Annotated in this window: 112 protein-coding genes and 2 riboswitches (1 of these 114 cut by a window edge); of the genes, 60 read left to right on the forward strand and 52 right to left on the reverse strand. The window is 46.7% G+C overall.

The features are described from left to right. The 3 genes from LSG34_RS16115 to LSG34_RS16125 form a co-directional block, all read right to left on the reverse strand. A partial coding sequence (locus tag LSG34_RS16115) for a zinc-dependent alcohol dehydrogenase family protein (RefSeq protein ID WP_233010133.1) occupies positions 1-905 on the reverse strand: 905 nt, incomplete at its 3' end. 60 nt (positions 906-965) lie between these two features. Continuing rightward, complete coding sequence (locus tag LSG34_RS16120) at positions 966-1,268, reverse strand: ArsR/SmtB family transcription factor (RefSeq protein ID WP_233010134.1); 303 nt, start codon at positions 1,266-1,268, stop codon at positions 966-968. Between the two features lie 141 nt (positions 1,269-1,409). Then, the gene (locus tag LSG34_RS16125) at positions 1,410-2,201 is read right to left on the reverse strand and encodes an alpha/beta fold hydrolase (RefSeq protein WP_233010135.1); all 792 of its coding nucleotides are present in this window, start codon (positions 2,199-2,201) and stop codon (positions 1,410-1,412) included. Positions 2,202-2,549: 348 nt separating this feature from the next. Here LSG34_RS16125 and LSG34_RS16130 point away from each other — a divergent pair, with 348 nt between their 5' ends. Next, positions 2,550-3,386: an AraC family transcriptional regulator gene (locus LSG34_RS16130; RefSeq protein ID WP_233010136.1), complete on the forward strand. Its 837-nt coding sequence runs from the start codon at positions 2,550-2,552 to the stop codon at positions 3,384-3,386. A gap of 105 nt (positions 3,387-3,491) precedes the next feature. On the opposite strand, the gene LSG34_RS16135 is transcribed toward LSG34_RS16130, so the two are convergent. The 3 genes from LSG34_RS16135 to LSG34_RS16145 all read right to left on the reverse strand — a co-directional run bounded on the left by LSG34_RS16135 (position 3,492) and on the right by LSG34_RS16145 (position 6,405). Further along, positions 3,492-4,754 carry a multidrug effflux MFS transporter gene (locus tag LSG34_RS16135; protein WP_233010137.1) on the reverse strand — a complete coding sequence of 421 codons (1,263 nt, stop codon included), beginning with the start codon at positions 4,752-4,754 and terminating at the stop codon, positions 3,492-3,494. 232 nt (positions 4,755-4,986) lie between these two features. After that, entirely contained in the window at positions 4,987-5,388 is a 402-nt protein-coding gene (locus tag LSG34_RS16140) for a hypothetical protein (RefSeq protein WP_233010138.1), read from the reverse strand. A 144-nt stretch (positions 5,389-5,532) separates the two neighbouring features. Next, positions 5,533-6,405, reverse strand: a complete 873-nt coding sequence (locus LSG34_RS16145; protein WP_233010139.1) for a LysR family transcriptional regulator — start codon at positions 6,403-6,405, stop codon at positions 5,533-5,535. 232 nt (positions 6,406-6,637) lie between these two features. On the opposite strand from LSG34_RS16145, the gene LSG34_RS16150 reads away from it, so the two are divergent. From LSG34_RS16150 to LSG34_RS16190, 9 genes are all read left to right on the forward strand, one after another. Beyond that, a complete protein-coding gene (locus LSG34_RS16150; protein ID WP_436286413.1) occupies positions 6,638-7,747 on the forward strand; it encodes an S-(hydroxymethyl)glutathione dehydrogenase/class III alcohol dehydrogenase in 1,110 nt (369 codons plus the stop codon). Between the two features lie 50 nt (positions 7,748-7,797). Beyond that, on the forward strand, positions 7,798-8,634 hold the full coding sequence (gene fghA, locus LSG34_RS16155) for an S-formylglutathione hydrolase (protein WP_233010140.1): 837 nt from the start codon (positions 7,798-7,800) through the stop codon (positions 8,632-8,634). 242 nt (positions 8,635-8,876) lie between these two features. Continuing rightward, the gene (locus LSG34_RS16160; protein WP_233010141.1) at positions 8,877-9,440 is read left to right on the forward strand and encodes a TMEM165/GDT1 family protein; all 564 of its coding nucleotides are present in this window, start codon (positions 8,877-8,879) and stop codon (positions 9,438-9,440) included. Between the two features lie 57 nt (positions 9,441-9,497). Beyond that, the gene (locus tag LSG34_RS16165; RefSeq protein ID WP_233010142.1) at positions 9,498-9,953 is read left to right on the forward strand and encodes a DUF6265 family protein; all 456 of its coding nucleotides are present in this window, start codon (positions 9,498-9,500) and stop codon (positions 9,951-9,953) included. After that, positions 9,953-11,479 (forward strand): hypothetical protein, encoded by a 1,527-nt coding sequence (locus tag LSG34_RS16170; protein ID WP_233010143.1) that lies wholly within the window; start codon positions 9,953-9,955, stop codon positions 11,477-11,479. The genes LSG34_RS16165 and LSG34_RS16170 overlap by 1 nt, the downstream gene beginning before the upstream one ends. A 163-nt stretch (positions 11,480-11,642) precedes the next feature. Then, positions 11,643-13,850 (forward strand): YgiQ family radical SAM protein, encoded by a 2,208-nt coding sequence (locus LSG34_RS16175; protein WP_233010263.1) that lies wholly within the window; start codon positions 11,643-11,645, stop codon positions 13,848-13,850. Between the two features lie 4 nt (positions 13,851-13,854). Next, positions 13,855-14,373, forward strand: coding sequence for a GNAT family N-acetyltransferase (locus LSG34_RS16180; RefSeq protein WP_233010144.1), 519 nt, complete (start codon positions 13,855-13,857; stop codon positions 14,371-14,373). 124 nt (positions 14,374-14,497) lie between these two features. Next, entirely contained in the window at positions 14,498-15,133 is a 636-nt protein-coding gene (locus LSG34_RS16185; RefSeq protein ID WP_233010145.1) for a hypothetical protein, read from the forward strand. Beyond that, positions 15,118-15,351 (forward strand): hypothetical protein, encoded by a 234-nt coding sequence (locus LSG34_RS16190; RefSeq protein ID WP_233010146.1) that lies wholly within the window; start codon positions 15,118-15,120, stop codon positions 15,349-15,351. Before LSG34_RS16185 ends, LSG34_RS16190 begins: the two co-directional genes overlap by 16 nt. Before the next feature lie 26 nt (positions 15,352-15,377). On the opposite strand, the gene ygiD is transcribed toward LSG34_RS16190, so the two are convergent. The 3 genes from ygiD to LSG34_RS16205 all read right to left on the reverse strand — a co-directional run bounded on the left by ygiD (position 15,378) and on the right by LSG34_RS16205 (position 22,565). Then, complete coding sequence (ygiD, locus tag LSG34_RS16195; RefSeq protein ID WP_233010147.1) at positions 15,378-16,160, reverse strand: 4,5-DOPA-extradiol-dioxygenase; 783 nt, start codon at positions 16,158-16,160, stop codon at positions 15,378-15,380. A 95-nt stretch (positions 16,161-16,255) separates the two neighbouring features. Then, on the reverse strand, positions 16,256-19,225 hold the full coding sequence (locus LSG34_RS16200) for a ligand-binding sensor domain-containing diguanylate cyclase (RefSeq protein ID WP_233010148.1): 2,970 nt from the start codon (positions 19,223-19,225) through the stop codon (positions 16,256-16,258). A 160-nt stretch (positions 19,226-19,385) separates the two neighbouring features. Further along, positions 19,386-22,565 carry an amidohydrolase family protein gene (locus LSG34_RS16205; protein ID WP_233010149.1) on the reverse strand — a complete coding sequence of 1,060 codons (3,180 nt, stop codon included), beginning with the start codon at positions 22,563-22,565 and terminating at the stop codon, positions 19,386-19,388. Between the two features lie 184 nt (positions 22,566-22,749). Here LSG34_RS16205 and LSG34_RS16210 point away from each other — a divergent pair, with 184 nt between their 5' ends. The 3 genes from LSG34_RS16210 to LSG34_RS16220 are packed head-to-tail and all read left to right on the forward strand — an operon-like array spanning position 22,750 to position 25,138. Continuing rightward, positions 22,750-23,001, forward strand: a complete 252-nt coding sequence (locus LSG34_RS16210) for a DUF1289 domain-containing protein (RefSeq protein ID WP_233010150.1) — start codon at positions 22,750-22,752, stop codon at positions 22,999-23,001. Next, a complete protein-coding gene (locus tag LSG34_RS16215; RefSeq protein WP_233010151.1) occupies positions 22,998-23,576 on the forward strand; it encodes an MgtC/SapB family protein in 579 nt (192 codons plus the stop codon). Before LSG34_RS16210 ends, LSG34_RS16215 begins: the two co-directional genes overlap by 4 nt. Positions 23,577-23,596: 20 nt before the next feature. Continuing rightward, positions 23,597-25,138: a cation:proton antiporter family protein gene (locus LSG34_RS16220; RefSeq protein WP_233010152.1), complete on the forward strand. Its 1,542-nt coding sequence runs from the start codon at positions 23,597-23,599 to the stop codon at positions 25,136-25,138. A gap of 47 nt (positions 25,139-25,185) precedes the next feature. Here LSG34_RS16220 and sugE read toward each other — a convergent pair whose 3' ends face one another. The 4 genes from sugE to LSG34_RS16240 all read right to left on the reverse strand — a co-directional run bounded on the left by sugE (position 25,186) and on the right by LSG34_RS16240 (position 27,947). Continuing rightward, positions 25,186-25,500, reverse strand: coding sequence for a quaternary ammonium compound efflux SMR transporter SugE (sugE, locus tag LSG34_RS16225; RefSeq protein WP_233010153.1), 315 nt, complete (start codon positions 25,498-25,500; stop codon positions 25,186-25,188). 136 nt (positions 25,501-25,636) lie between these two features. Further along, entirely contained in the window at positions 25,637-26,281 is a 645-nt protein-coding gene (pcp, locus tag LSG34_RS16230) for a pyroglutamyl-peptidase I (protein WP_233010154.1), read from the reverse strand. A 12-nt stretch (positions 26,282-26,293) separates the two neighbouring features. Next, positions 26,294-27,232: a DUF979 domain-containing protein gene (locus LSG34_RS16235; protein WP_233010155.1), complete on the reverse strand. Its 939-nt coding sequence runs from the start codon at positions 27,230-27,232 to the stop codon at positions 26,294-26,296. After that, entirely contained in the window at positions 27,225-27,947 is a 723-nt protein-coding gene (locus LSG34_RS16240; protein ID WP_233010156.1) for a DUF969 domain-containing protein, read from the reverse strand. Before LSG34_RS16240 ends, LSG34_RS16235 begins: the two co-directional genes overlap by 8 nt. A gap of 332 nt (positions 27,948-28,279) precedes the next feature. Here LSG34_RS16240 and tig point away from each other — a divergent pair, with 332 nt between their 5' ends. The 6 genes from tig to LSG34_RS16270 all read left to right on the forward strand — a co-directional run bounded on the left by tig (position 28,280) and on the right by LSG34_RS16270 (position 36,804). Further along, positions 28,280-29,590 carry a trigger factor gene (tig, locus tag LSG34_RS16245; protein WP_233010157.1) on the forward strand — a complete coding sequence of 437 codons (1,311 nt, stop codon included), beginning with the start codon at positions 28,280-28,282 and terminating at the stop codon, positions 29,588-29,590. Between the two features lie 117 nt (positions 29,591-29,707). Beyond that, positions 29,708-30,331 carry an ATP-dependent Clp endopeptidase proteolytic subunit ClpP gene (clpP, locus tag LSG34_RS16250; protein WP_301331808.1) on the forward strand — a complete coding sequence of 208 codons (624 nt, stop codon included), beginning with the start codon at positions 29,708-29,710 and terminating at the stop codon, positions 30,329-30,331. A gap of 65 nt (positions 30,332-30,396) precedes the next feature. Then, the gene (clpX, locus tag LSG34_RS16255) at positions 30,397-31,671 is read left to right on the forward strand and encodes an ATP-dependent protease ATP-binding subunit ClpX (protein ID WP_233010158.1); all 1,275 of its coding nucleotides are present in this window, start codon (positions 30,397-30,399) and stop codon (positions 31,669-31,671) included. Between the two features lie 151 nt (positions 31,672-31,822). Further along, positions 31,823-34,219, forward strand: a complete 2,397-nt coding sequence (gene lon, locus LSG34_RS16260; protein WP_233010159.1) for an endopeptidase La — start codon at positions 31,823-31,825, stop codon at positions 34,217-34,219. 209 nt (positions 34,220-34,428) lie between these two features. Further along, entirely contained in the window at positions 34,429-34,701 is a 273-nt protein-coding gene (hupB, locus tag LSG34_RS16265) for a nucleoid-associated protein HU-beta (protein ID WP_008898812.1), read from the forward strand. Positions 34,702-34,890: 189 nt separating this feature from the next. After that, on the forward strand, positions 34,891-36,804 hold the full coding sequence (locus tag LSG34_RS16270) for a SurA N-terminal domain-containing protein (RefSeq protein WP_233010160.1): 1,914 nt from the start codon (positions 34,891-34,893) through the stop codon (positions 36,802-36,804). 86 nt (positions 36,805-36,890) lie between these two features. Here the strand turns inward: LSG34_RS16270 and LSG34_RS16275 are convergent, their stop codons facing one another. Genes LSG34_RS16275 through pspF form a run of 6 tightly spaced genes read right to left on the reverse strand, consistent with a single transcriptional unit; the run spans position 36,891 to position 43,256 of the window. Beyond that, positions 36,891-37,661 carry an ATP-binding cassette domain-containing protein gene (locus LSG34_RS16275; RefSeq protein ID WP_233010161.1) on the reverse strand — a complete coding sequence of 257 codons (771 nt, stop codon included), beginning with the start codon at positions 37,659-37,661 and terminating at the stop codon, positions 36,891-36,893. Continuing rightward, on the reverse strand, positions 37,658-38,650 hold the full coding sequence (locus LSG34_RS16280) for a peptide ABC transporter ATP-binding protein (protein WP_233010162.1): 993 nt from the start codon (positions 38,648-38,650) through the stop codon (positions 37,658-37,660). Before LSG34_RS16280 ends, LSG34_RS16275 begins: the two co-directional genes overlap by 4 nt. After that, positions 38,650-39,543, reverse strand: coding sequence for an ABC transporter permease subunit (locus LSG34_RS16285; RefSeq protein WP_233010163.1), 894 nt, complete (start codon positions 39,541-39,543; stop codon positions 38,650-38,652). Before LSG34_RS16285 ends, LSG34_RS16280 begins: the two co-directional genes overlap by 1 nt. A gap of 1 nt (position 39,544) precedes the next feature. After that, on the reverse strand, positions 39,545-40,564 hold the full coding sequence (locus LSG34_RS16290) for an ABC transporter permease (RefSeq protein WP_233010164.1): 1,020 nt from the start codon (positions 40,562-40,564) through the stop codon (positions 39,545-39,547). Next, positions 40,561-42,177 carry an ABC transporter substrate-binding protein SapA gene (sapA, locus tag LSG34_RS16295; RefSeq protein WP_233010165.1) on the reverse strand — a complete coding sequence of 539 codons (1,617 nt, stop codon included), beginning with the start codon at positions 42,175-42,177 and terminating at the stop codon, positions 40,561-40,563. Before sapA ends, LSG34_RS16290 begins: the two co-directional genes overlap by 4 nt. Further along, a complete protein-coding gene (gene pspF / locus LSG34_RS16300) occupies positions 42,174-43,256 on the reverse strand; it encodes a phage shock protein operon transcriptional activator (protein ID WP_233010166.1) in 1,083 nt (360 codons plus the stop codon). Before pspF ends, sapA begins: the two co-directional genes overlap by 4 nt. 183 nt (positions 43,257-43,439) lie before the next feature. Here pspF and pspA point away from each other — a divergent pair, with 183 nt between their 5' ends. From pspA to LSG34_RS16370, 14 genes are all read left to right on the forward strand, one after another. Further along, positions 43,440-44,108, forward strand: coding sequence for a phage shock protein PspA (gene pspA, locus LSG34_RS16305; protein WP_233010167.1), 669 nt, complete (start codon positions 43,440-43,442; stop codon positions 44,106-44,108). A gap of 25 nt (positions 44,109-44,133) precedes the next feature. Continuing rightward, complete coding sequence (gene pspB, locus LSG34_RS16310; RefSeq protein ID WP_233010168.1) at positions 44,134-44,370, forward strand: envelope stress response membrane protein PspB; 237 nt, start codon at positions 44,134-44,136, stop codon at positions 44,368-44,370. Then, positions 44,363-44,773 (forward strand): envelope stress response membrane protein PspC, encoded by a 411-nt coding sequence (gene pspC, locus LSG34_RS16315; protein WP_233010169.1) that lies wholly within the window; start codon positions 44,363-44,365, stop codon positions 44,771-44,773. Before pspB ends, pspC begins: the two co-directional genes overlap by 8 nt. A gap of 57 nt (positions 44,774-44,830) precedes the next feature. After that, positions 44,831-46,210, forward strand: a complete 1,380-nt coding sequence (locus LSG34_RS16320; protein ID WP_233010170.1) for a YcjX family GTP-binding protein — start codon at positions 44,831-44,833, stop codon at positions 46,208-46,210. Next, positions 46,207-47,220: a TIGR01620 family protein gene (locus LSG34_RS16325; protein ID WP_233010171.1), complete on the forward strand. Its 1,014-nt coding sequence runs from the start codon at positions 46,207-46,209 to the stop codon at positions 47,218-47,220. Before LSG34_RS16320 ends, LSG34_RS16325 begins: the two co-directional genes overlap by 4 nt. A gap of 152 nt (positions 47,221-47,372) precedes the next feature. Further along, positions 47,373-48,575 carry a methionine gamma-lyase gene (megL, locus tag LSG34_RS16330; RefSeq protein ID WP_233010172.1) on the forward strand — a complete coding sequence of 401 codons (1,203 nt, stop codon included), beginning with the start codon at positions 47,373-47,375 and terminating at the stop codon, positions 48,573-48,575. Positions 48,576-48,726: 151 nt separating this feature from the next. Then, a complete protein-coding gene (phhA, locus tag LSG34_RS16335; RefSeq protein ID WP_233010173.1) occupies positions 48,727-49,527 on the forward strand; it encodes a phenylalanine 4-monooxygenase in 801 nt (266 codons plus the stop codon). A gap of 27 nt (positions 49,528-49,554) precedes the next feature. Continuing rightward, on the forward strand, positions 49,555-49,896 hold the full coding sequence (locus LSG34_RS16340; protein ID WP_008898269.1) for a 4a-hydroxytetrahydrobiopterin dehydratase: 342 nt from the start codon (positions 49,555-49,557) through the stop codon (positions 49,894-49,896). Between the two features lie 208 nt (positions 49,897-50,104). After that, positions 50,105-51,667, forward strand: a complete 1,563-nt coding sequence (tyrR, locus tag LSG34_RS16345) for a transcriptional regulator TyrR (protein ID WP_233010174.1) — start codon at positions 50,105-50,107, stop codon at positions 51,665-51,667. Positions 51,668-51,885: 218 nt separating this feature from the next. Next, complete coding sequence (hppD, locus tag LSG34_RS16350; RefSeq protein ID WP_233010175.1) at positions 51,886-52,950, forward strand: 4-hydroxyphenylpyruvate dioxygenase; 1,065 nt, start codon at positions 51,886-51,888, stop codon at positions 52,948-52,950. A gap of 2 nt (positions 52,951-52,952) precedes the next feature. Then, positions 52,953-54,095: a homogentisate 1,2-dioxygenase gene (locus LSG34_RS16355; RefSeq protein WP_233010176.1), complete on the forward strand. Its 1,143-nt coding sequence runs from the start codon at positions 52,953-52,955 to the stop codon at positions 54,093-54,095. 9 nt (positions 54,096-54,104) lie between these two features. Continuing rightward, positions 54,105-55,121, forward strand: a complete 1,017-nt coding sequence (locus LSG34_RS16360; RefSeq protein ID WP_233010177.1) for a fumarylacetoacetate hydrolase family protein — start codon at positions 54,105-54,107, stop codon at positions 55,119-55,121. A gap of 84 nt (positions 55,122-55,205) precedes the next feature. Continuing rightward, positions 55,206-55,844, forward strand: coding sequence for a maleylacetoacetate isomerase (gene maiA / locus LSG34_RS16365; protein WP_233010178.1), 639 nt, complete (start codon positions 55,206-55,208; stop codon positions 55,842-55,844). A 61-nt stretch (positions 55,845-55,905) separates the two neighbouring features. After that, entirely contained in the window at positions 55,906-56,109 is a 204-nt protein-coding gene (locus LSG34_RS16370) for a hypothetical protein (RefSeq protein ID WP_233010179.1), read from the forward strand. Between the two features lie 17 nt (positions 56,110-56,126). Here the strand turns inward: LSG34_RS16370 and LSG34_RS16375 are convergent, their stop codons facing one another. The 3 genes from LSG34_RS16375 to gloB form a co-directional block, all read right to left on the reverse strand. Continuing rightward, positions 56,127-56,615 (reverse strand): hypothetical protein, encoded by a 489-nt coding sequence (locus tag LSG34_RS16375; RefSeq protein ID WP_233010180.1) that lies wholly within the window; start codon positions 56,613-56,615, stop codon positions 56,127-56,129. A gap of 35 nt (positions 56,616-56,650) precedes the next feature. Next, positions 56,651-58,225, reverse strand: coding sequence for a lytic transglycosylase (locus LSG34_RS16380; RefSeq protein WP_233010181.1), 1,575 nt, complete (start codon positions 58,223-58,225; stop codon positions 56,651-56,653). A gap of 67 nt (positions 58,226-58,292) precedes the next feature. Continuing rightward, positions 58,293-59,048 carry a hydroxyacylglutathione hydrolase gene (gene gloB, locus LSG34_RS16385; protein ID WP_233010182.1) on the reverse strand — a complete coding sequence of 252 codons (756 nt, stop codon included), beginning with the start codon at positions 59,046-59,048 and terminating at the stop codon, positions 58,293-58,295. Positions 59,049-59,093: 45 nt separating this feature from the next. Between gloB and LSG34_RS16390 the strand changes: the two genes are divergently transcribed. Then, a complete protein-coding gene (locus LSG34_RS16390) occupies positions 59,094-59,834 on the forward strand; it encodes a class I SAM-dependent methyltransferase (protein WP_233010183.1) in 741 nt (246 codons plus the stop codon). Between the two features lie 9 nt (positions 59,835-59,843). Here LSG34_RS16390 and LSG34_RS16395 read toward each other — a convergent pair whose 3' ends face one another. The 5 genes from LSG34_RS16395 to LSG34_RS16415 are packed head-to-tail and all read right to left on the reverse strand — an operon-like array spanning position 59,844 to position 62,653. Continuing rightward, positions 59,844-60,299 carry a YaiI/YqxD family protein gene (locus LSG34_RS16395; RefSeq protein ID WP_233010184.1) on the reverse strand — a complete coding sequence of 152 codons (456 nt, stop codon included), beginning with the start codon at positions 60,297-60,299 and terminating at the stop codon, positions 59,844-59,846. Further along, positions 60,283-60,801 carry a GNAT family N-acetyltransferase gene (locus tag LSG34_RS16400; RefSeq protein ID WP_233010185.1) on the reverse strand — a complete coding sequence of 173 codons (519 nt, stop codon included), beginning with the start codon at positions 60,799-60,801 and terminating at the stop codon, positions 60,283-60,285. The genes LSG34_RS16395 and LSG34_RS16400 overlap by 17 nt, the downstream gene beginning before the upstream one ends. Continuing rightward, on the reverse strand, positions 60,798-61,658 hold the full coding sequence (locus LSG34_RS16405; RefSeq protein WP_233010186.1) for a TraB/GumN family protein: 861 nt from the start codon (positions 61,656-61,658) through the stop codon (positions 60,798-60,800). The genes LSG34_RS16400 and LSG34_RS16405 overlap by 4 nt, the downstream gene beginning before the upstream one ends. A gap of 30 nt (positions 61,659-61,688) precedes the next feature. Beyond that, complete coding sequence (gene arfB / locus LSG34_RS16410) at positions 61,689-62,117, reverse strand: alternative ribosome rescue aminoacyl-tRNA hydrolase ArfB (RefSeq protein ID WP_233010187.1); 429 nt, start codon at positions 62,115-62,117, stop codon at positions 61,689-61,691. Beyond that, positions 62,111-62,653 (reverse strand): DUF2058 domain-containing protein, encoded by a 543-nt coding sequence (locus tag LSG34_RS16415; protein WP_233010188.1) that lies wholly within the window; start codon positions 62,651-62,653, stop codon positions 62,111-62,113. Before LSG34_RS16415 ends, arfB begins: the two co-directional genes overlap by 7 nt. 138 nt (positions 62,654-62,791) lie before the next feature. Here LSG34_RS16415 and LSG34_RS16420 point away from each other — a divergent pair, with 138 nt between their 5' ends. Both LSG34_RS16420 and LSG34_RS16425 read left to right on the forward strand, forming a co-directional pair. After that, a complete protein-coding gene (locus LSG34_RS16420; protein WP_233010189.1) occupies positions 62,792-64,108 on the forward strand; it encodes a DEAD/DEAH box helicase in 1,317 nt (438 codons plus the stop codon). Positions 64,109-64,397: 289 nt separating this feature from the next. Next, positions 64,398-64,610: a cold-shock protein gene (locus LSG34_RS16425; RefSeq protein ID WP_008898286.1), complete on the forward strand. Its 213-nt coding sequence runs from the start codon at positions 64,398-64,400 to the stop codon at positions 64,608-64,610. Between the two features lie 117 nt (positions 64,611-64,727). Here LSG34_RS16425 and dinB read toward each other — a convergent pair whose 3' ends face one another. Next, positions 64,728-65,780 carry a DNA polymerase IV gene (gene dinB / locus LSG34_RS16430; protein WP_233010190.1) on the reverse strand — a complete coding sequence of 351 codons (1,053 nt, stop codon included), beginning with the start codon at positions 65,778-65,780 and terminating at the stop codon, positions 64,728-64,730. A gap of 234 nt (positions 65,781-66,014) precedes the next feature. Between dinB and glyA the strand changes: the two genes are divergently transcribed. The 10 genes from glyA (at position 66,015) to LSG34_RS16480 (ending at position 76,274) form a co-directional block, all read left to right on the forward strand. Further along, positions 66,015-67,268, forward strand: coding sequence for a serine hydroxymethyltransferase (gene glyA, locus LSG34_RS16435; RefSeq protein ID WP_233010191.1), 1,254 nt, complete (start codon positions 66,015-66,017; stop codon positions 67,266-67,268). A 75-nt stretch (positions 67,269-67,343) separates the two neighbouring features. Beyond that, complete coding sequence (nrdR, locus tag LSG34_RS16440; protein WP_127024210.1) at positions 67,344-67,796, forward strand: transcriptional regulator NrdR; 453 nt, start codon at positions 67,344-67,346, stop codon at positions 67,794-67,796. Beyond that, a complete protein-coding gene (gene ribD, locus LSG34_RS16445) occupies positions 67,797-68,921 on the forward strand; it encodes a bifunctional diaminohydroxyphosphoribosylaminopyrimidine deaminase/5-amino-6-(5-phosphoribosylamino)uracil reductase RibD (protein ID WP_233010192.1) in 1,125 nt (374 codons plus the stop codon). Next, positions 68,906-69,556: a riboflavin synthase gene (locus LSG34_RS16450; protein WP_233010193.1), complete on the forward strand. Its 651-nt coding sequence runs from the start codon at positions 68,906-68,908 to the stop codon at positions 69,554-69,556. The genes ribD and LSG34_RS16450 overlap by 16 nt, the downstream gene beginning before the upstream one ends. 30 nt (positions 69,557-69,586) lie before the next feature. Next, complete coding sequence (gene ribBA / locus LSG34_RS16455; protein WP_127024202.1) at positions 69,587-70,696, forward strand: bifunctional 3,4-dihydroxy-2-butanone-4-phosphate synthase/GTP cyclohydrolase II; 1,110 nt, start codon at positions 69,587-69,589, stop codon at positions 70,694-70,696. 136 nt (positions 70,697-70,832) lie between these two features. Beyond that, on the forward strand, positions 70,833-71,297 hold the full coding sequence (gene ribH / locus LSG34_RS16460) for a 6,7-dimethyl-8-ribityllumazine synthase (RefSeq protein ID WP_008898293.1): 465 nt from the start codon (positions 70,833-70,835) through the stop codon (positions 71,295-71,297). Between the two features lie 9 nt (positions 71,298-71,306). Further along, complete coding sequence (gene nusB / locus LSG34_RS16465; protein WP_008898294.1) at positions 71,307-71,720, forward strand: transcription antitermination factor NusB; 414 nt, start codon at positions 71,307-71,309, stop codon at positions 71,718-71,720. A gap of 32 nt (positions 71,721-71,752) precedes the next feature. Then, a complete protein-coding gene (thiL, locus tag LSG34_RS16470) occupies positions 71,753-72,712 on the forward strand; it encodes a thiamine-phosphate kinase (RefSeq protein ID WP_233010194.1) in 960 nt (319 codons plus the stop codon). Continuing rightward, entirely contained in the window at positions 72,712-73,206 is a 495-nt protein-coding gene (locus LSG34_RS16475; protein ID WP_233010195.1) for a phosphatidylglycerophosphatase A family protein, read from the forward strand. The genes thiL and LSG34_RS16475 overlap by 1 nt, the downstream gene beginning before the upstream one ends. Positions 73,207-73,238: 32 nt before the next feature. Further along, complete coding sequence (locus LSG34_RS16480) at positions 73,239-76,274, forward strand: ligand-binding sensor domain-containing protein (protein ID WP_233010196.1); 3,036 nt, start codon at positions 73,239-73,241, stop codon at positions 76,272-76,274. 237 nt (positions 76,275-76,511) lie between these two features. Here the strand turns inward: LSG34_RS16480 and dxs are convergent, their stop codons facing one another. Genes dxs through LSG34_RS16495 form a run of 3 tightly spaced genes read right to left on the reverse strand, consistent with a single transcriptional unit; the run spans position 76,512 to position 79,525 of the window. After that, positions 76,512-78,377 carry a 1-deoxy-D-xylulose-5-phosphate synthase gene (gene dxs / locus LSG34_RS16485; protein WP_233010197.1) on the reverse strand — a complete coding sequence of 622 codons (1,866 nt, stop codon included), beginning with the start codon at positions 78,375-78,377 and terminating at the stop codon, positions 76,512-76,514. A gap of 13 nt (positions 78,378-78,390) precedes the next feature. Continuing rightward, positions 78,391-79,278, reverse strand: coding sequence for a (2E,6E)-farnesyl diphosphate synthase (gene ispA, locus LSG34_RS16490; protein ID WP_233010198.1), 888 nt, complete (start codon positions 79,276-79,278; stop codon positions 78,391-78,393). A gap of 1 nt (position 79,279) precedes the next feature. Further along, positions 79,280-79,525 carry an exodeoxyribonuclease VII small subunit gene (locus LSG34_RS16495; RefSeq protein WP_233010199.1) on the reverse strand — a complete coding sequence of 82 codons (246 nt, stop codon included), beginning with the start codon at positions 79,523-79,525 and terminating at the stop codon, positions 79,280-79,282. A gap of 210 nt (positions 79,526-79,735) precedes the next feature. On the opposite strand from LSG34_RS16495, the gene pomA reads away from it, so the two are divergent. The 3 genes from pomA (at position 79,736) to thiI (ending at position 83,146) form a co-directional block, all read left to right on the forward strand. Further along, positions 79,736-80,512: a flagellar motor protein PomA gene (gene pomA, locus LSG34_RS16500; protein WP_233010200.1), complete on the forward strand. Its 777-nt coding sequence runs from the start codon at positions 79,736-79,738 to the stop codon at positions 80,510-80,512. A gap of 8 nt (positions 80,513-80,520) precedes the next feature. Further along, the gene (locus LSG34_RS16505; protein WP_233010201.1) at positions 80,521-81,471 is read left to right on the forward strand and encodes a flagellar motor protein MotB; all 951 of its coding nucleotides are present in this window, start codon (positions 80,521-80,523) and stop codon (positions 81,469-81,471) included. A gap of 214 nt (positions 81,472-81,685) precedes the next feature. Next, positions 81,686-83,146 carry a tRNA uracil 4-sulfurtransferase ThiI gene (gene thiI / locus LSG34_RS16510; protein WP_269822930.1) on the forward strand — a complete coding sequence of 487 codons (1,461 nt, stop codon included), beginning with the start codon at positions 81,686-81,688 and terminating at the stop codon, positions 83,144-83,146. Here thiI and LSG34_RS16515 read toward each other — a convergent pair. From LSG34_RS16515 to LSG34_RS16525, 3 genes are all read right to left on the reverse strand, one after another. Next, entirely contained in the window at positions 83,128-84,036 is a 909-nt protein-coding gene (locus LSG34_RS16515; protein ID WP_233010203.1) for a ketopantoate reductase family protein, read from the reverse strand. The genes thiI and LSG34_RS16515 overlap by 19 nt on opposite strands. Further along, positions 84,015-84,365, reverse strand: a complete 351-nt coding sequence (locus tag LSG34_RS16520; protein ID WP_233010204.1) for a VanZ family protein — start codon at positions 84,363-84,365, stop codon at positions 84,015-84,017. The genes LSG34_RS16515 and LSG34_RS16520 overlap by 22 nt, the downstream gene beginning before the upstream one ends. A 404-nt stretch (positions 84,366-84,769) precedes the next feature. Then, on the reverse strand, positions 84,770-85,252 hold the full coding sequence (locus LSG34_RS16525) for a YajQ family cyclic di-GMP-binding protein (RefSeq protein WP_233010205.1): 483 nt from the start codon (positions 85,250-85,252) through the stop codon (positions 84,770-84,772). A gap of 144 nt (positions 85,253-85,396) precedes the next feature. Continuing rightward, a riboswitch (cobalamin riboswitch) is annotated at positions 85,397-85,618 on the forward strand. 34 nt (positions 85,619-85,652) lie between these two features. Between LSG34_RS16525 and LSG34_RS16530 the strand changes: the two genes are divergently transcribed. Then, positions 85,653-87,470: a TonB-dependent receptor domain-containing protein gene (locus LSG34_RS16530; protein ID WP_233010206.1), complete on the forward strand. Its 1,818-nt coding sequence runs from the start codon at positions 85,653-85,655 to the stop codon at positions 87,468-87,470. A gap of 57 nt (positions 87,471-87,527) precedes the next feature. On the opposite strand, the gene msrA is transcribed toward LSG34_RS16530, so the two are convergent. After that, a complete protein-coding gene (gene msrA / locus LSG34_RS16535; protein ID WP_233010207.1) occupies positions 87,528-88,061 on the reverse strand; it encodes a peptide-methionine (S)-S-oxide reductase MsrA in 534 nt (177 codons plus the stop codon). 75 nt (positions 88,062-88,136) lie between these two features. Between msrA and LSG34_RS16540 the strand changes: the two genes are divergently transcribed. From LSG34_RS16540 to LSG34_RS16555, 4 genes are all read left to right on the forward strand, one after another. Further along, entirely contained in the window at positions 88,137-89,138 is a 1,002-nt protein-coding gene (locus LSG34_RS16540; protein ID WP_233010208.1) for an NAD(P)/FAD-dependent oxidoreductase, read from the forward strand. Further along, positions 89,135-89,875 carry an SDR family NAD(P)-dependent oxidoreductase gene (locus LSG34_RS16545; protein WP_233010209.1) on the forward strand — a complete coding sequence of 247 codons (741 nt, stop codon included), beginning with the start codon at positions 89,135-89,137 and terminating at the stop codon, positions 89,873-89,875. The genes LSG34_RS16540 and LSG34_RS16545 overlap by 4 nt, the downstream gene beginning before the upstream one ends. Positions 89,876-89,950: 75 nt before the next feature. Beyond that, positions 89,951-90,328, forward strand: a complete 378-nt coding sequence (locus tag LSG34_RS16550) for a PH domain-containing protein (protein WP_233010210.1) — start codon at positions 89,951-89,953, stop codon at positions 90,326-90,328. A gap of 320 nt (positions 90,329-90,648) precedes the next feature. Beyond that, a complete protein-coding gene (locus tag LSG34_RS16555; protein WP_233010211.1) occupies positions 90,649-91,077 on the forward strand; it encodes an OsmC family protein in 429 nt (142 codons plus the stop codon). Between the two features lie 106 nt (positions 91,078-91,183). Here LSG34_RS16555 and LSG34_RS16560 read toward each other — a convergent pair whose 3' ends face one another. From LSG34_RS16560 to LSG34_RS16575, 4 genes are all read right to left on the reverse strand, one after another. Beyond that, positions 91,184-91,963 (reverse strand): SDR family NAD(P)-dependent oxidoreductase, encoded by a 780-nt coding sequence (locus LSG34_RS16560; protein ID WP_233010212.1) that lies wholly within the window; start codon positions 91,961-91,963, stop codon positions 91,184-91,186. Positions 91,964-92,204: 241 nt separating this feature from the next. After that, a complete protein-coding gene (locus LSG34_RS20865; protein WP_233010213.1) occupies positions 92,205-93,932 on the reverse strand; it encodes a PAS domain-containing sensor histidine kinase in 1,728 nt (575 codons plus the stop codon). Between the two features lie 6 nt (positions 93,933-93,938). Beyond that, entirely contained in the window at positions 93,939-94,157 is a 219-nt protein-coding gene (locus tag LSG34_RS16570; protein WP_233010214.1) for a PAS domain-containing protein, read from the reverse strand. 9 nt (positions 94,158-94,166) lie between these two features. After that, positions 94,167-94,778: a response regulator transcription factor gene (locus LSG34_RS16575; RefSeq protein WP_233010215.1), complete on the reverse strand. Its 612-nt coding sequence runs from the start codon at positions 94,776-94,778 to the stop codon at positions 94,167-94,169. Between the two features lie 118 nt (positions 94,779-94,896). Here LSG34_RS16575 and LSG34_RS16580 point away from each other — a divergent pair, with 118 nt between their 5' ends. Beyond that, positions 94,897-95,784 (forward strand): hypothetical protein, encoded by an 888-nt coding sequence (locus tag LSG34_RS16580; RefSeq protein WP_233010216.1) that lies wholly within the window; start codon positions 94,897-94,899, stop codon positions 95,782-95,784. 132 nt (positions 95,785-95,916) lie between these two features. Here LSG34_RS16580 and LSG34_RS16585 read toward each other — a convergent pair whose 3' ends face one another. The 10 genes from LSG34_RS16585 to LSG34_RS16630 all read right to left on the reverse strand — a co-directional run bounded on the left by LSG34_RS16585 (position 95,917) and on the right by LSG34_RS16630 (position 103,709). Next, positions 95,917-96,570, reverse strand: coding sequence for a DUF5610 domain-containing protein (locus LSG34_RS16585; protein WP_233010217.1), 654 nt, complete (start codon positions 96,568-96,570; stop codon positions 95,917-95,919). A gap of 77 nt (positions 96,571-96,647) precedes the next feature. Next, positions 96,648-97,520, reverse strand: coding sequence for a cobalamin-binding protein (locus LSG34_RS16590; protein ID WP_233010218.1), 873 nt, complete (start codon positions 97,518-97,520; stop codon positions 96,648-96,650). Positions 97,521-97,612: 92 nt separating this feature from the next. Next, positions 97,613-98,224, reverse strand: coding sequence for a cob(I)yrinic acid a,c-diamide adenosyltransferase (gene cobO / locus LSG34_RS16595; protein WP_233010219.1), 612 nt, complete (start codon positions 98,222-98,224; stop codon positions 97,613-97,615). 21 nt (positions 98,225-98,245) lie between these two features. Continuing rightward, positions 98,246-98,860, reverse strand: a complete 615-nt coding sequence (locus LSG34_RS16600; protein ID WP_233010220.1) for a histidine phosphatase family protein — start codon at positions 98,858-98,860, stop codon at positions 98,246-98,248. Beyond that, on the reverse strand, positions 98,847-99,377 hold the full coding sequence (cobU, locus tag LSG34_RS16605; protein WP_233010221.1) for a bifunctional adenosylcobinamide kinase/adenosylcobinamide-phosphate guanylyltransferase: 531 nt from the start codon (positions 99,375-99,377) through the stop codon (positions 98,847-98,849). Before cobU ends, LSG34_RS16600 begins: the two co-directional genes overlap by 14 nt. Then, on the reverse strand, positions 99,377-100,159 hold the full coding sequence (locus LSG34_RS16610) for an adenosylcobinamide-GDP ribazoletransferase (protein ID WP_233010222.1): 783 nt from the start codon (positions 100,157-100,159) through the stop codon (positions 99,377-99,379). The genes cobU and LSG34_RS16610 overlap by 1 nt, the downstream gene beginning before the upstream one ends. Further along, positions 100,152-101,207: a nicotinate-nucleotide--dimethylbenzimidazole phosphoribosyltransferase gene (cobT, locus tag LSG34_RS16615; protein ID WP_233010223.1), complete on the reverse strand. Its 1,056-nt coding sequence runs from the start codon at positions 101,205-101,207 to the stop codon at positions 100,152-100,154. The genes LSG34_RS16610 and cobT overlap by 8 nt, the downstream gene beginning before the upstream one ends. Positions 101,208-101,234: 27 nt before the next feature. Continuing rightward, positions 101,235-102,233, reverse strand: coding sequence for a FecCD family ABC transporter permease (locus LSG34_RS16620; RefSeq protein ID WP_233010224.1), 999 nt, complete (start codon positions 102,231-102,233; stop codon positions 101,235-101,237). Further along, the gene (locus LSG34_RS16625) at positions 102,230-103,015 is read right to left on the reverse strand and encodes an ABC transporter ATP-binding protein (protein WP_233010225.1); all 786 of its coding nucleotides are present in this window, start codon (positions 103,013-103,015) and stop codon (positions 102,230-102,232) included. Before LSG34_RS16625 ends, LSG34_RS16620 begins: the two co-directional genes overlap by 4 nt. Positions 103,016-103,118: 103 nt before the next feature. Next, a riboswitch (cobalamin riboswitch) is annotated at positions 103,119-103,275 on the reverse strand. Between the two features lie 77 nt (positions 103,276-103,352). Then, positions 103,353-103,709, reverse strand: coding sequence for a PDZ domain-containing protein (locus tag LSG34_RS16630; protein WP_233010226.1), 357 nt, complete (start codon positions 103,707-103,709; stop codon positions 103,353-103,355). A gap of 186 nt (positions 103,710-103,895) precedes the next feature. On the opposite strand from LSG34_RS16630, the gene LSG34_RS16635 reads away from it, so the two are divergent. After that, a complete protein-coding gene (locus LSG34_RS16635) occupies positions 103,896-104,693 on the forward strand; it encodes a substrate-binding periplasmic protein (protein ID WP_233010227.1) in 798 nt (265 codons plus the stop codon). On the opposite strand, the gene LSG34_RS16640 is transcribed toward LSG34_RS16635, so the two are convergent. From LSG34_RS16640 to LSG34_RS16650, 3 genes are all read right to left on the reverse strand, one after another. Further along, positions 104,683-106,293, reverse strand: coding sequence for an L-lactate permease (locus LSG34_RS16640; protein WP_233010228.1), 1,611 nt, complete (start codon positions 106,291-106,293; stop codon positions 104,683-104,685). The two genes, LSG34_RS16635 and LSG34_RS16640, sit on opposite strands and share 11 nt — an antisense overlap. Before the next feature lie 188 nt (positions 106,294-106,481). Then, entirely contained in the window at positions 106,482-109,592 is a 3,111-nt protein-coding gene (locus LSG34_RS16645; protein WP_233010229.1) for an efflux RND transporter permease subunit, read from the reverse strand. Between the two features lie 2 nt (positions 109,593-109,594). Next, positions 109,595-110,662, reverse strand: a complete 1,068-nt coding sequence (locus LSG34_RS16650; RefSeq protein WP_233010230.1) for an efflux RND transporter periplasmic adaptor subunit — start codon at positions 110,660-110,662, stop codon at positions 109,595-109,597. Between the two features lie 250 nt (positions 110,663-110,912). Between LSG34_RS16650 and LSG34_RS16655 the strand changes: the two genes are divergently transcribed. From LSG34_RS16655 to LSG34_RS16670, 4 genes are all read left to right on the forward strand, one after another. Beyond that, positions 110,913-111,539: a DUF2982 domain-containing protein gene (locus tag LSG34_RS16655; protein WP_233010231.1), complete on the forward strand. Its 627-nt coding sequence runs from the start codon at positions 110,913-110,915 to the stop codon at positions 111,537-111,539. 64 nt (positions 111,540-111,603) lie between these two features. Continuing rightward, positions 111,604-111,939 (forward strand): hypothetical protein, encoded by a 336-nt coding sequence (locus LSG34_RS16660; protein ID WP_233010232.1) that lies wholly within the window; start codon positions 111,604-111,606, stop codon positions 111,937-111,939. Between the two features lie 97 nt (positions 111,940-112,036). After that, a complete protein-coding gene (locus tag LSG34_RS16665; RefSeq protein ID WP_233010233.1) occupies positions 112,037-113,713 on the forward strand; it encodes a DUF342 domain-containing protein in 1,677 nt (558 codons plus the stop codon). Positions 113,714-113,865: 152 nt separating this feature from the next. Beyond that, positions 113,866-114,088: the 5' end (the start) of an Lcl C-terminal domain-containing protein gene (locus LSG34_RS16670; protein ID WP_233010234.1), read on the forward strand. 1,454 nt of this gene lie beyond the right edge of the window; the window shows 223 of its 1,677 coding nt (coding positions 1-223); the start codon lies at positions 113,866-113,868; its stop codon lies beyond the right edge, outside the window.

The following is a 114,088-nucleotide window of genomic DNA, read 5'->3' on the forward strand; positions in this document are numbered from 1 at the left end:
AGGGCATGGGCGAGTGGGATATCCTCAAGCGAATAAGTCGCACCAACATAGGGTTTCAACTGACCACGTTCTATCAGTCGGCTCAATTCATCAAGCTTTCCGCGGTTTTGTCTTGTGAATACAAAGTGATAACTCGCGTTTTTCCCCCAGGCTTCAATTAAATTCTGAGGCGTCGCGATGTCTACTATGCTCACCACCCGGCCCAGCTGAGCCAACGTATGCGGGCTATGCGACAAGGTATCTCCGCCAATGGTGTCGAGCACTACATCAACCCCCTGGCCATCGGTTTCGCGCATAATGATGTCGGCATAATCCTCATTTTTGTAGTCGATAGTGACATCTGCTCCCAAACTTTTTGCGAACTCGAAGTTTGTTTTGCGTACTGTTGTGAATACTCTGGCCCCTATTGCTTTTGCAAGTTGAATAGCTATGTGTCCAACCCCTCCGGCACCACCGTGGATCAGAATACTTTCACCCACTTTTAATCCGGCTCGCTCTACCAGTGCTTCCCATACAGTTCCGCCCACCAGAGATAGGCTTGCTGCCTCCAGATGGTTTAATGCAGCAGGTTTTTTTCCGATAATTTTTTCATCGGCAACGTGATACTCAGCATAACTGCCTTGTCCACCGAATATCTGTGCGGTATACCAAACTTCATCGCCAGGGGCGAAGCCTGTTACGCCCGGGCCAACGGCTTCGACTACTCCTGAAATGTCGTGACCGGTAATGGCGGGTAGTGGCACCAGATCAGGATAATCTCCGCAGCGGACTTGATAATCCAATGGATTGATGGAGGTTGCATACACCTTCACCAGCACTTGTCCTGCTTGTGGTACTGGTTTGGCTAGATCGCAAAGTTCAAATGCTTCCGGGCCACCAAATGATTTAAGTACTATCGCTTTCATATTACACCTCGTTTCGGTAAAAAGGGATATCGGTAATTCTCGATGTGTGGTTATAAAAAATTACAGTTCTCTGCCTATAAGCTCGGCAAGAGCACTGATGGTTGCTTCGTTTCGTTTGTAATAGGTCCACTGGCCAATGCGCCTGACTTCAACCAAGCCTGCACGTTGCAGAGTGGCAAGATAATCAGATACGGTTGACTGAGACAGCCCCACACCTTCCTGAATACTACTTACACAAACACCCACAATATTTACATCACCTTCATCCTGAGGAGGAAAGTTTTTTGCGGGGTCCTTCAAACCTTTCACGATGTCGAGTCGTGTACGATTTGAGAGGGCTTTGAATATTTCTAGTAGTTCCATGCTGACATGATATCGAGATTTATCGATATGTCAATGGCGGGGTGGCAATTAAAGATTTAAATAGAATATAACCCCTTTTTCAGGGGCCAAAGCAAAGCCATCTCCTATGGAGATGGCTTTTTGCTTTCTGTGGCTGAGTGGTTATTTAGTTGTGGCTTCTGCCGCTTCAACAATCAGCTTTGCAACCTGCTCAGGTTTAGATGTCATCACTACATGAGAGGCATCTTTGATTTCAACAATCTTTTTAGCACCAGCACGCTCAGCCATAAATTTCATTGCAGCAGCAGGGATGTTTTTATCGGCAGTGCCGTAAATAGCCCATGACGGAATTTTTTTCCAGGCTGGAGCTCCTGAAGCTTCATGCAATGCTGCTTCAGTCACAGGGCGCTGGGTGGCGGCCATTAAAGATGCTTCTGCTGCAGGTACGTCTGCTGCAAACTGAGCACCGAATTTATCCTGTTGGATATATAAATCTTTATTACCATCTTTTAATGCCACAGGAGCCGCAAGGGTTGGGCCTAAAGTACCGCCTGGGTAACGTCCGGATAACTCGGCAATATTTTCGCCTTGTTCAGGAGCAAAAGCTGCTACATAAACTAAAGCTTTTACTTTTGCTTGATCGGCTGTCACGTTGCTGATCACTGAGCCACCGTAAGAGTGACCTACTAAAACTACGGGTCCTTTCGTGTTTGCTACTACATCTTGCAGATAAGCTGCATCGCTTTTTACACTGCGCAGTGGGTTAGCGACTGCAATCACCGGGTAACCTTGTTCGCGAAGTTCAGCGACTACGCCATTCCAGCTGGATGATTCAGCAAAGGCGCCGTGTACTAATAACACTGTTGGTTTTTCAGCAGCAAAAGCTGCGGCGCCAAAGGTCAGGCCAAATGTTGCGATAGCTGTGGTTAATAAACGTGATTTGAAATTAGTCATGTTAGTTTCCTTTTGGATTTGCAAGCTTAGTTAGTTGGTTGCGCTCTTGTTGGTGCGCTTACCTGTTTAGTTTTTCGCTCGCTTCAGGCAAGGGGGTTTTGTTGTTTTCCCCTTGGTAGCGGCTGTGATTATAGTAAGCCGCCTTGCTTTCCTTTTGGGTTCAAATAGTCTAAGTTATGCAACAGATCGTCTAATTTTGCTTTGTTTAGCAAAAAGTGTATATCCAAAGTAATTGGAGTTGCAGCAAGGCGACAAGTAAACGAGGCCCCATGAACATAGTAAGCCTATGTGATTGGGGTGAGAGCGCGCGGTCAACGCCGCTGCGGCTTCAAAAACGAAGGATATTTTATGGATAGGTTATCTACGTTGTTGGCCCAATTTGGCATGCACGCAACCACCATCTTCGGTGGTGTGCTCAGTACTGAAATTAGTTTTGATGTCACAGACAGAACAGCCAAGCTACATTTGCTGCGCTCTGGTGATGCGGTACTGCAACTGGATCAACAAAAAACCGTGCATATCACAGAGCCAAGCTTGTTATTTATTCCAAGGCCTTGTAGTCATAGTCTGAATGTCGCGCAAGTGCCGAAATCAGATCAACAAGTTGAGTTGGTATCTGCTGCACTGAGCTTTGATGGGGGGCTGGATAACCCCCTGACCACGGCTTTGCCTGCTTATGTGCTAATGCCTTTGGCTGAAATGTCTATGCTCAGTGGTAACCTTGATTGGTTATTTGACGAAGCTTTTGCACAGCATTGTGGCAAAAATGCCGTACTCAACCGCTTGTTTGAACTGGTGGTGATCCAATTGCTGCGTTATATGATGGCCAACCGCAGTGTATCGACCGGTATGATGGCGGGGCTTGCAGATTTACGGCTGTCAAAGGCTGTGACTTTAATGCATGACCAGCCAGCTAAAGCCTGGTCTGTGGCTGAGCTGGCCACTGCTGCCAGTATGTCCAGAGCCAGTTTTGCTGCCAAGTTTCATAAAGTGGTAGGAATTACGCCCGCTGATTATCTGGTGAGCTGGCGGGTGAGCCTGGCACAAAAACTATTAAGGGAAGGCCGTCCTATAGCCTTGATAGCAGATGAAGTGGGTTATGAAAGCCCATCGGCTTTGGCCCGAACCTTCAGGCGCAAAACCGGCAACAGCCCAAGAGAGTGGTTGCAGTTGCAGACTCATTAATTTAGTTGTAACCGGGCTGGTGTTACTTCATAGATATGAAAAAGCCCATAATGACATGGGCTTTGCTTTGTTATTAAACCAGTTTAAAAAATGAGAGGGCAACGATCAGATTGATTCTGAAGAAACTGCTGGTTGTTCCTGCTCTGTTTCTTTGTGCTTCTTTTTGTAATTCTGTGCAAAAGTTAAAATCACCATACTAATGCTGCCAAAAATCAAAAAGCCGGCTGTTACAGGAATTAGCGTACCGTTGTACATCTGCCCTATGATGGTGCCTATGCTCATCGACATAATGGACGATGTAGAGCCAATAATGGCAGCCGCTATACCAGCCACGTGTCCCATAGGCTCCATTGCCATGGCGTTGATATTGCCAAACACCAGACCAAAGCAGAAAAACAGCACTGAAGCGTAAATAACAAACATCCATAATTGCACCTCAACAGCCAGATGCAATGCTAAAAATAGCGCTGAGCTGATAATAATGCCCCAGACGGCTCGGTTAGATAAATGCTGCATGCCCCATTTTTGCACCAGACGGGAATTGACCAGAGAGGCCGCGCCAAAGACTAAGGCCAGCAAGCCAAAGTACAAAGTAAAGAGCTCACCTGTTTTAAATAAGTCCTGGAAAATCTGCTGCGACGAATTCAGATAACCAATAAAGCTGCCAAAAAATAAACCCATACAAATCATGTAGCACACCGTAGGGACGTTGCTGATGACTTCTTTAAAGCCTTCAGCAAAACCCTTAGTACTCATGGCAATACGATGTTCTTTTGGTAGCGTTTCCTCAAGGCGGCAGAAAATCCATACCATGATCAGCAGCGCATAAAATACATAAAGGATAAAAATATCGCGCCATGAACCTATCCATAACACTGCCTGACCCAGGCTTGGCGCTAAAGCTGGCACCATGACAAAAATCATCATCACCAGCGACATAATACGCGCCATATCATTGCCGGAGTATTTATCCCGCACTATGGAAATAGCGGATACATAAGGGCCAGATACGCCTAAACCCTGCACAAAACGGCCAAATAATAAGGTGTTGATATCGGTGGCAAAATAACAAATCACAGTACCAACTAAAAACAGCACTATGCCGCCGTTTAAAACTTTCTTACGGCCTGTGGCATCGGACAAAGGACCACAAATCAGCTGGCCTATAGCCATACCAAAAAACAAGGCACTGACCACCAACTGCGCCTGATTGGGATGACTCATTGCAATATCTGCACGAATAGCGTCCAAAGCAGGCAATAAGGCATCAATAGAGATGGCAACAATGGACATTAAAAGTGCCACCAGCAAAGTAAATTCGCCGGCAGAAATACGCGATTTAGGCGCATGAGTGGAGTAATCAGACATTCACAGCATTCCTTGTTTAAAACGGCCCGAAAAAAGGCGGTGGTAGTTTACCTGCTTTAGCGGGCTGGGGTGGTGGCAAATCTAAACAAATTTGGCAGTAGTCGGTTGCAGATGAGGTTAATCGACAGGAATTGGAGTTATTTTTCAGCAAGACTTACAGAATTTTTAACGCAAGGCGTCAAGTAGGCCCCAGAGGTTCTGGCCACTAAGGCTTACGCTATAAGCACAACACCTAATTATTGCTGATTAATTGCAACACAGGTTGCGCCCGACGGCCAAAATAGATTTGAAAGGTTTCTTGCTGGCCAGCTCCCAATGTCAGCTCGAATGACAGCGGATAGATACGGCTGCAGTCCGCCATGATGGCCACTAAATGTTCCTGATTAAACATACGTTGGCCACCGGCACCATTCGTCACGGTAATAGTGGCCATACGCTCACCATTATCCGAAGCCAGCAAGGCATAGTGATCCAACAGCAGGTCGCTGCGTCTGGGTACCACGTCTTTATCACGCTGGCAATTGAGTTCTACATTCTGAAAGGGTGAAGGTTCAAATCGAAGTACCTGATCTCTGTCCGGCTCATAAGCATTCACACTGGTACTCAGCAGGGCCAACAACAACCACTTTTTCATGACCACCTCAAAGTTGCAAAAAAGTTACATTAACGGATTTATATGACGTTGCCAATAATGGGGCAAGTTCTAAACACAAAAATGTGGCAGATTCTGTCTCACGCTTATGTGCTGTAAAGCCTTCGAGGGTCCTCCCTGCTGAGATTATCGGCCTAACCCTTGCTGCAACCAATCCAGTAGTAAGCGCACTTTGACGGGCAAATGTCGGTTCAGCGGATACAAAGCCCAGATACCTTCGTCGGATGGTTGTTGCTCAGGTAGTAGGGCAACTAAACGTCCGTCTTCCAAAAATGGCTTTAGGTAATAATCCGGCAGTTGAGTGATGCCTAAACCTTTGAGTACCGCTTCTGTTAAAGCCACGCCGCTATTACAACGTAAATAAGGCTGGGGCTTAAATTGCAGTTTTTGGCCTTGCTGTTCAAAACGCCAGAAATCGACAGAGCCGACTAAACAGCGGTGTTGATGCAGTTCAGCCACACTAGCTGGGGTGCCGAATTTTTGCAGGTAGTCGGGGCTGGCGCATAAATACAAGGTGCGTTTGCCTAAGGCCTTGGCCTGTAGGCTGGAATCGTTAAGAGTTCCTAAGCGTATGGCGCAATCAAAACCGCCTTGCACTAGATCCAGTTGATCGTTAGTTAACTGCAAGTCCAGCTGTACTTTGGGGTAACGTAATAGAAATTCATGCAGCAAAGGTGCAATAAACTGCTCGCCATAATACACAGGGGCGGTAATTTTTATCGCGCCTGAAGGTTCGTGCTGCAGGCTGGTGATCTGCTGATTAGCTTGGTGCAATCCGTTGACCAAAGCCCGGCAATGTTGGTAATACAAAGTACCTTGTTCAGTGAGCCGTACCTGGCGGGTGGTGCGAAGTACCAGTTTGCAGTTCAGTCGCTGCTCTAATTGCAGTACTGTGCGACTGACCTGAGCCACAGAAATCGCTAAGACTTTGGCTGCTTTAGAAAAACTGCCAAGTTCTGCTACCGCAACAAATTCGCTGATGCCTTGCCATTCTTTCATTTATGCAAAACTCATTTGTTATTTGCAGGGATTATCTTCGATTAAGAAAAAATTACAATGGGTTATACCCGTCGTAATTGAAGCCGCAGCTTTGTTGACTTCGTGCTCTCGCCCCAGTCACATAGGTTAACTATGCTCCTGGGGACTCACGCTCTTGTCGCCGCCCTGCAACTTCAAGTTACTTGTGTATATACTCAGGGGCAACTAAGACTGGAGAATTCAGATGAAAATGATCAAAACACGTGCTGCTGTGGCCTGGGGCCCGGGTCAACCGTTAAAAATTGAAGAAGTGGATTTAATGCCACCACAAAAAGGCGAAGTGCTGGTGCGTATAGTGGCAACCGGTGTGTGCCATACCGATGCTTATACCTTGTCGGGTCAGGATTCTGAAGGCAAATTCCCTTGTATTCTGGGCCATGAAGGTGGTGGTGTGGTTGAAGCTATAGGCGAGGGCGTCACCAGCGTGGCTGTTGGCGATCATGTGATCCCTTTGTATACGCCTGAATGCGGTAAATGTAAATTCTGTTTATCCGGTAAAACGAACTTGTGTCAGGCCATTCGCGCCACCCAAGGTCAGGGTTTAATGCCGGATGGCACCACACGTTTTTCTAAAGACGGCCAGCCTATTTATCACTATATGGGCACTTCTACTTTTTCTGAATACACTGTGCTGCCGGAAATTTCGTTAGCCAAAATTAATAAAGCTGCACCTTTAGAAAAGGTCTGTTTATTAGGTTGTGGCGTAACGACCGGCATGGGCGCTGTGATGAATACCGCCAAAGTGAAAGAGGGTGATACTGTTGCTGTCTTTGGTTTAGGTGGCATAGGTTTATCTGCCATTATTGGTGCTGTGATGGCCAAAGCCAGCCGCATTATTGCCATCGACATCAACGAGTCTAAGTTTGATATTGCCCGTCAGTTGGGCGCGACTGATGTGATTAACCCAAAGAATTTCGACAAGCCTATTCAGGATGTCATTGTTGAAATGACAGACGGCGGCGTTGATTTCTCTTTTGAATGTATTGGTAATGTCAACGTGATGCGTTCGGCTTTAGAGTGCTGCCATAAAGGCTGGGGCGAGTCGGTGATTATTGGTGTGGCACCTGCTGGTGCTGAAATATCTACCCGACCATTTCAGTTAGTCACAGGTCGGGTATGGCGTGGTACTGCTTTTGGTGGTGTCAAAGGCCGCTCTGAATTACCGGACTACGTGGAGCGTTATTTAAAAGGTGAGTTTGAACTCGATACCTTTATCACGCACACCATGCCGTTGGAGCAAATCAACGAAGCCTTTGATTTGATGCATGAAGGCAAGTCCATCCGGACCGTTATTCACTTTTAATTTCATTAAAAGCCCGGCTTGCCGGGCTTTCTTTGCACAAGGATAAAGCAATGACGTTAATTCAGTTATCCGAACATAAAGTGTTTGCTGGCCGCCAGATTAAATATCAGCATCACTCAGATTCAGTCAAAGGTGTAATGCACTTTTCTGTCTATTTGCCGCCAGCGGCTGAAAAACAAAAAGTGCCGGTGCTGTATTGGTTATCAGGTTTAACCTGTACTGACGAAAACTTCTCAGTCAAAGCTGGTGCACAGCGTGTAGCAGCAGAGCTTGGCATAGCCTTAGTGATCCCGGACACCAGCCCACGAGGCGAGCAGGTTGCAGATGATGCCGCTTATGATTTAGGTCAGGGCGCAGGTTTTTATGTCAATGCGACACAAGAGCCCTGGGCTGCTCATTATCAGATGTACGACTATATCAGTCGCGAACTTCCTGCTTTAGTGGAAGCACATTTACCAGTCACAAAAGCGAAAGCCATCAGCGGTCATTCGATGGGTGGCCATGGTGCTTTGGTGATTGCTTTACGTGAAGCAGGAGCTTACCGCTCAGTGTCGGCCTTTTCTCCTATTTGTCAGCCTACAGAATGTGACTGGGGCAAAAAGGCTTTTAGTGCGTATCTTGGCAGCGATCAAAGCCAGTGGTTGCAATACGACGCGAGTTTCTTGCTGGCGCAAAAACAAAGCAGTTTGCCGATGTTAATCGATCAGGGCGAGGGCGATCAGTTTTACCCGTCACAGCTTCGCACTGAATCTTTGATGGAAGCTAATCAGCGCAGCCAAAGTGGCGCGCAAATTCGCCTGCAACCTGGTTACGATCACAGCTACTTTTTTATCAGCAGCTTTATTGAAGAACATCTGCGTTTTCATGCAAGGCACTTAAAAGGTTAAGTGGAATTTTTGCTTGCCCAAATTCCCCAAGCGCAGCTAAAATAGCGGCGCGCTTAGGGGAGTAATTTACAAAACCGCCAGGTTTTGTGTTGTTGTCAACATACTTGTACCTCACTGTACATGGCAACAACGTCCCGTTGATCGTCGCTGATCAGGTATTAATGAGACCTAAGACAACGTACTAACCCCAGGCGGGAGTTGGTTTGTTGTCTTATGTTTAGTTTTCCCGCCAGGTGCAGTTTATGTTTTTTGATGCCTTTGTTGCCTCCTTCGCTTCTGTTGCTGTTGCAGAGATCGGCGATAAAACTCAGCTTTTGTCTTTATTCCTTGCGGCCCGCTTTCGCTCCCGTGGCGCTATAATTGCCGGTATTCTGGTGGCTACCTTATTAAATCATGCCGCATCCGCCTGGTTTGGAGCCTGGGTGGCGCAGTTTATCCCTGAAGGTTGGCATGCCTGGTTGTTAGGTGGCTCTTTTATTGCCGTGGCTTTGTGGTTACTTATTCCTGATAAAGACGACAGCGAAGAAGTCAGTGTTTTAAAATACGGTGCCTTTTTTGCCAGCTGTATTTTATTTTTCCTGGCAGAAATTGGCGATAAAACTCAGGTGGCTACTGTACTGCTGGCTGCCACTTACCCTGAAACCTGGCAGGTGATTTTAGGCACCACCATTGGCATGCTGGCAGCCAATGTACCAGTGGTTTATGCCGGTAGCTGGTTGCTGGAACGTATTTCGTTAGACTGGGCGCGCCGTGTCGCTTGTGCGATCTTTATGCTGCTGGGTGTCATCACCATTCTGATGTACTAGTGCTTTTAAGTGGCAGCCTCTATGCTAAAGCCGGTTTAGCTTGAGTAAGAGGCTGCAATGAAATTGTTTTTATCTCTGGTGTCTTTAGTTTGTTATTCGGTGCAGGCTCAGTGTGAACTCAGCTCGCTTGAACCATTAATAGGGCAGTGGCAGGCACAGACTAAAAAATCTGTAGTAAGCGAAAGCTGGCACAAAGTCTCAGATCAAAGCTTTGAAGGGCTTGGAAACACCCATGATCTAGCAGGTGCTCTGAAAGATAGTGAAGAATTACGCTTAGTGCAGATGCGAGGCAAGGTCTTTTATCTTGCGAAAGTAAAACACAACCCGCTGCCAGTGGCCTTTGCATTAATCTCCTGTCAAAACAATAGATTCCGCTTTGAAAATAAAAACCATGACTTTCCAAAACAGCTTGATTATCAACTACTGTCTGCTGATTTTTTACAAGTGGATGTCAGCGATGGCGCTGGACAAGGCTTTCGGCTAAATTTTAATAGACATCACAGAGGGAACTGATGAGTTCAACGTTGAATGAATCTGTAATAAATCCGATTAACGACTTCTTTGCGGCATTTTCGGATGAACGCCATTACCTTAGGCAGCTTCAGCCTCTAAAGGAGTCGAGGTTTATTGCATTTGCTAGAGACCGCGGTGTTTATTTAGGAGGCGTTATTAAGGGGGGACCAACGGAATTTTTCGAAAATGGCCTGCTTGATGTCGAAAAAATAGCCGAAGATGGTTCTCTGTATTTTCATCCATTCCAATTTTACTCCGCTTTTAGGCTTGAAAAGCTAAAAAGAGAATCAGGCAATGCTCGAAAGGCTGACTGGTTGTCTAAAGATCCGTCGCTTCAAGAAGCTGCTTCGGCACTGGCAGTAAGGAATAATAAACTTGTTAAGATGGCTATGATTTTGGAACCTGCTTACTGGCCTTACGTTACAGGTCACCAATCATTGCCGTATTGGTCTGCCAATAATGATGAAGCTTTCTATCAAAGAAAATCTGATTATGGGTCTAAAGTTAAAAACTTAGTCAAAAATCTAGATGTGTTTGAGTGGCAAAAGTATCACCGCCAACTGAGAGTTGATGCTGCCAAGTTGGATAATAATGGAGAGCTCTATTTATTGTTACGGCTTTCAATTTGGAAGAAAAGAGAGAAATTAACAGGATATATTTCTGGAGCTCTGTGGATTCGTCATATTGCTGAGATTATTCGGCGTGTGTTTGAAGACGTTCACCAATGCGTTTGGGATGAAGAAGATCAAGCGTTTGGCTGGTGGCTTGAGGGGGGGCGAAAAGTAGCTTTTGGGGCTGCAAGACCTTTGGATTTGCCTGGACATTCTCGTACTCGTATAGTGACTGGTTTTGGATTAGCCACAGGAAGTTGCGTTAGATGGTATGTTGAAGGTGAAACTGAGCTCGCTGCAGTAAAAAGAATTATCCCGAAGCCTGAACTCAAAAACATAGAGCTTATTAACTTAAAAGGAAATTTCAGAACGGGGAAGTCTAATATTGCGATGAAACTCGTAGATTTTCTAACTGAAGACATTATTCAACGAAGATTAAGCATCATATCGTTCGATCAAGATGTTGCAGATAATGTGAAAACTATCAAAGGATTTATCCAAAGAGGGGAGTTTATTGGACTCATCTTTGCTAATGCACCAGATTTTGAATTTCAAAACTTTTCGTTAAAAGAATTGATTGATATAGCGATTATTGTGGACGAAGACGATGGATTCGATAGCAGACATTTTCTTGAATCAGATTGGTCCGGTGTTAATAGTGGGAAAACGTTTGAAAATAGATACAAGGATTTGTCGTCTAGAAAGGAAAGCCTTAAAGGCGAGAAATGGGGTGCGGCTTTAGGCACTTACGCCCTGGATAACCAACAGCGTGAAGACAATGGAGAAGAAAGATCTTTCATTAAATCAATACGCGAAGCTTCTCGAGCAAGACTATCAAACTATGATTTGTTTAAAGAATGCTATACATGTGATCCAGACAGCTTTGAAATTAAGGCTCTTCCGGATAAGTATTGAGGGATGAACATTCGAGTCTTGGGTTGTCTTGTTGAAGGGATTTATCGCCTTTCTTGTTAGCAACAGATATAATGCGCGGCCATTTTTGGCAGGCAAAAACCGAGTGAAACAACAGATGCAAATGAATCAGGCCCCTTTAAGAAAATCCGCAGCAGTGGACCGCATGGCGGCCGAGCGGGGATTATTTTCTTATCCTAAATACTGGGCTGAGTCCTTTGGTACTGCACCATTTTTGCCAATGAGCCGGGCCGAGATGAAACAACTGGGCTGGGGCAGCTGCGATATTATTCTTGTGGTCGGCGACGCTTATGTCGACCACCCGAGTTTTGGTATGGCTGTTGTAGGCCGTATGCTGGAAAGCCAGGGTTTTCGGGTGGGTATGATTGCTCAGCCTGACTGGTCGTCCAAAGATGCTTTTATGACGCTTGGCAAACCCAATCTGTTTTTTGGTGTTTCTGCCGGCAATATGGATTCGATGATTAACCGCTATACAGCGGATAAAAAATTACGTCACGACGATGCCTACACGCCAGGCAATGAAGGCGGCAAACGACCTGATCGCGCAGTGCTGGTCTATTCTCAGCGCTGTAAAGAAGCCTACAAAGATGTGCCTGTAATCATTGGTGGTATTGAGGCCAGCCTGCGCCGTATCGCCCATTATGACTACTGGCAGGAAAAAGTTCGTCGCTCCATTATTTTTGATGCCAAAGCCGAGATGTTGATTTACGGCAATGCCGAACGTCCGCTGATTGAAGTGGCACATCGTATTGCCAATGGCGAAGATATCAATACGCTGCATGATATTCGTGGTACAGCTGTGATCCGCAAAGAGCCTTTACCGGGTTGGCGTGGCGTCGATTCCACCGCTATTGATAAAGTCGGAAAAATTGACCCTGTGCCTAATCCTTATGGTGCAGATGATGTGGGTTGTGGCACCTTTTCTGAGTTTGCACAACAGGGTATTGATTTAAGCAAAGCGCCAGAAGTGGAAGCCAAGCCGATACTGGTGCAGCCGCCACGGCAAAAACCATGGGAAAAAACTTACGTCAAACTGCCGGCTTTTGAGCAGGTCAGTGTCAATAAGTCGTTGTATGCCCACGCTTCACGTATTTTGCACCAGGAAACTAACCCGGGTTGTGCCCGCGCTATTTACCAGCGCCATGGTGACCGTCATTTATGGGTGAATCCTCCTGCATTCCCACTGACTACTGAAGAGATGGATGGCGTGTTTGGCCTGCCTTATCAACGTGTGCCGCACCCTGTGTATGGCAAGGCGAAAATCCCTGCCTATGAGATGATTAAAACTTCGGTCAACATTATGCGTGGCTGTTTTGGTGGCTGTTCTTTTTGTTCTATTACAGAACACGAAGGCCGCGTGATCCAAAGCCGTTCGCAGGAATCGATTTTAAAAGAAATTAAAGAAATTCGTGACAAAGTGCCTGGTTTTACCGGCGTGATCTCGGATTTGGGCGGCCCAACCGCCAATATGTATCGCTTACGTTGTAAAAATCCAAAGGCAGAGCAAACTTGTCGCCGGCCTTCTTGTGTGTATCCAACCATTTGTGAACATATGGATACGGATCAAAGCCCGACTGTGGATTTATACCGTGCTGCCCGTAAAGTGGATGGTATTAAAAAGATTCTGGTAGCATCCGGCGTTCGTTACGATTTAGCTGTTGAAGATCCAAACTACGTTAAAGAGTTAGTACAGCACCATGTCGGTGGTTATTTAAAAATAGCCCCTGAGCATACCGAAACCGGACCATTGTCGAAGATGATGAAGCCAGGCATGGGGGCCTATGACAAGTTTAAAGAAATGTTCGACCGCTTCAGCCGTGAAGCCGGTAAAGAGCAATATCTTATCCCGTACTTCATTTCAGCGCATCCTGGTACTACAGACAAAGACATGGTGAATTTAGCACTCTGGCTGAAAGAACGTGATTTTAAACTGGATCAGGTGCAGAACTTCTACCCAAGTCCTATGGCGAACGCGACCACCATCTATCACACCGAGATGAACTCGCTAAAGAATATCAAAGGCAATACCGAAGTGGTGCCTGTGCCTAAAGGTGAACGTCAGCGCCGCTTACATAAAGCCTTGTTGCGTTACCATGATCCAAAAGGCTGGCCGATGATCCGCGAAGCTTTAGTCAAAATGGGCTTAAAGCACCTGATTGGCAGAAGCAAAGGTTGTCTGGTGCCTGAAGAAGGCAAAGAGGACATGTTCCTGCGTAACATCAAAGTACCAGGCAAAAAGCCAGGTCAGGTGGCGTTAACCCGTCACACAGGTGTCAACCCTGCAGCCAAAGCGGTGGAGAAAATTAAACGTTCATCCGGTAAACCATCCTTTAGCAAAAAAGCAAAGGGTTAAAACAATGGCAATGAAAGCCGTACTTGAAACTCCTCGGTTAATCTTACGTGCTTTTATGTTGGATGATGTGGATGCGATGTACCAGCTGATGACAGTGCCAGACGTAATTCGTTATGTCGGTAATAAACCCGCGCAGTCGAAACAAGACACGCTGGATTATCTGATGCAGCATCCACTGCGGGATTATCAGGTCTATGGTTATGGTCGTTTTGCCTGTGTCTGGAAAGAAACTGGCCAGGTGATAGGTTTTAGTGGCATTAAGTTTTTGGAAGAGATTTCTGAAACTGAGCTTGGTTATCGTTTTTTACCAGAGTTCTGGGGCAAGGGGTTGGCTACAGAAGCCGGCAAGGCTGTCATTCAGTTTGCACAGGGCTTAGGTCTGAAAAGATTAGTGGCTGTGATCCATCCACAAAACGAGGGTTCTCAGCAGGTGGCCACTAAATTAGGCTTTGCTCTGGAAGGTAAAACAGAATTATCTTTGATTGAACATCAGGATTTATTGCTTTTTTCCAGAACCATCTAAGTTTTTATAGTCTAAACGCCAGAGCCTGGGCTCTGGCTTATTATTTCCCTGCGCCATTTAAACAAGCCGCTTTAGTACTGATTCAGGCTCTGTTAAACTTTGCCGCCTTTTGATTGGAGTTCGTATGGCGTTGAAGTTTCAGCTCAATTTACAATCTGTTGCTGCACAGTGGCTGATCTGCCTGCTGGTGGCTCTTGCTGCTATTTTTGCTTATCAGGCCAAACCCTGGCTGGCATTTGCTCTGCTGCCTGAGCCTATGACTCAATCTCAATTAAAGCAAGCCAATGATTTTGAAGCTAAAAACCCAGAAGCGGCTCAGTTGATCCATGCTTATTTAAGTATTCGTGCTTTAATGGCAGAAGAAAATACTCTATTGGAGCAACATGCACAGTGGGATGCTCAGGACAGAGATGAAGGCTGGGCTGATGCGACTGAATACCTGCTGGCGCATTTGGCTGTAACCACCACCAATAACGAATTACGTATTCTTGACAGCGAATGCCGCAATACTTTGTGTCAGGTCAAATTGATGGCGCCGACACCTCTGACCAAAGAGTTCACTGCTAAAATTCTCGATTACGCCAAAGTATTGAAAGCCGGTGAGTTGGAATATGACGATTTAGAGAGTTTACCAGGCGCAGTGTTATTAAAACTTAAAGCCAATAAAAGATATAAGTTTGATGATGCGACCACCAAAGATCTATGGCCAGAAGAGCGGAAGCAATGGGAACAGGAGCTGAAAACATGGTACACAAAATAAAATATCCGGCAGTTTTTATTCTGGTGTATCTGCTTTGTGCTTTGATTGATTTTGGCACTACTTATTACCGTCAGGCGAAAATCCCTGTGACTGAACACAGCAGCGCTGAGTTGTCCGAAGCTATGCAGAAGTTGATGCAGCAGCATCGTCTGACGGGGACTGACTTGTCTCAAGCCATCAGCGATGTACAGCAACAGAAAAAGCGTTACCTCGAATAACGCTTTTCTTTCAGTCTTTCAGTCTTTCAGTCAGGCACTTTGTTTAACAACTGAACTGACAACATCCCCAAAGCCCCATATAAAATCTCATCATTAAATAAGCTGATTTCATCGCCGTCCACCATGCTGCCCAGCACATAAAGCAGAGGCAAAAAGTGGTCAGGGTGGGGCACAGACAGTCTGGCCGCTTCGCCTGAATTCTGATACTGAGCTATAGCATCGAAGTTTTTTGTCAGTAAAAACTCTTTGATCTGTTGGTTAAATTGCTCTGCCCACAAAGGTGGCCTGGTGCTTTGCCAGTCCAGCATTCGCAGGTTATGCACCACATTGCCAGAGGCTACAATCATTACGCCTTGTTGGCGCAGCGGCTCCAGCTTTTTTGCAAGCTCTAAATGCGCAGCAGGGCTTAAATCTTTGTCCAGACTCAACTGCACCACAGGGATATCGGCGTTCGGAAACATATGCATCAGCACAGACCAGGCTCCGTGATCCAAACCCCAGGTCAAATCCAGCTCCACCGGATGAGGTGCTAATAAAGTTTTGATCTCTGAAGCTAGTTCCGGGCTGCCAGGGGCAGGGTATTGCACCTGGTGTAATTCTTCAGGAAAACCATAAAAATCGTGAATAGTTCTGGGATTCGTCATCGCTGTTACAGCTGTGCCCTGGGTGTACCAGTGTGCAGAGATCATCAAAATAGCTTTAGGTCTGTAACCTTGCACCACAGTTCGCCATTGCTGCACTAAAGTATTGTGTTCCAGCGCATTCATAGGGCTGCCGTGGCCAATAAAAAAGGCAGGTTCAATCGACATCTTATACCTCCACAACCTAAAAACGCAGTATAGAAGCTATAGTATCGATTAAATAGGGTTAAATTGTGCGGTTTTTATTCGATTATTTAGATCAGTTAATTGCTTGCAGCCGCATTGCCCTGATAGATCACCACCTTGTTACGGCCAGTTTTTTTGCCCTGATACAAAGCGATATCTGCGGCGGATTGCCAGCGGACCAGTTCCAGTTGCACATCATCTAATTGAGCTATGCCCAATGTGGCGGTCACAGCAATCTGCTGCTGATCATACTCGATCATCAACTGCATCAGGCTCTGGCGTAATTCCTCACAAATAATTAAAGCCCCCTGGGCAGAGGTTTCAGGTAATAACAAAATAAACTCTTCGCCGCCCCAGCGAGCCAGCACATCGCGTTGACGTAAACGTTGGTTTAATGTTTGCGCCACTTTGCTTAACACCACATCACCTGCATCATGGCCATAGGTGTCATTGATGGTTTTAAAGCGATCAATATCTAACAGCACAAGAGTAAAAGGTGATTTTTGTCGTATGGCCTGACGTTGCAATAATTCAAATTGCTCGGAAAAAGCCAGTCGGTTGGGCAGTCTGGTTAAAAAATCAGTACGGGCTTGCTGATTCAGAGCTAAGTTGGCTTGTTCTAAATCTGTTGTACGTTGCCGAACAAGCTGGTTCAGTCTGGAGTTTTGTTGATGCAGATTACGGGTGCGGATTTGCCAGATCAACCAGACCGCTAACAAGGCTACCAAAGACACAAATAACCAGAGTCGTTTGTCCTGCCACAAAGGGGCAGGGATCACAAAGTACAATCTGGCTGTGCTTTGCTCTGAATGTTCCAGGCTATTTCGTACCTCAAAACTGTAATTCCCCGGCGGCAGTCGGTTGAAGCTGATCTGATTTTGGTGCCCTATAGAATTCCAATCCTGCTCTGAGCCAGAAAGTCGGTATTGATACTGATGACCGTCGCTGAAGTAATACTCCAGAAAGCTAAAGTGAATGCTGATTTCTTTGGTGTGAACTGGTAGCTCCAACGGGGTTTGTACAGAGCTTTGTGGATCCAGCCATTGCGCCTGATCGGCTTTAAGCTTGCTGATCACCATATGGGCGTTAAATTTATAGTCGTGCATCTGGCTGGGTAGAAAGCGGTACAAAGCTTCCGCAGTGCCCAACCAGAATTGACCAGACGCCGTGCGGTTTAGTGCTCTGGTTTCCAGTAGCAGTGGATTGATATTGGCTTTTTCGGCAAAAAGTCTGAAGGTTTTGCTTTCTAAATTCAGTTCTGTCAGACCTCTTTTTGTACTCACCCAAACTGTGCCCGGCTCCTGCGCATTGATAGCGACCACTCTGTTATCAGGTAAACCTTGCTCTACCTGATAAAGTTCACTGTGGTTTTGTTTTAAATCCATAAAAAACAAACCCTGATTGGTACAGACCCAAAACTGGTGTTCATTTACTTTTTCAAGACAAAGCAGAATATCGCTGGGCAGTTTTAACAGGCTGTCGGCACCGCTGTGATAACGGGTGATAAGCCCTGTGCTGCGTTCTAATTGATACAAACCGCTAAAGCGGCTCACCACCCAGAGGCTGTCTGACTGATCGCTGAGAATGCTGATCACAGCATCGCCCGGCTGCGAGGTGATGCTGTAGTATTCAAGTTGTCCTTCCGGGTTTTGTTTCGGCCATTTGATCAAGCCTTTTTCCCAGATCCCAAGCCAGAGCGAACCATCAGGGTCTGCGGCAATAGCTGTTATACCAGCTAATTGTTTGATGGTTTCAGGCAACGTGTGCTGGCTAAAGTCTTGCCCTAAAGCTTCAGACAAAAATAGCCCCAGATCGGTAGCTGCCCAATACTGGCCTTTATGATCACGGGTGACCGTCTGAATTTGATTGTGAGGCCTATGGGTGGGTAACAAATGTTTTTGCCAGTGTTGCTGTTTTATATCGTAACTGAGCAAATCATGATCGACACCCAACCAAATTCTGTCACCAATCATGTTCTGACTATAAATACGGCGTAAAGTGTTGTCCGGCATACCGGGTTTAGGCGGGAATGGCACTGCCACAAAATTCTGTGGCAAAGGATTCATTTTAAAAATTCCCCTATTACGGCTCGCCACCCAAATAACGCCCGTTTGATCTTTAAAAAACTTGCGGATATCTGCTGTTTGCAGAATGTGTTCCGGTGGTGATTTTTGTGCCTCTGTTGTTTTTATGCGGAATAAGCCAGCGCCACTACCCAGCCATAACTGGCCCGGTTCAGGTTCAAATAAGGTATTGATCACACCAAATTCAGCTGCGTACCTGTGAGTAACTTGTCCTAATTCAAAACTAAAGAAAAACAATCCAAGCTGAGTACCAAGCCAAAGGCCTTCTTCAACTAAAAGCAGAGTGCGGATCTCTTTTGGATTCAGGCTGATATCTTCGTCTGCCAACGGAGGCAGTGCCTTGTGCTGCAGCTGTGTTAAATCTTCCGATAAGCTATACAAGCCTTTTGAGGTGGCTAACCACAAGGTGCCATTGGCGGATTGTGTCATTTGCCAGACCCGCACATTCTGCAACATCTCAACCTGATGCAAGCTGTTCTGATCCGCCATTTGAACGTAACGCAAACCCTCTACTGTACCTATCCATACTCTTTGTTGTTTATCTTCAAAAAAGCTTTGCGCTCTGTCTGATGGAAGCTGCAGTGCAGGCGCGGCTTTGCTGTGGTACCGGAGTAGTATGTTGCGATTCTCATCCAATAAAGTCACCCCCTGACCCCAGGTACTGACCCAAATGCGCTGCTGGCTGTCGACAAGCAGCTGATTCACATTGGCCATACCGGATTGGAGTTCGGTGTCTTTTAAGGTTTTCCAGCGGCTTAACTCGTAGCCATCAAAACGTTGCAAACCATCCAGTTCACTGGCAAACCAGATATACCCTTTGTGGTCTTGTTTGATGTCATAACTGATTAAAGGGGCATCAGCATGTTGCTGTGCCAGGGGAGAAAACTGCATAGATGCCAACAAGGTGCAGGGCAGCAGCATCAGCAAAACAGACAGGAAAATACGAATAGAAACTGGATGCATACCAGGAAAAGCCTCTATAAAACAAAGAAATGGGCTTCATGCCAATGCCTGTTCAGATCCTAGCAGCCAAAATTGCATAAGCAAAGTCAGGTGGTTAAATATAGCCTAGCTTTAAAAGAAAATGCCGGCTTAATACCGGCATGTTCTGACCTTGGACAGCTTAGTTTTTTGGACTAAAAAACCAGGGGGCCCGTTGTTTTTTCTCCGGGTAAACCTGGTTCATCGATTCAGCGTCATACAAACGGCCGTTGACCATGCTGTACTTCACTTTGTCTGTGTCGCGAATATTCTTCAGCGGATCGGCATCAAGGATAATCAAGTCGGCCAGTTTACCTGCTTTGATTGAACCCAGTTGATGATCCATACCAAAGGTTTTGGCCGGGTTAATGGTGGCTGTTTTTAGTGCTTCCAACGGGCTCATGCCGCCTTGTGCAAACATCCAGATTTCCCAGTGCGCACCTAAACTTTCGCGCTGACCATGAGCACCAATGTTAGTGACGACGCCTAAATCGGATAACTCTTTGGCCATTTTGGCAATAGAGATATGGTTGTAGTGATGATCAGGGGCTTTAGGACGACGCATGCTGCGTGGACGCAGCTCATCGGCAGGCACATACTGGCTTAAACGTGGATGTTTCCAGACGTCAGTTTTATCGTACCAATAGTTTTCACCAAAGATACCGCCGTAGGCCACAATCAGGGTCGGTGTATAGGCCGTGTTGCTTTGTTGCCACAGCTGTTTTACATCATCATAAAGCACAGCAGCAGGTAAAGAGTGCTCCAGTGTGGTGTGACCGTCTACGACCATACTCAGGTTATGCTGCAGTAAAGAGCCGCCTTCAGGCACCACCAGCATTTCCAGTTCACGAGCCGCTTCAATCACCTGCTGGCGCTGATTACGACGTGGTTGGTTATAGCTTTTTACCGAAAAGGCGCCGACTTTTTTCAGCCGTTCCAGATGGAATTTCGCATCGTCCAGACTGTCGATATGAGAGGTGTAACCAGCGCCATAAGCACCGTACAAAATAGTACCAGTGGAGAATATACGTGGGCCTGTAGTGATACCGGCTTTTTGCAATTCACTGGCGGTGAAAATCTCCTGAGTATCATTCGACGGATCATGAATAGAGGTCACACCCAAAGCCAAACTTGCGTAGTTCGCATAGTTTTGTTGTGGGATCAGCTGATTGACACCTTGAGCACCGTGGGCGTGTGCATCAAACAAACCCGGCAATAAGGTTTTGCCTGTGATGTCGATGACTTCAGCGCCTGCCGGAACTTTGATGTCAGCCTTAGTGCCGACAGCTTTGATTTTATTGCCTTCAACCAGCACCACAGCATCCTGCAGTACTGTATCGCCTTCCATCGTAATGACCTGACCACCGACAAAAGCGATTTGGCCTTCTGGTTTATCCATAGGTACAGTAAAGCCAATGTTGCTGCCGTTTTTGGCATCGACTTTCACTTTGCTGTTTACATCAAACAAACCGGCAATACTGTGATGATACAGCTCTGGCCCTAAGTGCCAATACAAGCTGCTGCTGTCGGATGTCCAGCTGATATCAGTACCGGCTTTGACTGACAACTGCTTTACCGGAAACTGCTTATCCGAGCCGCTGATATCAATCACTGCGCCACGTTCGGCAAAAGGCGTGACATAGACTTTAAAACGATCGACAAAAGCTAAGTACTTGCCATCCGGCGATAACTTAAACTCAGTACCATATTTAGCTGTGTATAAAGTGCGTTGCTGCTCTGTGGTCAAATCTATGCTGAGCAGTGTAGGTGATTCGCCATAATCCTGGGCAAATACTCTTTTGCTGTCTTTGCCAAACATAGGGGCATAACCATTACGGCTGACTAGTTTGGGTTTATCAGCACCACTGACGGCGACCGCATAAAGGCCTGTATTCAGTGACCACTTTTTATCCAGTAAAGAGCCGGCACCAGATTTACGGTACACCACAGTGCGACCATCCGGGCTGAAGGTCGGCTCCACATATTTACCCGCTTCAGGCGTTAAATCACGGCTTTGGCCAGAGGCTAAATCCAGCAGCTTAACCCGGCCTTGTTCTGTGTCATGCCAACTGACGTACACCAGTTTGCTGCCATCTCGGGAAAACTGCGGGTAAAACTCAAAATGTTCGTTCTGGCTGGTCAGGCGTTTGGTTGAACCTGATTTTAAGTCTTTGATATACAAATGACCTAAAGCCGAATACACAGCTTTTTTACCATCAGGCGACATATGCAGGTTGCCAAGGACCTTCACGTCTAACTGGTCTTTGTCTAAATCCTGTTTAAATTTAACCGCCTGTTGAATGGTTTTGCTGCGCTCAACAGAGAATGGAATGTCGGTTTTGGTTTTGCTGGCTATATCCAGACTGTTGATTTTACCACCGGCCCAGTACACCAGCTTTTTGTTATCCGGTGTCCAGCTTAAGGTTGGATAAACCCCATGAATAGCCCATGTTTCCTGCATATCACGATCCAACTGGTTATCCAGCTGAATATGTTCGCCACTTTCTAAATCATATAAAAACAACGTAGTCTGGAAATCGACCCGGCGGATATAAGCTAAATATTTACCATCAGAAGAAGGCGTAGGGCGGATAGCTCCGCCAGCGCCTTGCAGCAGCACATCAATTTTGCCGGTTTCACGCTCAAAGCGTTTAATGACATAAATGCCTTGTTCGGAGTCTTTGCTGTAATGGAAGCTTTTACCCGGCGTGTCGTCCTGTGAGAAATAAATGTATTTACCGTCGGGTGAAAAAGCTGGTTCACCCAGGTCTTTTTCGTCATTGGCTTTGGCCGTCAACATCACACCAGCGCCACCTGATTTATGGTATTGCCATACTTCACCAGCACCTAAAGAACGACCGGCAGTAAAGTGTTTACGGGCGACAATAAACTCGCCGTCTGGACTCCAGGCTGGACTATTTAATAAGCGGAAGGTCTCTTCAGTGACAGCTTTTTGGTCAGAACCATCAGTTTTCATCACCCATATATTGTCACCGCCGCCTTGATCGCTGGTAAAGGCAATGTATTTGCCGTCAGGGCTGAACACCGGCTGCATTTGCCAGCCAATATCTGAAGTCAGGGCTTTGGCTTTGCCACCGCTGATAGGCATAGTGTAAATATCACCCAATAAATCAAAGGCGATGGTTTTGCCATCAGGGCTGACACTGACATTCATCCAGGTGCCTTGTTGCACGTCGATTTTGATATCAGTGAATTTACCGGTGGGTTTATCGACATTCCAGCTTGGTTTTTTATCATCGGCTGCAATGGCCAAAGTGGAGCATAAAGCCAGGGCTATCAGACTGTAGTTATAGTTTTTCATCAGTGGACCTCTTGTTGGTTGACGGTACGCTGCCATAAAGCCAAAGCAGGGTAAAGTCTCACAAGCAAAACTGCGGTTAAAGGCCCTACATTTCGGACTGATGACTTTACTTTGGAGTAAAACTTTGGCCCGCATCAAAAAATGGTTACACTGGAGTGAGTTAGAATAAAAAGCCGGAGCTGAAGTGGAATCTCCTTGTGTCGCCTGTTGCAGGCTGAACGAAGATAAAATTTGTGTCGGTTGTTACCGCCATATGGATGAAATTGTCGACTGGCGTAAAAAAACGCCGGAGCAATATCAGCACATTGCGTTGTGTATTGAACAGCGTAAAGCGGTCGCCCGCAGTTTAGGTGAAACTGTGCCTATGACTGAAGCCGAGTGGAAAGCTGCCAGAGCTCGTAACGCTGAAAAGTTAATGGCCGGAGGTACAGTATGATGCTCGATCCTGCCTGGTTTGATATCAGTCCTTTATCCTGGCAAGCCATAGGCGTCACCTTGTTAGCGGGAAGTATTGTTGGGTTAGAGCGGCAACTGCGGGGTAAACCTGCAGGGATCCGTACTTCTATTCTGATCACTTTAGGCACTTATTTATTTGTTGCTTTGTCCTTGCCTTTAGGCCATTCAGTGGTCGACCCCAGCCGTTTGATGGGGCAAGTCGTGACAGACCCTAGCCGTATTATCGGTCAGGTGGTGACAGGTATTGGTTTTCTTGGTGCTGGTGTCATGCTGACCCGTGAAGGCATAGTTGTGGGGGTCACGTCTGCCGCCACTATTTGGGTGCTTGCCGCTATAGGCGTTGCCACGGGGTTAGGTCATTATCAGGTGGCTATTTGGTTATCAGTAGTAGTTGTCGGGGTATTAACAGGGGTGGATACACTGGAAAATGCCAGCGCGGCTTTGCGTCGTGGTGTACACAGAACAACCAAAGACTGGATTGCCCGTAAAGCAGGGGATAGTGCAGGTGATAGTCATGAACTGTCGGAAACAGAACCTGATCAAGGCAAACAATAAATTATAAATACAGGATTGTTATGTTAGAAGCGGTATGGATAGGTTTTGCTTTTAGTTTAGGTTTGTTGGTGCGCTTAATTGGCTTGCCGCCTTTAATTGGTTATTTGGCTGCGGGTTTTATGATCACAGCCTCAGCGGCAGAACTTAATTTACCTAAAGAAGGCAATGCCATTATTGCCCATGTTGCGCATTTAGGCGTGTTGTTGCTGTTATTTACCGTAGGTTTAAAACTCAATATCCGCAGTTTAGGTAAACCTGAAGTTTTGGGGGGCGGTCTGGCGCATTTTGCCAGCTCAGCCTTGCTTTATACCCCTATCATCTATCTGACTTTTGAACCCGATTGGTATTACGCCTTAATGCTCTCGGCAGCTTTGGCGTTTTCCAGCACAGTACTGGCGGCCAAAGTGCTGGAAGGTAAACGTGAAATTCGGGCTTTCCATGGTCGTGTCGCTATAGGCATTCTGGTTATGCAGGATTTAATAGCGATGGGGCTACTGAGTTTTACTCAGGGTATTACGCCATCGCCTTTTGCCTTGTTGGTGCTGTTGGTCCCCTTACTAAGACCACTGCTGTACAAGCTAATGGATTTAACAGGCCATGACGACTTGCAGATTTTATTTGGTGTACTGCTTGCTGTGGTACTAGGCGGTTCAGGATTTCACGCCATAGGCTTGAGCTCTGAACTAGGAGCTTTGGTATTTGGTGCTTTGCTGGCAGGACACAACAGAGCTGGGGAGTTATCTAAAACCTTATGGGGTTTAAAAGAGTTTTTTCTGGTCGGCTTTTTCCTGCAAATAGGGTTAGGTGGTTTGCCTGATCAACAAGCCTGGCTTTTTGCGGCTCTGATGACAGTATTGTTGCCTTTTAAAGCTGTGCTATTTTTTGCGCTGTTAGTGGTATTCAGATTAAGGGCCCGTAGTGCCTTTTTATCCGGTTTAGTGCTGAGTAATTACAGCGAGTTTGCGCTCATTGTCGCTGCCAGCGTGATGCCACAATTCCTTATTCCGCTTGCTTTAACTGTAGCTTTATCTTTTGTGGTATCAGCTCCGTTAAACCGCTTTGCTCACCCTTTGTATGAACGTTTAGCTCATCGGCTTATTCCGTTTGAACGGGATATTCATCACCCTGACGAGCAGCCTGTGTCTTTGGGCTATGCTGAAGTACTGATTATGGGCATGGGACGCACGGGTTCCGCTGCCTATCAGTATCTGGAGCATAAATGCCATTTGGTGGCATTAGATTCAGACCCAGCCAAAGTGGCTGATCATCAGGACAAAGGTAACAATGTGCTGTTTGCGGATGCAGAGGATCAGGTATTCTGGCAGGGCTTAACATTGGGTGGCATTAAAGCTGTAGTGCTTTGTTTAAATGATGTCGAAGCTAAAGTGATAGCGACCAAAAAGCTGCGGCAAGCGGGTTTTTCTGGTTTAATCGTCTCGCACAGTATGCACAAAGATGAAGCCGCCGCTATTCTGGAGGCGGGCGCTGATCATACCTATCTGACGATGTCAGAAGCTGGTGTGGGTTTAGGTGAACGGGTACGTCAGCATATTACGCTTTAACTTTTTAGCGGGGCACCGCAGTGCCCCCTCTATTTAACAACTGCAAGTTAAGAGCTGAGTTTTAAGCCGATAATACCTAATAAGATCAAGCCAATACTGATCAGACGTCCTGCGGTAGCCGGGTCACCTAACAAGTAAATTCCGACTATCACAGTGCCAACCGCACCTATGCCAGTCCAGACCGCATAAGCAGTACCCACGGGCAAATCGCGCATCGCAAGTCCGAGCATTGTGATACTTAGCAACATAGCACCCAAAGTCCAGACCGACGGCCAGAATCGGGTAAAACCTTCAGTGTATTTTAAACCCACAGCCCAACCGACTTCCAATAAGCCAGCCACAACAAGCAATAACCAGTTCATAAGGTATTCCAGTTTATGAAGTTGGGGTCGTCCCCGGGACATAGATGCTCAGTCAGGTCGTCCCAACTGGCCAAAGCAGAAAAAGCGCAGCAATTTTAACCAAGCCGGCGCTTTAAGGCAAGCTATAGGATGAACTCTAGTCGAGTGTGCCGGCAGCTATCTGGAAATCTTCAGTGCTTCGTAGTGCCACAGGCAAACAAAGTTTTAAGGCGCGCACTACCATGTCCACAGGCATAGAAGCCACGGCTTTACCAATGGCTTGTTCAGGCGCATAAGGGATATGTAAAAAACCAGCCCGCACTTTGGGTTTATCTTTTAACTGGTGCATCAATGCGTAAAACACGGTATTGCAGACGTAAGTACCAGCGGTGTATGACACTGCTGCTGGTATACCTTGTTGCTTCAGGCTATTGACCATAGCTTTGATTGGCAAGGTGGTGAAATAGGCTGTGGGTCCTTCAGCAACAACGGGCTCACCTAAAGGTTGCGTTCCGGCATTATCGGCAATACGGGCGTCGATAAAATTAATAGCTACTTTTTCTAAACAAAGTTCAGTACGACCACCTGCCTGACCTACAGCCAACACCAGCACAGGTTTTAATTCAGCGATAGCAGTTTGAAGTTCAATCTGGCTTTTTTCAAAGACACAAGAGAGTTGCCGGCTGACGATCTGCACTTCATCGTCCAGTTGATAACCATCCAATTGCTGCACGGCGAGCCAGGACGGATTGCTTTGTTCGCCACCAAAAGGCTCAAAGCCTGTCAGTAAAATAGTTTGCATGTGTGCTCCAGCTTAAAACATTAACAGATACATCAGCACTATATTGACGCCTAGCAGCAATAAGGCGGTAGGCGCCTGAGCTTTAATGACTGCATTTTTATCCGGCAGCTCCAAAAGTGCTGCAGGCACTATATTAAAGTTCGCCGCCATAGGGGTGAGCAGAGTGCCACAATAGCCGCAAAACATGCCTATAGCCGCCATAATGGCCGGGTCGCCGCCATGCTGCAGCACTAACAGCGGAATACCAATACCAGCGGTGATCACCGGAAAAGCAGCAAAAGCATTACCCATAATGACAGTAAATAAGGCCATACCTATGGCATAACAAGTCACTGCCAGCAAAGGATGATTTAAATTTAAATACAAAGTCGTCAGCTGCGATACGGTTTCACCTACACCGGCCTGATTAAATAACAAACCCAAAGTGGCCAGTAACTGAGGTAATAAAAAGGCCCAGCCAATGGCTTCGATTAAACGTGAGGACTCTTTTAAGGCTTGTTGCGGTTTTTCTTTGGTTAAATACAAAGCGGCCAGTACAGCAAAAAAAGCTGCTAAGCCTAAAGCCGATAAGGTGGCATTTTTTGGATCCAGCAAAGACCAGCCATCGCCCTGAATATGCACCAGAACCAAAGCTGAAAATACCGTAAGCAAAGGGATCATCAAGGCTGGGATAAATAATTTATTGCCAAGACGTTTGACTGAATCCAGCCGTTGTTGCAGTTCCAGCGTCTGATACACACCACCTTTGACACCACCCAAACCTGCCACTAAAGCCATCAGCACCACTAAAGCACCGACCAGAGCTGGTGGCATAAAATCGCCTAATAAGAAAATCAGGCCATAACTGAACCAGAACAAAGCGCTGCTGTATCTTTTGTCATTGAAACTAAAAAAAGCCACAGCAAAAAACAGTAACGCAGCCACGTAATACAGCAGAGTCATACTAATCATGGCGCTGCTCCTGCTGTTCTTGCTTCAATTCATGTTTGAGTTGGCGGGACAGATAGGCGTCAAATCGGATTAAACGGGTGCCGTGAATTAAAAAAGCAGCTATGGCGGTTGGAATACCCCAGAGCGCGATATGCAAGGGGTCGGTCTCAATACCGGATTCCCGTAAAAACGTATGCATTAAAATAATGGCGCCAAAAGCGACAAAAATATCTTCACCAAAAAACAGCCCTATATTGTCGGTCGCAGCCGACATAGCACGGATTTTGTATTTAATTTTATCCGGCAGGCTTTGGTGTTTTTGCTCAAAAGCCGCTTCCGCCATAGGAGAGAGTAAAGGCCGCACCATTTGCGGATGACCACCCAAACTTGTCAAGCCAGCAGCAGCTGTACTTTCGCGAAGAGCCAGATACACCAGGAGCAAACGCCCTGTCGTAGCGGCTTTAATCTGTTGTATCCAGCTTTGGGCTTTTTCGCGCAGGCCATGGCGCTCTAAAAGACCAATGACGGCCAAAGGCAATAGCAATATAAGTGGCAAATTACGGGTTTTTAAAAAGGCTGTGCCCAAAGATTCAAGCCAGCTCAGAATAGGCATTTTTACCGCCATGCCTGTGGCAAATGCCGCCACTGTCACCACCAGCACAGGGTTAAATTTCAATAAAAAACCAAGCATCACGACGGCGATGCCAAGCAAAGGCCAAAGGCTGAAATCGGGCATAAAAATCCTGTTGTTTTTGTGATCGAAGTCTATTGCTACACAAAATGGGGGGCCAAGGCGAGAGCAAAACGCTAAAAATCATTGGAAAAGCGATGCTTGCCCTTTGTTGTTTTTTCTTTCGAACGACTCGTCTTTACACTAAAAAATGAAGTGAAATTAGGCCTCTAAGCCGCGTCGTATCTGATGTTGTATCAAAAGCTCGACTCGGCGAAAAACCCTCGCTATAATGCCGCGTCCTATATAACAGGTCTGGATTGTGCGCCCTAAAGCATAAGCCGGACAAGCGAAGAGATGGCGTAGTCAGACGCCCGATTTGATTTTGAGGTAACAAGATGCAAGTTTCTGTTGAAACCACACAGGGTTTAGAACGCCGTTTGACCATTACTGTTCCAGCTGCTGCAATCAGCACTGAAGTTGACAAAGAATTAAAACAGATTGCTAAAAACCGTCGTGTTGATGGTTTCCGTCCAGGTAAAGCGCCTGTTGCCATGATCAAAAAAATGTTTGGTCTGTCTGTATTACAAGACGTGGCTTCACGTCAGATGCAAAACCATTTCTATCAGGCCATCATTGCGAACAAATTGACTCCTGCTGGCGCTCCTACTTTCGCTCCAGGCCAACTGGCTGAAGGCAAAGACTTAGAATTCGCAGCAACCTTCGAAGTGTATCCGGAAGTTCAACTGAACGCTCTGGACAAAATTGAAGTGACTAAGCCAGTAGTTGAAATCACTGCTGATGACTTAGAGACCATGTTAGGCACTTTGCGTAAGCAACATGCAACATGGGCAAAAACTGAAGCTGCAGCAGCTTCAGGTGACCGCGTGATCATCGATTTCGTCGGTTCTATCGATGGTGAAGAGTTCGAAGGCGGCAAAGCCTCTGACTTCACGTTAGAATTAGGTCAGGGTCGTATGATCCCAGGTTTTGAAGACGGTATCATTGGTAAAAAAGCCGGCGAAGAAGTGACTGTTGAAGTAACTTTCCCTGCTGAATACCACGCTGAAAACTTAAAAGGCAAAGCAGCCAGCTTTGCTGTGACTGTGAAAGCAGTTGAAGCTCAACAATTACCAGAAGTAAACGACGAGTTCGCTAAACTGTTCGGTCTGGCTGAAGCTACTGTTGATGCGTTAAAAGTTGAAGTGAAAAAGAACATGGAGCGTGAGCTGAACAACAGCATCAAAGCCCGTGTAAAAGATCAGGTGATCAAAGGTTTGTTAGCCACTCACGAAGTTGAAGTGCCACAAGCTCTGATCGAAAGCGAAATCGATGTGTTACGTCGTCAGGCGTTACAGCGTTTTGGCAACAACCTGGATCCAAAACAGTTACCAGAACTGCCAGCTGCTCTGTTCACTGAACAAGCCAAAGACCGCGTTAAAGTAGGTCTGTTATTAGGTGAAGTGATCAAAACAAACAGCCTGCAAGTTGAAGATGCCCGTGTTCAGTCTCTGATTGAAACTGTGGCTTCTGCGTACGAAGATCCACAAGAAGTGATCCAGTACTACAACAGCAACAAAGAATTGTTACAAGGCATGCGTAATGTTGCTTTAGAAGAGCAGGCGATTGACCTGGTTCTGACCAAAGCGAAAGTAACAGAAGAAAAAGCCAAGTTTGATGAGATCATGAATCCACAAGCTGCAAACTAAGATTTGACATCTGTTTGTCAGGCAGTTTTAATGGCTCGAACATCATAGTTCGGGCCATTTTCATTTATAGCCTCCGGCTATAAACCGCCCCCTCTTTTCAATGAAGGAAATCGCATTATGGCATTTGAGCCGAGAATGAATGAGTTAGTGAATGCCTTAGTTCCTATCGTTATTGAACAAACCGCTAAGGGTGAGCGCTCTTTTGATATTTATTCACGCTTATTAAAAGAACGGGTGATTTTTTTAACCGGTCAGGTCGAAGACCATATGGCCAATCTGATCGTCGCTCAGCTGTTATTTTTAGAATCTGAAAATCCGGAGAAAGATATTTATATCTATATCAACTCACCGGGCGGTTCTGTAACAGCGGGCATGTCGATTTACGACACCATGAAGTATATCAAGCCAAATATCGCCACAGTTTGTGTGGGTCAGGCCTGCAGCATGGGCGCGTTCTTATTATCTGGTGGTACCAAAGGCAAGCGTTACTGCTTACCCAATGCCCGTGTGATGATCCACCAACCATTAGGTGGTTTCCAGGGCCAGGCCACAGATTTTGAAATTCATGCCCGTGAAATTCTGTCTATCAAAGAGAAATTAAACCGTTTGATGGCAGAGCATTGTGACAAGACGTATGAACAGGTTTGTAAAGATACAGAGCGTGATAACTTCTTAAGTGCACAGCAAGCCTTGGAATATGGCCTAATCGATGCCATATTAACTCAAAGGGATGCGAAGTAAGTTTAATTCAGGGGTGGTGAAGGGCGCGAAGCCGGCCATCCCTATGTAGTGGAAGAGGAAGTTACATGTCTGATCATCGCTCTGATGGCGAGAAAAGCAGCAAGTTGTTGTATTGCTCTTTTTGCGGCAAATCACAACATGAAGTGCGCAAACTGATTGCAGGCCCACAGGTCTATATCTGTGATGAATGTGTTGATTTGTGCAACGATATTATTCGCGAAGAAATTAAAGATATTTCGCCAAAACGCGACAGCAATAAATTGCCGGTGCCAAAAGAGATCCGTGCTCACCTGGATGACTATGTCATAGGGCAGGAGCATGCGAAAAAAGTTCTGGCGGTAGCGGTCTACAACCACTACAAACGTTTACGCAGCATGCAGCATAAACAGGACGTTGAGCTGAGCAAAAGTAATATTCTGCTGATAGGCCCTACAGGTAGCGGTAAAACTTTATTGGCCGAAACCTTAGCCCGTTTGCTGGATGTGCCATTTACTATGGCTGATGCCACCACCTTAACTGAAGCGGGTTATGTCGGTGAAGATGTTGAAAACATCATCCAGAAGTTACTGCAGAAATGCGATTACGATGTAGAAAAAGCCCAGCGTGGCATTGTCTATATCGACGAAATCGACAAAATTTCACGCAAGTCTGACAATCCATCTATTACCCGTGACGTTTCAGGTGAAGGTGTACAGCAGGCACTGCTGAAACTGATTGAAGGCACTGTGGCTTCAGTTCCGCCTCAAGGTGGCCGTAAGCATCCTCAGCAGGAATTTTTACAGGTCGATACCTCAAAAATTCTGTTTATCTGTGGTGGCGCTTTTGCTGGGCTGGATAAAGTCATTGAACAGCGTTGTGCTAAAGGTTCGGGCATAGGTTTTGGTGCTGAAGTACGTGCAACGTCACAAAGCCGTACTCTGACAGAAAGCTTTAAAGATGTGGAACCTGAAGATTTAGTTAAATACGGTTTAATCCCAGAGTTTATTGGTCGTCTGCCAGTGGTTGCGACTTTAACTGAGCTGGATTTAGCTGCATTAATGCAAATCTTAAGTGAGCCGAAAAACGCATTGGTTAAACAGTTTGGTGCCTTATTCCAGATGGAAAATGTGGAGCTGGAATTCCGTGAAGATGCGCTTAAAGCCATAGCGCAAAAAGCCATGGAACGTAAAACCGGTGCCCGTGGTCTGCGTTCTATCGTCGAAAACGTCTTGCTGGATACCATGTACGATTTACCGTCTATGGAGCATGTCAGCAAAGTTGTGATTGACGAGACAGTGATCCGCGGTGAGTCTCAGCCGATATTAATCTATGAGACTGTGGAAGCTGCTGCTTCTCAGTAAGTAAAAAGGTCAGATCACATCACCCAACATAAATGTGATCTGACCCCATTTTAGAAGTCCAAATTTTTTGCTAACTCATTGAAGTGACATAAACAGCCCCCATATACTGTTGAATCATGTCACCTGCAGTAAATAATTCGAGAGAGATTTCATGACAGTAGCAAAGACTGAACGTTTGCATATGCCTGTATTGGCATTAAGAGACGTGGTCGTTTATCCGCATATGGTGATCCCGCTGTTCGTTGGCCGGGCTAAATCCATCAAATGCCTGGATGCCGCGATGGAAAAAGAGAAACAAATCTTTTTAGTTGCGCAAAAAGACGCCACGCTGGACGACCCTAAAGATACTGATCTGTATCAGGTTGGTACTGTCGCCACTATTTTGCAATTGCTCAAGCTTCCTGATGGCACGGTCAAAGTGCTGGTGGAAGGGGGCAAGCGTGCTCAACTGGTAGAATTTACCGACACAGAAGATACCTTCGCCGCTTATGTTGATTTAATTCCGACACCGGAAATGGACAGCCGCGAGCAGGAAGTGATTCTGCGCTCTGCAGTGAATCAGTTTGAAGGTTACATCAAGCTGAATAAAAAAATCCCACCTGAGGTGCTGACGGCACTTTCTGGCATAGATGACGCTGCACGTCTGGCTGATACCATGGCTGCTCATATGCCATTAAAAGTCGACGACAAGCAGAAGGTATTAGAAATCATTGATGTGACGGAACGTTTAGAGTTCCTGATGGCAATGATGGAAAGCGAAATCGACATTCTGCAAGTGGAACGCCGTATCCGCAGCCGTGTTAAAAAGCAGATGGAAAAAAGCCAGCGCGAGTATTACCTGAATGAGCAAATGAAAGCCATTCAGCGTGAACTGGGTGAGCTGGAAGATACACCGGATGAGTTCGAAACCCTGTCGAAGAAAATCGAACAGGCGCAAATGCCGGAAGAAGCCCGCACTAAAGCGACAGCTGAACTGCAAAAATTAAAAATGATGTCACCTATGTCGGCTGAAGCCACAGTGGTGCGCAGTTATATCGACTGGCTGACCAATGTGCCATGGAAAAAACGCAGCAAGGTGAAAAAAGACCTGGCAGGCGCAGAACGTATTCTGGACTCGGACCACTATGGTCTGGATAAAGTCAAAGAACGCATTCTGGAATATCTGGCAGTGCAGCAGCGCGTCAACAAATTAAAAGGCCCGATTTTATGTTTAGTCGGACCGCCAGGTGTAGGTAAAACTTCACTGGGTATGTCTGTTGCTAAAGCAACAGGCCGTAAATATGTACGTATGGCCTTAGGTGGCGTGCGTGACGAAGCGGAAATCCGTGGTCACAGACGCACTTACATTGGCTCTATGCCAGGCAAAATCATCCAGAAAATGGCGAAAGTTGGGGTTCGTAACCCACTGTTCCTGTTGGATGAAATTGACAAAATGGCATCAGATTTCCGCGGTGATCCGGCAGCGGCTTTGCTTGAGGTCCTGGACCCGGAGCAAAACACCTCTTTCAGTGATCACTATCTGGAAGTGGACTACGACTTATCCGACGTGATGTTCTTCGCCACATCGAATAGCTTAAATATTCCAGCGGCTTTATTGGATCGGATGGAAGTGATTCGTTTAGCGGGTTACACCGAAGATGAGAAGCTGAATATTTCCAAGCAGCATCTGATCAATAAACAGATTGAACGCAATGGCTTAAAACCTCACGAAATTGAGATTGAAGACAGCGCTATAGTCGGCATTATCCGTTATTACACCCGTGAAGCCGGTGTGCGTAACTTAGAGCGTGAAATCTCCAAGTTATGCCGCAAAGCAGTGAAAAACATTCTGCTGGGTAAAGATCTGAAGAAAGTTGTGATTAATCAGGACAATCTGGAAGATTTCTTAGGCGTACAACGTTTTGACTACGGTAAAGCCGAAGACAGCAACCGCATCGGTCAGGTGACAGGTTTAGCCTGGACTTCTGTTGGTGGTGATTTACTGACGATTGAAGCTGCCGCTGTAGTAGGTAAAGGCAAACTGACGTACACAGGCTCTTTGGGCGATGTGATGAAAGAGTCGATTCAGGCTGCCATGACTGTGGTTCGAAGCCGTGCTGAGAAACTGCGTATCAACGAAGATTTCTATGAGAAACGTGACATTCACGTGCACGTGCCTGAAGGTGCTACTCCGAAAGACGGTCCAAGCGCTGGTATAGCGATGGTGACTGCGCTGGTGTCCAGCTTAACAGGCAACCCGGTGCGGGCTGATGTAGCTATGACAGGTGAAATTACCTTACGTGGTGAAGTTCTGCCTATAGGTGGCCTGAAAGAGAAGCTGCTCGCTGCACACCGTGGTGGTATCAAACGGGTTTTAATCCCTCATGACAACGTTCGGGACTTAAAAGATATCCCGGATAATGTGAAAGGTGACATTGAAATTCGTGCAGTAAAATGGATTGACGAGGTGCTGGAATTGGCTCTGCAAGAGCCGCCAACAGGCATGTCGGTGCTGGAAGTGGAAAAAAATCCAGCAAAAAGCAAAAAAAGCGTAAAAAATCCGGCTTAGGGGCTTTTCAATTGCTCTGGCTGTGTTAAGTTATGGGCAGTTTCGACGCAGCCCTTGCCCAGCAAGGGTTGTGGCCTAACAGAAATTTTTGTAGTGCGTCGTTTTGTGCTTGCAAGCCTACATCAGGCTTGATATAACAAACTCGCTACTACGACAAAGCAAATTTACTGTAGTTGTTGAAAATAATAACAATTGAAGGGGATGATATTGTGAACAAGTCTCAACTTATCGACAAAATCGCTGCTGGTGCAGATATTTCTAAAGCGGCAGCTGGTCGTTCTCTGGACGCGTTCATCGACGCTGTTACTGAGGCTCTTAAGGAAGGCGATTCAGTAGCCTTAGTTGGTTTTGGTACATTTGCAGTTCGCGAGCGCGCTGCACGTTCAGGCCGTAATCCACAAACTGGTGAAACTATCCAAATCGCTTCTGCGAAAATTCCTTCGTTCAAGCCAGGTAAAGCGCTGAAAGACAGCGTAAACTAAGCTGAACGCCTGGCTATTACAGTCAGGCCTATGAAGCTGATGGTTCTGCCCAAGTCATCATGATACAGGCGGAGAAAAGCAAAACGCATTAAGCCTGACGCTGCCACAGCTTTTATGAAAAAGGCGTATCTGCTAAGATGCGCTTTTTTTTTAAGACAACCAAAAGTTGCCAAAAGAGACGTAGATACAATGTTAGAAAAGATCAGAGATGGTTCGCAGGGTATGATCGCCAAGGTCATTCTTGGCTTTGTGATCCTGACGTTCGCTTTAGCCGGGGTTGGCAGTTATCTTGGCAACACCAGTGAAGTTCCTGTTGCCACAGTCAACGGTGATGAAATAACCAAAGTTCAGTTTGATACAGCCTACCAAAACGAAAGAGCCAGAATGCAACAGCAATTTGGTGAAATGTTTGGCATGCTGTCGGCTGACACCAACTATATGAGCAACTTCCGCAATTCAGTGCTGGAAAAGCTGATAGACGAACAGTTACAACGTCAATTAGTTAGTCAACTGGATCTGATGGTCAGCGATGATACGTTGCGTGACACTATCCGTGCTATGCCTGAATTTCAGGTAGAGGGTGTGTTTAACAATGACCGTTATATAGCGCTGCTGCGTCAAAATGGCTATGAGCCAAATCAATTCCGTGATTATTTGCGTGCGCAAATGTCAGCGAACCAGTTAGTGGTTGGTTTAGCGGGTTCAGAATTTGCAACAGTGTCTGAAATGCAGTTGTTGTCTAAATTACAACAACAAAGCCGTGATATTCAGTACGCCGTGTTAAAAGCTGCCGATTTTGCCTCTGCTGTTGAAATTAATGATCAACTGCTGCAGGACTATTATCAAAGCAACACCAATCAGTTTGTGTCACCAGAAACAGTGTCTGTGGATTATGTGCAGTTAACTGCTGCTGATATAGCCAAGTCTGTTGTGGTTGCTGATGCCGATCTGCAAGCTTATTACGATGCCAATCAGGCTCGTTACCAAACTGAAGAGCGTCGTCGTGTGTCGCACATTCTGTTGGAGTCTGCTGAAGACAATGCTGAAATCAAAGCCAAGGCCGACGCTTTAGCTGCGCAGTTACAGCAAGGCGCTGATTTTGCTGAACTGGCAAAAAAAGAATCGGCTGATACTTTTTCTGCAGAAAAAGGCGGTGATTTAGATTTTATCGAAAAAGGCGTGATGGATGCTGAATTTGAAAAAGCAGCCTATGCCCTGGCTAAAGCTGGTGATATCAGCCCTGTAGTGAAAACAGAGTTCGGTTACCACATCATTAAACTGACTGAAGTTCAGCCTGGTTCAACCAAAGCTTTTGCTGATGTAAAAGAGCAAATTCTGGCGACAGTGAAAGAAGAAAAAGCGGCTGAGAAGTTTGCTGAGCTGCAACAACTGTTAGGCGAGAAGAGTTTTGAAATTGCTGACAGCCTGCAAGAAGCTGCAGAAGCTGTAGGCACTAAAGTTGTGTCAGTACCAGCCTTCAGTCGCTCTGCAGCTCCTGCTGAGTTAACTGCGCCAAAAGTGCTGGAAACTTTGTTCTCTGAAGACTTTATCAGTGCTGGTGTGAACAGTGATGTGATTGAAGTGGCTCCGCAACATGTAGTGGTAGTGCGCGTGAATGCTCATCAACCTGAAACTACGAAAAAGCTTGAAGAAGTAAAAGCACAGGTGCAAGCCGCTGTTGTTGCAACTAAGAGCTCTGAGTTAGCCAAAGCAAAAGCCGAAGCTTTATTAGCTGAAGTGGTTGCAGGCAAGTCTTTAGCTGATGTTGTTGCCGCAGCGAATCTGACTCTGGAAACTAAGGCCGCTGTGACTCGTTTTGGTGGTGATGTCGACTCAGACATCCGCACTAAAGCTTTTGAACTGGCAAAACCTACAGAAGCTCAACCTGCGACTGTGGCTATGTTAAATCTGGCCAGTGGTGATGCTGCTTTGGTTGCAGTAACGAAAGTAACTGATACTGAAGTAACAACCAAGCCTCCGGTTGAACAGTTACAGCAGTTTGCTGATCAGAAAGCGCAAAGTAGTTTTGGTGCTGTATTGGCTGCATTAAAAGCCAATGCTGAAATTACCCGTTCACTGCCTGCAGCGACAGTCGACGAATAATCTTCGTATTCGTTCGCCTGAAAACAAAAAACCAACCTGCGGGTTGGTTTTTTTATGGCTAATGTTTAAGTCTGACCTGGCTGTTTTCAGCTTTGTGCGCTTTTAATTAATTTTCTGCTGTAGTCATGCTGCGGGTTGCTAAATACTTCATGAGTGAGGCCGTAATCCAGCGCTTTGCCTTGATGCAATACCAGCATGCTGTCACTGATATGCCGCACCAACCGCAGGTGGTTGGTGATCAGCAGATAAGATAAGCCAGTGTTCTTTTGCAACTCCAGCAGTAAGTTCACGATCTGGGCCCGCAGCGATGGGTCCAGCGCTGTTAAAGCTTCGTCCAGTATCAGCAGCTTCGGGTCCATAATAAGGGCTCTGGCGAGCGCTACACGCTGTAATTGCCCCCCTGAGAACATATGAGGGTAGTAGTCGGCGTGTTCTTCCATTAAACCCAGTTGCTGTAAGGTTTGATGAATTTTATCCTGACGTTGTTCTTCATCCAGTAGTGTGCTGTACCGCAATACATCATCCAGCATTTGTCCTACTTTCTGATGGGGGTTCAATGAGCGTGCTGGATCCTGAAAGATGTAACGAATGACGTGATTATATTTCTTATAGTCACTGATAGTCACAGCCTGACCTTCCAGTAAGATTTCACCGCTATCTGGTTTTTCTATACCCACCAGCAATTTTGCCAGCGTGCTTTTGCCTGAGCCGGTTTCACCAACAATAGCCAGAGTTTGGCCAGGGTAAAGGCTAAAACTGACGTCAGACAGTGCCTGAATGGTTTTACGGCCAAAGATACCTTGGGCTTTCTGATAACTTTTATACAGCTGCCGGATCTCCAGCAATGGGGTGGTCATAGCTTTTTACCCTGCAGCGGAAAATGACAACTGAAATAGTGATTTTGCAGGCGTTCCAGCACAGGTGTTTTAACACATTCCTTGCGGGCATTAGGGCAACGTGGGCCTAAACGACAGCCTATAGGTAAATGCTGCAAGGTAGGAATACTGCCATGCATCGCATAAAGTGGCTGTTTACTGGCAAGCTCCGGCTGAAATTCAGGCACGCTTTTAATCAGCGCGTCTGTATAAGGATGGAAAGGCTGCTTCAAAATAGCTGCGGTTTCACCGGCTTCCACCAACTGACCACAATAGAGCACACTTAAAGTTTGAGTATTGCGGGCAACAGTTTCCAGCTCGTGGCTTATTAATAAAATCGACATGCCTTTGAGCTGATTAAAGCTGGCCAACAAACGGAATAACTGTGCCTGAGTGGTGCTTTCCAGCGCAGTAGTAGGTTCATCGGCAATCAGAAGTTTTGGCTTTTTCGCAATGGCCATGGCGATCATGATTTTCTGACAAACCCCTTCAGGCAACTGATAAGGGTAAGAGTTAAAAATAGCCTGATGGTCGCGAATGCCCACTTTATGCAGCAGAGCTATGGCTTTTTTCCGGCGTTCAAAAGGACGGCTCCACCAGCTGCCAGCCAGCTCAGAATCCGGTATGGCTTCAAGTAATTGATCCAGAATAGGAGCGGTCGGATCCATACTACGGCTGGGTTCCTGATAAATCATGGCGATATCGCGGCCAATGATTTTGCGCTGTTCTTCATAAGATAAACGTAATAAATCCTGACCAGCCCAACTGAAACGATCGGCTGTGATATGCCATCTTTTATTCAGCACGCCCACTATGGCTTTGGCGATTAAACTTTTTCCTGAACCGGATTCGCCGACTAAACCGCGAATTTCGCCTTCACGTATGGTCAGATTGACTCTGTCTACAGCGCGAATTAAGCCTTCCGGAGTTTCCAGCTCTATCGTCATATTTTTTATATCGAGCAGAATCATCAGTTTTCCCGCCGCTTTTTCATCGCTGTGCGCAAGCCATCACCCACCAGATTCACCGACAGTACCGCAGCAAAGACTAAAATCCCTGGCAGCGCTATGGCCCATGGTGCCAGATAAATTAAATCCAGTGCATCTGCAATCATCACGCCCCATTCGGAGGTCGGTGCCTGAGCACCTAAACCTAAAAAGCCTAAGGCTGCTATATCCAGAATAGCGGTAGAGAGTGCCATGGTCGCCATGACTGTTAAATGCTCCCAGATATTTGGCAGAACCGCATAACGTAATACCTGCCAGTTCGAGGCGCCATCCAGCCGGTAGGCCGCCACATAATCCTGTTTTAAGGTGTCTTGTATCGCATTACGAATACCGTGCACAAACTGCGGTAACAGCGCCAGCATGATCGCCCAGGTGGTATTCCACAGGCCAGGGCCTAACACCGCCACTATAATGATCGCCAACAGCAGGGAAGGGATGGTTAATGCTAAATCCAGCACATGGTTAAAAATACTGGATTTAACTCCTTTGCTCATGCCTGCCATAGCGCCTAAGGCCAGACCCATCAGCAAAGAACCAATCACAGTAACCAATGCAATACCAAAAGTATAAGTGGCACCTTTCATCAGGCGCGACATTAAATCACGGCCTAAATCATCAGTACCAAAAGGGTATTGCACTAAACCCTGGTCACTCCAGGACGGCGCCAGCAGCAGCAGATCCGGGTTTTGCAAATAGGGATTGTGAGGTGTGATCAGTGGAGCCAATAATGTCAGCAGCAGAAAAAATGAAAACATCACTAAACCCAAAACAGCGGCGTGCTGGCGCTGGAATTGCTGCCACAGCTGAGTTAAAGGTCCGCGGTTATGTTCCTCAAAATACAGCCGGAATTTTCTCATTTTATGCTTTCCTGGCCAGTGGATTAAACAAGGTATGCAGAATTTCAGTCAGCATATTTACTACTATCACTAAACAGGACACCACCAATAAACCACCCTGAATAGCCGGATAATTACGCTGATAAATACTGTCCAGCAGCCACTGGCCTATGCCTGGCCAGGAAAAGATCACTTCGGTGATCATCGCAAGGGTAATCAAGGTGCTGAACTGCAAACCAATCTGGCGTATCACCGGCAATAACGCATTACGCAGACCGTGGTGATACAGCACCTGAGTGCGGCTTAAGCCTTTGGCCCGCGCTGTTTTAATATAACTTTGCTCCAGCACGGCCAACATCGAATCGCGGGTAAAACGGATCATCACAGTGGTTGGGTAGGTCGCCAGCACTATGGCGGGTAATAACAGGTGCCGCAGAGCATCCTGTGTGGCTTCAGATTTATAGCTGATATCGGACAGCCAGATATCCGGCAACATAAAACCTGTAGTGGTCGGGATATCGAATAACACATTAATACGACCCGCAGTGGGTAATACACCAAGTGTCAGCGAAAACAACATGATAAGCAGCAGCGCCCACCAGAAAATAGGGATGGAATAAGCCACCAGTGTAACCCCTGAGATCAGCTTGCCAAAAAAACTGTCGGCTTTGACTGCGGCAAACAATCCCAGAGGAATTCCCAACACAAAAGATAAAATCAGCGCGTAACTTGCCAGTTCCAATGTGGCTGGAAAAACCGCGATAATTTCAGATAAAACAGGTTGTTGGCTGGAGAATGACAAGCCCCATTCACCATCCAGTATGCGATTCACATAAGCTATGTACTGCTGTAGCAGTGACTGATCCAAAGCATAATACTGAATTAAGCTTTGCTGCTGTTCCGGTTGAATGTTGGTCAGTCCCGAAACGTTGGTCAGCACATCACCTGGAAACAGGTAACTTAAGCTAAAGGCCAGTACTGTCAGGGCAACAAAAACAAAGCCTATTAAAAAAGCACGGCGTAAGAAGTAATGCAGCATCATAAGGACTTTCTCGCTGCAGCCATTGAAATACCGCCGTATGGGTTAATGGTTACTCCAGTTACTTTGACACTTTTGGCCTGAAAACGTTTGGAATGCGCAATACTGACCAAAGGCATTTGTTCATCAAGATACAGCTGAGCTGTTAAATAAAAACTGCGCCTTTGTTTCACATCTGCCGTCAGTAATGCCTGATTAATCAGAGTATCAAAGTTAGGATCGCACCAGTTGGCTCTGTTGCTGCCAGACTCAGCAGCACTGCAACTTAACAGTGGGCGGAAGAAGTTATCCGGATCGGCATTGTCCGCTGACCAGCCAATCAATACTGAATCATGTTCAAATTCTGAAAGTTTGCGCCTGAAGCTGTTCCATTCAAAAGAAACCACAGAAGCGCGTACACCGATTTTGGCTAAATCTGCCTGCATCAGTTCCGCCATTTTTAGCGCGTTCGGGTTGTATAAACGTTGCACTGGCATAGCCCAGATATCCATACGAAAGCCGTTTGGATAACCGGCTTGTGCCAACAGCTCTTTGGCTTTCACCGGGTCGTATTGTTGTTCAGGTAAATCATGGTAAAAGGCCCAGGATGTCGGCGGAAGTAAGGTTTTTGCTTTGTCGGCATAACCAAAATAGACCGCATCCAGAATGGCGTCTTTATTGATGGCATAAGCCAGCGCTTTTCGTACCAGCACGTTATCAAAAGGAGGTTTTTTGGTATTAAAAGCCCAGAACCCCACGTTCATACTGGTTTGGCTTTGCACTTCTACATCTGGCCGCTCTGCAATCAGCTTGAGCTCGGCGTTGCGAGGATAAGCCACTACATCACATTCATGGGTCAGTAGTTTGGCCATACGCTTGGCATTATCCGGCACTAAGTCAAAGACCAGTTGAGTCAGTTCGGTTTTACCACGCCAGTACTCCGGGTGACGGTAATAGCGAATAAACTGATCTTTTTTATACTCTTTGAAGAAAAACGGGCCTGTGCCTACAGGGCGTTGATCCAACAGCTCAGGTGTGCCTTGCTGCAGCAGTTGTTCTGCATATTCAGCAGATAAAATGGCGGCAAAATCTGTGGCCAGATTGGATAAAAATGAGCTATCAGGACGGGTCAGTTCAAAGCGTATTGTAGTGCTGTTTTCAGCCACAACAGCTTTAACCAAAGAGCCCCAATCGACACTCTGAAAATACGGATAGTTTGCCCCACCGACTTGATGGTAAGGATGATCGGTTTGCAAAATGCGGTTAAAAGTAAAAGTCACATCCTTGGTATTCAGTGGCCTGGCCGGAGAGAAAAACGCAGTGTGGTGAAATTGCACATCAGAACGCAGGGTGAACCAGTAGGTTTTGCCATCCTCACTTAAACGCCATGCTGTGGCCAGAGCAGGCAAAAGCTCACCAGTGAGTGGATCTATATCCAGCAGGCGGTCATAAAGTTGCTGACTAATAGCATCAATAGTAGTGCCTGAGGTGACCCGTTGTGGGTTAAAACTCTCAGGAGAGCCTTCAGAGCAATACACCATACCTTGCTGAATAGTTTCAGGAATATCAGGCTGGCAGGCACTGAGTATCAGCACAGAGCCACAGGGGACCATCAGGCTCAATAAGGCTTTGATCATTGTTGGCTGTCCAGCAGTTTGTACTTTTTCATATAACCACGTAACTGATGATAGGTCAGATTCAATGCTTCAGCGGTTTTCTTCTGATTGAATTGGCTGGCTGCAAGTGCTTGTTTTATCAAATCCATTTCAAAGTTTTCTGACAAAACCTTGAAATCCTGTACCTGATTAAAATCAAAAGCTGATGCTGCCTTTACTGAAACGGGCGGATTATCGCTGCTTTGCTCTCTGGACGCTACCACTGCTTTGTCTGGCTGTGGTCTGCGGTCTAAAGTACGAACCCGGGTTCTGGGCCGAAATGGTGACTCAAAAGGGTCAAGCTGAATATGATGCACTGGCACATAAGGGTTATTGGTGCGGTACACACTGCGTTCTACCACGTTTTTCAGCTCCCGCACATTACCTGGCCATTCGTGCTCCAGCAGGATACGTTTGGCTTTTTCGCTGAAACCACTAAAAAGTTCAAACCCCAGTTCACGCGCCATATTGACGGCAAAATGCTCGGCCAGTACCAGAATGTCTTCCTGCCTTTCCCGCATAGGAGGCAAGGTGATCACGTCAAAGGCCAGCCGGTCGAGTAAGTCGGCACGAAATTCACCCAGTTCAGCCATCGAAGGTAAGTCTTCGTTGGTAGCGCAAATTAAACGCACATCCACTTTCACCGAGCGACTACCACCGACCCGTTCGAACTCGCCGTATTCAATGACCCGCAATAACTTCTCCTGCACCATCGCAGGGGTGTTCGCCAATTCATCTAAAAATAAGGTGCCGCCGTTAGCCCGCTCAAAGCGGCCTTCGTGACGTTTCGCTGCACCGGTAAAAGCGCCTGCTTCGTGGCCAAATAGTTCACTTTCCAGAAGATTTTCGTTCAACGCAGCACAGTTGAGCGTTAAATAATTTTGATCCCAGCGCTGAGACAGGTAATGTAGACGGGCTGCGATCAGCTCTTTACCTGTGCCCCTTTCTCCAATGATCAGCACAGGTTTGTGCAAAGGTGCGATTTGAGAAACCTGATCCAATACGTTTAAAAAGCTGTTGGATTGGCCTATTAAATTATCTTGCTGAAAACTTCTGCTCATCTGGATTCACGAAGTGGTGAAATTAACTAATAAGTAGTGTATTTCATAACGTGAACTTGGCATAGCTTTTTTGGTATATAAATAAAATTCATATAAAACAATGGTTTAAAATACTTTGGCAAGTTGGCAAGAAACCTGAATAGGTAATAGCGAATCCAACAAGTCATTTAGAGGTAAAACATTATGGGTATCTTCTCTCGCTTTTCAGATATCGTAAACTCCAACATCAATGCTTTATTAGATAAAGCAGAAGATCCGGAAAAAATGGTCCGCCTGATTATTCAGGAAATGGAAGACACTTTGGTTGAAGTACGTTCTACCTCAGCTAAAACCATTGCAGAGAAAAAAGAACTGCAACGTGTAGTGTCCAAATTAGAAGCTGAAGTAGCCGATTGGCAGGCGAAAGCTGAACTGGCTTTAAGCAAAGAACGTGAAGACTTAGCCCGTGCCGCTCTGATTGAACGTCAGAAAGCTGCCGACCAGGCTGCAGCAGTAGCTGCCGACATTACTCATTTAGACGAGCATGTCAGCAAGTTACAGGACGAAGTGGGCCAGCTGCAGGATAAGTTAGCGGATGCGAAAGCCCGTCAGAAAGCCATGCTGATGCGCCAGAAAACTGTGTCATCCCGTTTGGATGTAAAGCGTACTTTAGACAGCAACCGTTTAAACGACGCCATGTACAAGTTTGAACGTTATGAGCAAAAAATCGATTCGCTGGAAGCTCAGGTTGAATCGTACGATTTAGGCAAAAAGACCTTAAAAGATGAGTTTGCAGAACTTGCATCATCTGAGAAAATCGATAACGAACTGGCTGAATTAAAAGCTAAAATGTCTAAAAAAGATAACGCCTGATTATCAGGCGTTTTAGGAGCTGGCAATGACACTTCATGAAATTATTGGTGTACCTTTTATCCTGTTCATGATTTTTGTGGCGCCGCTGTGGGTGTTTATGCACTACAGAAGCAAAAACAAAATTGGTGAAGGTTTGGGGGACAGTGAACTGGCTCAACTAAATGAGTTGTCCCATCGTGCCGAAAAAATGGCTGACCGTATCAAAACGCTGGAAGCGATTTTAGATGCAGAGTCGCCGAAGTGGAGGGAGAAACATGACTAAAATACGCAAAGAGCTGTTGCGGGATGACCGCAACGGCAAACTGGCCGGGGTCTGTGCAGGTATTGCAGACTACTTTGGCTGGGAAGTGTGGTTAGTGCGGTTGATTGTAGTCACTTCGGTGTTGTTAGGTTTAGGTGGTTTGTTGCCTGTTTTGTACGTAGCAGCCTGGTTTATTCTGGAAAAGAAATCAGTGCATGAAGCGAAAAAAGGCCTGACTGAACCTTCTTACGATGAGCGCCCTGTGGAAGTAAAAACCCGTGTATGGCAACGGGGGGAAGTGCCAAAGTCGGCCTTACACCACCTGGTCAATCAGTTTAATAGTCTGGAACTGCGGTTGCGCGACATGGAAACTCATGTCACCTCAGCCAAGTTTCAACTGAACAGAGAAATCAGCAAGTTATAGTTAAAGTAGGGAATACGTTTGCCAACCTGTCGATAAGACGCCAACTAGGATCACTGCATGGATTGGTTAAAAAAGGCGCGCTGGCACTCAGAACAACTGACACAGCGGGCCTTTCACCGTCAGCTCAGACTGGGCGTGACAGGCTTAAGCGGCGCAGGAAAAACTGCGCTCTTGACTGCGATAGTGCACCAGCTGACACAAAGTCACTCTTCTCATTTACCTTTTTTTTCTGTGATGCAAAACCGCTGGTTAGGCGCCCGCATTGATGATAATCAGTTGCCACAGCTGCCACGTTTTGGTTTTGAAAAAAACTTAAGCTACCTGCAACAGCAACCTGCCTGCTGGCCTCCGTCTACTGTCGGCTGGAGTCAGTTGACCTTAGCATTGCGTTATCAACCTGAATCTAGCCTACGTGCCCGTTTTCAGGATTATCAGGAAACCGAATTGGTGCTGGTGGATTATCCGGGTGAGTGGTTGCTTGATTTGCCTATGCTGCAACAAAGTTATCAGCAGTGGTGTGAACAAAGCTGGTTGCTGTTTACCCAATCCCATAGGGCTGCCACCTCAGAAGAGTTTAGAAAGCGGCTAGAGGCCATTGATTTAAATGATGCTTCAGTGCTTTCTGTGCAAGAGCTATGCACTGAATACAGCAGCTTATTGCAGCAATTCCGTGAAGTGGCAGGCGCTTATTTAAATCAGCCAGGCCGGTTATTGGTGCCTGGTGAATTTGAAGGTACACCTTTATTGCAGCTATTGCCTTTGTTGCCAGAACAATTGGCACAAGGTGGCGCTTTGGTGGACTTGATGCAAAAGCATTTTGTCAGTTACCAAAGCAAAGTGATTGAGCCTTTTTATCGCCAGTACTTTTCAGGTTTAGACCGTCAGGTGGTGTTGGTTGATATTTTGGGCGCACTGAATGCAGGTGAGTCAGCGCTTTTAGAGCTGAAGCAAAGTTTGTTGCTGATTTTACAAAGTTTTGATTATGGCCCTGAACACTGGCTGCGGCGTATTTTTAAACCACGGATCAGTAAGGTGTTATTTGCTGTCAGTAAAGCCGATCATGTCACACCGGACCAGCATCAGGCGCTGACTTTGTTATTGCAGCAGCTCTTGTTGCAGCATTTACAGAGTGTGAAGTTTCAGCTTTGTCCGTACGAAGTCATGGCGATAGCCGCTATTAAAGCCAGTGAAGCAGGTTTTGTGAAACAAAATGGTCAGCAGCAACCTTGTTTACGCGGCCTTAGTGCACAAACAGGAGAGGCTCTGACGTATTATCCGGGTGATGTGCCACGCTACTGGCCGGATCATCAGCTATTTACCGAACATCATTTTGAATTTCAGTCCCTGGCGCCTTTGCCATGGCCTAAACAGCAAGTGCTGCAACATATCCGTCTGGATCATCTGCTGGAGTACCTGTTAGGAGATAAACTGACATGACAGATTTAAAACAAGCCAAAAGCTTTAAAGAGGCCGATTTTATTGGCTCTGATGCGGTTTCAGAACTGCCTATGGCAAAGGCTGTGCAGTTTGAGCAGGCAGATTTTATGGTTGAACCACACCTCGAGCCAGAACCACCAAAACGCAAGCCTGTGTCGGCGCTAATGTGGGCTGGGATCAGTAGTGTTGTGCTGTTAGTGTCTGTTGCCTTGTACAGCGCCGTGACTACTATCCAGCAGGCTTTTATAGCGCCTGGTATCAGTACTGTGCTGGAAGCCTTATTTTGTGCCGCTTTATTAACTTTAGGCAGCCTGCTGGTTTTGCGCGAATGGCGCTTGTGGCGACGTTTAGCCAAAACCCGCACCTGGCAGCAGGCCCATCAACGTATTCATGCCAGTATTCAGTACGGTGAGGCACAACAGCTCTGTCTGGATATTGCTGCAGTTCTGCCTGAATCAACACAACAGGATGTGGCGGACTGGAAAGCACAAAAACAAGCAGAACATAGCGATCAGGAACTGCTGGATTTATTTGAACTCAAAGTGCTGAGCAAAGCCGATGCAAAAGTGCGTCAGCAAATTCATCAGGCCTCGGCCGACGCCGCTATGGCCGTTGCCGTCAGTCCTTTTGCCTTGGCTGATATGCTGCTGGTCATGTGGCGCACCAGTAAATTGTTGCGTCAGATGGCTGAAAGTTATGGTGCTTCATTGGGCCAATTGCGCAGTTTGATCCTGATTAAACACTTATTTGCTGCTTTGTTATGGGCAGGCAGTTCGGAGCTGGCGTTGGATCTGGGTTCAGATGTACTGGGGGCTGAACTGACCAGCAAATTATCGATGCGGGCAGGGCAGGGCTTAATTGCCGGTATGCTGGTGGCTCGTTTAGGTTTAGCTGCACAGCAATTGCTACGTCCTTTGCCATTGGCGAAAAGTCAGAAGTTAAGTTTGCTGGATTTAAGTAAAGCCTTAGTGCGGCGTTTGCTCGGTAAGGCAGCTCCTTTGTCAACTTAACGCTACATCTCTTGTCGTTTCTACTCAAACTGACGGTGCTGCTTCAGACCGTCAGATGTCTATATGCCTTGTCGCTGATATAACCTTTTGTTTAGATAAAATAAAAAAACGCATAACAAGTTATGTCATAAAAATCCAGCGACAGGTGTCCTATGAGCAAGCAGTACAGTCATCCTGATACGGTATGTATCCATGCAGGAAAAACCGGGTTAAACCCACATGGCGCTTTAGCCACGCCTTTGTACCAAACCTCCACTTTTGTATTTGATAGTGCCGAACAAGGCGCAGCCCGTTTTGCCGGTGAAGAGCCAGGTTATATCTACACTCGTTTAGGTAATCCAACCACACGTGAGCTGGAACTGAAAGTTGCAGCTTTGGAAGGCATGGAAGATGCCGCTGCGACAGCTACTGGCATGGGCGCTGTGGCTGCTGCCACTATGGCCTTTTTACAGCAAGGCGATCATCTGATTGCCAGCAAAGCCATTTATGGCTGTAGCTTTGCACTTTTTAATCATCAGTTTGCCCGCTACGGTATAGACGTTAGTTTTGTTGATATGACAGATCACAACGCCATCAAACAAGCGCTTAAACCTAATACCAAAATGATTTTTGCAGAAACCCCGATTAATCCGACTTTGACTGTGCTGGATTTAGATTTTATTGGCCAGTTTGCCAAACAGCATCAGCTGGTTTCGGTGATCGACAACACCTTCCTGACCCCTTTACTGCAAAAGCCGGCTGATTACGGCATAGACCTTATTTTGCATAGCGCGACCAAGTACCTGAACGGCCATGGTGATGTGGTCGCAGGTATTATTGTCGGCAGCACTGAGCGCATTACTCAGATTAAACTGACTACCTTAAAAGATATGGGCGCAACCATCAGCCCCCATGATGCCTGGCTGATTATCCGTGGTTTAAAAACCTTGTCGGTGCGGATGGAGCGACATTGTCAGAATGCGCAAAAAGTAGCGGAATTCCTTGAAACTCATCCGGCCATAGGCCAGGTCTATTACCCGGGGTTAAAGTCTCATCCGGGTTACAAATTTATCGGCAAACAAATGAAAGCGGCCGGTGGGGTATTGGCCTTTGAGCTGAACGGCAGTCTGGATGATGGTCGTTATTTTATTAATCAATGTACCTTATTCAGTCTGGCGGTCAGCCTTGGCGATGCAGAGTCGCTTATTCAACATCCTGCTTCTATGACTCATAGTCCTTACAGTGCCGAAGAGCGGCAGATGGCTGGTATCAGTGATGGCTTAATTCGCATTTCTGTAGGGCTTGAGCATGTTGAAGATATTATTGCGGACCTGGCACAGGCGCTGACCCTGATGCAGCAACGTCAGCAGGGCTAAGAGTTTTGTTGTAACCATAGCTTTACAAAAATAACAGAGTTGACGTTCACGTCAACTCGACCATGGGTTAACAGCTGTTGTCCAATCCTCTAGTATCGGCCGCAACTAAAAGGTTGATAAAACCACTATAAGATCGAAACAACAGGGTTCTATGAGCAAATCAAGTAAATACGTATCGCACCAGTCGGATGAAGATGGCTTTATTCATTGGTCGGCCGACGAAAATAAAATCTGGTCTGAGTTAATGCAGCGTCAGTTGTCCTGCATTGAAGGTAAAGCCTGTGATGAATATCTGGATGGACTGAAAAAGCTTAATTTGCCATTGGATCGTATTCCGCAGCTGGCCGAAATTAATGCAGTATTGGAGCCTGCTACAGGCTGGAAAGTCACGGAAGTGCCAGCCCTCATTAGTTTTGACCGCTTTTTCCAGTTATTAGCCAATAAAGAGTTTCCGGTCGCGACTTTTATCCGGAGCAGAGAAGAGTTTGATTACCTGCAGGAACCTGATGTGTTCCACGAAATATTTGGTCACTGCGCCATGCTGACCCATCCGGCTTTTGCTGAATTTACCCACACTTACGGCAAACTGGGCTTAGCGGCCAGCAAGGAAGACCGTGTATACCTGGCGCGTTTGTACTGGTTCACCATCGAATTTGGTTTGTTAAACAGTAAAGATGGTTTGCGGATTTATGGCGGCGGTATTTTGTCCTCACCTGGTGAAACTCAATACGCCATCAGCTCTGACGTGCCAGAGCGTAAAGCCTTTGATGTTGTGGATGTGCTGCGTACGCCTTACCGTATCGATATTATGCAGCCGGTGTATTTTATGATTAATTCGATTAACGATTTATTTGATGTATCCCAATTGGATTTGATGGCTATGGTACAACAAGCCCGATCTCTGGGTTTACATGCTCCTAAATTTCCGCCTAAAGAAAAAAAGGCAGGCTAAGCCTTGCCTATAACAGAGAACACTCTAATGTCTGAATTAAAACAAGCGAAATGTGAAGCCTGCCGTGCTGATGCACCTAAGGTATCGGATGAAGAATTAGCCCAACTGATGCACCAGATCCCGGACTGGACCCCAGTGGCCCGCGATGGCATTTTACAACTGGAGCGTGAGTTCAAATTTAAGAACTTTAAGCTGGCATGGGCTTTTCATCAGAAAGTGGCGCAGTTGGCTGAAGATGAAGGCCACCACCCAGCCTTGTTGCTGGAATGGGGCAAGCTGACAGTGACCTGGTGGTCGCATTCGATTAAAGGCCTGCATAAAAACGATTTTATCTGCGCTGCTAAAACTGACGCTTTGTTAGTTTCTTAATATCTGCGGTTGTAGGGGATGGGCTTGTCCCATCCCGTCTTGCCAGCAACACTCAGGCCCAACAATTTGATCCCGCCAGTCGTGACTGCCCATGCTCCGCACAGAGTCCCAAGGGGTTGTGCATATTTCTTTACAAATAATACTGGTCTGCCCGAGCCTCTTTACCGTATGATTAAATCTAAGCACAAGCTTGAGGTGGTTTAGTATCATGAGGTTAGAAATTCATTGCCAGGACCGACTGGGTATTACTCAGGAAGTGTTAAATATCCTGGTCAGTTATCAGCTGGATTTACGTGGTATCGAAGTGGATCCGACCCTGGGCCGGATTTTTGTATCCTTCCCAACAGTCGAGTTTGAAAAATTTCAGGAGCTGATGGCAAAAATCCGCCGTATTCCTGGCGTTGATGACGTCAAGACCACTGCTTTTATGCCATCCGAGCGTGAACACAACGAACTGAGCACCTTATTACGCACTTTGCCTGATGGCATTATTGCCGTAGATACCCGTGCGAATGTCACCATTATTAATGAAGCAGCGCTTGAAGCCTTGTCTATGGAGCGCAGCGCTATTGAAGGTCAGTCACTGACTGCCATGGTCAAAGGTTTTAATTTAAGCCGCTGGCTGGAAAGTGATGATGTACTGGCCCAAACCCGCCGGGTAGAAATTCAGAACAAACGATTTATCGCCGATTTATTGCCTGTAGTAGTGCCTGATGATTCAGGCAAAGATATTCTGGCTGGCGCTGTACTGAACCTGAAATCTGAAAGCCGTTTGGGCGAGCAGATGGTGGTGTTTAAAAAAGGCGATCAGGAAAGTTTTAATAACTTACATGCCCACAGCAATTTAATGCGCAAAGTGGTGCGTGAAGCCAAGAAAATGGCTCAGCTGGATGCTCCTATTTTGATTATGGGCGAAACCGGCACGGGCAAAGAAGTACTGGCCCGCGCTTGTCATGCTGCGAGCAGCAGAACAGGCAAACCATTTTTAGCGGTAAACGTCGCTGCCATGCCGGATTTAGTGGCAGAGTCTGAACTCTTTGGTCATGGCCCCAATGCATTCCCTGGTGCCAGTGAAGCGAAAAAAGGTATTTTTGAACAAGCCAATAAAGGCACTGTCTTCCTTGATGAAGTCGGCGAGATGTCGCGTGAGCTGCAAACTAAGCTGATCCGCTTTTTGCAGGATGGCAGTTTCCGTCGTGTCGGCGATGAAAACGAAGTGAAAGTCGACGTGCGGGTGATTTGCACCACGCAAAAAGACTTACCCACCATGGTGCAGGAAGGCAAATTCCGTGAAGACTTGTTCTACCGTCTAAATGTGCTGACACTCAACCTGCCGCCACTGCGTGAGCGTAAACAGGATGTTGTGCCTTTGGCTGAGTTTTTCATTGCCCGTTTTGCTGCCCGTTTAGGCCGCAAAGCTCCGAAAATGACCGACTCCTGCGCGCATTTTCTGCAACATTACCCCTGGCCTGGCAATGTGCGCCAGTTAGAAAATGCCTTGTACCGCGCTGTGACTTTGCTCGAAGGTTATGAACTGGATAAAGAGCATATGCAGTTGCCAAGTTATACCAGTGACTTTGGTTATCTGGAAAAAGACTTTGATGGCACTTTAGACGAAGCGGTGCGAAATTTTGAAGCGGATTTACTTCGAAAACTCTATCCGGCTTATCCAAGTTCGCGCCAATTAGCGAAAAAACTTGGTTTAAGTCACACAGCTGTGGCCAATAAACTGCGTGAATATGGCATTAACCGCAAGAGCGTAAAAATTTAGATACGCTTTGTGTGATTTGCTCTACAAATGGAAGGCTCTAAAGCTGGTTTTAGGGCCTTTTTGGTTCTTATTTAAGCAAAGATGCGTTTTTGTCAGTTAATCTGTACAAAATCGAGCTTTTATCGCCATTCAGCCATCCGTTGACCCTCTCTTCCATTTTTTTCCGGCAAGCGCAAGATAAGCACAAACTTGCCTTATTTTTGTCTGGAGACACTCTTATGTTTGACCCTATTAACCCTTTGGGCACCGATGGTTTTGAATTTGTTGAATACACTGCCGCCACAGCGCAGGGCATTGCAGACCTGAAGCAACTGTTTAAATCGTTAGGTTTTACTGAAGTGGCCAAACACCGCTCTAAAGAGGCCTGGTTATACAAACAAGGTGACGTGAATTTTATTGTGAACGGTCAGCCAAATTCTCAGGCCGAACAATTTGCTGCCGAACATGGTCCAAGCGTCTGTGCTATGGCGTTCCGTGTCAAAGATGCTGCTGAAGCCTTAAAACATGCCGTCGCTAATGGCGCTAAAGCCTATCAGAATCAGGTGGGCCCTATGGAGCTAAATATCCCTGCTGTCTATGGCATTGGTAGCAGCCTGCTGTATTTTGTCGACCGTTATGGTCAGAATTCTGTTTACGACGTTGATTTCAAATTCCATGATAACTGGCAGGCCGAAATGGCGAAAAATCAGGTCGGTTTAGAAGTCATCGATCACCTGACGCACAACGTCCGTCGCGGCAATATGGCACTGTGGGCTGGTTTTTATGAGCGTATCGGTAACTTCCGTGAAATCCGTTATTTTGATATCGAAGGCAAGCTGACAGGCCTGGTATCTAAAGCAATGACAGCTCCTTGTGGCAAAATCCGTATTCCAATTAACGAGTCTTCGGATGATAAATCTCAGATCGAAGAATTTATCCGTGAATACAAAGGTGAAGGCATCCAGCATATTGCTCTGACCACAGACGATATCTACGAAACAGTCCGCACTCTGCGTCAGCGTGGCATGGACTTTATGCCAACCCCAGATACTTACTACGAGCGTGTTAATGCCCGGGTTGAAGGTCACACTGAAGATCTAGACCAGTTGAAAGCGTTACGTATTCTGATCGACGGTGCACCAATGAAAGACGGTATTTTATTGCAGATCTTCACCCAAACTGTGATTGGCCCTGTATTCTTTGAAATCATTCAGCGTAAAGGCAATGAAGGTTTTGGTGAAGGTAACTTCAAAGCTTTATTCGAATCCATTGAAGAAGATCAAATCCGTCGCGGAGTTATTTAATTATGCGTAAATGGGCGTCTTTTCCGCTAAAAGAAGGCGAAGTTTCCCGTCAGGCTCATGCTGATTTTCCAGACAGAGCCATTTATGAGCGTGAAGTGGGCCGCAGTGGCTTTTTTGGTCCAGCGACCCATTTCCATCACACCCATGCCCCAACAGGCTGGAGTGACTGGGAAGGGCCGTTAAAACCACGTTTGTATAACTTTAACGACATAGCCGGCAATCAAAACGTGTCGCCATGGCAAGTGCCGACTTTATTGCACAATGCGCACGTAAAAATGCGCACCTGGCGTTTAACAGAGTCAATGGATTATCTGGTGCGTAATGCCGACGGTGACGAGTTGTTGTTTGTGCACGAAGGTGCTGCAGAGCTTTATTGTGACTATGGTCATTTAACCTTACGCGATGGTGATTATGTGGTGATCCCACGTTCCACTATGTGGCGTTTAGAGGTCACAGAGCCGCTGTTTTTGTTGATGATTGAAGCGACCAACGATTCTTTCCAGTTACCGGAAAAAGGTCTGGTCGGCAATCACGCCATTTTTGACGCAGCGATGATCGACACACCAAAAATAGATGAGGCTTTCAAAGCTCAGTACAGCGAGCAGCAGAGCAAGGTGCAGGTGAAACGTCACGATCAGGTGTCTCAAATCACTTACCCATACAATCCACTGGATGCGATTGGCTGGCACGGTGATTTGGCGGTGATGCGGATTAACTGGCGTGATATCCGGCCTTTAATGAGCCACAGGTATCACTTACCGCCGTCAGCTCATACTACCTTTGTCGCTCAGCGTTTTGTGGTTTGTACTTTTGTACCTCGCCCCATTGAGAGCGATCCGGGCGCATTAAAAGTGCCGTTTTACCATAACAATGATGATTACGACGAAGTGTTGTTTTACCATGCCGGTGATTTCTTTAGCCGCGACAATATTGAACGTGGCATGGTGACTTTTCACCCAGCAGGTTTTACTCATGGTCCTCATCCTAAAGCCTTTGCAGCAGGTCGTGAGTACAAAAAGAAATTTACCGACGAAGTGGCTGTGATGCTGGATACCCGCGATGCGCTTTATGTGGGCGACGCGGCTTTAGCCACTGAAAACCCGGACTATGTGAATAGCTGGAAAATCAAACCGGCCGCTCTGTAAGGATTAAAAATGAAGTTAGCAAGTTTGAAAAACGGCCAGCGTGATGGCCAGTTAGTGGTCGTCAGCCGTGATTTATCCCGTTGTGTAGCTGTGTCGCATATTGCTGCCACTATGCAACAAGCCTTGGATCACTGGTCTGTTGCTGCTCCGCAGCTGTCTGAAGTTTATCAGGCGCTGAACAGTGGCTCTGTGCAAGGCGAACAAGCCTTTGATCAGGCGCAGTGCGAATCGCCTTTGCCTCGCGCTTATCAATGGGCGGATGGCAGCGCTTATGTCAATCATGTTGAGCTGGTGCGCCGTGCCCGTAACTCAGAAATGCCACCAAGCTTCTGGACTGATCCTTTAATGTATCAGGGCGGTTCGGATGATTTTATTGGTCCACGCGATCAGATTGAGGTAGTCAGCGAAGACTACGGCATCGACTTTGAAGGTGAAGTCGCAGTGATCACTGATGACGTGCCAATGGCGATCAGCGCTGAAGAAGCCCGGCATAAGATCCGTCTGGTGATGCTGGTGAACGACGTATCCTTGCGGGGGTTAATTCCAAATGAACTGGCGAAGGGCTTTGGTTTCTTTCAATCCAAACCTGCGTCTGCTTTCAGCCCTGTGGCTGTGACGCCAGATGAATTAGGCAGTGACTGGCAGGATGCGAAACTGCATTTGCCTTTAGTGTCGCATTTAAACGGTAAGCTGTTTGGCAAACCTAATGCCGGTGTCGATATGACCTTTGATTTTGGTCAGTTGGTGGCTCATGCGGCTAAAACCCGTAATTTAGGTGCTGGTGCTGTGATAGGTTCTGGCACAGTGTCGAATAAACAAGGCACTGACTACGGCACATCCATTGATGAAGGCGGTTTAGGCTACAGCTGTATCGCCGAAATCCGTATGATTGAAACCATACGTGATGGCGCACCTAAAACCTCCTTTATGAAGTTTGGTGATAGCATTCGAATTGAAATGCTGGATAAAGCTGGCCAATCTATCTTTGGTGCCATAAACCAAAAAGTCGTGAAATACGGCGCTTAATTTAGTTAGATTAAAAAGGCCAGTCGTTTGACCTTAAAAGGGCCGACTGGCTTTTTTGTATCTGCGTTACAGGAAAATGAAGCAATGAAATTACATGGTTATTGGCGCTCCAGCGCTGCCTACAGAGTGCGTATTGCATTGAATCTAAAAGGGTTACAGGTAGAACACTGTCCTGTGCATCTGGTCAATAATGGCGGAGAGCAGCACAGTGCAGCTTATCAGTCGTTAAATCCATCAGAGCTGGTGCCTACTCTTGAGGACGGTGAGCTTAGTCTGAACCAATCTCTGGCCATTATTCAGTACCTGGAAGACAGTTACCCGCAAGCACCTTTATACCCTGCAGATCCAGCATTGAAGGCTAATGTGATGGCTTTTGCGTTGGATATCGCCTGCGATATTCATCCTTTAAACAACTTGCGGGTGCTGCAGTATCTGACCGGGCCTCTGGCGTTGTCCGAAGCGCAAAAAATGCAGTGGATTAAACACTGGCTGGCAACAGGTTTTAATGCGCTGGAAAAAAGGTTGCAGTTAACGGCAGGGCGTTATTGCTTTGGCGATGCAGTGACAGTGGCCGATCTGTGTTTAGTGCCACAAGTCTATAACGCCTTACGTTTTCAACTGGATATGACAGAGTATCCGTTGATCAGCGCTATTTATCAGCGCTGCAACGAACTGGGTGCGTTTCAAAAAGCTGCGCCTGAACAGCAGGCTGACGCGGTTTAAGTCGCATCAGCCTGGTGTTTTTGCTACTCTGGCGCGACTTGCCGTAGTGAGAGTCGGACTTATGTTGAAACTGCCAAAAAAACCTGTCAATGCTGTACTTTTTTATGTGGGAACTTTGGGGTTACTCACTCAGGTGCTGACTAGTTTTTACTTACTGACGCAAGGCCGAACCATGGAGTGGCATTGGTGGTTTCATTGGCTGGCGCCGACGCTTTGTCTGTTGTGGGGGATAATTCCGCGCTTACAGCTGCAAAAAGAAGATTAGTATCAGTGAGTTAACAGTTAACGTCCTGGTGTAAACATACCTTCAATGCGAACTTCACTGACACCCTCTTTGGTAAAATGAAATTTGATTTGCGCCATATTTTTGTGGAAAAAATAGGGCGTATCATCAAACATCAACACATAACCACCCCGGGCTTTGTCTTTGTATTTTGGGTCGGTGTTTTTACGCAATTTAAAACTGTGTTTCCCGAGGGACCACTCAAAACCTTGCAAGGGTTTATTGATCCAATCTGTTACCCAAATTTGTTCGTCCTGATGCAGCACTAAAGCTAAAGTGTATTTGTCAGGTAATTCGGCGACTTCGACTTCCTGAATACCTGCCTGAAACACTTCAGTGCCGTTTTTTTGTGTAAAGGAAAAACCAAATTGCAGACTTTGTTTGCTCCCGTCGAGCAGCATAAGCTGGCCCTGTCCGGGCACAGTAAAATAGGCCCATGTGCTTGGAACCCATAGCAAAAAGAGCAACATCAGGCTCGTTTTAACCATACAACACCTCAAACCCCATTTGCGACTTCAGCCTGTCAGCTCGCCAGATACAAGGTGAGTTCCTGTCCTGGCTGTAAGTACTTATTTGCTTTAATATTATTCCATTTAACAATATCAGCAACTTTTACTTTAAATCGCTGGGCAATGCTGGCCAGTGAGTCACCAGCCTTCACTTTATAGGTCATACTTTTTCCGCCAGAGCTTGATTTGGGCTCTGACGTTTTGTAGTAAGTCAGTGTCTGACCCGGCTTTAACTGGGTTTTTGCGTTCAGTTTGTTCCATTTCTTCAGCTGTTCACTGCTTACCTTAAGTTTCTGGCTTATCTCCCATACACTATCGCCACTTTTAACTGTGTAAGTCTGGGCTCCGGATGAGGTAGTTTTTTTGCCTGATCCTGTCACTGCCGGAGCTTCTGCAGACTGCGCAAGGCCTGGGATAATAAGCTGCTGGCCTATTTTTAACTGGCTATTACTTAACTGGTTGGCTTGTTGTATGGCTTTGACTGAGGTTTTATGTTGTGCCGCAATCTTACTTAAGCTATCACCGGATTTGACCTTATAACGACCAGTTGAAGCAACAGGAGCTACTTTTACTTTAGGCAAAGCGGCCAACTGTTGGCCTATGTCTTCGGCGCTGTCAAAAGGCACCACTAACTGATAACTGGCACTTGGTACAGTGGTACTTTTAAAACCTGGGTTCAGACGTCTGATTTCCGCCACACTGATATTTAACAGATCTGCTGCTTTATTTAAATCCAAGCCTCTGTTGATTTGGATCACTTTAGTTTGGGGCTGGTTCGCAAGAACGGGCATAGGAATAGCGTATTTTTCGCTATTTTTCAGAAGCTCGGCCAACGCCAGTAATTTTGGAATATAGCTTGTATTTTGTTTTGGCAGATTCAACGACCAGAAATCTGTTGGTTTTCCTCTGTATCTATTGCGCTCTATCGCTTTAAAAACCCGGCCTTCCCCTGCGTTAAAAGCCGCGACTGCACTGAGCCAATCCTGATCAACATTGCTGTAAAGGTACTGCAGATAATCCAGAGCTGCGCGGCTGGATTCAATTACATCACGACGACCGTCATACCAGGCGTTTTGTTTTAAGCCAAAGTTACGGCCTGTGCCTGCACTGAATTGCCAAATACCGAGCACACCAGAAAATGAACCTGCCTTAGGGTTGTAGGTGCTTTCGACTATAGGCAGTAAGGCCAGCTCAAGCGGCATATTGCGCCGTTCCAGCTCTGTCACTATATGGTACAAAAAGGGTTCTGCATTATCTGAAGCTATTTTTAACAGCTTTTGGTTACGGATAAAAAAGCGCTTTTGGCTTTCTATATCGTCATTGTCCGGCACAGTTAACGTCATTTGGTCAGCGATACGTTGCCATAAATTCTCGTACTGGGCTAACTTGGCGTCCGGTTGCAACGGGGAGTTATGTTTCAGTAAGGCATTGGCAACCTGCTGAGCTGTGGCCGCTTTATCTTTAATGGGGCTATCCGAGGCCGATGTCTGGTAGTCATCAGCAGAGTCTGCTGCTTTATGCTGTGAGGTTGGAACGGCACAACTGGCCAGTAGTGCAGCCGCTACCGCGACAGATAATTTTTTCAGCATTCGCTTTTTCCAAAATCAAAAATCCGCCTTATGTTACCTGCTCAGCCTTCAAAAGCAAGGTTAGTGATCAAAATCGATCTTTGGCGGATCGTAATGCGGTGAATAGATCCACAGCATTGTGTTGTTGCCAGCGGTGTTGCAAACCGACATCTTCAGCCCTTAAAAAAGGGTTTATTTGCCGCTGCACGGCAAGAGGAGTGGGCAGAGTAGGTTGCTGCAGTTCCCTTTGCTGTTGACACCAGTGTTGGTAGTTGGCCAATTCTATATTGTCCGGATCCGCCCAGCGGGCAAACTCGAGATTGGCCAGGGTATATTCATGTGTGGCGTAGATTAACGTTTGATCCGGCAACGTCATAATGCGTGACAAACTCTGCCACATCTGCGCTGCTGTACCTTCAAACAAACGACCACAACCTGCGTTAAATAAAGTATCACCACAAAACAGAACGGGCGCTGAATAGTAGGCTATATGACCCAGAGTATGACCAGGAAGTTGCATCACCTGAAAGCTTAAATTGAAATCAGCCAGTTCAATCTGATCCTTGTCCTCTAACCAGACGTCCGCATAAGGGATTTTGTCTTGCTCTAAGACAGGGGCATACACCACTGCATCTGGCCAAAGTTGTTTTAGCTCTTTAATGCCACCCGTATGATCCGGATGGTGATGGGTGATCAGGATCACGGCTAATTGCAACTGGTGCAGTTGTAAATGCTGTAGCACTGCAGTAGCGTCACCCGGATCAACAATCAAGGCCAACTTTGCTTGGCGCAGGCACCAAATGTAGTTATCCTTAAAAGCCGCAATGGCGGTGATGTCTGACATAAATAATACCCATGGCTGATGTTCTGATAAGGCGTAGTGTACCGGATGAAACCTGCTTTAAGTTACCACAGTACGACAATACCCCGACAGTGGCAGCAATTGCCACAAGGCGAGCTGATGGCCAAAGCGATAGAACAGCAACTAAGTCAGTGGTGGCCAAAAATCTTCGGTTATCATTTACTGAAAGTGGGTAGTTTAAGTTGCGCCTTGGATACGTCGGCTTGCAACATCAAACATCAAATCAACTTAAGTGAACAATCCGATCAGGCCTCTGTAGTGGCGGACCCTGATGCCTTGCCATTTTTCGAACACTCCATTGATGCGGTCTTGTTGTCACATTGTCTGGAGTTTTATCCGGACCCGCACCACATAGTGCGTGAAGCCCACCGGGTATTGATGCCGGATGGCTATTTGTTGTTAAGTGGCTACAACCCGCTAAGCAGCGCAGGTTTAATTAAACTCTGGCCCGGTGTGAAACAGCAATTGCCATGGGCAGGCCGGTTTTTTACACCGTCCCGTGTCAAAGACTGGCTGCATTTGTTGGGCTTTGAAGTGATGTATGAACAACGTTTTTTCTGGTCTAGTTTGCTTGGTAAACATAAACCTGATAGTCGTTGGCAAAAATGGTGTGAAACTTATCTGGGGTATTTTGGTGCTTCGTATTTGCTGGTTGCCCGCAAGAGAGTATTGCCTTTGACGCCAATCCGGCCTAAGTGGCAACGTGCTCCGGCCTTTCAGACGTCAGTCAAAGGCATTAGCGCGCGGCAAGGGCTCTATCACGATTAACCGTCCTCTTTACCCGGCTTTTACCTGTTTTTGCAGCCACTGGTCCAGCTGATTCGCGAACTGTTGTTTGTCCTGCTGACCCAAAGGTGCAGGCCCAGATAGCTGCACACCGCTGCTGCGCAGCTCTTCCTGCAAATTGCGCATCGTTAGTCGGTCACTGATATTGTCCGGTGTCAGCAAACGGCCTTTGCTGGTAATGCAAAGTGCTCCTTTGGCAACCACAGCGGCGGCCAGCGGAATATCGTTGCTGATCAGTAAATCACCAGAAGCTATACGTTCTTCAATATAGCGGTCTGCTACATCAAAACCATGTTCTACCTGCACAGCTCTGATATAAGGGCTGCGAGGAATTTGTAAGCTATGATTGGCGACCAGATACAAAGGCACTTTTTTTCGTTCTGCAGCCTTAAACAACATCTCTTTTAATACTTTGGGGCAGGAATCTGCATCAACCCAGATTGGCATCCTGATGATCCTTTAATAGTTGTCTGGCTTGTTTGTTATTCAGTTTCATAAAGTACAGCAGCGGATCCGACTCACCAGGCTGCTCAGCGTCAATAAAACCCAACTGCTGATAACACTGCACTGCAATAAGATTTTTGCGATAAACAAACAACGAAAAATCCCGTTGCGGATGTTGTTGCAGGCCCTGCGCTATCAGACCTTTAATCAGCGTTTTACTATGGCCTTGACCTCTACTTTCAGGATGCACAAGTAAACGGGCCAGATGATTACAGTCAAAGCGATCACAAAGTTGACCAAAGGCAACACGTTGTCTGTGTTGATACAACCAATAACTCTGAGTCCCTGGTAAATACAGTTGCTGCAAAAACTGCAAAGCACGAATAGGAAAATAAAAGCCATCGCCGCCCCATTGATCCAGGTCTTGCTGTGAATCAAACCAGTTGTGCAGGTAAGCCGATTGCTCTGGTGTAACAGGACTTAACTGATAAGGAGCATGTTTCATAAATGGCCTTGAACCAAAGTTAACTGATAGCCCTGTTGTTTTAACTGCTGGATTAATCCGTCATCTCCGGCCAGATGCAAAGCGCCAACGACGACAAAAGCAGTTTTTTTGTGTTCAGCGCTGATCAACTGCTTCACCCAGGACTTGTTTCTTTTCACAATCAAGGTCTGGTAAATCGCCGGATAGTTTTTTAAATCATCCAGATACAAAGTCTCAAGTTGTTTCAGGTCGCCGCTACGCCATGCTTTTCGCATCGCATCAAAATCTTCACTGCTGTCAGTCAGGTCTTCCATGGTGCTCTTAATCAAAGTTTCAGCACCGCTATTATTCAGTTCGGTCAGCACGGCCAGATGCTGCTGCATAGTTTCAAGACCCGCCACTTTTTTTCCGGCTTTTTTCGCTTCCTCTTGCAAGTAGGCGTCTACTCCGGGAGCTGTTGCGCCTTGAGCCTGAAGTTGAGTTGTGGTCAGCATCACAGCGGCAAAGGCAGGTCTGAACCGGGTGATTTGTTCAAGGGGAATATGATGTGCTCTGCAGTATTCAGCCAGCTGTTTAGCCAGCGGTGCTGAAAGTTGTTGTAGCAAATTTTCGCCAGAAGGGTAGGAGTTTAAAGCGAGCATCTGCTGTATGCCGGCAGGGCTTGATAACTGTTCTAAATCTGTTTCCAGCAGCAGGACGTCACTTTGCTTTAACGCATTCAGGTATTCTGCTGGCAAAGGGTAATCTTCAGCGCCAAGCATATGAATGGAGCCTGCCAAATAAAAATGTTGTTTACCTTTGCTGACTTTCCATACGCCATCGGCGAGCACAGAACTGCTTAGCAGGAATAAAGTTAGAAGACTAAAAATACGGATCACTGCTTAAAACCTCTGGAGTAATAGATCTGATTAATCAAAAGAGCCGACTTTGCCGCGCAGTTTTTTGCGTTCTTTGTGCTGAGTCTTCTCTTTTAGTCTGTCCATGCGGGCACCAAAAGTGGGCTTTGTGGCGCGTCTTTTTTTCGCTTCAAAACTGGCTGATTGCAACAGTTGCATCAATTTTGCGACTGCATCCTCTTTATTCATATCCTGGCTGCGGTGGGCCTGGGCTTTAATGACAATAACACCACTTTTGCTGATCCTGTCGTCCGGATACTGCAACAGTTTTTGTTTAAATTCATCCGGCAAACTGCTGCGCTCTATATCAAAACGCAGCTGCACCGCAGTAGATACTTTATTGACATGCTGGCCACCACTGCCCTGAGCACGGATAAAGCTGAACTCCAGCTCATCCAGATCAAGCTCAAGGCCGGGTTTGACCTGAACTAAAGTTACCACATCAAATCATCCGGAATTTGATAAGCAGCATACGGATCATCTTCCGCCTGCACTTCGGCACTTTGACCTGTGTTATGCAGCACTATGATGGCTTCAGCCAGACGTTGCTGAATTTTTTCCGCCACTTTCACTGGGATCACATGATACTGCTCTGCAAGCTTGGCAATCGCCGCCTGACCTTTGGTTAATTCAGCATGGATACGGTTGCTGACGTATAAACGCTTTACCACACTACCGTCGGTGAAGTTAAAGGCGGTTTCACCTTTATGAGTAATGGTATTGAGCTCAATCAGTTGCTTGACCTGAGCGGCTAAAGCTTTTTTATCCAGCTCGGCTTTACGCTGACGGTTTAATTCCTGGTCGCGTTGCAGTTGTTGCTGACGGCTTTGTTCGGCGAGCACTGAGGCTTCATTGACGACTGAGCCATTTTTTCCGGCTTGCACCCGCTCTTTATGCTTTTCTTTTTTGATAGCTTTTAGCTTTTTCTCATTGCCTAGTCCGGCTTTGAGTAATTGTTCCTGCAGTGATTTACTCATAAAAATGTCCTGTCGATCAGATAGTGCTATTGTTTCATGTTAAAGCTGAACTGCAAAGAGCAGAAGGGCAGACTAACTGCCCATGCTAAAAATGCGTTATGATAAGGCACTTTTATTGAATTTGTCCGGGACCTTATCTTGTTATTTCACGATCTTGCGTTAGACCCTCGTTTAGTCCGTTCTATCCAGCATCTTGGCTTTGCGAAACCAACGCCAATTCAGCAGGAGGCTGTGCCTGCCGCTATGACAGGCAAAGACTTAATGGTTTCTTCGCAAACCGGTTCAGGAAAAACTCTGGCTTATTTGCTGCCGATGATGCAGCGCTTATTACGCAGCAGACCTTTATCCAAACAAGATGCCCGTGCTTTGATTCTGGTACCGACCCGTGAGCTTGCTCATCAGGTCTATGGCAAATTACGTTTGTTTGTCGCCAATACGCCGTTAACCAGCGCTTTAATAGTGGGCGGTGAGAACTTTAACGAGCAGGAAAAAATCCTGAAACGTCAGCCGACTATCATAGTGGCAACGCCGGGTCGTTTTATTGATCACCTACAGCACAAAACATTTTTTATTCAGGGTCTGGAAATGCTGATTTTAGATGAAGCAGATCGGATGCTGGATTTAGGCTTTATGCCTCAGCTGAATGAAATCAATAGAGCTGCGGATCACCGCCTGCGCCAAACATTGATGTTCTCAGCCACTTTAGATCACGCGGAAGTGAATGAACTGGCGATGTCGTTGTTAAAATCGCCACACAGAGTCTCAGTGGGCGCTTCTTATCAGCAACACGAAGATATAGAACAGCGTTGTTATTTTGCTGATCATTTGTCCCACAAAGAGGCTTTATTGGCTTATTTGTTAAAGCAGGAACAAATCAGTCAGCTGATTATTTTTACCGCGACCCGCGAAGATACCGATCGTCTGGCAAAACTGTGTGACTCTCTAGGTTATCCGGCTGTAGGTTTAAGTGGCAAGTTAACTCAGGGGCAGCGCAATGCTGTGATGCAGGGCTTTTCCGCCAATAAACATCAGGTGCTGGTGACGACAGATGTCGCATCCCGCGGTTTGGATTTATTGCAGGTCAGCCATGTGGTGAACTTTGATTTGCCTAAACATGCTGAAGAGTATGTGCACCGTATAGGTCGTACCGGCAGAGCTGGCGCTAAAGGTATTGCGATTTCTTTAGTGGGTCCAAAAGACTGGGTTGCTTTTTGTGCGATAGAAAGCTTCTTACGCCGTCCTTTGCCTATGGAGAAAGTGGAGTCTTTACCGGCAAAATTTAAAGGTGTGGATTTGCATGCTCCGGTGAAAGCCGTGAAGAAAACTAAGCCTGTGGTGAGAAAAGCCAAAGCAAAATCAACGGATACAACAACTAAAGTAAAGGTCGCGCCAAAACCTAATTTTTATCAGGCGGGCGATGATGGCATGACGCCAGTGAAGAAAAAGATCAAATAATTTACAGTAGTATGTTTTTTATTCGGAAAATAGTGCTACACTCAAGTCGTTACTTTGTAGATTTGTTCGACAGTTTTTATTGCAAGCAATTGTTTTGGCTGAAGAATTATTTAGAGTAACTGGAACGGCCAAAACCAGAAAAACTATTTTTCTGTCGGATCAGTAATAGCTATTGACCACTTTGTCAGGTTCACTGATAATGGGGTCGTAATATGTACTAGCTCGAACACGGCCGGTAATATTTAAGTCGCCAAACAATTGGCAAATTTAGTTAAAGTAAGAGAATGTTATGTCACAATTAATTTCCGGTACCGTTAAGTGGTTCAACGAAGATAAAGGTTTTGGTTTCATCGAGCGTGAAGGCGGCAAAGACGTATTCGTACATTTCCGCGCTATCAATGGCACAGGCCGCAGAACTTTAGTTGAAGGTCAACGCGTAACTTTCGAAGTTACTGAAGGCCAAAAAGGTCCTCAGGCTGAGAACGTAACTGTTACCGGTTAATAGTTTTCTGAAAAAGAGCCAACTTTAAGTTGGCTTTTTTTATGCCTGAAATTCAGAGGCTCTGTTCTGTAACTGACTGTTTTAAATAGTTAATTAAAGATTTCCTTTGCCTTGATATCAAAGCTCTAATGACAGCTGAGCCTGAGCTTCCTGCGCTTTTAATCCAACATGAATACCCACCAGCCGCACTTTTTTACCTTGGCCTCTGTGCCAGGCTTGCTCCAGCAATTGTTTTAAACTGGCCATATCCAATTCGGGTTGTTGTTTTTCTACTGTGGTTTGCTGAAAATCGGCAAATTTCAGTTTAATGCCTATTTTCTGAATATGAGCACTAGCTTCACAGCGTTCAATACGGCGCCGCAGTTTAGGTAACAGCTCAGATAAACTTTGTTGTCCTGCATCCAGATCCGGTAAATCTTCAGTGTAGGTGTGTTCAACAGCGACAGATTTACGTGGATAATCGTTTTGTACATCACGGCCATCACGGCCAAAACTACGTTCTATCAAGGTTTCAGCAAAACTGCCGAAGTGTTTTACCAGCGTATGCAAAGGTGCATTTTGTATATCGACGCATTTATAAAAACCTAAGGTTGCCAGTCGCTCAGCAGTTTTTTTACCAACACCTGGGATTTTCTGCAAAGGCAGAAATTTGACGAAGTCGCTGACTTTTTCAGGCGGCAATACAAATAAGCCATCAGGTTTATTTTCATCACTGGCAATTTTGGCGAGAAATTTATTCGGTGCTACACCGGCAGATGCTGTTAAACCTGTTTCGGCAAAAATCACCCGACGAATTTCTTCGGCAATGCGGGTCGCGCTGCCAGAGAACAAGGTGCTGTCGCTGACATCTAGGTAGGCTTCATCCAAGGATAAAGGCTCTACTTTGTCGGTATATCGATGAAAAATAGCCTGAATTTGTAAGCTGGCTTCTTTGTATTTTTCCATATTGCCGGGTAATAACAACAAATGAGGGCAGAGCTTTAACGCCTGACCTGTAGGCATGGCAGAACGCACACCATACACACGGGCAGGGTAGTTACAGGTGCTGATCACACCACGTTCGCTGCGACTGCCGCCTATAGCTAAAGGAATGTTACGCCAATCAGGCCTGTCCCGCATTTCTACCGCAGCGAAAAAACAGTCCATGTCGATATGAATGATTTTTTTCATTTACAAAGCACTGTTGGTTTATACAGTTGTATAATTGACCAGTTTTGGCTTTTTGTAAAGTCAGATACTGGTTTTATTTACAGTTAACACTATTACTCCGCCGACCACCCGGCTGAAAGCTGGTTTTAGAAGTTTAGATGGCTACTTAATAGCTGCATCTTTGGCGGATTCCATGTAGAATGCGCGCAGTTTTTTTGTAAATAGCCTGGCCCTTTTGGCCACCTGGGAGCAAGCATGTTAAAGCGCGAAATGAACATTGCCGATTTTGATCCGGAATTATGGCAATCCATTACCAACGAAACCCAACGTCAGGAAGATCACATTGAGCTGATCGCTTCTGAAAACTATGCCAGCCCACGTGTGTTGCAGGCTCAGGGTTCTCAGTTAACTAACAAATATGCTGAAGGTTACCCGCATAAACGTTATTACGGTGGTTGTGAGTACGTGGACGTGGCTGAAGATTTGGCTATCGCCCGTGCGAAAGAATTGTTTGGCGCAGATTACGCAAACGTGCAACCGCACTCAGGCTCGCAGGCTAACTCTGCAGTATTTTTAGCTTTATTAAACGCAGGCGATACTATTTTAGGTATGAGTCTGGCGCACGGTGGTCACTTGACTCACGGTGCTACCGTCAGCTCTTCAGGTAAATTGTACAACTCTGTGCAATACGGCCTGCACCCTGAAACTGGTGTCATTGATTATGCTCAGGCTGAAGCTTTAGCTTTAGAACACAAACCTAAACTGATCATCGCAGGTTTCTCAGCCTATTCAGGCATTATCGACTGGCAGAAATTCCGTGAAATCGCCGATAAAGTGGGCGCCTACCTGATGGTGGATATGGCTCACGTTGCAGGTTTAGTGGCTGCTGGTTTGTATCCAAACCCGGTGCCAATTGCTGATGTGGTGACAACTACTACTCACAAAACTTTAGCCGGTCCTCGTGGCGGTTTAATTCTGGCCCGTAAAAACGAAGAGCTTGAAAAGAAATTCAACTCTGCGGTTTTCCCTGGTGGCCAGGGTGGTCCTTTGATGCATGTTATTGCGGCTAAAGCTGTGGCTTTCAAAGAGGCTTTAGAGCCGGAATTTAAAGTCTATCAGCAACAAGTGCTGAAAAACGCTGTGGCTATGTGTGATGAAATGATCAAACGTGGCTACAAAATTGTATCCGGTGGCACCCAAAACCACTTATTCCTGATGGATTTGATCGACAAAAACATCACGGGTAAAGAAGCTGACGCCTGGTTAGGTCTGGCTCATATCACTGTGAATAAAAACTCAGTGCCAAATGACCCACGTTCTCCATTTGTCACCAGCGGTTTACGTATCGGTACTCCTGCTATCACCCGTCGTGGTTTCAAGGAAGCTGAAGCCCGTTTGGTTGCAAGCCTGATTTGTGACGTGCTGGACAGCCGCGGTGACGCTGGCGTCATTGATAAAGTACGTGCCCAGGTGTCTGAAGTCTGTGGCCGTTTACCAGTTTATGCCTGATTGTCAGCTATGACTGAGCAAAGATAGAGTGTTATGATGGCCGCTTAATGCGGCCATTTTTTTCGGAGAAATTCCGTGTTTTGTCCTTTTTGTCGTGCCGACGATACCAAAGTTATAGACTCCCGCTTAGTAGCGGATGGGTCCCAAGTAAAAAGACGACGTGAATGTGGCGCCTGCCACGAACGTTTTACCACCTTTGAAGCTGCCGAACTGGTGATGCCCCGTATTGTAAAACGCGATGGCTCCCGCGAGCCTTATAACGAAGCCAAGTTGCGCAGCGGCGTGATGCGTTCTCTGGAAAAACGTCCTGTCCCTACAGAGCAGATTGAATCTCTGATCAGCAAAGTGGAAAGCTTATTACGCGCCACAGGCGAACGTGAAGTACCAAGCCAGTTATTAGGTACGCTGATTATGGATGAGCTGGTGAAACTGGATAAAGTAGCGTACGTGCGTTTTGCATCCGTCTACCGCTCCTTTAAAGATATCCGTGAGTTTGGCGAAGAAATTGCCCGGCTTGGAGACAACTAAGTGAGTTTCACTGAACTCGATCATCATTATATGGCCCGAGCCATAGAACTCGCCTCTAAAGGCCGTTTTACCACTGCACCTAACCCCAATGTCGGCTCTGTCATAGTCCGGGATGGTGAGGTTGTAGGCGAAGGTTACCATCGTCAGGCCGGTGGCCCACATGCTGAGGTGTTCGCCTTGCGTCAGGCTGAACATCTTGCTTCAGGTGCAACCTGTTATGTCACCTTAGAGCCTTGCAGTCATTGTGGCCGTACTGGCCCTTGTGCTTTGGCGCTGGTGAATGCCGGTGTGAAAAAAGTGATAGTGGCTATGCTGGATCCTAATCCTTTAGTGGCTGGGCGTGGCATTCAAATTTTGCAAGATGCAGGCATTGAAGTGCAGCTTGGTTTGCTTGAAGATCATGCCCGTGCATTAAATCCTGGCTTTTTAAGCCGGATGGAGCGGCAAAAACCTTATATCCGGCTTAAACTTGCCACCAGTCTGGATGGGCGTATTGCGCTTTCCAACGGCAAAAGCCAATGGATAAGTTCGGCGCAGTCCCGTTCTGACGTGCAGCTGATGCGAGCTCAGGCTCATGCCATTTTATCGACTGCTACTACTGTGCTTGCTGACAATGCCCGTTTAACAGTGCGCTCTGAAGGACTGGCCATACCGTCTTTGGACGATGGCTTTGTGCGTCAGCCAATACGGGTGATTTTGGACCGTTGCCTTAAATTAACAGGCCAGGAGCTTTTGTTTTCACAAAATGGCCCCATAGTGCTGGTGCATGACAAACAATTCAAACCGGCATTTGAACATCCGCTAGTTCGTTTTATTGCGCTGGATGCCGATGAGTCAGGACTGAATTTAAACGAATTAATGACTGTATTAGCCGCAGAAAATATCAACGACCTGTGGGTTGAAGCCGGTGCTGTACTGGCTGGGGCGTTGTGGCAGGCGGGCTTAGTAGATGAACTTGTTGTTTATCAGGCGCCCGTGCTGTTAGGTGATAAAGCCAAAGCTATGTTGCAGTTACCGAACTATAGTGAGCTTTGTGAGGCCCAGCATTTTGTATGGACTTCAGTCGAGAGACTAGGGCCTGATTTAAAATTAACAGCAAGGTTAGAGCCATGTTTACCGGAATAATCGAAGCGACGGGTCGGGTGAGCGCCATTAAAACGTCAGGTGTGGATTTGAAGCTGACCATTGAATCCGACAGTCTGGACTTTTCTGATGTCAAACTCGGCGACAGTATTGCCAGTAATGGTGTTTGCCTGACTGTAACAGCTTTGCATGGAAAAAGTTTTAATGCCGATGTGTCTGGTGAAACTGTTAAACGTACTTTGTTTGGGCAGTACAAAGCAGGGCAGTTACTGAATCTGGAAAAAGCCTTGCTGGCGACAGGCCGCTTAGGCGGACATCTGGTCAGCGGCCATGTAGATGGTATCAGCAGTGTTGAAAAAATTGAGAGGTTTGGCGAAGCCTGGCAAGTCTGGATAAAAATGCCAAAAGACTTAGCACATTACATCGCTGAAAAAGGCTCAATTACAGTAGATGGCATCAGCCTGACCGTCAATGAATTAAGTTCCAGCGCTTTTCGTTTAACCATAGTGCCTCATACGGCACGGGAAACCACTTTGATGAGCCTTAAAGCTGGCAGTCAGGTGCATCTGGAAGTGGATTTAATAGCGCGTTATTTAGAACGTTTGCTGCAAGGCCGCGAAGGGGCTGGCAGTAAAGGCGTGACTATGGATTTATTGCAACAACGTGGTTTTTTATAACGCAGTAAGGCCCGGGGCCTGAGGTGAAGTATGCAACTGAATACACCAGCAGAAATTATTGAAGATATTCGTCAGGGTAAAATGGTTATTCTGATGGATGACGAAGACCGTGAAAACGAAGGCGATTTAGTGATGGCGGCCGAATACGTCACGCCTGATGCAGTGAATTTTATGGCCACTCATGGCCGAGGTTTAATTTGTTTAACGCTGACGAAAAAGCGCTGCGAGCAGTTAAAGTTGCCTCTGATGGTGGATAAAAACTTATCGCCATTCTCTACCGCTTTTACCTTATCTATTGAAGCGGCTGAAGGCGTCACTACCGGTATCTCAGCAGCCGATCGTGCCCGCACTGTCAAAGCTGCAGTCGCCCGTGATGCCAAGCCTACAGATATTGTTTATCCGGGTCATATCTTCCCGTTAATGGCTCAGGACGGTGGTGTCTTAGTGCGTGCTGGTCACACTGAAGCGGGTTGTGATTTAGCCCGTATGGCGGGTTTAGAACCTGCTGCAATGATTGTGGAAATTTTAAATGAAGACGGCACTATGGCGCGTCGTCCTGACTTAGAAATTTTTGCTCAGAAACACGGTATTAAAATTGGCACCATCGCCGATTTAATTGAATACCGGAATCTGCATGAGACCACCATAGAGCAAGTCGCCAGCTGCCAGTTACCTACTGAATTTGGTGAGTTTAATCTCGTCACTTTCCGTGACACCATCGACAATCAAATTCATTTTGCTCTGGTTAAAGGTGTGGTTGAAGCAGAACAGCCGACTTTAGTCCGTGTGCATTTACATAATACCTTCAGTGATTTGTTGTTATCCGACCGCGGCGCTAATCGCAGCTTCTCTTTGCACTGTGCGATGAAGCGTATCGCCGATGAAGGTGGTGTGCTGGTGCTTTTAGGCAAAAACGAAAGCAGTGAAGAGCTGGTACAGATGGTGCAAAACTTTGAAGCCGAAGATAAAGGCGAAAAAGCCAAGACCGATCTATGGAAAGGCACCTCACGTAATGTGGGTGTGGGTTCACAAATTTTAGCCAGTTTAGGCGTGAAAAAAATGCGTTTGTTAAGCGCGCCGAAAAAATACCACGCACTCTCAGGTTTTGGTCTGGAAGTTGTCGACTACGTTTCGGAATAGTTACATAAATGGCGTCACCACAGCCCAAGATTTACTAGCTGAGATTTGGCATTGTTGTGTTATCATGACGCCCGTTTTTTTGAATTCTGGTTTTTTAAAACCGTTTTTTGCAGCAAATATGCAATAAGGACCTCCAATGCAGGTGATTGAAGCAGGGTTAACCGCTAAAGGTAAAAAATTTGCCATCGTTGTGGCCAGATTCAACAGCTTTATTGTCGAAAGTTTATTAGACGGTGCTGTAGATACCTTAAAACGTGTCGGCGATATCGCTGATCAAGATATCACTGTGGTTCGTATCCCAGGCGCTTTTGAAATGCCATTAGCTGTACAAAAAGTTGCAGCCAGTGGTAAGTATGACGCGATCATTGCTTTGGGTGCTGTGATCCGTGGTGGTACACCTCATTTTGAATACGTGGCTGGCGAATGCACCAAGGGCCTGGCTCAGGTGATGATGCAGCACAGTATTCCTGTTGCTTTTGGCGTATTGACTGTAGACAGTATCGAGCAGGCTGTTGAGCGTGCTGGTACCAAAATGGGCAATAAAGGCGCAGAAGCAGCGATGTCCTCGCTGGAAATGGTAAACGTTCTCTCTCAGTTGTAGGATTTGTTGATGAAACCTAATGCACGTCGTTTGGCCCGTTCTTTGGCCGTTCAGGGAGTTTACAGCTGGCAAGTCAGCAAGAACCCTATTGGTGATATTGAACAGCAGTTGTTGCTGGAACAAAACACCAAACACCTGGACGTGGGCTATTTCCAGGATATTTTACGTGGTGTGGCTGTGAATCATCCTGTACTGGATGAAGCGGTAAAGCCGTTTTTAGACCGTCCATTTGAAGAAATTGATCTGGTTGAAAAAGCCATATTACGGGTATCAGCTTACGAGCTGAAATACCGTCTGGATGTGCCTTACAAGGTGGTGATTAACGAAGCCATCGAACTGGCGAAAGCCTTTGCCGCCGATGACAGCCACAAGTTTGTCAACGGCATATTAGATAAAGCCGTCAAACGCCTGCGAACCGAATAAAAAATGGAGAGCCGGCGTAAGTCGGCTTTTTTATGGGTGAATTTGAGTTAATTCAACGTTGTTTTGCCGAAGCGGGCCGTAAACGCACTGACGTTGCCATTGGTATTGGCGACGATGGTGCTGTAGTGCAGGTGCGCGAAGGCTGTGATCTGGTGATCACCACCGACAGCATGGTCGAAGGCATCCATTTTTTTCCGGACGTCGATCCGCGTTCGCTTGGGCATAAATTGGTGGCAGTCAATGTTAGTGATTTAGCGGCTATGGGCGCTGAACCCTGCTGGTTATCTTTAGCTTTAACTTTACCTAAAGTGGATGAAGACTGGTTAACCGCTTTTGCTGAAGGCTTAAGCGAAACCGCGGATTATTACAATTGCCAGCTGATAGGCGGCGATACCACCCGTGGTCCGTTAAGTTTAACCATGATTGCCAAAGGCTTAGTGCCCAAAGGCAAAGCTATTACCCGCTCCGGCGCCCAGAATGGTGATTACCTGTATGTCACTGGTACTTTGGGTGATGCAGCTTTAGGTTTAAAGTTGGTGCAGGAGCAGGTTGACGTCAGCAAAAAACACCGGGCTCATATACTGCAACGTTTTCATTATCCAACAGCCCGCGTGGCTTTAGGTCAGGCGCTACGTAATATCGCAAGTTCAGCCATGGATGTCTCCGATGGCCTTGCTGGTGATTTACTGCATATTTTACGGCGCTCTAAAGTAGGAGCTGTGGTGGATGTCAGCAAACTGCCGATGTCTCAGGCACTTAAAGACAGTTGCAGTGCAGAACAAGCATTGCAATATGCCTTGTCAGGTGGTGAAGACTACGAACTGCTCTTTACCGTGCCGGAAAACCGTCGTGGTTCCTTAGAAGTGCTGTTATCTCCTTATGGTGTGCCAGTGACTTGTATTGGCCGTATTACCGGTGCTGTGGGTAAGCTGGAGTTTAAGCAGGGGGATTTGCCTTTTGTGTACCAGCATCAGGGCTTTGAGCACTTTTAATGACATCTCCTCAAAAAAACTCCCCTAAATTTGACTTGAGAAAGTGGACCCATTTTCTCGCTTTGGGTTTTGGTTCTGGTCTGGCACCAAAAGCGCCCGGTACTTTTGGTACTTTAGCTGCTTTACCTCTCATTTATCTGCAATCTTTACTTAGCCCACAATTTGCGTTGATTTGGGTGTTGTTCGCTTTTGTGTTGGGTTGTTATGTCTGTGGTCAAACAGCCAAAGACATCGGTGAACATGATCACGGCGCTATTGTCTGGGACGAAGTTGCAGGTTATAGCCTGGCTATGTGGTGTATCCCATTTGAATGGCAGTACCTTTTGGCCGGTTTTTTACTCTTCCGCTTTTTTGATATCGTCAAACCCTGGCCTATTCGTTTGCTGGATAAAAAAATCCACGGCGGCTTTGGCATTATGATTGACGATATGCTGGCTGGTTTCTTTAGCTGGCTCATTCTGTTCGTACTGGTGCAGTGGCAAGCTTTTAGTTAATATAAATTTTTCCCTGCAACCCGGTGATTTTTGTGCGTTTTGCGCTCTTGGTTTTTTTAGCCTTTTCCTCTATGACTGCATTCGGTCAGAGTCAGTCTGGTTCCATTTATGATTTTGATATCAAACACTGGAACAGTGCTGATGGGCTGTCTTCTAATTCGGTCAGGGCTATTAGTCAGGATCCGCAGGGCTATTTGTGGATCGGTACTTTATATGGCTTAAATCGCTTTGATGGCCATCACTTCACTCAGTTCAGCACCAAAACCAGCCGTCAACTTGCCAGCAACTCCATCAATAAATTGCTGTTGGATCAACAAGGTTATATGTGGGTGGGAACTAAAGCTGGTTTATCTGGTTTTAACCCTCAGACCCTGAAGTTTGATCGTTATCCTATTTTGGCTGAGGTGACCTCCATAGTGCAGGTGGCTCCGGATGAGTTATGGGTGGCCGCCGAAAATCTGTTTAAAGTAAAACAAGGTAAAGTCAGTCGTATTCATAGTGTGAAAGAAGCTGTGGTACAGATGGAGAAGGCGGGAGATGCGGTATGGGTAAGCACTGCCCGTTCTTTGTATAAACTAACGCCTGCAGGAGAAATTCAACAGATCCCCTTACCTGAAGAGCTGCAACAACATCCACTTTATGATTTAAGCTGGTTTAATAACAGCCTGCATTTTGCCAGTGAATCTGGTTATTTCCATCTGGATAAGCAACAACAGATTGTTCGCTGTGCCATTGACGGTGTGGACAATTCTGCCATCTATAAATTATTCAGAGACAGCTCAGGCAGTGACTGGATCTCTGGTTATAACAAATTGCATCACCGTCAGGCAGGGCAAGCATGGCAGCAAATCAGTGCTGAGGAACTTGGCAGTTCGCCCTGGTTCAGCGATATCTTTGAAGACAGAGACCGTAACATCTGGATGGCAAGCTTCAGTGAAGGCCTGTATCGCGCTTCTCCGGGGAAAATGCGCCGTGTCGTGGGAGAAGGGCAGCAAGATATGGTGGTGCGCAGTGTGCGCTACTCTGCCCGCTTAAATAGCCTGCTGGTTGCCACACAAACCAATGTCGGACTGTTAAAAGCCGACCAACACTTTGTTGAACTGGTGGATCATAAATCCCTTGGACAAAGTACTGTGTTTGATTTTTACGACAGAAATAATCAGTTGTGGTTGGGGACGGACAATGGTTTGCTGCTGTATAACTTTGACGACAACAGCGTTAGCCGTCCTTTTAAAGAACTGGCGAGCAGCGCTATTCGGGTGGTGCAACCTCATGCCGAAACAGGGTTATGGTTCGGCGGAGCCGGCGGTCTCTACCACTATGACGGTAAAACATTACAAGCGGCTCCTTTTAATGCCGATCTGGAGTCTGGTTTTGTCACTGTGATTGAAACTCAAGGCCAGGATCTGCTGGTCGGAACCACCAGTGGCTTGTATTGGTATCAACAGGATAAATTAAACAGAGTAGGGCTGGGCACTCCTTTGTTTGGTGCCTATATCACCAGCGTTTTAACTTTGCCGGATCAGCAGATGCTGGTTGCAACCTTAGATGATGGTTTGTTTATCAAAACCGCCCAAGGCCACTGGCAACAGTACGACAGCAGCAATGGCCTCCCTCTGGACCCGGTGACCAGCTTATGGTACGACAGAGATACTGATTATTTATGGGCCAGTAGTTTAAAAGGCGTATTCAGATTTAAACCCACTGCAGCAAAAGACAGTGAGCAGCAACTCAATTTCGAACTGATCTTATCTCCTTACGATCGGCAACTCGGTACTGCACCAGGTCGCTGTTGCAACGGTGCTGGTCATAGCAAAGTAGCGAAGTGGCAGGAACAGTTGTGGTATCCCAGTTTAAAGGGGCTGGTGGCTGTGCCATTGCAATTAAAAATGGCTCCGGACAGACCGTTACAGCCTTTGCTGCAAGACGTGACGGGGCAGAAATCTTATGCATTGTTGCCTGATCAGCGTCAGTTAGTTTTAGAAACTTCAGATCGTAATATCAGTATCAGCTACAGCGCGCTCGAGTTTATCAAAGCCAATGCCATTGAATTCCGTTATCAGCTCAAAGGCTTCGACGAGGAATGGCAAAAGGTCGGGCAGCGCCGTGAGGCCATTTACACCAACCTGCCGCCCGGCAGTTACCAGTTTGTAGTGCAGGCTCGTTATGCCAGTCAAAACTGGACTGACTCGCAACAACTTAAATTAGATTTGGTGGTGCCACGCTTATTCACTGAGACTGTAGTGTACAAAGGCTTATGGGTGTTGCTGGTCGTGCTTGCTTTATACGGTTTGGCCTGGTTATGGCGTCGTAATGCGGTGATGCAGCAACAGGAGCTGAGCAAGCTGGTTCGGCTGCGTACTCTGGAGCTTGAAAACAGCAACTCGCGTTTGTCTGAACTCAACGAACAACTATCGCAACTGACGCATAAAGATACTTTAACAGGTCTTCGGAACCGTCGTTTCCTGTTTGAACAATTACCGAAAGACGTTGAACAATATCAACACAACAGAGATGCCATGCTGCAGCAAGGCAAGTGCATAGCGCTGCTGCAGCTGGATATGGATAATTTCAAGTCCATTAATGACTTATACGGCAATAGCGCAGGCGACAGTGTATTGCAGCAAATCAGTGGTTTATTACTGCGTGAAAGCCGCGGCGCTGATTATGTGGTGCGTTACGCTGGCGAGCAGTTTGTTCTGGTGTTACGGGACGTAGAATTTGCCACTGTGAGGGATGTTGCCTTGCAACTGAATCAATTGGTTGCCAACGCTCATTTCCAGATCCCGGATGGCCGCAACGTATCACTCACCTGTTCTATCGGCTACAGCTGTTTTCCATTGGAGCTGCTCGGAGGGCAACTGATTTCCTGGGAGATCTCGTTACAACTATCTGAGATCGCGTTACGAAAAGTAAAGCAATCGGGCCGCAATGGCTGCGCTACCTTAGGTTTTGACCCTCAGGTCGATGCTTTTGAGTTTGAAGACTCTGGGCATATCGACGTGCAGATTGAAAAGCTATTAGCTGATGGTGTGGCCTGGTTTGAAGTAAAAAGCTACCGCCCTTAGCCGTCGTCCTTGAAGCTGCAGCGTTGTTGCCTGCGCCTGATTTTAAGGCAAGAGTATCGCCCCAGTCACATAGTGAACTATGCTCCTGGGAGCTCGTGCACTTGTCGCCTAGCTGCAACATCAATGACTTAGGCCCTTAGCCGTTGTTCTTGAAGGTGCGGCTTTGTTGTTTGCGCTTTCGCGTGCATTGGAATGTGAGACGGGCGGGTACAAGACCCGCCCTAGAACAGAGTGGAGTTAACGGCTAAGAAAAGCTGCTACTTTGGCTTGAATACCTGTGCAGTCTAAACCAAGTTCGGCGTAGATCTGCTCTTGAGTACCGTGCTTGATAAAAATATCAGGCAAACCTATATTCAGCAGCTTCACAGGCAACTGTTCGGCGATGCAGTATTCATTCACTGCAGAACCCGCACCACCCATCAGAGCATTGTCTTCAATAGTCACAAAGTGGCTGTGGGTTGTGGCAAGCTCAGTCAGCAGTTGCTGATCCAGAGGTTTGACAAACCGCATATCGACCAATGTCGCGTTTAATTGTTCGGCTACTGTATGGCAGGCCTGTAATAAGGGGCCAAAAGCCAGCAAGGCCACTTTTTCGCCCTGACGGCGCACGAGACCCTTACCTAAAGCTAATTCGCTCATCACAGACTCTGGCGCTTCACCATTGCCGCTGCCCCGTGGGTAACGTACAGCTGCGGGGCCTTTGTGCTGATAGCCGGTGTACAACATCTGGCGGCATTCGTTTTCATCCGAAGGCACCATAATCAGCATATTTGGAATACAGCGCATAAAACTTAAATCAAAAGAACCCTGGTGGGTTGGACCGTCAGCCCCTACAACACCAGCGCGGTCTATCGCAAAAAGCACGTCCAGATTTTGAATTGCGATGTCGTGGATCATCTGATCGTATCCACGTTGCAGGAAGCTGGAGTAAATCGCTACTACAGGTTTTAAGCCTTCAATCGCCATACCTGCGGCTAAAGTCACAGCATGTTGTTCCGCAATAGCCACGTCAAAATAACGCTCCGGGTAGCTCTTAGAAAACTGGACTAAGTCTGAGCCTTCGCGCATCGCTGGTGTAATGCCTTGCAGCTTGGGATCCACTGCCGCCATATCGCATATCCACTGACCAAAAATATTGGAGAAGGTGGCTTTCCCTGCTTTTTTGGCGGGCTGGCATTGTGCTGTCGGGTCAAATTTACTGACCGCATGGTAACCAATAGGATCTTGTTCAGCAGGTAAGTAACCTTTGCCTTTTTTCGTCACTACATGCAGTAATTGCGGGCCTTTAAGGTTGCGCATATTACGGATGGTGTCGACCAGGCTTTTGACATCATGGCCATCAATTGGGCCTATGTAGTTAAAGCCCAGCTCTTCAAAGAAAGTGCCTGGGGTCACCATACCTTTAAAATGTTCTTCAGCGCGGCTGGCTAACTGGTGCAAAGGTGGCACGCCGCTCAAAATCTTTTTACCACCTTCACGCAGGCTGGTGTAAAAGTTACCGGATAAAATGCGGGCGAAATAACGATTTAAAGCGCCAACGTTTTCAGAAATCGACATTTCGTTGTCGTTTAAAATCACCAGCATGTCGGGTTTGACTTCACCGGCATGGTTCAGCGCTTCAAAGGCCATACCAGCGGTTATAGCTCCATCCCCAATCACAGCCACTACTTTGCGGTTCTTCTGCTCGGCACGTGCGGCAATGGCCATACCTAAAGCGGCGCTAATGGACGTACTGGAGTGACCGACACTTAAAGTATCGTATTCACTTTCTTCCCGCCATGGGAAAGGGTGTAAACCATCTTTCTGACGGATGCTGTGCATCTGATCGCGACGACCTGTCAGAATTTTATGAGGGTAAGCCTGATGACCCACATCCCAAATCAGGCGGTCAAAAGGAGTGTTGTAGACATAATGTAAAGCAACAGTCAGCTCAATAGTGCCAAGACCTGAGGCGAAGTGGCCACTGCTTTGGCTGACGGTTTTCAATAAAAATGCCCGTAACTCGTCACTCAGAGCGGGTAACTCATCCTGTGGCAGCTGGCGCAAATCGGCAGGCCAGTTGGCTTTGTGAAGCAGAGGGAAATCCTGACTAGCTGATGTCATGAGAATGCCTGTATTAAAACTGTCGGGCAATAACGTACCGGGCCAACGCCACCAGTTCGTCAGTTGCATAAGGAAGTTCGCGCAAAGCGGCTAATGCCTCTTCAACCAATAAGTGTGCTTTTTGTTTCGCTTGATCTAAACCCAATAAAGCAGGATAGGTCGCTTTGTTAGCTTTTTGATCTGAACCTGCGGTTTTACCCAGCACTTGCGTGTCGCCTTCGATATCAAGAATGTCGTCTTGCACCTGAAAAGCTAAACCTATGGCTCTGCTGTAACGAACTAAAGCATCTAAATGTGCCACATTATCCACTGGACTGGCCAGATAAGCAAAACGTACAGAACACTCAATTAAAGCGCCGGTTTTTAACTGATGCATTTGCTCCAGTGCTTCAACCGACATTTTCTGATTGGTGTGTGCCAAATCAATAGCCTGGCCACCACACATACCGTTGTAGCCTGCATGCAGTGCTAACTGTTGTACCATCGCAAGAATACGTTCTGGCTGAACCTGCTGGTAATCATGGCTGCTTAGTAGTTCAAACGCGAAGGTCTGTAGCGCATCGCCAGCCAGAATAGCTGTAGCTTCATCAAAAGCTTTGTGGCAGGTGGCTTTACCCCGACGTAAATCGTCGTTATCCATAGCGGGTAAATCATCATGGATTAAGGAGTAGGTATGCAAAGCTTCAATAGCGCCTGCCGGACCATCTAAATCTGTTAATGCAGCGCCTAACATCTGACCACAGCTATAAACTAAAAAAGGTCGCATGCGTTTACCACCGAGCAGCAAACTATAGGCCATCGCCTGATGCAGCCGTGGGTCGGTCAGAGATTTTTTATCTAATTGTTGTTGCAGCACCTGTTCCAGACGTTGCTGGTACGAGGTTAAAGAATCTAACGTCAAATCATTCACCTTCGTTGGTCACAAAAGGTTCCAGATGGTCTTGCCCGGCGTCCTGGACTAATAACTGGACTTTTTGTTGTGCAGATTGTAACTGCTGCTGACTGGTACGGGAGAGTTCAATACCACGTTCAAATTGTTGCAAAGCCTGATCAAGGCTCAGATCACCTTGCTCCAGCTGTTGTACTATCTGTTCCAGCTCGGCAATACTCTGCTCAAAATGGCTGAAATCTGTTTTCTTTTTTGTCATATATTCGCCTGATAATGGGTGTCTGACCAAGCCCAGCGCGCTATTATGAGCAATCAGGACCGCGTTGGGAAAGGATAAATTTGTTTGAAGCCTGAATTTATAGTTAACTATCCCATACTTTTGCCGATAACTCACTATAAGCTAAGATAAAACCAACTTTACGCTGGTACAAAACCAACTTTTTGCATTCAGTATTCCGGGAGATACGCAGTGGATTTAGCAACCATCATAGGATTGGTCTCTGTAATGGGGATGATGGGCTGGGCTATGTGGCTCAGCGCCAGTGGCAATATCGCCATGTTTTACGATTTTGTTTCTATCGTTATCGTATTTGGCGGCAGTATTACCGCGGTCATTATTAAATTCACTTTTACTCAACTGGCAGATTCAATGAAAGCCGTGGGTAAAGCCTTTATGTTTAAGATTGAATCGGCAGAAGAGCTGATTGAAAAGGCAGTGCAACTGGCAGATGCCGCCCGTAAAGGAGGTTTTTTAGCCTTAGAAGAAGCAGAAATCCCTAATCCATTTATGCAAAAAGGTATCAATATGCTGGTGGATGGCCATGATGCTGATGTAGTGCGTGGCACTTTAGAAAAGGACATTGAGTTAACCTACAATCGTCACGAAACAGCAATAGCCGTTTTTAAACAATTGGGCGATTTAGGTCCTGCTATGGGCATGATAGGCACCCTGATTGGACTGGTGGCCATGTTATCGAATATGTCTGATCCAAAGGCTATAGGCCCGGCTATGGCTGTAGCGTTATTAACTACTATGTACGGTGCCATTCAGGCCAACTGTATCTTTTTACCTTTGTCAGAAAAAATGGCGGTGCGTAATGAAGAAGAAAAAACCAATAACGCACTTATTCTGGACGCCATTATGGGCATACAGGATGGTCAGAATCCTAAAGTGATAGAGGGTATTTTACGCAATTATCTTGCATCGAAAAAACGTGACCCGGCAGCTCCTGCCGCAACAGAGTAGGCGCAGGTATGGCTCAGTGTAAAAAGTGCCCACCACCAGGTTTACCCTCCTATATGGGAACCTTTGCCGATTTGATGGCGCTGTTGATGTGTTTTTTTGTACTGTTGTTATCATTTTCAGAAATGGATGTTCTGAAATTTAAGCAAATAGCAGGCTCCATGCAGTACGCTTTTGGTGTGCAAAACAAGATTGAAGTCAAAGATATCCCTAAAGGCACCAGCGTCATTGCGATGGAGTTCCGTCCGGGCCGTCCAGATCCAACGCCTATAGACACCATCCAACAGCAAACTGTAGAAATGACTCAGCAAATGCTGAATTTCCAGGCGGGCAAGGAAGATGAAGCGGGGGGACGCCAGGAGCAGCGTGAGGATAAAACCGGTGGTCAGTCAACCAGCACAGCAGAAGAGCCTTTGGAATCACCAGAGGTTGCAGCTGCAGCTGAGTTGCAGGAACAAACCAACGAGTTGTTGAAAAAAATTGCCGAGCAGTTGGAAAAGCAAATTATGGATGGCGCTATTGAACTCGAATCTTTAGGCCAGCAAATCATTATCCGTATTCGTGAAAATGGCTCATTTCCTTCAGGCTCTTCGTTTTTACAGCCGAAATTTAAGCCTATTATTCAAAATATTGGAGCTTTATTAAAAGATGTACCAGGCGAAATCACTGTGTCAGGTCATACAGATGATGATCAGGTCTCTGATGAATTACACAGCAATAACTGGGATTTGTCTGCACAACGCGCGGTATCTGTAGCCTCAGAAATGATCAAAGCTCCGGGCTTTGATAAAAACCGTCTGGTGGTGGTAGGACATGCAGAAACCCGTCCTTTAGTGCCGAATGATACCGAAAGCAACAGAAGACGTAACCGTCGGGTTGAGATCTCTATTATGCAAGGCAAACCAAAAGAGTCTGAACCTATCAGCCTGGAACCTGCAGCGCAGAGCAAGCCCAATCCGTAACTCCACTCAGTGATAACAGCAGCAATAAAAGCTAAACTGTTGTTGCAAGCGATACCCAAATTAATTGGAGTTGCAACTAGGCGACAAATGTACGAGACCCCAGGAGCATAGTTGTTCCTATGTGACTGGGGCGAGATAGTGCAGTCAACAACGTTGCAGCTTCAAGTAAGAAGGGTATAATTCGCGCCTTTATTTTTTCAGCGAGCTCTACCTGATGGAATTTTTAGTCAAACTGCACCCGGAAATATCGATTAAAAGTAAATCGGTCCGGAAACGTCAGACCATGCTTTTAGAGCAGAATCTGAAAACTATCTTGTTGCGGTTAGACCCATCCGTTGCCATCAAAAACAACTACGACCATTTGCTGGTGCAGGTTGCATCCGACAGTCCTAAATTGCGTCAGCAGATGATTGATCATTTGGCCTGTATTCCCGGCATAGTGCAATTTATGGAAATGCAGTCTGGCACCTACAGTTCACTGCACGATATTTTTGAGCAAGTCAAAGCTGTGTTTACCGAAAGACTCGAAGGCAAAAGTTTTTGTGTGCGGGTAAAACGTACTGGCGATCACGAATTCAGTTCCCTCGAAGCTGAACGTTATATAGGCGGTGGTTTAAATCAGCATATCCCTTCTGCCCGCGTGCAACTGAAGAACCCTGATGAAGTGGTGCGTGTTGAGATTAAACGTGACCAGTTGATTATTGTCAGTCAGGTGTTTGATGGCATGGGCGGTTTTCCGCTGCCCAGCCAGAGTGATGTGTTGTCGTTAATTTCAGGTGGCTTTGACTCAGCAGTGGCCAGTTATCTGATGATCCGCAAAGGTCTGCGTACTCACTATCTGTTTTTCAATTTAGGCGGCGCAGCCCATGAAACAGGTGTGCGGCAGATGGCGTTTTACCTGTGGCAAAAATTCAGTTTGTCGCACAAAGTGAAATTTATCAGTGTTGATTTTGCCCCTGTGGTCACTGAAATTCTGGAGAAAGTCGATAACGGCCTGATGGGCGTTGTGCTGAAGCGCCAGATGATGCGTGCAGCTGCCATAGTAGCTGAACGTATTGGCGTTCAGGCAATAGTGACAGGTGAAAGTGTCGGTCAGGTGGCCAGTCAGACTATCGCCAATTTAAGTGTGATAGATAAAGCCACTGATACCCTGGTGTTGCGCCCGCTGATTTATCAGGACAAACAAGAGATCATCGATTTAGCCCGCAAAATTGGTGCAGAAGACATGGCCAAAACCATGCCTGAATACTGTGGTGTGATTTCCAACAAGCCGACTATCAACGCAGATTTAAACAAAGTACTGCTGGCTGAACAGCAACTCGATTTGGCGGCGCTGGAAAAGCTGGCTTTGGATGCGAACGTGTTGGATATCCGCACTGTCGAGTTTCAGGCAGAGCAACAAATCAGCACTGTACTGGATGAAAGCGCTATGGCGTCCAACGCCATTATTCTGGATATTCGTGGTCCGGATGAAGTGGATGTAAAGCCTTTAACTGGTGTCAGTCATCAGGTGCAGGTCATGCCTTTTTACAAGCTGGCCAGTCAGTTCAGTCAACTTGATCAAACACAGCAGTATTATCTGTATTGTGAACGTGGTGTGATGAGTCGTTTACAGGCCTTATTGCTGTCCGAGCAAGGCCACACAAATGTTGGCGTTTATCGCGGTGACTTTTGAAGTAAAAGCTGATAAATAGCCTGATGCGCAGGCAGTTGCAGTTGATGCTGCTCTGCCTGTTTCAGTAAAAATCCAGTGATGTATTCGAGCTCACTGCGGCGGCCTTTGGCAAAATCCTGCTGCATCGAGGAATAATTATCAGCGGTTTGTCTGATCACTTGCGCTACTCTGCTTTGTATCGAATCATTACTAAAGTCTTGCCCTGAGGCTTTTGCCACCAGCACAAATTCTTCAATCAATAGCTCTATAGCTGCATTATATTTACCGTTGCTCAGCTCACCATTTTTGCATTGATGCAAAGCGGTAAGAGGATTAATAACAGCGTTCACCGCCAGCTTCTGCCAGAGTGCCGGCCAGATATCCGCCATCACCACAAGCGGACCCAGCGCAGCCTGCATCGTCTCCTCAACGCTCTGCTGCTGAGCAAGAGCCGCCTGATTAAGCGCACCCAATACAGACTGTCCTTTACCGCTATGTATTACTGTTGCATGGTCAGGTTTAAAAGCACCGTGGCTGGTGCTTAAAAACCACAGTCCTTGCTCAGGTTTAAGTAGTGGCAATACCTGTTCGATAGTGCCCATACCATTGTGGCTCAACACCAGTTGGGCGTCCTCTGCCATCAAAGGTAATAACTGCTGCACTGCATCCACGACCGCATAAGCTTTTACAGGTAAAAGTATAAAAGAGTAGGGATGCTTGGCAGCTATATGCAAAGAAATGTGCTGAGTCTGCCCGGCAGACTGGAAAACAAAATCGAAAGGTCCGACAGTGCGGCGATGCAATTGCACCGGAAAGCCAGCCTGATGTAACTGGGCTGTCGCAAGTAGGCCAATGGCACCTTCACCTACGACAGTCCACAGGGGATGGGTTATTGTGTGCGGTTGCGCCATTTTCTGACCGCAAAATAGCATAAGTAAAAAGCAGCCATACCTGTTAAGTCAGCAACCCAATCCAGTAGCTCGGCTCTGCGGTAACTGGTCAGATAGTTCTGCAGAAATTCAATGGCAATGCCATAACCCGCCATAATAACAACGGCTTGCCACAATTTAGGTTTGTAGCTCCATTGCAGCAAAGCGGTAAGGCAAAAAAAGATTAAAAAATGCAGATGCTTGTCGTAGCGGTTCAGGCTAATGCCACTGCTTTTTACTTCCGTCAGAAAACCAAAAGTAGCGGCGGTAAACACCAGCAAACAAATCGCATGGTAAAGATGACGCTTCACAAGATACTCTTCTTTAAAAGACCTGGCCGGATTGTATCAGTTTTACGATTACAATCTCCAGCCTGAAACAAGGAGACCCGCTAAGCTTTCATGCAGCCTGAAGTCAAAAGTTGATCAACAAGAAGTACTGAATACGGTGGATTACAGGAACCGGGAATTGGCCACCGCTTTGATTTTCGTGCTGTGCAGGCTAGTTGTAAATGAAAAAACAAACAAATCAGCGCTAAAGCTGAAGCAGAGTTTCAGTGACAACAAATGCTCGAAATTTTTCTGTCAAAAGCGGTAAAAGCTGGCTTGGATCATATCGGACAGCATGCAGGGGTTTTGAGCTTTTGGGAGGAGCAACCGTTCTGCGGTTCGGTGTCTCCTCCTGTTTAAGCTGCTGGGAGCAATGGAGAACGGACTTAGTCTCTGAAGTTCTTAAATTGGAACGGCTGCCCCAGATTACTGGTTCTGACCAACTGCATCACCTCTTGCAGATCGTCACGTTTTTTACCGGTAACACGCAGCTCTTCGCCCTGAATAGCCACTTGTACTTTAATACCACTGTCTTTCACCAGCTTAACGACCTTTTTGGCCATCTCTTTGTCAATGCCTTGCTTGACGGTGACGTGACGCGTGATGAATTTACCGTGACGATCTTCTTTTTCAATTTTGAAACTACTGACATCCAGCTGAAGTTTGCTTGCTTTAGTGGCAAAAATATCGAACAGCTGCATAACTTGCTGATCAGCCTCTGCAGTCAATTCAATGTGCTCTTTATTCAGCTCAATTTTGGCATCAACACCACGAAAATCGAAACGGGTTTCAAGCTCGCGTTTCGCGTTCTCAACCGCATTTCTGGCCTGGTTCATATCAATTTCTGAAACAATATCAAATGAAGGCATAGCGTTCTCTTTTTTCCATTGAAATTTATTGGGTCATTATAAGCGAAAGAATCCAAGGAGCGAACCTCATCGAGCCGTTTTCTGCCCTTATCCATGATAGGAGACGTCTGGATTTCTATTGACTTTACGACTGCGACCGCTACACTGACGCCGCGTTTTTCAGGTGCCCATAGAATGTGATCGACATTTGAGGGTGAAACGGGAATCTGGTGAAAACCCAGAGCTGCCCCCGCAACGGTAAAACAACAGAGAGCTTTGCTCTGGCTTTAATCAAACCACTGTCTTGCTTGGATGGGAAGGGATTAAAGTAGCTATGGAAAATAGCCTGCTGTCAGCCCGGAGACCGGCCTGAAAAGTTCATTCACTATTCAGGACGCGGTGGGCGTCTTTGGGAGACATCATGTTTAAAAAATCTTTGCTGGCGACAGTAGTCGTTGGCCTGCCTGCTTTTGTATTTACAGCCCAAGCTGATGACAGCTCAGACGACCCATTGGAACATATCAGTGTGTACGCCACTCGTCAGCCTCAGCCTGTACATCAGATTTTATCTTCAGTGACTGTGTTAGATCGTGAGCAAATCGAACAGGCTCAGGTGTCTGACGTGCCCGCTTTGTTGCGTCAGGTCGCTGGTGTGCAAATCAGCCGCTCAGGTGGTAAAGGCCAGACCAATACCGTCTTTTTACGCGGTGGTTCAGCCGGTCACACCTTAGTGCTGATTGATGGTGTTCGTACAGGTTCTGCCACTTTAGGTTATGCCTCTTTAGCAGAATTATCTCTGCAACAAATAGAACAAATTGAAGTGATTAAAGGGCCAAAAGCCGCTTTATACGGCTCTGACGCTTTAGCTGGTGTGATTGCGATTACGACCCGCAAAGCAGATAACACTTCAGTGCAGTTAAAAACCGGCCGTTACCAAAGTCATGAAGCCGATATCGCCACCAGTCAGCAGTATGGTGATTTGAAGGTTCGCACAAATTTAGGTTGGTCCGATTCTGAAGGTTTTGATGTCCGCCCAGGCACACAAGCGGACAAAGATGGTTTTGATCAGCGTTACGGTAAATTAGGTGCAGAATACAACACAGCTTATGGTGTATGGTCTGCCGATCATAACGTGCTCAGAAGTCGTGGTCAGTACGATTTTGACCCGGCATGGGGCCCAGGTGCTGATCAGGTTGAAACCAAAACCAGTCAAAGCCGTTTAGGCTGGGCATTGGATGGCGAAAAAGCCAGTCAGAAACTGAGTATCTCTCATAACCAGACTGAAGACTTAAACTGGGGCGAAGACAGCCCTGCCACTTTGTTTGAAACAGAGCGGCATGAACTGGATTATCAATACAGCCGCCAACTGACTCAGAGTTTAACTGCGTTAACGGGCGTGAACTGGTATCAGGAAGATGTGTCAGACAGCGATTTGGGTTATGACGTAGATTCCCGCATCAATAAAGCCATTTTTGCTGGTGTCAGTTATCAGTCCGGTGCCTGGTTAGCGGATGTAACTGGCCGTCATGATAAACAAAGCCAATATGGTCATTCCAACACCTATGAACTGGGTTTAGGTTATCAGTTAACCAATGAGCTTTTGGTTCGTGCCAGTCGCAGCAGTGCTTTTAAAGCGCCAAGCTTTAACGACTTGTATTACCCTTTTAGCGGCAATGCCGATTTAGCACCTGAAACTGCAACTTCAGATGAGCTGGGTTTACGTTACCGTGCCGGTGACTTGCAGATTGAAAGTTCCATTTATCAGCAGAACGTCAATAACCTGATCCAGTGGGCTCCGGCTGCTGATGGCAACTGGGTTCCACAAAACGTCGGCGAAGCTAAAATCAAAGGTGCTGAGCTGAGTGTTAGTCATAACTGGCAACAGCTGCACCAGCAAGTCGCTTACAGCTACACTGATGCTAAAGATGAAGCCACAGATGCGCCTCTGATTAAACGTTCCAAGCACACAGTGCATTGGCAAGGCGCTTATCAGTGGCAGGATTGGCGTGTATTTGTCACCTCTGATTATCAGAGTGATTTCCAGACAGGTGATTTTGCCACACCGCAACTGGGTGGCTACACCTTATGGGGAGCTGGCGTCAGTTATGAGTTAAGCAACGAGCTGCAAATCTCAGCTAAAGCGGACAATCTGACCAACAAGGATTATCTGTACTTGCCAGGTTATGCCACAGCAGGTGCGGAATGGTCACTGCGTTTACACTGGACACCTGATTTTTAGTACCAAGCTTTAATCCAAAGGGTAAAGTCTTGGCTTTACCCTTTTTTTTATCTCTGATTAAGCCTTCAATAAACTCACAAAAGTCTGGCGGAATTTAGCCAACTTGGGTGTGATCAAAAACTGGCAATAAGGCTGGTTGGTGTTCTGCAAATAATAACCCTGATGATAATCCTCTGCCGGATAAAAGGTACTGGCTGCAGTCACTTCTGTCACTATAGGCGCGTCAAATAAAGGCCCGGCCGCTTGAATCGAAGCGAGTGCCTGTTCACGTTGTTGTTCTGAGTGGTAAAACACAGCAGAACGATACTGGGTGCCTATATCGTTGCCTTGCCTGTTAAGCTGAGTGGGGTCATGCAAAAAAAATAACACCTGCAACAGCTGCTCAAAACTAACTTGCGCTGGATCGAACTCCACCTGAACCACTTCAGCATGGCCACTGGTGCCAGTACAAACCTGGCGATAATCCGGGTTCAGTGTCTGGCCACCCATATAACCACTGACCGCTTTTTTAACGCCTTGCAGCTGATTTAAAGCTGATTCAATACACCAAAAACAGCCTGCACCAAAGGTCGCTATTTCAGTTTGACTCATCAGGTTATTCTCCATCGTTGATCTTAAGCCTATGATACAGCGTAATTGATCTATCAGTTCAAAAGAAAAGCAGCGATGAAAAAAATAGCAGTACTGGGAGCTGGGCTCTGTGGCGCAACCGCAGCCGCGGCTTTAACTCAACAAGGTTATCAGGTGACCGTCTTTGACAAAGGCCGTGTTGCTGGTGGTCGCATGAGCAGTAAAAGGACAGAGCAGGGTTATCTGGATATGGGTGCTCAGTATTTTACGGCCCGAAGTGATGCATTTAAGCGACAGGTAAAGTTGTGGCTGGATGCAGGTAAGGTTGAGTTATGGCCTTGCAAAACTGCACTGTTATCTAATGACGAAGGTTTTATATCACTTAAAGCATCAGAAGATACACAAGCTCGTTTTATTGGGGTTCCTTCGATGCAAAGTCCGGTGACAGCTTTACTGGATGGCATACCGCAAGTGAACAGTTGCCGTATTCAAAAGCTTGATTATCAGCAGCAAAGCTGGACTTTGTTTAATGACGAAGGGGTCAGTTACACAGGCTTTGATGCGATTATATTGACGTTGCCTCCTGTTCAGGCACAGCAATTAGTAGCTCACAGCGCGCTGCCAGAACTTTTTGGCAGCGCAGATGATGTGCTGGAACCTTGCTGGGCTGTGGCAATGCACACTGATGCTATGCCTGCCCAAGACGCGATTTTTTGTCAGCATCCAAAGTTAAGATTTATCAGCCACCAGCAGCACAAAGCAGGCCGAAGCTCCTGTTATATCCTGCATTTTAATGCCGTCTTCAGCGGTTTGTATTTGGATGAGTCAGCACAGTTTTGGTTTGCAGAGGCCATCGCAATTTTGCGACAGGAACTGCATATACAACAGGAGATCAGGCCCCTGGTGGCTCACCGCTGGCTGTATGCCAGCCAGAATGATCAGTCCGCGGCGCCAGGTTTAATTGCGCTGCCTAACCTGAAGCTCTGGGCCGGCGGTGACTGGAGTTTCGGAGGTCGGGTTGAAAACGCCTATCTGGCCGGATTAAATCTGGCGAATGCCTTGATTGAACAGGATAAATCGCAGCAGGAGACTCCATGAGCACAGTGCTTATTATTGGTGCCAGTAGCTCGATTGGTGCGGCCTTGGCAAAACATTATCTGCAGCAAGACCAGACTGTGATTTGGTTATCCCGCACAACTGCCGATTTTACTGATCCAAAGCTTCTGATGATCACTGCGCCTGAGTTGGCTGAACCCACAGACTGGACCATGCATCAGAGTTTTTTCAGCTCTGTTATCGAAGTACTAAAGCAGCAGCAGGTGGGGCTGGTTTTTAACTGCATCGGCTGGTTGCATCAGGATGGCGAACCTAAACTTTCGCCGGAAAAAAGTTTAAATCAAAGCTCTGGCGCATTGCTGCGTAAAACTCTGTTGTTGAATCTGGAAGCTCCCGTCTTTTACCTGCAAGGCCTCTGGTCTTATCTAACCAAAACCCCTGGCATTCGCTATCTGCAACTGAGTGCCAAAGTGGGGAGCATCAGCGATAATCAGTTAGGCGGCTGGTATAGCTACCGCAGCGCCAAAGCGGCTTTGAATCAATGGATTAAAACGGCCAGCATCGAACTCAAGCGCAGCAACAAAACGGCAGCCCTGGTGACGCTGCATCCGGGCACTACAGATTCCGCTTTGTCAGCACCTTTTCAGCGCAATTTGCCAGCGGGGCAACTGCAAAGTCCGGCTCAGACCGCAGAGCATCTGGCAGAGGTTGCACAACGGCTTCAGGCGGAGCAAAGTGGTTTGCTGCTGAATTGGGATGGCCGGGTTCTTAGCTTTTAACTCTTGCTGTTGGCATAAGGCAGAGATAAGCTCAGGCATACAGCTTTTCATAAAATGCTTTAACAAGGAATAAAAATGGGACTTTTTAGCGGTTTATTAGGTAACGCCGGGCAAATTGATTTGGCCGATGTTGAAGCAGAATTCAGTCAGATTTTATTGCCTGACGAAAAGCTGCAACAAGCCTACAAAGTCATTCGTGACCTGATCGTCTTTACCGACAGACGTTTAATACTGGTGGATAAACAAGGCTTAACAGGTTCTAAAAAGGAGTTTATGTCGGTGCCTTACCGCTCCATAGTACGTTTTAGTGCAGAAACCAAAGGACACTTTGATCTGGAATCTGATTTGCATATCTGGCTAAGTAGCACAGATACTCCAATCACTAAAACCTTTAATAAAGACGGCTCTATTTTAGATGTACAAAAAGCATTGGCTTTGTACTGCTGCCGTTAACCCTCCAGGCCAGCAGGTTAAGCTTCTGTCTGGTCTGTTTTCCTCTTGTTGACTCTACTTTTAATACCTCCGTATAAGACGCATACCCAAAGAGACAATAGTCGCTCTGTCAACTTTGTTTAATACTCGGTTGGTAATGTAAACGACGCGGGCAAAGAAGTGCGCCCTGCCGGATAAAAGCTTATTGATCAGTTTTATTAGCCAAAGCCTGAACCTAATGGACAGAACCTACTCTGACCTAGTTCTACCCATACCGGTCCTTGTGCGTCTTATAGCTAGCACTGTGGTCTGATCGGTTGCTGAAATCAAAGGAGACCATGATGAAAATTAAACGTAGTGCCTCAGTACGCTGGACCGGAGGCTTAAAAGAAGGCCGTGGTGAAATATCTACTCAAACCGGCGCTTTATCGGCTTACCCTTACGGCTTTGCCAGTCGCTTTGAAGGCACACCAGGCAGTAATCCTGAAGAGCTGATAGGGGCGGCTCATGCTTCTTGTTTTACTATGGCTTTTACCCTGATTTTATCCAAAGCTGGTTTTACACCGGCTCAGCTGGATACTCAGGCCGTAGTTGCATTGGAGCAACAAGGGGATGCTTTTGTGATCCCTTCGATTGCCTTAACTCTGAAAGCTGCGATTCCCGGTATTGATGAAGCCACTTTTAACGAACTGGCAACCCTTGCCAAACTGAATTGCCCTGTATCTAAAGTATTAAATGCGGAAATTACGCTGGATGCTGAGCTGGTCTGAGTGATGCTTTGATTGCTGATATTACCCTTTTAAATCAATCGCCATCTGGCATTGATGCTGAACCCCGGGGATTTCCCCGGGGTTTTTTTATGCGTTTTCCACGGAATTATTCAGTGTAACGTTTCGCTGGATGTTGCAGAGATAAGTGGGGAGCCAAAGCATAACGGGCTTGTAAAAACGCCTGCCAGTCGGCCACATCAGGTAAAGACGGAATAGTCACCAGCTCACCTTGATCCAAACCGGCCAGTGATGCGTCCACCATATCACCAGCTTCCATTATCATGCCGGGGTCCAGATGATTAATATCAAAACCTGCCCGTTCAAATATTTCGGTGCGGGTGAGTCCCGGCAACACGGCCTGAATTTTTACACCAACCGGAGCCAGCTCGGAGTGAAGTCCCTGGGTTAATGCCAAAACAAAGGCTTTAGTGGCGCTGTATACGGCGTTAAATTTCTCCGGCAATAAAGCCACGACAGAGGCGATGTTGACGATAGTGCCTTGCCCACGGGCCGAAAATACCTTGGCGGCGGCTAAGGTCAGTTGATGTAAGCCCAGTACATTCAGTTGAATCATGGTTTCCAGCTCGCTTTCGTTCGATTGCAATACTGCGCCTTCAGGGCCAATACCAGCGCAGTTGATCAGCATCGACAGCTTAGTGTCTTTATAGATGCGGGCTACAGTCACACGCCAGCCTTCGGCTGAACTTAAATCGGCAGGCAGGCATTCTACCTTGACCTGATAGGTGGAACTGAGTTTGTCCGCTAAGGCTGCTAAGCGTTCTGCGTTTCGCGCCACCAGAATTAAGTCGTACCCACGTTTAGCTAAGCGGTCGGCATAGGTTGCGCCTATCCCGGAGGAGGCGCCTGTTACAAGAGCTGTTGTCATTTGGGGTGTTCTGTTTTAGTCAATAAAGCTTGTCTGAAGACAAGGCGGTCATTGCATAAGATAGGAGTATTCAAGGGCCAAGGCATTAGTCCATCGGGGTGATTTGGCTCATACTTAGGTATGGCCTCACTGCTCAGACTTTAATTGAGTGGCAGTAATAGCGCAAAACAGGCACCAGCACAATTTTCATTGTTTTTGGCTTCAATAGTACCGCCCAAAGCTTCAATGATAGAGCGGCAAATCAGAGCCCCATACCCATACCCATACCCGCACTTTTGGTGGTAAAAAAACTGTCGAAGATATGAGGTAAATGTTCGGGTTTTATGCCCGGGCCATTGTCACTGATTTGTAGTTGCAGATGATGTTGATTGAGCCACAGGCTTTGAATATGAATCAGGGGCATTGTTTTTGGCAGACTACTGGTTTTGCCCGATAAGGCCTGCATTGCATTCACCAGAATATTAATCAGCACCTGTTGCAGCTGAGTACGGTCTGCCAGCAATTGAGGCAAACCCGGTTCCAGCTCCATTTCCAGTTGAATACACTGACTACGAAGTTCGTATTGTAAAAACAGCACTGACTCTTCCACACAGGCATTTAAATCAATCAGTTGCGGCTCTACTTTAGTATGGCTGGCCATAGCACGAATGCGGCTGATAATGTCGGCAGCTCGATAGGCGTCATTGACCATTCGCTGCATTAAATCCTGAGCTTTGTTTAAATCAGGCTCCTGTCGGTTCAGCCAGCGTAAGCCGGTTTCGCCATTAGTTGCTATAGCCGCCAATGGTTGATTCACTTCGTGGGCAATGGAGGCGGTCAATTCCCCCAGCATGGAAACCCGTGCTGCATGGGCTAATTCATCACGAAAATTATCACGCTGATTACGGTCAGCCACCCAGTCTGTAATATCCACTATGGTCAGTACCACCAGACCTAATTCCTTTAAGGTAGCGGTAGAGGCAGATGCAAATAAAATATCGATCACTTTACCATCCAGCCGGCGGATTTTGGTTTCGGCCTGATAACCTGGTTCACCTCTGGAGCCTGCTTCAATGCTGCGTCTGAAGGTATCGCATTGGCCAGGGATCCAATAAGGTGTGACAGGGCCTAAAATTTCCGCTTTGGTTTTAGCGCCATACAAGGTCAGAGTGTAGGGGTTCGCTTCGGCTATCCAGACCGCATCCATCGCCTGTTGCACAAATTCAGGATGCTCGTCTATATAGGCTTTTAAGTCGGTGACGCCCTGAGCTTTTAAAGCCCGAAATAGCTGGGTCTGACGGCTGACATCCAGTTGCTGAAAAGAAATGGCTGAGGCTTCAAACAAGGTTCTGAATTTAAACTCACTTTTCATCAGTTCGCGTTCAGCCTGTTTACGTTGCGTTATATCCACTAAGGAAATAAACACAGTACCTGAGTCACGTAAGGCAGGGGAGGCGAACATGGAAAACTGCACATCGACTGTGGTGCCATCAAGTACCTGCATAAAAGTTTCAGCTTCGTACTTAGAACGGCGCTGATAGCCCGCGTTAATGCTGTTACAAAAGGTATCGCTATTACCATTGCTCCAGTAGTGAATGACTGAACCCAGTAACTGCTCAGGCTGGCTGGCTTTAAAAATCCGCATCGCCTCGGCATTGACTTTAACCACTGTGGAGGCCTGCATGGCTTGAGCTAAAAAATCCGGGTTTTGCTGAGCATGCAGTACTAAATCCGTGACGCCCTGAGCACGTAACTGGATAAAGATCTGAGTGAGCGCACTGGTATCAATCTCAAAACAACCGACCGACATTGAATCGAACATAGTGCGGTAACGCAGTTCGCTTTGTCGTAACTCATCCTGAACTTGCTGGCTTTGAGTGACATCGCGGCCAGATTCGATAATATCCAGCAATTGCCCTGCATCGTCGTAACGGCAAGACCAACTGATATTAATTAATTTTAACTCGCCACTGGCATTGAAACGTTGCACCTGGAGTTACTGGGTGCTGGACTGCAACGAGCCAAGTACTGATGCGATATCGGATGAACTGGTGCAGCGCAGCAATGTACATACATTTTGTCCTAACGCCTGCTTTGCACTCCAGCCATAAAGCTGCTCTGCCGCTTTATTCCAGCCGGTAATAGTGCCTTCTGGCGTAAAGACTAAAACACTAAGCTGAATAAGGTTGAGGATTTCCATATCGTGCTGCTTCATCAGAGACCCTTAACTTAAATGTAAGGCTTCAGCCATTTTGACCAAATCAGCCAGAGTTTTTGCCTGCATTTTGCGCATGGCTGAACCCCGGTGGATTTTGATCGTGACTTCGCTTAATTGCAGCTCCCAGGCAATTTGTTTATTCATCTTGCCCTGACACACCAGCGTCATCACCTGTTTTTCTCTGCTGGTTAAGCTATCAAAGCAGGCGCGTACAGCTTCGCTGCTTTTTTCTGCATGCTGCTGATCATGAATACGTTCCATGGCTGTGGCCACAGCGTCCAGCATGTCCTGATCACGAAAAGGTTTGGTTAAAAAGTCCACAGCACCGGCTTTCATGGCCCGAACCGACATAGGAATATCACCATGACCTGTCATCAGGATCACGGGCAGTTGAATGCCATAATCCTGCAATTTCGCCTGAAAGCTCAAGCCACTTAAACCGGGCAGGCGTACATCTAAAATCAGACAGCCTTTTGAACCTGCTTTGTACTGCAATAAAAAATCAGCAACATCACCAAAACTTTGAGTTTGGTAACCCATTGAATTTAATAGACCCTCCAGGGCATAACGCAAGGATTCGTCATCGTCCACTACATAGACTTTCAATTCTTTGTTCACCTATCAGCCCTTTCTGTTTGCCCGCAGAATATTTTGATTACTATCGACTATAGCACTGGAATAACAACTGTTTTATGCTGCACTTCAATAGTCTGTCCGATTGCTAAAGGGAGTGTGTATGAAGCATTCAGTCAGATACCCTGTGTTGTCAGGGCTTGCGGGAATATTATTGCTATTAAGTGGTTGCAGCGTCAGTCAGACTATACCTTCCGAAGGCCAGTCTGTTGTTGCACTGCCTTCGCAGCTGTTGGAAACCTCAGGTTTACTTTGTCTTGAGCAAGACTTTATCAGCTTCAATGACTCAGGTGGCAAGCCAGTGCTGTATAGGTTTGACCGCAATGGCGATATAAAGCATCAGCTGCAGTTATCCTTCAGAAACAGTGACTGGGAAGCTATTAGCTCAGATGGTGAATTTTTGTATCTGGCCGATACAGGCAATAACGCAGGCTATAAACAGGCATTGTTTATTTACAAAGTGCCGCTGAATTGGTCTGGTTTAAAACAACCCTATAGGCCTGAGCGAATGGAAATCCTCCTGCCGGAAGATAAAAAGCGTCAGCCTTATCAACACGATCTTGATTTTGAGGCTCTGGTATACCAGCAAGACAGTTTGTGGCTGATCAGTAAAAGCTGGGATAGTCAGATCCCAAAACGTTACAAGCTGGATCCTAAGTTAAAACAGCAACAGCTTGGCAAAGCTATACCTTTTGCTAATCCAGGCTTTCTGATCACAGATGCGGTTTTTGATCAAAGCAAACAAGAGTGGTGGCTGGTGGGCTACCCGGATCCACGCAAAGCGATTTGGGCCTATTTAAGCAATGCTGGTTTTCAGCCACAAATCGCCCGTTATGATAAAGACCTGCTTTTACTGGAAACCAAAGCGCTACCTACCACAGGTCAGGTCGAGGGCCTTTGTATTGATCAGGACAAGCAGATTTGGCTCAGTGAAGAGGGTAATAAACAAAGTCCTGCGCTGTTAATTAAAACAGGTTTTAGCAGTCAGTGAATGATTCGCTTGGGCCGGGCTTGCAGAATAAAAGAACTGGCCTTAAAAAGGTAAGGCCAGTTTAAAAAACAGCTGGTTTCAAGGCTTAAATGAAACCAGCACGTCAGGAGTCATAACAACAGCAGAATTCACTTACACTTTCACCGAAAACCGCAGTTCGCTGCCGGTATTGGCGGCAACTGATTCAGTAATATCCTGATCTTCGACGGTTTTATCCGGGTTTAAAATCATTTCACGGAATTTAGCGAAGCCTTCCTGAATTAAGGAATAGGTGCTGTCTATATCGTCTGAAACTTTACCTTCCAACACACCCAAACCATCCAGAATACCGCGGGCATCTTCAAAACCTTTATCTACGCCACCGCCAACCAGGGACAGGAATTTATCCAGGCGTTCTTCTTCCGGCATATCCGGGTTTTGTTCAGAAAACTTTTGATAGAAAGCTGTGGCAAAACCAACAATACGATCGGCAGTGGCTTGTGGTGATGTGTCGACACCGCTGTTTTTAATTTTTTCAGCCGCGTTAGGGCCAAACTCAGCTTCCAGCTCACTGTTAATGCCTTCAAGCGCAGTTTTATACAATAATCTCATGGAGTTATCGTCATCACCTGTACTCAGTTTCAGCTGGTTTTCCATAATAGTGGCATTCAGCTTTTGTTTGTTCAGCTGAGAGGATGCGTAGCCGGAAAGCTTCTTTTCTTCAGTCGTTTCGCTTGTTTCAGTCGTTTTGTTGGCTTGCGCCTGAGCTGAGGCATTGGACGAGCCGACTCCATTAACAGATGACATAACACACTCCCTTTGGGCCTTTGTGAGGTTCAGTATAGTTCTGACTAATCAGGCTATCGGCAGTGGTTTTCATAACTTTAGGACTTTTTGGCAAAAAATTGCCGCGTTTTGTCGATGTCGGCGCAAAGTTGCCGCACGCCTTGCAGCATTCTGCTGGTGGTGCGGTGTACAAGGTCGGAGTCGGGTTGGCTAAACTGTTGATATTTAACGGCTGGAATAGCTGCCCATCGGCTCCAGTCCAGTAAAGATCGTGGTTCATTCACCGATACGGGCTGAATAATCAGTTGAGGTTGGCTGGCGACTACATGCTCCAAACTGACCTGTGGGTAATCTCCTATGGCAGTGGCAAAAGGGTTTGAGGCCCCACAAAGCTCCAGTTGCTGCTGTGGCCAGGCTTTTTGTGCCACTGTGGAAAGGGGTTGTTGCCACAGCTCATAAAATACGACGACTTTCTCTTTAGTACTGTAGGTCTGGTGTAGCTCGGCCAGGCCTTGTTCCATCAACAGGGCTTGCTGTTCTGCTGCATCCACAGCGCCAGTCAGCTGGCCTAAGATACGCAATTCTTTGGCAATATCAGTCAGTTGCAGCGGGTTAGAATCCACTACATGCAGACCAAACTGGCGCAGCTTATTTACATCTGCAGGCGGGTTGCCGTCTGTCCAGGCCAACACCAGATCCGGTTTTAACGCCAGAATTTTTTCCACCTGCAATTGAGCATAATTGCCCACACGAGGAATATTTTTCGCGGCATCCGGATAATCAGCATGGTCTGTAGTGCCGACAATTCTGTCGCCCACACCAATGCTATAGAGCTGCTCAACTAAATGAGGAGAGAGCGCAACAATACGCTGAGCCGGTTCGGCTTGTACTTTGACTGCAAATAATGCGCAGCAGCACAACGCAATACTTAGCACGTACCCAAAGTAATTGGAGTTGCAGCGCGACGACAAGTGATTGAGACCCCAGGAGCATAGTTTACCTATGTGACTGGGGCGAGAGCGCGCAGTCAACAAAGCTGAAGCTTCAAGTACGAAGGGTACGATCACCAATCTACTCCTTTTTGCACTTGTATCCCGGAGTCGAATGCATGTTTGATCGACTGGACTTCGCTGACAGTGTCGGCCATCTCAATTAAAGTCCGATGAGCGGCACGGCCTGTGATCACCACATGTTGGGTGGAAGGTCTGTTATTGAGTGCATTCACTACTCTGTCTAAATCTATGTAGTGGTAACTGACCATATAAGTCAGTTCATCCAGCAGTACCAGTTGAATGCTGTCGTCCAGCAGAAACTGTTCGGCTTTAGCCCATACCAGTTCTGCTGCGGCAATATCGGCCTCTCTGTCCTGAGTATCCCAGGTAAAACCTGTGTTCATCACGGCAAACTCAACGCCATGTTGTTGTAATAAATTGCGCTCACCGCAGTCCCATGTGCCTTTAATAAACTGCGCCACAGCAGCTTTTAAACCATGACCTACAGCACGGGCCACAGTACCAAAACCTGCTGTGGATTTACCTTTGCCGTTGCCAGTGATCACCAACAATAAAGCTTTGTCAGTGCTGGCGGCTGCAATACGACTATCGACTTGCTCTTTGAGCTTTTGCTGACGTTTTTTATGGTTTTGCTGTTTTACATCTGTTTTTTGTTCAGTCATCTTGTCTCTCTTTGGGAAAATTTAAAAACCAGCGCTACCAATACAGTGGATTTGCCATGGGCTTTGTTTGTTATAACGGCTGATCCGGCTGACGCTGCCATAGCCAATAGACATCTGCTGCAGCCAGCGGCTTTGTTGTAAGTCGATGTTTAATAAGGATGCCAGCAGCAGACGGATCACACCGCCATGCACTAGCCATAAAGCCTGCTGGTGCTGCTGCTCGTATTGCTGCTCGTATTGAGAGCTGCTATGCAATTCAAAAGCCTGTAAAACCCGTTGTTGAAAATGAGTTAAAGATTCACCTTCAGGTGGTGTGATCGCAAAAGGCTGTTGCCAGAATTGCTGTTGCTCTTGCCAATAGGGGCTTTGCTCGTCAAAAGGCACACCGTCCCACAGGCCAAAATTCATTTCTTTTAAATCCGGCTCTATCACAAGCTCCAGTTGCAGGCGCTCTGCTTGTGCTTCTGCGCTTTGGCGGCAACGTTGTAATGGTGATGTCAAAATATGCTGATAAGACTGGGTAGATAGCCACGACAGACAGGCCGGGGATGGTTCTTGCAACATCACATCAGTCCAGCCGTATAAAGCAGCTGGGCCTGCGACAGGGCCATGGCGTACTAAATCAATCTGCTGCATCAGTGCCTCGCTTTAAATAAAGCGGTAAGCCGGCTGCGACAAAAATCACCTCATCACAAACTCTGGCCAAGTGTTGGTTCAGCCAGCCTTGTTGGTCGACAAAAACGCGGTTCAGTTCGCCCATAGGCACCAGCCCCATACCGACCTCATTACTGACCAGTATAAGTTTTCCCTCAAATTGACAAACAGCATCAGCTAATCCTTGGCGCGCTAAAGCAAAATCCTGCTTTGGATGGTGATACAGCTGATTATTTAGCCACAAGGTTAAGCAATCGACTAATAGGGTCTGGCCTGAACCAGAAAGCTGCGTTAAGGCTTCACAGAGCAATAATGGGCATTCAAGTAAACGCCAGTCTTTGGGTCTTTGCTGCTGGTGCAGTTTTATCCTTTGGCTCATTTCGCTATCAAAAGCAGTGGCTGTAGCTATGTAAGTCACCTGCTCTGATGTTTTCGCAAGGGTTTCTGCCAGACTGGATTTGCCACTACGGGCGCCTCCTAAAATCAGCGTTTTTTTCATTACTGCTGTCTCCACCAGATCAGCCACACCAGATATAAACCAAGCTCAGTGACTTGCTGCGCTGCGCCTAATAAATCGCCTGTGTACCCCTGTAGCTGACTGCGGTAATAAAAAAACAGCAGGGTAAAACTTAAAGCCAGTGTGGCAAGGAGTGACAAAGCTAAAGACAAAGGGACAAAATACAAAAGCGGCACGACAAAAAGCCAGATCCATAGCAATGCCCGTTTTTGCAAGGATGTGGCTATAGGTTTGGTTTTACTCAACGAATCCAGTTGCTGATAAGGCAACACAAAAGTGACGCTGACTGCTGTGGCACGCGATAATCCGGCCACCAGCACTAAAGCCCAAATCGCTTCTGTCTCTAAGGCTTGCAGACTTTGCCACTTGATCAAAAAAACCGATAACAGTGCGACCAGACCATAAGTGCCGACTCTGCTGTCTTTCATAATCTCCAGCTTACGCTCTAGAGATAAACCACCGCCTAAACCATCGGCAGTATCAGCCAGACCATCTTCATGAAAAGCACCGGTGAGTACCAGTCCTGCCATTAAAGCCAACAACACAGCGATGGAAAAGGGCAGCAGCTGAGCGGTAGTCACCAGCACCAAAGCTTGCAAAGCACCGAGCAGCAATCCAACCAGACTTAGATAGCGGCTGCTTTGATTCAACAGCTCCGGGCTGTAGGGCGTTGAAGCGGGCACAGGAATACGGCTGAAAAATGACAAAGCAAGGCAAAACAGTTGCCATTGTTTAACTGGCCATTTCAGCACATGGCTAATCACTGGCTTCCACCACTTGAGTCACGCCGGCATCAGCAAAACTTGCCATATCGTTGTAAAAGCTGATAGCGGCTTTGAGCAGTGGCACCGCCAAAGCTGCACCTGTGCCTTCACCTAAACGTAAGCCTAAATCCAACAACACAGTGGCATCCAAAGCTTTTAACACCGCCTTATGGCCAGCTTCAGCACCCTGATGTGCAAAAATTAAATAGTCACGGCAATTTGGTGTTATTTGACAGGCCAATAAAGCCGCAACTGAGACAATAAAGCCGTCGATTAATACAGGTTTTTGCAACGACGCTGCGGCTAAGATGGCGCCGCACAGCTGGACTATTTCAAAGCCACCAAATTCGGCCAGAATGGACAGCGGGTCTTTGGCATAAGGTCGCTGTAAAGCCTGTTTAATTAACGCCAGTTTTAGTTCAAATTGTGTATCACTGATGCCAGTGCCACGACCAACACAAGTTTCAATAGGTAAATCAGTCGCAGCTGCGAGTAAAGCTGCAGCGCTGCTGGTATTGGCGATGCCCATTTCTCCCAACAGCAGTAAATCACAGCCTGCAACAATGTGTTGACGTGCGGCATGGCGACCTAAAGCCAAACCCGCTTCAACCTGCGCCAGACTCATGGCTGGGCCCTGGCTGAAATCTGCGGTGCCGCAGCCTAAAGAGTGTTGAATTAAGCCAGCCGCATCCGGCAATGGCAGCAGCATGCCGGCATCTACGACAAAAAGCTCAATGTCATTGGCACGGCAGAAACAGTTGGCTGCGGCACCACCTGCTAAAAAATTCATTACCATCTGCTGGGTCACTGCGCTTGGCGCTATGCTGACACCATGGACATTGATGCCATGATCGGCGGCAAAAATCAGCAACACAGGTTTATTGAGTGATAAACGGCCTTGGTTTTTACCAGGGCTCTGGATCAGCGCCAGTCGCAACGCCAGCGTCTCCAGCACACCCAAAGCGCCCGCTGGTTTAGTTTTTAAATTGATCCGTTGTTGTATGACTGAGGTCGCAGTTTTATCTAAAGCAGGTATTTCAAATAACATAACAAGCGACTCCGTTTTCATCAGCGTTTAACCGCGGCGGTATTTAAATAACATGGATAAAAAGAACAGGCTACCTATGGCTGACGTGACTACCCCTATAGGCAATTCCTGGTCTGGCAATATGCTGCGGGATAAGGTATCCACGCCAGCTAAAAACACAGCACCCAGCCAGACAGATCCCAGCAATAAGGCCACGCTGGATAAGCCAAATAAGGAGCGCACCAGATGGGGGATCATCAGGCCGACAAAAGCAATGCCACCACAACAGGCGACAATAGCAGCGCTGACCGCAGCACAAAGCAGCAAAATAATTAAACGTAAAGGTTGTACATTAACGCCTAAACTACGGGCACTTTCATCGCTTAATACCAAAGCGTCTAACTGACGGCGATACAGTAAACCCAACAGCAAAGTGATAAACACCAGCGGGCTTATCAAAGCGACATGAGTCAGGCTGGCCTGACTTAAACTGCCCATCAGCCAGAACATTACGCGGTTGGCGGCAAAAGGTTCAGATAAATACAACAAGGTGGTGGTGATGGCACTGAGCATAAAGCTGACAGCTACGCCACAAAGCAACAAAGTCTCCAGCCTCTGCCAGCGACTGCTGGCCCCAATAATCAGCACCAGAAATACTGCCAGCAAAGCACCGAAAAAGGCGAATAAGGGGGTTAACAGTTGCCACTCTGGAACTACGATAGTGGCTATGGTTGCACCTAAAGCTGCGCCTGAAACTATGCCAAATAAATAGGGATCGGCCAGCGGGTTACGGCTGGCGTTTTGCAGCAGCGCACCACAAAGGGCTAAACCAGAACCTGCCAGTAAAGACAATAATAAACGCGGAAAACGCAGTTGCCACAGCACTGTTGACTGCATGTCATCCAGCGGCGCCAGACCAAATAATCCGGCAACCGGGATAGGCACCGAGCCAGTGCTTAATGCCAGCAGACACACCAGTACTAGCACTAATACCGCGAGTAACAGACGTAGTGGTACAGGCAAAGCCGCTAATAACACCTTGCTCATACAGAATCCTTATAGCCAAAACTGACCCGTGGACAATCACCAAAAGGGTTTTTATCGATGAGGCAAGGAATACGGAACACCTCTGTAAGCAGCTCCTGCGTCAGTACTTGCTCTGCTGTGCCGTCCGCCACCAGTTGGCCCTGATTGAGCAGCAATAAGCGGTCGCAGTAACGTGACGCCAGATTTAAATCATGAATACTGGCGACCACGGTAATATTCAGCGCTTTGGCAATACGCAGCACCTGATGCTGGTAATACAAATCCAGATGGTTGGTGGGTTCATCCAGCAACAACAACAGCGGTTTTTGCATCACGGCGCGGGCCAATAATACCCGTTGTTGTTCACCTCCGGATAAATGGGCAAAGGAATGGCGCTCTTTATCAGCCAGGCCCACCAGTTCCAGACTCTGCCGTAAGTGCAGCAGGTCTTGTTCTGTATTGGTTTGCCATAAGGCTTTGTGGGGAATAAGCCCCATCAGCACCACATCGGCCACTGTTAAATCAAATAAAGGACCAGATAACTGACTGACTAAAGCGACTTTGGCTGCAAGTTCTGATTGAGTAAAACCGGAGATGGGGTGGCCTTGTAATCTAATCTGGCCGGAGCTTGGCTGATATTCCTTTTGCAGCAGTCGTAACAAGCTGGTTTTACCGGCGCCATTAGGGCCAAGCAAAGCCACAAACTGGCCTGGCTCGATAGCAAAATTCAGCCCAGTTAATATCTGCTGCTGATTGATCTGCAACTGCACCTGCAAAAATTCGACAACCGGGGTTTGGCCCACTACAACGCTCCATTAAAAAACGGGCAGGGACCAGGACATGCGGTAAAAACCGCAGAGTTCCGGCACAGTGTAAGCCCGCACTGTGTGCTGCAAAAAATTGCAGCGCCTGAGGTTTGTAAAGGCAGGACATCTGACTTGCCATACTCAGTTCAGAGCGGCTTACAGTTGCGGGTACAGTACAGGATTTACACCTGTTTCCCTTTCAAGTTCATTGCAGTGGCTAAAAGCTGTTGCAGAACACCTTCAACAAAACCAACGCAGTGTAGCAGAGCAGAGAGCCGGACGTCAGCAGAAATGTCCGGCGCTCTGGATGTCTTTTAAAGTAAGGAGTAGAGGCTTATTCAGCAACCACTGTTTTGGTCAGCTCTGTGCCGTCGGCTTGTTTGATGAGAAAACTGACAGACTCTCCCTTATTTTTCTTCATTAAATCTTTGGCATCATCAGCAGGGCATCCAGGAATAACACAATCAGCTATTTTCAATATTTGGTCACCCACCAATACCCCGGCTTTTTCCGCGGCGCCGCCTGCAACCAGTTCTTTTACTTTAACGCTGGATAAAGTTGGGTTAAAAAAACCACCTTCGACTGCAATATCCAATGCCAGACCCATTTTGCCTTTTTCCGCAGCCAGAGTTGTGGGACTCACCACCAAGCTGTAAAAAGCAGCAGATAACAACAGCATTTTTTTATTCACGCCGATGATTCCCTATCTTTAAATTAACGAATAAAACCAGATGTTTACATAAGCGACAATAAAACGAATATAAGATGGAAACAAGCTACAGCTGAAGATATTTAGCTAAGCCGGATTGGCACATCTGGTAAAGCAAATAACGTCGTGCAATAGTAGATTTGTGTGATCTGACTCATAGGTTCGTTGATGCGAAAAAGCTTGTTGTCTGGATTAGCTGCCATAGCGTTGTTGTACTGTGGTGAAACACAGTCTTGCGTACTGCGTATGGCTGCGGAAGTCGACTTTCCACCTCATCTGATCTTACAAGATCAAGGTTGGCAGGGACAAAGTGTTGAGCTGTTGCAATTACTGGCCAAGGAGGTCGGCTGCGAACTGCAGTTTATTAACAGTCCATGGTTGCGTTCTTTAGCGCAAATCAAATCCGGCGAATTGGATTTAGTCAGTCATTTGTCGTACAGCGAAGCTCGGAAAAGTGATTTTGCTTTTATTGGCCCTCATCATATCGAATCCATCTGGTTGATAGGCAACCCGGATAAGTTACCCAAAGTATCGGCTTTAAAAGATTTATCTCACGACGTTGATTTGGGCCGTATTGCTGAGCTTAATGGGGCTTATTACGGCGAAGAGTTTGAACTGTTAAAACAGAATCCTTTTTTTGCCAGACAACTGGTTAGTATCAGCAGTATTCAGGACAAACTGGCATTGCTGGAGGCGGGCAGGGTTAATGCGATTTTAGAAGATGAGTCTGTACTTTATTACTGGCAAACACATCAGTATAAAAATGCCAAAAATTATCAGCCTTTAGTGCTGGTGTATCAAAGCCCTGTCTATTTTGGTTTCAGTAAAAAAACCTTATCCACAGCTATGTTAGTCAAATTGCAAAAGGCATGGCAGAAGTTGTATGACCAGGGCCTTATAGAAAAAACAGTGAAGCGTTATCAGCGAAAAACCACAGATGTGCTGACCCCTTCGACTATCTTGTAACGTCGTAGAGTAAAACGGCCACTGTGCTTGCCAGCAGGCAATACAGCGCCATGGGAACTAAGGTAAAACGCATAATCTGTCCTTCCTGCCCTGTCAGTTTCACTACTGAAGCTGCAGCTACCACGTTTACTACACAAAGCATATTGCCTGCGTTGGCTCCCAGCATTTGTAGCGCTAACACCAGGTGCAAGGGCAGGCCTGAATCCGTCGCCAGTTGTTGTTGCATACTGGCAAACATCAGGTTGGAAAAGGTGGCAGAACTTGCGATAAATGACCCTAAGGCACCCACCCACGGCGCACACCACAACCAGATATCCGCCAGATGCGCAGTGGCCATAGCGGCCAGATACATCGGCATAGCGGGCAAATCTGCACTGTTCAGATCCGAATGTAAAAACAGCCGCACCATAGGCACTGCGCTGGCAAGCGTAATAGCAGCAGGCCAGATCCTGCTTAAGCTTTCAGTCGTGGCTTTGCGCACCAGTTGGCTGCGTTTTGTTTGCCATGGCAATAACAAAAGTACGGTCAACACAAACAAAGTACCGGGTAAATACAAAGGCTGGACTGAGGTGGACAAGGTAGAGCCAAAAATCTCTGACCAATTCAATTGCACTGCCTGCAACGCATCTTTCAAAGGTAAAAATTCCAGTCGGCTGATCACCAATAAAGCCGCAAGCAACAGATAAGCGCTCCAGGCTTTGAATAAAGCTAAGGGCTCAGGCGCAGCACCACTATCCTCTGTACAAGTTTTATCTGTATCGCTGTCGCAGCGCCATAGAGTTGCAGGCACGGCTATATCAAAACGTACCAGCAAGGTCAGCAGCACCAAGCCTGCCAAAGCACCTAACAAAGAAGGGAATTCAGGACCAAGATAACGGGCGACCAAAAATGCCGGCAGGCTATAACAAAGGCCTGATAAAAAGGCCAGCGGCGCAATAGCCAAGCCAGAACGCCAGCCTGGAGTGTCACTAAAATAGCGGCACAATAGCAGGCACATCAGCACTGGGATTAAGCTGGCGCAAAACAGATCAATACTGGCTGCGGTTATAGCGCTTTGCGCTATCAGCTCTGGCGAAACGCCCGGTAATCCGTTGGTCAGGCCTACCAGTACAGGAGTACCTATAGCGCCAAAAGACACAGGCACTGAATCTGCTATCAGGGTTAAAACCACAGCAGCGAGTGGCCTGAACCCCAATGCAATCAGCAGAGGTGCTGCTATCGCGGCCGGAGTACCAAAACCAGCCGCACCTTCTAAAAAAGCCACCAGTAACCAGCCAACAAACAATAACTGAATTCGATGATCGCTGGAGATACTGGCAAAACCTCGACGGATCAGCAAAAAGCTGCCGTTATTTTCCAGCAGGTTTAACAGCAGCAAAGCACCAAACACCACCCACAGCACAGTAGCTGCAATGACCAGACCTTCTGCGACGGCTGCTGCTATTTGCACTGTTGGTACAGACCAGACCATGGCACTTAAGATCACTGTGCCCAGCAGACAAAGTGGCATAGCTTTGCGGGCAGGCCAACGTAGAACCACTAAAAACAGCAGCACACTGAGTAGTGGAAAAAGCGCACTAAAAATAAGCCAGTAGTCCATTTGCTTTTATTCCCTTGGCCAGACACAAGAGCTAAGGTAGCTGATTTTTGAAGCGATAAACCAGATCTAAAACAATATGCTGCTTTTCAGTCTGCAGTGGAGCATTCATTAGAAGTCTGTCATGAGAGACCGGATAGAAAAAGACCCCGCATAGAGCGGGGTCTTGTCTGCTGTTTATGTAAAAAGCTTTAGTGTTCCGGCGATTTTTCCGGAGCTTCTTTATCCAGCTGTTCCAGTTGTTTACTAATGGCTTGTGGTGAGCCAGTATTGCGCGCCAATACCATATAAGCCACAGGCACTACATAAATGGTCAGCAGGGTAGCCACACCCACACCAGCGAAGATCACCATACCTATCACCATACGGCTTTCAGAACCTGGGCCAGTGGTGACAATCAGCGGAATAGCACTGAAAACAGTGGTGAATGCCGTCATGACGATAGGGCGCAAACGTAGGGCAGAGGCTCGTTTAATCGCTTCTTCAAACTCGACCCCTGCGTCACGTAGCTGGTTGGCGAATTCAACTATTAAAATGCCGTTTTTTGCCACCAAACCTATCAGCATCACCAGGCCTATCTGGCTGTAAATATTCAGCGTCATTCCTGCTAAATACAAACCTGCCAAAGCACCGACCAAACCCAGTGGTACTGTCAGCATAATGACAAAAGGATGCACAAAACTTTCGAACTGTGCGGCTAACACCAAAAAGGTGATCAACAAAGCCAAAGCAAAGATCAGTACTGTTGATTCGCCACTTTCTTTAAACAGCAGCGACTCGCCTTTGTAATCGATACCTACTGTGCCTTCAATATTGTCTTTGACAGTCGTTTCTAAAAACTCCAGTGCTTCGCCTAAGCTGTAGCCTGGCGCCAGGTTGGCGGTAATGGTGATACTGCGCATTCTGTTGTAACGGTTTAAGCTGGATGTGGTCGCTTCTTCTTTGAGCACCACCAGGTTATCCAGAGGGATCAGCTTGCCCGACTCTTTAGCCCGTACATAAACATTGCTGATACTGCCAGGTTTGGCAAAATCTTTGTCTTCGCCTTCCAGTATCACGTCGTATTCTTTACCCCTGTCGAGGAAAGTAGTGACCCTGCGACCACCCAGCATAGCTTCCAATGCCTGACCTACAGCACCCACAGAGATACCTAAATCTGCAGCCCGCTCGCTGTTAATTTCCACCAGTACCTGAGGCACAGTTTCTTTGTAGTCGTGATCCAGCATTTGCAGTTGCGGATTTTCTGCCGCTTTTGCCAGCACTATATCGCGCCACTGCACCAGTTCCTGATAAGTATTGCCCTGAATAACAAATTGCACAGGACGACCACCACCACGACCGCCGCCTAAGCCGCTGCGCATAAAGGTGAAGGCTTTTACATCAGGCAACTCGTTCAGTTTGCCACTGACTTCCTGCATCAGCTCTGAAGTGCGTCTTTTGCCGTTGCTCCAGTTTTCGGTGCCGACTATCGCCACGCCACCTGAATTGCCCCAGCCAGGTACCCGGATCAGCAAGCGGTTAAACTCACCTTTTTCGTAGTAGGGCATCAGTAAATCTTCGATTAAACGCATATTGCGGCTGTTGTTGGCGTAACTGGCGCCTTCGGCACCACTCATATTGACAAAAAAGGTGCCTCTGTCTTCCTGTGGTGCAAGCTCTGATGGGATTAGCTTCAACAGCAGCAGGGTCGCCACAAAACTCATTACCAGCACGGCCATAGTGGGCCAGCGGCGAGCTATCACTGAATTCAGCTGATTCCTATAACCCGCTTCCAGTTTGGCAAAACCTTTGTGCATAGCGGCACTAAAACGGGATTCACGTTTTTTGTGCGTTAATAACTTACTAGCCAGCATAGGGGAGAGGGTTAACGCAGTAATAGCGGAAAAGGCCACAGCAGCAGCTACAGCTAAAGCAAATTCGGTAAAGAGTTTACCCAGTTCACCCTGCATAAAGACCAGCGGTACAAACACCGCAATCAATACCAGCGTAGTAGCAACTACAGCGAAACCTACTTCACGGGCACCGCGGTAGGAGGCAAGTAGCGGGTGTTCACCTTCTTCAATACGCCGATAGATATTTTCCAGTACCACTATGGAGTCATCTACCACTAAACCTATGGCTAAAACCATAGCCAGTAAGGTGAGTAAGTTAATGGAAAAATCCAGGGCGTAGAGCACAGTCACAGCGGCAACTAAGGCAACAGGCACTGTGATGGCAGGAATAAAAGTAGCGCGCAAATTACCAAGGAACAGGAAAATCACCAGTACCACCATACCCATGGCAATACCTAAAGTGTTGTACACCTCTTTGATGGATTCAGCGATAAAAAGTGAGGAGTCATAACCAGGTTCTATGGTGGTGCCTGCAGGTAAACCGGCTTTAATTTTCTCCATTTCGGCACGGGCATTTTGTACCACGTCCAGCGTATTGGCTTTGGACTGCTTAATAATGCCTATGCCCAACAGGTTTTTACCATCACCACGGAATTCGTTTTCCTCATCTTCCGAACTTAAAATCACTTGTGCTACTTCACCTAAACGCACCAGGTAATTGTCTTCACCCCTTTTGATGGCTAATCGGCTGAAGTCCTGCTGAGTTTTGTAGGTACGAACGACCCGTACGGTAAAGTTACGATCTTCAGATTTGATATTACCAGCCGGCAGTTCGACGTTTTCAGCGCGCAGCACAGTTTCAATGTCCTGCACTGTGACACCACGGGCGGCCATAGCGTCTTTGTCCAGCCACAAGCGCATCGCATAACGGCGCTCACCGCCAATCTGAATACGGGCGACACCGTCGACGACAGAAAAACGCTCGACTATGTAACGGTCGGCATAGTCAGATAATTCCAGGTTGGTCATGGTTTCGCTGTTCAGCACAAACCAGGCAATAGTGTCGTCGTCGCCGTCTGCTTTAAATACTTCAGGCGGATACGCCTGATCGGGCAGGTTATCCAGAATACGGGAGACACGTTCACGCACATCGTTGGCTGCAGCGTCTATATCACGGCTGATATTAAATTCAATGGTGACGTTCGAGCGGCCATCACGGCTATTGGAGTTAATATTTTTAATGCCTTCAACACCAGAAATCATATCCTCAATAGGCTGAGTGATTTTGGTTTCAACGATTTCAGCTGAAGCGCCCGGATAGTCTGTACTGATGGTGACTATTGGCGCATCAATATCAGGGAATTCCCGCAGCGGCAGCATAGTGAAACAGACAATACCAAAAATCAGCAAAATCAAATTCACTACAGTGGCAAAGACCGGCCTTTTGACCGAAACATCAGATAACCACATGCTTATTGCCCCGCTTTGCTAACAGTTGGAGCGACAATAGAACCTGAGCGGATTTTGGTGGTGCCTTCAATGACAACCTGATCGCCAGGATTTAAACCCGAAACAATTTCCACCAGGCCAGGTAGACGTTGTCCCAGTTGAACTTCAGTTTGTGTCACGCTGTTGTCTTTGTTCACCACAAACACATACTGTTTGTTTTGCAGTGGCACTATCGCCTTTTCAGACACTTGCAGCGCCTGTACTTCAGCCAGCGTGACGCTGACGTTTAATAACATACCAGGGCGTAATTCGAGTTGGTCGTTAGGCACCAGGGCGTGTACTTTCACAGAGCGGGTGACAGGGTCTAAGCGGGTATCAATGGCTTTAATCTGACCGGTAAATAATTTGCCCGGGTAAGCGACACTGCTGGCGTTGACCGCCATGCCTGGTTTTAACTGCGCCAGATAATACTCAGCGACGCTGAACTCCAGACGAATCATGCTTAAATCATCCAGCGTTGTCAGCACAGTGCCCGCTGTTAAGTAAGCACCTTCACTGACCTGACGTAACCCCAAAACACCACTAAATGGTGCTCTGATGGTCATTTCATTCAGCCGGGCTTTTACTGCGTCCAACTGAGCTTGTGTGGTATTCACTCTGGTTTGCTGTTCGTCCAGTAAAGACTGAGCCGTGGCCTGAGTTTTTGCCAGATTTTTTACCCTTTCCAACTGGCGTTTTTGATCCAATAAAGATGCAGATAATTCGGCGACACGGGCACGTTCTTCAACATCATTCAACTGAGCAATTAACTGGCCTTTTTCAATACGCTGACCCTCATTAATATGAAGAACAGTTAAGTAGTCGCTGGTGTTGGTGACAATTTGTACTGACTCATTCGCCAGAGCAGTACCCAGGCTTGTGACCTGACGTACTAAAGTGGAATTGCTGACAATTTGTGTGCTTACTAAAGTCGCTGCATTGGCTGCCTTTTGCTCTTCTTCAGGTGATTGATTTTGAAGAAAAAGATAAACAACAAACAAGAACATGCCAATTAATAAAACCCATATCAGGCGCGAATTTTTTTGCGTCACGGTAACTCCACTCTGGTACTCTTCGAATAATGGGCTTTATTGTAGGGAATATTAGCCAAAGCAGTGCACGGGTTATCGCAATGACTCAGGTGTTGGTCGTATCGGAGGAGTGAATGTCGGAACAAAAGTGTGAGTTTTGCCACAATATGCGCTTTTACATTGTCTGGGTTGTGCTGATGGCCGCATTTTATTTTTGGTATATGGACTAATGGAAAAGCTTCAGTACAGAGCTGCCACCGCAAGAGGTGGCGTGAAAACATTGTCACTTAGCAGTGTGGCCTTGTTGTTATGGTTGTTTTTATTACTGCTTGTCCCCGATGCACTGCATAGTTCAGCCTGGGTATTACTGCTGATTTGCTGTTTGTTGGGTATGGTTGCTGGTTATGCCAAATTGACCGAGCCTTTGTATGTGATAGAGCTGGATCAGCAGGGGTTTTATTATATACATCACAAAGGACGCTGGTTTATCCCCTGGCAGGGCTTTTCTTTTATTTCTGTGCCTGAACTGGCTGGAAAGGAGTTGGCCTATATTGGAGTGAAACTTCGTAACTACGATGAATTTCTTAATCAACTCCAGCCTCGCTTAGCAGTTCACATTATGGTAGAACAACGTCATCTCCTGATTGCAGCACTTGGCAGTAATTGTCCAAGCGGAACTTGCCCCACGGATCTGATGGTTGAAGTCGGGGAATACCGGGGAGCAACACGCAGTTATACTGGTGCTATTGCAATGTTTGCCCGACGCATGCAATTATTGCGGCAATTAACCGGCTTCGATCTGTTTATTCCGATAAGTGCTATAGGCTCAGAACCTGCTGATTTTTGCCGCAAAGTGAATCAAATCCGGTTACAATGTTTAGACAATACAGTCACCTAGACACTTGATGTGCGTCTGTATCATAATGGCGCGATAAAACAAAATTAAAAACGGTATTTCAGTTATGAATAATTATGAAAAAGCATTTTTAGTCAGTGGACGCAACACCTTGATCCACAAGCAAAAAAAAGTGGACTTAGTCATTGTGAATGATACTGGTGATCCGGTAATAGTGGCGACTCGTCATGGTGTGAAAATATTTACTGAAGAAGTTCCTGCAACCAAAGTTGATGCGAAAGCCCGCTATCTGGAATTAGTGGATATTGCCAGCTCTGACGTATTCAGCGAAAACAAGACGCTTTTATTTGTGCAGGCATTAAATAATAAAGAATACAAAGTAGACTACAGCAAAGTGGGAACAGATTTATTTATCCGTATCCACCAAGAGAACTATATTTAATAGGTTGTTAGATACAAATCCTTATTCAGGGTCAATGAATTGCATTGCCTGATGAATTTGTCGTAGTGGCGGCTTGTTTTAAAAGTGGTAATTGCTTGTGACAGTAAATGCTTTAGCGTGTCAGTTTAGCCTCAAAGACGATTTAGTCTTTATTCATATGCCTGTTACTCAGACCAATCTGACGGCTGAATTATTAAAAGAGCAATTACAACAAGCAGGCTATGGTCGCTGCTTGTTGCTGCAAGACCAAATCAAAAATTTGTTGCTGGAATACCAGCAAGTTCAACAGAAAATCAAACAGCAGCTTCAGGCCGAAGGCTATGTGCTCAAATACAAAGTTGCCGAGCGTGTCCATGCTCAACTGAAAGTCGAGATCAGCAGCGATGCTATGCTTGCAACCGCAGAAATCACAGCTGCTTACGGTGGTAATCCAATTTCTGCCAACGAAGCAGTCAAAGCAGGACAGGAAGCGGGTATTGTATTTGGTTTTCAGAAAGAACAAATCCTTCAATTAGTGGCGCAGGCCAGCCGCGCTGAGCCAGGCAGTAAAACCAAAGCGGACATAGCGGTAGGCAAATTGCCAACCCCTGGCCGTGATTCAGTGTTTGAACTGCTTATTCGTGATATGTCTAATCGCAATAAACAACCTATTGCCCGTTCTGAAGGGAAAGTCGATTTACGTGATTTTGGCGCTATTGCTTCGGTGAGAACGGGTGAAGCTTTAATGCGTCGTCATCCGCCTACCAAAGGCAAAGAAGGCATGACAGTCACTGGTACCCGTTTGTCTGCTCTGGACGGGCAGCAATTACCCTGGGGGGCTGCTGAAGGCTCTGCTGTGTCTGCTGATAACCCTGACTTGTTAGTTGCTTGCCAGGACGGTATGCCACGCTTATTAGATGCCTGTGTCGCTGTGGATGAAGTTTTTGTCATCAACAAAGTCGATGCCGGTTCAGGTCATATTATTTTTAAAGGCGCAGTGGTCATCAATGGCGATGTGGCGCAAGCCATGAAAGTTGTTGCCGGTGGCAATGTGTTTGTTAAAGGCGTATTTGAAGGTGATCTGATTGAATCCGGTGGTGATGTCACTATAGGCGGTGCCATTATTGGTCATCAGGTGGGCGAAGTAGGTGAACATACCGAACTGAGTACACAAGTCAGGGCTAAAGGTAATCTGAATTGCACTCTGGCACAATACGCCAATATAAAATGTGAAGGTCGTCTCACGGTATCCAAACAGTTATTACACTGTCAGGTTGAAGCCGATTCTGTATTAGCAGGTACCGAAGAAAAAGCCAATGGCAAAATTGTCGGTGGCCGTTATTATCTGGGTAATGGTTTACGTTGTGGCAATCTTGGTGCTCCATCCGGTAGCTTGTTGCAAATACTGCTGAATAAACAAATGGATCCGTTGATAGAAAAACAAAACGTGTTACGCACCAGTTTAGTTGCCCTAAAGGCTGAAATGGAATTGGTAAAACAACATGTAGAGCAGCTTAAGCAAATGGAAAAATCGCCGGCAGTGCAAGAACAGATGGCGGCCATGGTGGAGGAGTTTGAAGAACACCGTAGTATTGCTTCTGCTTTTATCGCGGATATCAAGCAACTGGAAGAGCAAAGACGACAGCTGTTATTGTCGGTTTGTATCGAAGTCACCCAGCAACTTTTTGCAGGAGTGGAAACCAGCTTTGGTAATGAAGTTTTGAGAACTAAAAAGGAGTACGGCGCTTCCCGTATTCGATTATCTGAACAAGGTGTAGTGGTAGAGGCTCTGTAAGCGCCTCGCTTTTTCAAGCGACCTCTGTTGCTTATTTCTACAAAACTGGCCTGCCTTTTGCTTTGCTTTTTTTGGTTACTTCTGACGTCAAATTTTTGCTGTTACTGGTGCTGATCGGCAGTGCCATAACATCATGCGGTGGAATAAAGACAATGATACGAACACAACAATGGTTTCTTTTACTTTTGCTTAGCGCATTTCTCACTGGATGTGGTGGCGGAGGTGGAGGTGATTCCGATTCCGGTGGTTCTGCTTCCAGCGTCAATGCCGGGATAGATCAAACAGTGAATGAAACGGACAGTTTTACCCTGAATGCGTTGGGCGATCCTGCAGGCGGTACTTTTTCCTGGCGTCAGTTATCCGGAGCCGCAGTGG

The sequence above is a fragment of the Rheinheimera faecalis genome (assembly GCF_021290965.1).
GTDB classification, from domain to species: domain Bacteria; phylum Pseudomonadota; class Gammaproteobacteria; order Enterobacterales; family Alteromonadaceae; genus Pararheinheimera; species Pararheinheimera faecalis.

What these genes read in the sequence shown, in the direction of transcription:
- LSG34_RS16120 (WP_233010134.1), bottom strand. Translation starts at nt 1,268, where the DNA reads ATGGAACTACTAGAAATATTCAAAGCCCTCTCAAATCGTACACGACTC.
- LSG34_RS16125 (WP_233010135.1), bottom strand. Translation starts at nt 2,201, where the DNA reads ATGACTAATTTCAAATCACGTTTATTAACCACAGCTATCGCAACATTT.
- LSG34_RS16130 (WP_233010136.1), top strand. Translation starts at nt 2,550, where the DNA reads ATGGATAGGTTATCTACGTTGTTGGCCCAATTTGGCATGCACGCAACC.
- LSG34_RS16135 (WP_233010137.1), bottom strand. Translation starts at nt 4,754, where the DNA reads ATGTCTGATTACTCCACTCATGCGCCTAAATCGCGTATTTCTGCCGGC.
- LSG34_RS16140 (WP_233010138.1), bottom strand. Translation starts at nt 5,388, where the DNA reads ATGAAAAAGTGGTTGTTGTTGGCCCTGCTGAGTACCAGTGTGAATGCT.
- LSG34_RS16145 (WP_233010139.1), bottom strand. Translation starts at nt 6,405, where the DNA reads ATGAAAGAATGGCAAGGCATCAGCGAATTTGTTGCGGTAGCAGAACTT.
- fghA (WP_233010140.1), top strand. Translation starts at nt 7,798, where the DNA reads ATGACGTTAATTCAGTTATCCGAACATAAAGTGTTTGCTGGCCGCCAG.
- LSG34_RS16160 (WP_233010141.1), top strand. Translation starts at nt 8,877, where the DNA reads ATGTTTTTTGATGCCTTTGTTGCCTCCTTCGCTTCTGTTGCTGTTGCA.
- LSG34_RS16165 (WP_233010142.1), top strand. Translation starts at nt 9,498, where the DNA reads ATGAAATTGTTTTTATCTCTGGTGTCTTTAGTTTGTTATTCGGTGCAG.
- LSG34_RS16170 (WP_233010143.1), top strand. Translation starts at nt 9,953, where the DNA reads ATGAGTTCAACGTTGAATGAATCTGTAATAAATCCGATTAACGACTTC.
- LSG34_RS16175 (WP_233010263.1), top strand. Translation starts at nt 11,643, where the DNA reads ATGGCGGCCGAGCGGGGATTATTTTCTTATCCTAAATACTGGGCTGAG.
- LSG34_RS16180 (WP_233010144.1), top strand. Translation starts at nt 13,855, where the DNA reads ATGGCAATGAAAGCCGTACTTGAAACTCCTCGGTTAATCTTACGTGCT.
- LSG34_RS16185 (WP_233010145.1), top strand. Translation starts at nt 14,498, where the DNA reads ATGGCGTTGAAGTTTCAGCTCAATTTACAATCTGTTGCTGCACAGTGG.
- LSG34_RS16190 (WP_233010146.1), top strand. Translation starts at nt 15,118, where the DNA reads ATGGTACACAAAATAAAATATCCGGCAGTTTTTATTCTGGTGTATCTG.
- ygiD (WP_233010147.1), bottom strand. Translation starts at nt 16,160, where the DNA reads ATGTCGATTGAACCTGCCTTTTTTATTGGCCACGGCAGCCCTATGAAT.
- LSG34_RS16200 (WP_233010148.1), bottom strand. Translation starts at nt 19,225, where the DNA reads ATGCATCCAGTTTCTATTCGTATTTTCCTGTCTGTTTTGCTGATGCTG.
- LSG34_RS16205 (WP_233010149.1), bottom strand. Translation starts at nt 22,565, where the DNA reads ATGAAAAACTATAACTACAGTCTGATAGCCCTGGCTTTATGCTCCACT.
- LSG34_RS16215 (WP_233010151.1), top strand. Translation starts at nt 22,998, where the DNA reads ATGATGCTCGATCCTGCCTGGTTTGATATCAGTCCTTTATCCTGGCAA.
- LSG34_RS16220 (WP_233010152.1), top strand. Translation starts at nt 23,597, where the DNA reads ATGTTAGAAGCGGTATGGATAGGTTTTGCTTTTAGTTTAGGTTTGTTG.
- sugE (WP_233010153.1), bottom strand. Translation starts at nt 25,500, where the DNA reads ATGAACTGGTTATTGCTTGTTGTGGCTGGCTTATTGGAAGTCGGTTGG.
- pcp (WP_233010154.1), bottom strand. Translation starts at nt 26,281, where the DNA reads ATGCAAACTATTTTACTGACAGGCTTTGAGCCTTTTGGTGGCGAACAA.
- LSG34_RS16235 (WP_233010155.1), bottom strand. Translation starts at nt 27,232, where the DNA reads ATGATTAGTATGACTCTGCTGTATTACGTGGCTGCGTTACTGTTTTTT.
- LSG34_RS16240 (WP_233010156.1), bottom strand. Translation starts at nt 27,947, where the DNA reads ATGCCCGATTTCAGCCTTTGGCCTTTGCTTGGCATCGCCGTCGTGATG.
- tig (WP_233010157.1), top strand. Translation starts at nt 28,280, where the DNA reads ATGCAAGTTTCTGTTGAAACCACACAGGGTTTAGAACGCCGTTTGACC.
- clpP (WP_301331808.1), top strand. Translation starts at nt 29,708, where the DNA reads ATGGCATTTGAGCCGAGAATGAATGAGTTAGTGAATGCCTTAGTTCCT.
- clpX (WP_233010158.1), top strand. Translation starts at nt 30,397, where the DNA reads ATGTCTGATCATCGCTCTGATGGCGAGAAAAGCAGCAAGTTGTTGTAT.
- lon (WP_233010159.1), top strand. Translation starts at nt 31,823, where the DNA reads ATGACAGTAGCAAAGACTGAACGTTTGCATATGCCTGTATTGGCATTA.
- LSG34_RS16270 (WP_233010160.1), top strand. Translation starts at nt 34,891, where the DNA reads ATGTTAGAAAAGATCAGAGATGGTTCGCAGGGTATGATCGCCAAGGTC.
- LSG34_RS16275 (WP_233010161.1), bottom strand. Translation starts at nt 37,661, where the DNA reads ATGACCACCCCATTGCTGGAGATCCGGCAGCTGTATAAAAGTTATCAG.
- LSG34_RS16280 (WP_233010162.1), bottom strand. Translation starts at nt 38,650, where the DNA reads ATGATTCTGCTCGATATAAAAAATATGACGATAGAGCTGGAAACTCCG.
- LSG34_RS16285 (WP_233010163.1), bottom strand. Translation starts at nt 39,543, where the DNA reads ATGAGAAAATTCCGGCTGTATTTTGAGGAACATAACCGCGGACCTTTA.
- LSG34_RS16290 (WP_233010164.1), bottom strand. Translation starts at nt 40,564, where the DNA reads ATGATGCTGCATTACTTCTTACGCCGTGCTTTTTTAATAGGCTTTGTT.
- sapA (WP_233010165.1), bottom strand. Translation starts at nt 42,177, where the DNA reads ATGATCAAAGCCTTATTGAGCCTGATGGTCCCCTGTGGCTCTGTGCTG.
- pspF (WP_233010166.1), bottom strand. Translation starts at nt 43,256, where the DNA reads ATGAGCAGAAGTTTTCAGCAAGATAATTTAATAGGCCAATCCAACAGC.
- pspA (WP_233010167.1), top strand. Translation starts at nt 43,440, where the DNA reads ATGGGTATCTTCTCTCGCTTTTCAGATATCGTAAACTCCAACATCAAT.
- pspB (WP_233010168.1), top strand. Translation starts at nt 44,134, where the DNA reads ATGACACTTCATGAAATTATTGGTGTACCTTTTATCCTGTTCATGATT.
- pspC (WP_233010169.1), top strand. Translation starts at nt 44,363, where the DNA reads ATGACTAAAATACGCAAAGAGCTGTTGCGGGATGACCGCAACGGCAAA.
- LSG34_RS16320 (WP_233010170.1), top strand. Translation starts at nt 44,831, where the DNA reads ATGGATTGGTTAAAAAAGGCGCGCTGGCACTCAGAACAACTGACACAG.
- LSG34_RS16325 (WP_233010171.1), top strand. Translation starts at nt 46,207, where the DNA reads ATGACAGATTTAAAACAAGCCAAAAGCTTTAAAGAGGCCGATTTTATT.
- megL (WP_233010172.1), top strand. Translation starts at nt 47,373, where the DNA reads ATGAGCAAGCAGTACAGTCATCCTGATACGGTATGTATCCATGCAGGA.
- phhA (WP_233010173.1), top strand. Translation starts at nt 48,727, where the DNA reads ATGAGCAAATCAAGTAAATACGTATCGCACCAGTCGGATGAAGATGGC.
- LSG34_RS16340 (WP_008898269.1), top strand. Translation starts at nt 49,555, where the DNA reads ATGTCTGAATTAAAACAAGCGAAATGTGAAGCCTGCCGTGCTGATGCA.
- tyrR (WP_233010174.1), top strand. Translation starts at nt 50,105, where the DNA reads ATGAGGTTAGAAATTCATTGCCAGGACCGACTGGGTATTACTCAGGAA.
- hppD (WP_233010175.1), top strand. Translation starts at nt 51,886, where the DNA reads ATGTTTGACCCTATTAACCCTTTGGGCACCGATGGTTTTGAATTTGTT.
- LSG34_RS16355 (WP_233010176.1), top strand. Translation starts at nt 52,953, where the DNA reads ATGCGTAAATGGGCGTCTTTTCCGCTAAAAGAAGGCGAAGTTTCCCGT.
- LSG34_RS16360 (WP_233010177.1), top strand. Translation starts at nt 54,105, where the DNA reads ATGAAGTTAGCAAGTTTGAAAAACGGCCAGCGTGATGGCCAGTTAGTG.
- maiA (WP_233010178.1), top strand. Translation starts at nt 55,206, where the DNA reads ATGAAATTACATGGTTATTGGCGCTCCAGCGCTGCCTACAGAGTGCGT.
- LSG34_RS16370 (WP_233010179.1), top strand. Translation starts at nt 55,906, where the DNA reads ATGTTGAAACTGCCAAAAAAACCTGTCAATGCTGTACTTTTTTATGTG.
- LSG34_RS16375 (WP_233010180.1), bottom strand. Translation starts at nt 56,615, where the DNA reads ATGGTTAAAACGAGCCTGATGTTGCTCTTTTTGCTATGGGTTCCAAGC.
- LSG34_RS16380 (WP_233010181.1), bottom strand. Translation starts at nt 58,225, where the DNA reads ATGCTGAAAAAATTATCTGTCGCGGTAGCGGCTGCACTACTGGCCAGT.
- gloB (WP_233010182.1), bottom strand. Translation starts at nt 59,048, where the DNA reads ATGTCAGACATCACCGCCATTGCGGCTTTTAAGGATAACTACATTTGG.
- LSG34_RS16390 (WP_233010183.1), top strand. Translation starts at nt 59,094, where the DNA reads ATGAAACCTGCTTTAAGTTACCACAGTACGACAATACCCCGACAGTGG.
- LSG34_RS16395 (WP_233010184.1), bottom strand. Translation starts at nt 60,299, where the DNA reads ATGCCAATCTGGGTTGATGCAGATTCCTGCCCCAAAGTATTAAAAGAG.
- LSG34_RS16400 (WP_233010185.1), bottom strand. Translation starts at nt 60,801, where the DNA reads ATGAAACATGCTCCTTATCAGTTAAGTCCTGTTACACCAGAGCAATCG.
- LSG34_RS16415 (WP_233010188.1), bottom strand. Translation starts at nt 62,653, where the DNA reads ATGAGTAAATCACTGCAGGAACAATTACTCAAAGCCGGACTAGGCAAT.
- LSG34_RS16425 (WP_008898286.1), top strand. Translation starts at nt 64,398, where the DNA reads ATGTCACAATTAATTTCCGGTACCGTTAAGTGGTTCAACGAAGATAAA.
- dinB (WP_233010190.1), bottom strand. Translation starts at nt 65,780, where the DNA reads ATGAAAAAAATCATTCATATCGACATGGACTGTTTTTTCGCTGCGGTA.
- glyA (WP_233010191.1), top strand. Translation starts at nt 66,015, where the DNA reads ATGTTAAAGCGCGAAATGAACATTGCCGATTTTGATCCGGAATTATGG.
- LSG34_RS16450 (WP_233010193.1), top strand. Translation starts at nt 68,906, where the DNA reads ATGTTTACCGGAATAATCGAAGCGACGGGTCGGGTGAGCGCCATTAAA.
- ribBA (WP_127024202.1), top strand. Translation starts at nt 69,587, where the DNA reads ATGCAACTGAATACACCAGCAGAAATTATTGAAGATATTCGTCAGGGT.
- ribH (WP_008898293.1), top strand. Translation starts at nt 70,833, where the DNA reads ATGCAGGTGATTGAAGCAGGGTTAACCGCTAAAGGTAAAAAATTTGCC.
- nusB (WP_008898294.1), top strand. Translation starts at nt 71,307, where the DNA reads ATGAAACCTAATGCACGTCGTTTGGCCCGTTCTTTGGCCGTTCAGGGA.
- thiL (WP_233010194.1), top strand. Translation starts at nt 71,753, where the DNA reads ATGGGTGAATTTGAGTTAATTCAACGTTGTTTTGCCGAAGCGGGCCGT.
- LSG34_RS16475 (WP_233010195.1), top strand. Translation starts at nt 72,712, where the DNA reads ATGACATCTCCTCAAAAAAACTCCCCTAAATTTGACTTGAGAAAGTGG.
- dxs (WP_233010197.1), bottom strand. Translation starts at nt 78,377, where the DNA reads ATGACATCAGCTAGTCAGGATTTCCCTCTGCTTCACAAAGCCAACTGG.
- LSG34_RS16495 (WP_233010199.1), bottom strand. Translation starts at nt 79,525, where the DNA reads ATGACAAAAAAGAAAACAGATTTCAGCCATTTTGAGCAGAGTATTGCC.
- LSG34_RS16505 (WP_233010201.1), top strand. Translation starts at nt 80,521, where the DNA reads ATGGCTCAGTGTAAAAAGTGCCCACCACCAGGTTTACCCTCCTATATG.
- thiI (WP_269822930.1), top strand. Translation starts at nt 81,686, where the DNA reads ATGGAATTTTTAGTCAAACTGCACCCGGAAATATCGATTAAAAGTAAA.
- LSG34_RS16515 (WP_233010203.1), bottom strand. Translation starts at nt 84,036, where the DNA reads ATGGCGCAACCGCACACAATAACCCATCCCCTGTGGACTGTCGTAGGT.
- LSG34_RS16525 (WP_233010205.1), bottom strand. Translation starts at nt 85,252, where the DNA reads ATGCCTTCATTTGATATTGTTTCAGAAATTGATATGAACCAGGCCAGA.
- LSG34_RS16530 (WP_233010206.1), top strand. Translation starts at nt 85,653, where the DNA reads ATGTTTAAAAAATCTTTGCTGGCGACAGTAGTCGTTGGCCTGCCTGCT.
- msrA (WP_233010207.1), bottom strand. Translation starts at nt 88,061, where the DNA reads ATGAGTCAAACTGAAATAGCGACCTTTGGTGCAGGCTGTTTTTGGTGT.
- LSG34_RS16540 (WP_233010208.1), top strand. Translation starts at nt 88,137, where the DNA reads ATGAAAAAAATAGCAGTACTGGGAGCTGGGCTCTGTGGCGCAACCGCA.
- LSG34_RS16545 (WP_233010209.1), top strand. Translation starts at nt 89,135, where the DNA reads ATGAGCACAGTGCTTATTATTGGTGCCAGTAGCTCGATTGGTGCGGCC.
- LSG34_RS16550 (WP_233010210.1), top strand. Translation starts at nt 89,951, where the DNA reads ATGGGACTTTTTAGCGGTTTATTAGGTAACGCCGGGCAAATTGATTTG.
- LSG34_RS16555 (WP_233010211.1), top strand. Translation starts at nt 90,649, where the DNA reads ATGAAAATTAAACGTAGTGCCTCAGTACGCTGGACCGGAGGCTTAAAA.
- LSG34_RS16560 (WP_233010212.1), bottom strand. Translation starts at nt 91,963, where the DNA reads ATGACAACAGCTCTTGTAACAGGCGCCTCCTCCGGGATAGGCGCAACC.
- LSG34_RS16570 (WP_233010214.1), bottom strand. Translation starts at nt 94,157, where the DNA reads ATGAAGCAGCACGATATGGAAATCCTCAACCTTATTCAGCTTAGTGTT.
- LSG34_RS16580 (WP_233010216.1), top strand. Translation starts at nt 94,897, where the DNA reads ATGAAGCATTCAGTCAGATACCCTGTGTTGTCAGGGCTTGCGGGAATA.
- LSG34_RS16585 (WP_233010217.1), bottom strand. Translation starts at nt 96,570, where the DNA reads ATGTCATCTGTTAATGGAGTCGGCTCGTCCAATGCCTCAGCTCAGGCG.
- cobO (WP_233010219.1), bottom strand. Translation starts at nt 98,224, where the DNA reads ATGACTGAACAAAAAACAGATGTAAAACAGCAAAACCATAAAAAACGT.
- LSG34_RS16600 (WP_233010220.1), bottom strand. Translation starts at nt 98,860, where the DNA reads ATGCAGCAGATTGATTTAGTACGCCATGGCCCTGTCGCAGGCCCAGCT.
- cobU (WP_233010221.1), bottom strand. Translation starts at nt 99,377, where the DNA reads ATGAAAAAAACGCTGATTTTAGGAGGCGCCCGTAGTGGCAAATCCAGT.
- cobT (WP_233010223.1), bottom strand. Translation starts at nt 101,207, where the DNA reads ATGTTATTTGAAATACCTGCTTTAGATAAAACTGCGACCTCAGTCATA.
- LSG34_RS16620 (WP_233010224.1), bottom strand. Translation starts at nt 102,233, where the DNA reads ATGAGCAAGGTGTTATTAGCGGCTTTGCCTGTACCACTACGTCTGTTA.
- LSG34_RS16635 (WP_233010227.1), top strand. Translation starts at nt 103,896, where the DNA reads ATGCGAAAAAGCTTGTTGTCTGGATTAGCTGCCATAGCGTTGTTGTAC.
- LSG34_RS16640 (WP_233010228.1), bottom strand. Translation starts at nt 106,293, where the DNA reads ATGGACTACTGGCTTATTTTTAGTGCGCTTTTTCCACTACTCAGTGTG.
- LSG34_RS16645 (WP_233010229.1), bottom strand. Translation starts at nt 109,592, where the DNA reads ATGTGGTTATCTGATGTTTCGGTCAAAAGGCCGGTCTTTGCCACTGTA.
- LSG34_RS16660 (WP_233010232.1), top strand. Translation starts at nt 111,604, where the DNA reads ATGAATAATTATGAAAAAGCATTTTTAGTCAGTGGACGCAACACCTTG.